108 protein-coding genes are annotated in these 102,594 nt (G+C 63.0%); 38 read left to right on the top strand and 70 right to left on the bottom strand.

What is annotated here, in order from left to right:
• Positions 1-149 precede the first annotated feature (149 nt).
• Both AWB76_RS28855 and AWB76_RS28850 read right to left on the bottom strand, forming a co-directional pair.
• Positions 150-410: a hypothetical protein gene (locus AWB76_RS28855; RefSeq protein ID WP_061163532.1), complete on the bottom strand. Its 261-nt coding sequence runs from the start codon at positions 408-410 to the stop codon at positions 150-152.
• A gap of 43 nt (positions 411-453) precedes the next feature.
• Positions 454-810, bottom strand: coding sequence for a hypothetical protein (locus AWB76_RS28850; protein ID WP_061163531.1), 357 nt, complete (start codon positions 808-810; stop codon positions 454-456).
• A gap of 324 nt (positions 811-1,134) precedes the next feature.
• Here AWB76_RS28850 and AWB76_RS28845 point away from each other — a divergent pair, with 324 nt between their 5' ends.
• Both AWB76_RS28845 and AWB76_RS28840 read left to right on the top strand, forming a co-directional pair.
• Complete coding sequence (locus AWB76_RS28845) at positions 1,135-2,493, top strand: MFS transporter (protein ID WP_061163530.1); 1,359 nt, start codon at positions 1,135-1,137, stop codon at positions 2,491-2,493.
• Positions 2,494-2,540: 47 nt separating this feature from the next.
• Positions 2,541-3,203 carry a DsbA family oxidoreductase gene (locus tag AWB76_RS28840; RefSeq protein ID WP_244173489.1) on the top strand — a complete coding sequence of 221 codons (663 nt, stop codon included), beginning with the start codon at positions 2,541-2,543 and terminating at the stop codon, positions 3,201-3,203.
• Here AWB76_RS28840 and AWB76_RS28835 read toward each other — a convergent pair.
• On the bottom strand, positions 3,178-3,858 hold the full coding sequence (locus tag AWB76_RS28835; RefSeq protein WP_061163528.1) for a haloacid dehalogenase type II: 681 nt from the start codon (positions 3,856-3,858) through the stop codon (positions 3,178-3,180). The genes AWB76_RS28840 and AWB76_RS28835 overlap by 26 nt on opposite strands.
• 42 nt (positions 3,859-3,900) lie before the next feature.
• Positions 3,901-4,530, bottom strand: coding sequence for a CGNR zinc finger domain-containing protein (locus AWB76_RS28830; RefSeq protein ID WP_061163527.1), 630 nt, complete (start codon positions 4,528-4,530; stop codon positions 3,901-3,903).
• 157 nt (positions 4,531-4,687) lie between these two features.
• Between AWB76_RS28830 and AWB76_RS28825 the strand changes: the two genes are divergently transcribed.
• Positions 4,688-4,882: a hypothetical protein gene (locus AWB76_RS28825; RefSeq protein WP_061163526.1), complete on the top strand. Its 195-nt coding sequence runs from the start codon at positions 4,688-4,690 to the stop codon at positions 4,880-4,882.
• Positions 4,883-4,962: 80 nt separating this feature from the next.
• On the opposite strand, the gene AWB76_RS28820 is transcribed toward AWB76_RS28825, so the two are convergent.
• From AWB76_RS28820 to AWB76_RS28810, 3 genes are all read right to left on the bottom strand, one after another.
• Positions 4,963-5,604, bottom strand: coding sequence for a dihydrofolate reductase family protein (locus tag AWB76_RS28820; RefSeq protein WP_061163554.1), 642 nt, complete (start codon positions 5,602-5,604; stop codon positions 4,963-4,965).
• Between the two features lie 64 nt (positions 5,605-5,668).
• The gene (locus AWB76_RS28815) at positions 5,669-5,878 is read right to left on the bottom strand and encodes a hypothetical protein (protein WP_061163525.1); all 210 of its coding nucleotides are present in this window, start codon (positions 5,876-5,878) and stop codon (positions 5,669-5,671) included.
• Entirely contained in the window at positions 5,875-7,275 is a 1,401-nt protein-coding gene (locus AWB76_RS28810; protein WP_061163524.1) for a YeiH family protein, read from the bottom strand. Before AWB76_RS28810 ends, AWB76_RS28815 begins: the two co-directional genes overlap by 4 nt.
• 229 nt (positions 7,276-7,504) lie before the next feature.
• Here AWB76_RS28810 and tauA (AWB76_RS28805) point away from each other — a divergent pair, with 229 nt between their 5' ends.
• The 3 genes from tauA (AWB76_RS28805) to AWB76_RS28795 are packed head-to-tail and all read left to right on the top strand — an operon-like array spanning position 7,505 to position 10,181.
• A complete protein-coding gene (gene tauA, locus AWB76_RS28805) occupies positions 7,505-8,533 on the top strand; it encodes a taurine ABC transporter substrate-binding protein (protein WP_061163523.1) in 1,029 nt (342 codons plus the stop codon).
• Positions 8,530-9,309, top strand: coding sequence for a taurine ABC transporter ATP-binding protein (locus AWB76_RS28800; RefSeq protein ID WP_061163522.1), 780 nt, complete (start codon positions 8,530-8,532; stop codon positions 9,307-9,309). Before tauA (AWB76_RS28805) ends, AWB76_RS28800 begins: the two co-directional genes overlap by 4 nt.
• Positions 9,306-10,181: an ABC transporter permease subunit gene (locus AWB76_RS28795; protein ID WP_244173488.1), complete on the top strand. Its 876-nt coding sequence runs from the start codon at positions 9,306-9,308 to the stop codon at positions 10,179-10,181. Before AWB76_RS28800 ends, AWB76_RS28795 begins: the two co-directional genes overlap by 4 nt.
• 13 nt (positions 10,182-10,194) lie before the next feature.
• On the opposite strand, the gene AWB76_RS28790 is transcribed toward AWB76_RS28795, so the two are convergent.
• Positions 10,195-11,667: a mechanosensitive ion channel family protein gene (locus AWB76_RS28790; protein WP_096031366.1), complete on the bottom strand. Its 1,473-nt coding sequence runs from the start codon at positions 11,665-11,667 to the stop codon at positions 10,195-10,197.
• 143 nt (positions 11,668-11,810) lie between these two features.
• The gene (locus AWB76_RS28785) at positions 11,811-12,014 is read right to left on the bottom strand and encodes a cold-shock protein (protein WP_061163520.1); all 204 of its coding nucleotides are present in this window, start codon (positions 12,012-12,014) and stop codon (positions 11,811-11,813) included.
• A gap of 247 nt (positions 12,015-12,261) precedes the next feature.
• Between AWB76_RS28785 and AWB76_RS28780 the strand changes: the two genes are divergently transcribed.
• From AWB76_RS28780 to AWB76_RS28770, 3 genes are all read left to right on the top strand, one after another.
• Positions 12,262-12,594 carry a hypothetical protein gene (locus AWB76_RS28780; RefSeq protein WP_061163552.1) on the top strand — a complete coding sequence of 111 codons (333 nt, stop codon included), beginning with the start codon at positions 12,262-12,264 and terminating at the stop codon, positions 12,592-12,594.
• Positions 12,595-12,849: 255 nt separating this feature from the next.
• Positions 12,850-13,305 carry a response regulator gene (locus tag AWB76_RS28775; RefSeq protein ID WP_061163519.1) on the top strand — a complete coding sequence of 152 codons (456 nt, stop codon included), beginning with the start codon at positions 12,850-12,852 and terminating at the stop codon, positions 13,303-13,305.
• A gap of 156 nt (positions 13,306-13,461) precedes the next feature.
• Positions 13,462-14,655, top strand: a complete 1,194-nt coding sequence (locus AWB76_RS28770) for a GGDEF domain-containing protein (protein ID WP_061163518.1) — start codon at positions 13,462-13,464, stop codon at positions 14,653-14,655.
• On the opposite strand, the gene AWB76_RS28765 is transcribed toward AWB76_RS28770, so the two are convergent.
• The 5 genes from AWB76_RS28765 to AWB76_RS28745 all read right to left on the bottom strand — a co-directional run bounded on the left by AWB76_RS28765 (position 14,624) and on the right by AWB76_RS28745 (position 19,669).
• Positions 14,624-15,337, bottom strand: coding sequence for a phosphatase PAP2 family protein (locus AWB76_RS28765; protein WP_061163517.1), 714 nt, complete (start codon positions 15,335-15,337; stop codon positions 14,624-14,626). The genes AWB76_RS28770 and AWB76_RS28765 overlap by 32 nt on opposite strands.
• A gap of 153 nt (positions 15,338-15,490) precedes the next feature.
• Complete coding sequence (locus tag AWB76_RS28760) at positions 15,491-16,378, bottom strand: ABC transporter permease subunit (RefSeq protein ID WP_374729957.1); 888 nt, start codon at positions 16,376-16,378, stop codon at positions 15,491-15,493.
• A gap of 10 nt (positions 16,379-16,388) precedes the next feature.
• Positions 16,389-17,204 (bottom strand): taurine ABC transporter ATP-binding protein, encoded by an 816-nt coding sequence (locus AWB76_RS28755; protein WP_061163516.1) that lies wholly within the window; start codon positions 17,202-17,204, stop codon positions 16,389-16,391.
• A 56-nt stretch (positions 17,205-17,260) separates the two neighbouring features.
• On the bottom strand, positions 17,261-18,337 hold the full coding sequence (tauA, locus tag AWB76_RS28750; RefSeq protein ID WP_096031365.1) for a taurine ABC transporter substrate-binding protein: 1,077 nt from the start codon (positions 18,335-18,337) through the stop codon (positions 17,261-17,263).
• A 246-nt stretch (positions 18,338-18,583) separates the two neighbouring features.
• Positions 18,584-19,669, bottom strand: coding sequence for a tartrate dehydrogenase (locus tag AWB76_RS28745; RefSeq protein WP_061163515.1), 1,086 nt, complete (start codon positions 19,667-19,669; stop codon positions 18,584-18,586).
• A gap of 108 nt (positions 19,670-19,777) precedes the next feature.
• Between AWB76_RS28745 and AWB76_RS28740 the strand changes: the two genes are divergently transcribed.
• Complete coding sequence (locus tag AWB76_RS28740) at positions 19,778-20,710, top strand: LysR family transcriptional regulator (RefSeq protein ID WP_061163514.1); 933 nt, start codon at positions 19,778-19,780, stop codon at positions 20,708-20,710.
• A 7-nt stretch (positions 20,711-20,717) separates the two neighbouring features.
• Here AWB76_RS28740 and AWB76_RS28735 read toward each other — a convergent pair whose 3' ends face one another.
• Positions 20,718-21,641, bottom strand: a complete 924-nt coding sequence (locus tag AWB76_RS28735; protein WP_061163513.1) for a LysR family transcriptional regulator — start codon at positions 21,639-21,641, stop codon at positions 20,718-20,720.
• A gap of 178 nt (positions 21,642-21,819) precedes the next feature.
• On the opposite strand from AWB76_RS28735, the gene AWB76_RS28730 reads away from it, so the two are divergent.
• The 3 genes from AWB76_RS28730 to ttdB are packed head-to-tail and all read left to right on the top strand — an operon-like array spanning position 21,820 to position 24,673.
• Complete coding sequence (locus AWB76_RS28730) at positions 21,820-23,121, top strand: MFS transporter (protein ID WP_061163512.1); 1,302 nt, start codon at positions 21,820-21,822, stop codon at positions 23,119-23,121.
• Positions 23,122-23,168: 47 nt separating this feature from the next.
• Positions 23,169-24,068 carry a L(+)-tartrate dehydratase subunit alpha gene (gene ttdA, locus AWB76_RS28725; RefSeq protein WP_061163511.1) on the top strand — a complete coding sequence of 300 codons (900 nt, stop codon included), beginning with the start codon at positions 23,169-23,171 and terminating at the stop codon, positions 24,066-24,068.
• Positions 24,065-24,673 (top strand): L(+)-tartrate dehydratase subunit beta, encoded by a 609-nt coding sequence (gene ttdB / locus AWB76_RS28720; protein ID WP_061163510.1) that lies wholly within the window; start codon positions 24,065-24,067, stop codon positions 24,671-24,673. Before ttdA ends, ttdB begins: the two co-directional genes overlap by 4 nt.
• A 6-nt stretch (positions 24,674-24,679) precedes the next feature.
• Here the strand turns inward: ttdB and AWB76_RS28715 are convergent, their stop codons facing one another.
• Positions 24,680-25,093, bottom strand: coding sequence for a nuclear transport factor 2-like protein (locus tag AWB76_RS28715; RefSeq protein WP_061163509.1), 414 nt, complete (start codon positions 25,091-25,093; stop codon positions 24,680-24,682).
• Between the two features lie 196 nt (positions 25,094-25,289).
• On the opposite strand from AWB76_RS28715, the gene AWB76_RS28710 reads away from it, so the two are divergent.
• Positions 25,290-25,493: a cold-shock protein gene (locus AWB76_RS28710; RefSeq protein ID WP_061163508.1), complete on the top strand. Its 204-nt coding sequence runs from the start codon at positions 25,290-25,292 to the stop codon at positions 25,491-25,493.
• Between the two features lie 176 nt (positions 25,494-25,669).
• Entirely contained in the window at positions 25,670-25,888 is a 219-nt protein-coding gene (locus AWB76_RS28705) for a hypothetical protein (RefSeq protein WP_061163507.1), read from the top strand.
• Between the two features lie 13 nt (positions 25,889-25,901).
• On the opposite strand, the gene AWB76_RS28700 is transcribed toward AWB76_RS28705, so the two are convergent.
• The 5 genes from AWB76_RS28700 to AWB76_RS28680 form a co-directional block, all read right to left on the bottom strand.
• A complete protein-coding gene (locus tag AWB76_RS28700) occupies positions 25,902-27,173 on the bottom strand; it encodes a cation:dicarboxylate symporter family transporter (RefSeq protein WP_061163506.1) in 1,272 nt (423 codons plus the stop codon).
• A 33-nt stretch (positions 27,174-27,206) separates the two neighbouring features.
• Complete coding sequence (locus tag AWB76_RS28695; protein ID WP_061163505.1) at positions 27,207-28,292, bottom strand: Ldh family oxidoreductase; 1,086 nt, start codon at positions 28,290-28,292, stop codon at positions 27,207-27,209.
• Positions 28,289-29,596, bottom strand: coding sequence for a C4-dicarboxylate transporter DctA (gene dctA, locus AWB76_RS28690; RefSeq protein ID WP_061163504.1), 1,308 nt, complete (start codon positions 29,594-29,596; stop codon positions 28,289-28,291). The genes AWB76_RS28695 and dctA overlap by 4 nt, the downstream gene beginning before the upstream one ends.
• 155 nt (positions 29,597-29,751) lie before the next feature.
• Positions 29,752-30,927, bottom strand: coding sequence for a UxaA family hydrolase (locus AWB76_RS28685; RefSeq protein ID WP_061163503.1), 1,176 nt, complete (start codon positions 30,925-30,927; stop codon positions 29,752-29,754).
• Positions 30,928-30,977: 50 nt separating this feature from the next.
• Positions 30,978-31,247: a UxaA family hydrolase gene (locus AWB76_RS28680; RefSeq protein ID WP_061163549.1), complete on the bottom strand. Its 270-nt coding sequence runs from the start codon at positions 31,245-31,247 to the stop codon at positions 30,978-30,980.
• 263 nt (positions 31,248-31,510) lie between these two features.
• Between AWB76_RS28680 and AWB76_RS28675 the strand changes: the two genes are divergently transcribed.
• Both AWB76_RS28675 and AWB76_RS28670 read left to right on the top strand, forming a co-directional pair.
• On the top strand, positions 31,511-32,266 hold the full coding sequence (locus AWB76_RS28675) for a GntR family transcriptional regulator (protein WP_061163502.1): 756 nt from the start codon (positions 31,511-31,513) through the stop codon (positions 32,264-32,266).
• Between the two features lie 109 nt (positions 32,267-32,375).
• Complete coding sequence (locus AWB76_RS28670; protein ID WP_061163501.1) at positions 32,376-32,564, top strand: hypothetical protein; 189 nt, start codon at positions 32,376-32,378, stop codon at positions 32,562-32,564.
• A 27-nt stretch (positions 32,565-32,591) separates the two neighbouring features.
• Here AWB76_RS28670 and AWB76_RS28665 read toward each other — a convergent pair whose 3' ends face one another.
• The 4 genes from AWB76_RS28665 to ku form a co-directional block, all read right to left on the bottom strand.
• Positions 32,592-32,978: a response regulator gene (locus tag AWB76_RS28665; RefSeq protein WP_061163500.1), complete on the bottom strand. Its 387-nt coding sequence runs from the start codon at positions 32,976-32,978 to the stop codon at positions 32,592-32,594.
• Between the two features lie 87 nt (positions 32,979-33,065).
• Positions 33,066-33,260 carry a DUF2934 domain-containing protein gene (locus AWB76_RS28660; protein WP_061163499.1) on the bottom strand — a complete coding sequence of 65 codons (195 nt, stop codon included), beginning with the start codon at positions 33,258-33,260 and terminating at the stop codon, positions 33,066-33,068.
• A gap of 97 nt (positions 33,261-33,357) precedes the next feature.
• On the bottom strand, positions 33,358-34,197 hold the full coding sequence (locus AWB76_RS28655; protein WP_244173486.1) for a tetratricopeptide repeat protein: 840 nt from the start codon (positions 34,195-34,197) through the stop codon (positions 33,358-33,360).
• Entirely contained in the window at positions 34,194-35,129 is a 936-nt protein-coding gene (gene ku / locus AWB76_RS28650; protein ID WP_061163498.1) for a non-homologous end joining protein Ku, read from the bottom strand. Before ku ends, AWB76_RS28655 begins: the two co-directional genes overlap by 4 nt.
• Positions 35,130-35,245: 116 nt before the next feature.
• Here ku and AWB76_RS28645 point away from each other — a divergent pair, with 116 nt between their 5' ends.
• Positions 35,246-35,908, top strand: coding sequence for an HAD family hydrolase (locus AWB76_RS28645; protein WP_061163497.1), 663 nt, complete (start codon positions 35,246-35,248; stop codon positions 35,906-35,908).
• Positions 35,909-36,077: 169 nt separating this feature from the next.
• Here AWB76_RS28645 and AWB76_RS28640 read toward each other — a convergent pair whose 3' ends face one another.
• Positions 36,078-36,347 (bottom strand): hypothetical protein, encoded by a 270-nt coding sequence (locus tag AWB76_RS28640; protein ID WP_061163496.1) that lies wholly within the window; start codon positions 36,345-36,347, stop codon positions 36,078-36,080.
• A gap of 468 nt (positions 36,348-36,815) precedes the next feature.
• On the opposite strand from AWB76_RS28640, the gene AWB76_RS28635 reads away from it, so the two are divergent.
• Both AWB76_RS28635 and AWB76_RS28630 read left to right on the top strand, forming a co-directional pair.
• Positions 36,816-37,169: a helix-turn-helix transcriptional regulator gene (locus tag AWB76_RS28635; protein WP_061163495.1), complete on the top strand. Its 354-nt coding sequence runs from the start codon at positions 36,816-36,818 to the stop codon at positions 37,167-37,169.
• Positions 37,169-38,500: a type II toxin-antitoxin system HipA family toxin gene (locus AWB76_RS28630; RefSeq protein ID WP_061163547.1), complete on the top strand. Its 1,332-nt coding sequence runs from the start codon at positions 37,169-37,171 to the stop codon at positions 38,498-38,500. Before AWB76_RS28635 ends, AWB76_RS28630 begins: the two co-directional genes overlap by 1 nt.
• 9 nt (positions 38,501-38,509) lie before the next feature.
• On the opposite strand, the gene AWB76_RS28625 is transcribed toward AWB76_RS28630, so the two are convergent.
• Both AWB76_RS28625 and AWB76_RS28620 read right to left on the bottom strand, forming a co-directional pair.
• The gene (locus AWB76_RS28625; RefSeq protein ID WP_061163494.1) at positions 38,510-39,817 is read right to left on the bottom strand and encodes a chloride channel protein; all 1,308 of its coding nucleotides are present in this window, start codon (positions 39,815-39,817) and stop codon (positions 38,510-38,512) included.
• A 74-nt stretch (positions 39,818-39,891) separates the two neighbouring features.
• On the bottom strand, positions 39,892-40,311 hold the full coding sequence (locus AWB76_RS28620) for a MarR family winged helix-turn-helix transcriptional regulator (RefSeq protein ID WP_061163493.1): 420 nt from the start codon (positions 40,309-40,311) through the stop codon (positions 39,892-39,894).
• Between the two features lie 147 nt (positions 40,312-40,458).
• Between AWB76_RS28620 and AWB76_RS28615 the strand changes: the two genes are divergently transcribed.
• On the top strand, positions 40,459-41,520 hold the full coding sequence (locus AWB76_RS28615) for a class I SAM-dependent methyltransferase (protein ID WP_061163492.1): 1,062 nt from the start codon (positions 40,459-40,461) through the stop codon (positions 41,518-41,520).
• 47 nt (positions 41,521-41,567) lie between these two features.
• Here the strand turns inward: AWB76_RS28615 and AWB76_RS28610 are convergent, their stop codons facing one another.
• The 3 genes from AWB76_RS28610 to AWB76_RS28600 all read right to left on the bottom strand — a co-directional run bounded on the left by AWB76_RS28610 (position 41,568) and on the right by AWB76_RS28600 (position 43,335).
• The gene (locus tag AWB76_RS28610) at positions 41,568-41,831 is read right to left on the bottom strand and encodes a pentapeptide MXKDX repeat protein (protein WP_061163491.1); all 264 of its coding nucleotides are present in this window, start codon (positions 41,829-41,831) and stop codon (positions 41,568-41,570) included.
• Positions 41,832-41,896: 65 nt separating this feature from the next.
• Positions 41,897-42,673, bottom strand: coding sequence for a molybdopterin-dependent oxidoreductase (locus tag AWB76_RS28605; protein WP_061163546.1), 777 nt, complete (start codon positions 42,671-42,673; stop codon positions 41,897-41,899).
• A gap of 23 nt (positions 42,674-42,696) precedes the next feature.
• A complete protein-coding gene (locus AWB76_RS28600) occupies positions 42,697-43,335 on the bottom strand; it encodes a cytochrome b/b6 domain-containing protein (protein ID WP_061163545.1) in 639 nt (212 codons plus the stop codon).
• Between the two features lie 302 nt (positions 43,336-43,637).
• Here AWB76_RS28600 and AWB76_RS28595 point away from each other — a divergent pair, with 302 nt between their 5' ends.
• The gene (locus AWB76_RS28595; protein ID WP_061163490.1) at positions 43,638-44,186 is read left to right on the top strand and encodes a sigma-70 family RNA polymerase sigma factor; all 549 of its coding nucleotides are present in this window, start codon (positions 43,638-43,640) and stop codon (positions 44,184-44,186) included.
• Positions 44,183-44,824, top strand: coding sequence for a DUF1109 domain-containing protein (locus AWB76_RS28590; protein WP_061163489.1), 642 nt, complete (start codon positions 44,183-44,185; stop codon positions 44,822-44,824). Before AWB76_RS28595 ends, AWB76_RS28590 begins: the two co-directional genes overlap by 4 nt.
• Before the next feature lie 23 nt (positions 44,825-44,847).
• On the opposite strand, the gene AWB76_RS28585 is transcribed toward AWB76_RS28590, so the two are convergent.
• The 9 genes from AWB76_RS28585 to AWB76_RS28545 all read right to left on the bottom strand — a co-directional run bounded on the left by AWB76_RS28585 (position 44,848) and on the right by AWB76_RS28545 (position 56,535).
• Positions 44,848-45,249, bottom strand: a complete 402-nt coding sequence (locus tag AWB76_RS28585) for a hypothetical protein (RefSeq protein ID WP_061163544.1) — start codon at positions 45,247-45,249, stop codon at positions 44,848-44,850.
• 5 nt (positions 45,250-45,254) lie between these two features.
• Positions 45,255-48,509, bottom strand: a complete 3,255-nt coding sequence (locus AWB76_RS28580; RefSeq protein ID WP_061163488.1) for an adenylate/guanylate cyclase domain-containing protein — start codon at positions 48,507-48,509, stop codon at positions 45,255-45,257.
• Between the two features lie 76 nt (positions 48,510-48,585).
• Positions 48,586-49,350 carry a bestrophin-like domain gene (locus tag AWB76_RS28575; RefSeq protein WP_061163487.1) on the bottom strand — a complete coding sequence of 255 codons (765 nt, stop codon included), beginning with the start codon at positions 49,348-49,350 and terminating at the stop codon, positions 48,586-48,588.
• A gap of 11 nt (positions 49,351-49,361) precedes the next feature.
• Positions 49,362-49,889, bottom strand: a complete 528-nt coding sequence (locus AWB76_RS28570; RefSeq protein WP_061163486.1) for a hypothetical protein — start codon at positions 49,887-49,889, stop codon at positions 49,362-49,364.
• 9 nt (positions 49,890-49,898) lie between these two features.
• Entirely contained in the window at positions 49,899-51,953 is a 2,055-nt protein-coding gene (locus AWB76_RS28565) for an alkyl/aryl-sulfatase (protein ID WP_082864556.1), read from the bottom strand.
• Between the two features lie 134 nt (positions 51,954-52,087).
• Complete coding sequence (locus tag AWB76_RS28560; RefSeq protein ID WP_061163485.1) at positions 52,088-53,638, bottom strand: purine-cytosine permease family protein; 1,551 nt, start codon at positions 53,636-53,638, stop codon at positions 52,088-52,090.
• A gap of 83 nt (positions 53,639-53,721) precedes the next feature.
• A complete protein-coding gene (locus AWB76_RS28555) occupies positions 53,722-54,663 on the bottom strand; it encodes a LysR family transcriptional regulator (protein ID WP_061163484.1) in 942 nt (313 codons plus the stop codon).
• A gap of 17 nt (positions 54,664-54,680) precedes the next feature.
• On the bottom strand, positions 54,681-56,030 hold the full coding sequence (locus AWB76_RS28550) for an NAD(P)/FAD-dependent oxidoreductase (RefSeq protein WP_096031368.1): 1,350 nt from the start codon (positions 56,028-56,030) through the stop codon (positions 54,681-54,683).
• A gap of 157 nt (positions 56,031-56,187) precedes the next feature.
• Positions 56,188-56,535, bottom strand: a complete 348-nt coding sequence (locus AWB76_RS28545) for a cupin domain-containing protein (RefSeq protein ID WP_061163483.1) — start codon at positions 56,533-56,535, stop codon at positions 56,188-56,190.
• Positions 56,536-56,737: 202 nt separating this feature from the next.
• On the opposite strand from AWB76_RS28545, the gene AWB76_RS28540 reads away from it, so the two are divergent.
• The 3 genes from AWB76_RS28540 to AWB76_RS28530 all read left to right on the top strand — a co-directional run bounded on the left by AWB76_RS28540 (position 56,738) and on the right by AWB76_RS28530 (position 60,134).
• The gene (locus AWB76_RS28540; protein WP_061163482.1) at positions 56,738-57,583 is read left to right on the top strand and encodes a helix-turn-helix transcriptional regulator; all 846 of its coding nucleotides are present in this window, start codon (positions 56,738-56,740) and stop codon (positions 57,581-57,583) included.
• 113 nt (positions 57,584-57,696) lie between these two features.
• Positions 57,697-58,668 carry an agmatinase gene (gene speB, locus AWB76_RS28535; RefSeq protein WP_061163481.1) on the top strand — a complete coding sequence of 324 codons (972 nt, stop codon included), beginning with the start codon at positions 57,697-57,699 and terminating at the stop codon, positions 58,666-58,668.
• Entirely contained in the window at positions 58,665-60,134 is a 1,470-nt protein-coding gene (locus tag AWB76_RS28530; protein WP_061163480.1) for an aldehyde dehydrogenase family protein, read from the top strand. The genes speB and AWB76_RS28530 overlap by 4 nt, the downstream gene beginning before the upstream one ends.
• On the opposite strand, the gene AWB76_RS28525 is transcribed toward AWB76_RS28530, so the two are convergent.
• The 3 genes from AWB76_RS28525 to AWB76_RS28515 form a co-directional block, all read right to left on the bottom strand.
• Entirely contained in the window at positions 60,135-60,896 is a 762-nt protein-coding gene (locus AWB76_RS28525; RefSeq protein WP_061163541.1) for a 3-oxoacyl-ACP reductase, read from the bottom strand.
• Positions 60,897-61,100: 204 nt separating this feature from the next.
• Positions 61,101-61,379, bottom strand: coding sequence for an RNA chaperone Hfq (gene hfq / locus AWB76_RS28520; RefSeq protein ID WP_061163479.1), 279 nt, complete (start codon positions 61,377-61,379; stop codon positions 61,101-61,103).
• Between the two features lie 195 nt (positions 61,380-61,574).
• Positions 61,575-62,240, bottom strand: coding sequence for a TetR/AcrR family transcriptional regulator (locus AWB76_RS28515; protein WP_061163478.1), 666 nt, complete (start codon positions 62,238-62,240; stop codon positions 61,575-61,577).
• A 179-nt stretch (positions 62,241-62,419) separates the two neighbouring features.
• Here AWB76_RS28515 and AWB76_RS28510 point away from each other — a divergent pair, with 179 nt between their 5' ends.
• From AWB76_RS28510 to AWB76_RS28500, 3 genes are read left to right on the top strand one after another with little or no spacing between them, the layout of a single operon-like run.
• Positions 62,420-63,553 carry an HlyD family secretion protein gene (locus AWB76_RS28510; protein WP_061163540.1) on the top strand — a complete coding sequence of 378 codons (1,134 nt, stop codon included), beginning with the start codon at positions 62,420-62,422 and terminating at the stop codon, positions 63,551-63,553.
• Positions 63,540-65,111: an MDR family MFS transporter gene (locus tag AWB76_RS28505; RefSeq protein WP_061163477.1), complete on the top strand. Its 1,572-nt coding sequence runs from the start codon at positions 63,540-63,542 to the stop codon at positions 65,109-65,111. Before AWB76_RS28510 ends, AWB76_RS28505 begins: the two co-directional genes overlap by 14 nt.
• Before the next feature lie 3 nt (positions 65,112-65,114).
• Positions 65,115-66,587, top strand: a complete 1,473-nt coding sequence (locus AWB76_RS28500) for an efflux transporter outer membrane subunit (protein WP_061163476.1) — start codon at positions 65,115-65,117, stop codon at positions 66,585-66,587.
• On the opposite strand, the gene AWB76_RS41720 is transcribed toward AWB76_RS28500, so the two are convergent.
• From AWB76_RS41720 to AWB76_RS28470, 7 genes are all read right to left on the bottom strand, one after another.
• On the bottom strand, positions 66,584-66,754 hold the full coding sequence (locus AWB76_RS41720) for a hypothetical protein (protein WP_167357793.1): 171 nt from the start codon (positions 66,752-66,754) through the stop codon (positions 66,584-66,586). The two genes, AWB76_RS28500 and AWB76_RS41720, sit on opposite strands and share 4 nt — an antisense overlap.
• A gap of 20 nt (positions 66,755-66,774) precedes the next feature.
• Positions 66,775-67,524: an IclR family transcriptional regulator gene (locus tag AWB76_RS28495; RefSeq protein ID WP_061163475.1), complete on the bottom strand. Its 750-nt coding sequence runs from the start codon at positions 67,522-67,524 to the stop codon at positions 66,775-66,777.
• Positions 67,525-67,542: 18 nt separating this feature from the next.
• Positions 67,543-68,295 (bottom strand): amino acid ABC transporter ATP-binding protein, encoded by a 753-nt coding sequence (locus AWB76_RS28490; protein WP_061163474.1) that lies wholly within the window; start codon positions 68,293-68,295, stop codon positions 67,543-67,545.
• On the bottom strand, positions 68,292-68,936 hold the full coding sequence (locus tag AWB76_RS28485) for an amino acid ABC transporter permease (protein ID WP_061163473.1): 645 nt from the start codon (positions 68,934-68,936) through the stop codon (positions 68,292-68,294). Before AWB76_RS28485 ends, AWB76_RS28490 begins: the two co-directional genes overlap by 4 nt.
• A 21-nt stretch (positions 68,937-68,957) precedes the next feature.
• On the bottom strand, positions 68,958-69,674 hold the full coding sequence (locus AWB76_RS28480) for an amino acid ABC transporter permease (RefSeq protein ID WP_061163472.1): 717 nt from the start codon (positions 69,672-69,674) through the stop codon (positions 68,958-68,960).
• Between the two features lie 54 nt (positions 69,675-69,728).
• Positions 69,729-70,574, bottom strand: coding sequence for an ABC transporter substrate-binding protein (locus AWB76_RS28475; RefSeq protein ID WP_061163471.1), 846 nt, complete (start codon positions 70,572-70,574; stop codon positions 69,729-69,731).
• Between the two features lie 297 nt (positions 70,575-70,871).
• The gene (locus AWB76_RS28470) at positions 70,872-71,135 is read right to left on the bottom strand and encodes a DUF4148 domain-containing protein (RefSeq protein WP_096031362.1); all 264 of its coding nucleotides are present in this window, start codon (positions 71,133-71,135) and stop codon (positions 70,872-70,874) included.
• 157 nt (positions 71,136-71,292) lie between these two features.
• On the opposite strand from AWB76_RS28470, the gene AWB76_RS28465 reads away from it, so the two are divergent.
• Positions 71,293-71,748 (top strand): YaiI/YqxD family protein, encoded by a 456-nt coding sequence (locus AWB76_RS28465; protein ID WP_061163469.1) that lies wholly within the window; start codon positions 71,293-71,295, stop codon positions 71,746-71,748.
• Between the two features lie 22 nt (positions 71,749-71,770).
• Here the strand turns inward: AWB76_RS28465 and AWB76_RS28460 are convergent, their stop codons facing one another.
• Positions 71,771-72,415: a DsbA family oxidoreductase gene (locus AWB76_RS28460; RefSeq protein WP_061163468.1), complete on the bottom strand. Its 645-nt coding sequence runs from the start codon at positions 72,413-72,415 to the stop codon at positions 71,771-71,773.
• Positions 72,416-72,448: 33 nt separating this feature from the next.
• Positions 72,449-73,408 carry a LysR family transcriptional regulator gene (locus tag AWB76_RS28455; protein WP_061163467.1) on the bottom strand — a complete coding sequence of 320 codons (960 nt, stop codon included), beginning with the start codon at positions 73,406-73,408 and terminating at the stop codon, positions 72,449-72,451.
• Positions 73,409-73,505: 97 nt separating this feature from the next.
• On the opposite strand from AWB76_RS28455, the gene AWB76_RS28450 reads away from it, so the two are divergent.
• A complete protein-coding gene (locus tag AWB76_RS28450; protein WP_061163466.1) occupies positions 73,506-74,723 on the top strand; it encodes an FAD-dependent monooxygenase in 1,218 nt (405 codons plus the stop codon).
• A gap of 129 nt (positions 74,724-74,852) precedes the next feature.
• Here the strand turns inward: AWB76_RS28450 and AWB76_RS28445 are convergent, their stop codons facing one another.
• On the bottom strand, positions 74,853-76,232 hold the full coding sequence (locus AWB76_RS28445; RefSeq protein ID WP_061163465.1) for a replication initiation protein: 1,380 nt from the start codon (positions 76,230-76,232) through the stop codon (positions 74,853-74,855).
• 781 nt (positions 76,233-77,013) lie between these two features.
• Here AWB76_RS28445 and AWB76_RS28440 point away from each other — a divergent pair.
• Together AWB76_RS28440 and AWB76_RS28435 are read left to right on the top strand one after the other, a co-directional pair.
• Positions 77,014-78,222 (top strand): ParA family protein, encoded by a 1,209-nt coding sequence (locus tag AWB76_RS28440; protein ID WP_074171430.1) that lies wholly within the window; start codon positions 77,014-77,016, stop codon positions 78,220-78,222.
• On the top strand, positions 78,219-79,190 hold the full coding sequence (locus AWB76_RS28435) for a ParB/RepB/Spo0J family partition protein (protein WP_061163463.1): 972 nt from the start codon (positions 78,219-78,221) through the stop codon (positions 79,188-79,190). Before AWB76_RS28440 ends, AWB76_RS28435 begins: the two co-directional genes overlap by 4 nt.
• Positions 79,191-80,175: 985 nt before the next feature.
• Here the strand turns inward: AWB76_RS28435 and AWB76_RS41190 are convergent.
• The 6 genes from AWB76_RS41190 to AWB76_RS28410 form a co-directional block, all read right to left on the bottom strand.
• Positions 80,176-80,349: a hypothetical protein gene (locus tag AWB76_RS41190; protein WP_157696235.1), complete on the bottom strand. Its 174-nt coding sequence runs from the start codon at positions 80,347-80,349 to the stop codon at positions 80,176-80,178.
• Between the two features lie 162 nt (positions 80,350-80,511).
• Positions 80,512-81,303, bottom strand: a complete 792-nt coding sequence (locus tag AWB76_RS28430; RefSeq protein ID WP_244173485.1) for an IclR family transcriptional regulator — start codon at positions 81,301-81,303, stop codon at positions 80,512-80,514.
• A 51-nt stretch (positions 81,304-81,354) separates the two neighbouring features.
• Positions 81,355-82,089 carry an amino acid ABC transporter ATP-binding protein gene (locus AWB76_RS28425; RefSeq protein WP_061163462.1) on the bottom strand — a complete coding sequence of 245 codons (735 nt, stop codon included), beginning with the start codon at positions 82,087-82,089 and terminating at the stop codon, positions 81,355-81,357.
• A gap of 12 nt (positions 82,090-82,101) precedes the next feature.
• On the bottom strand, positions 82,102-82,794 hold the full coding sequence (locus AWB76_RS28420; RefSeq protein WP_061163461.1) for an amino acid ABC transporter permease: 693 nt from the start codon (positions 82,792-82,794) through the stop codon (positions 82,102-82,104).
• A gap of 36 nt (positions 82,795-82,830) precedes the next feature.
• A complete protein-coding gene (locus tag AWB76_RS28415; protein WP_061163460.1) occupies positions 82,831-83,622 on the bottom strand; it encodes an ABC transporter substrate-binding protein in 792 nt (263 codons plus the stop codon).
• Positions 83,623-83,666: 44 nt separating this feature from the next.
• Positions 83,667-84,554 (bottom strand): arginase family protein, encoded by an 888-nt coding sequence (locus AWB76_RS28410; RefSeq protein WP_061163538.1) that lies wholly within the window; start codon positions 84,552-84,554, stop codon positions 83,667-83,669.
• 235 nt (positions 84,555-84,789) lie between these two features.
• Between AWB76_RS28410 and AWB76_RS28405 the strand changes: the two genes are divergently transcribed.
• From AWB76_RS28405 to AWB76_RS28390, 4 genes are read left to right on the top strand one after another with little or no spacing between them, the layout of a single operon-like run.
• Positions 84,790-86,157, top strand: coding sequence for an aspartate aminotransferase family protein (locus AWB76_RS28405; RefSeq protein WP_061163459.1), 1,368 nt, complete (start codon positions 84,790-84,792; stop codon positions 86,155-86,157).
• A 43-nt stretch (positions 86,158-86,200) separates the two neighbouring features.
• Positions 86,201-86,707, top strand: coding sequence for a RidA family protein (locus tag AWB76_RS28400; RefSeq protein WP_061163537.1), 507 nt, complete (start codon positions 86,201-86,203; stop codon positions 86,705-86,707).
• Positions 86,707-87,366: a GntR family transcriptional regulator gene (locus AWB76_RS28395; protein ID WP_061163458.1), complete on the top strand. Its 660-nt coding sequence runs from the start codon at positions 86,707-86,709 to the stop codon at positions 87,364-87,366. The genes AWB76_RS28400 and AWB76_RS28395 overlap by 1 nt, the downstream gene beginning before the upstream one ends.
• Before the next feature lie 27 nt (positions 87,367-87,393).
• A complete protein-coding gene (locus AWB76_RS28390) occupies positions 87,394-88,989 on the top strand; it encodes a gamma-glutamyltransferase family protein (protein ID WP_061163457.1) in 1,596 nt (531 codons plus the stop codon).
• 8 nt (positions 88,990-88,997) lie between these two features.
• On the opposite strand, the gene AWB76_RS28385 is transcribed toward AWB76_RS28390, so the two are convergent.
• From AWB76_RS28385 to AWB76_RS28345, 9 genes are all read right to left on the bottom strand, one after another.
• On the bottom strand, positions 88,998-89,867 hold the full coding sequence (locus AWB76_RS28385) for an amidohydrolase family protein (RefSeq protein WP_244173484.1): 870 nt from the start codon (positions 89,865-89,867) through the stop codon (positions 88,998-89,000).
• Positions 89,864-90,868, bottom strand: coding sequence for an NAD(P)-dependent oxidoreductase (locus AWB76_RS28380; RefSeq protein WP_082864555.1), 1,005 nt, complete (start codon positions 90,866-90,868; stop codon positions 89,864-89,866). The genes AWB76_RS28385 and AWB76_RS28380 overlap by 4 nt, the downstream gene beginning before the upstream one ends.
• Positions 90,865-92,016: an aromatic ring-hydroxylating oxygenase subunit alpha gene (locus AWB76_RS28375; RefSeq protein WP_061163535.1), complete on the bottom strand. Its 1,152-nt coding sequence runs from the start codon at positions 92,014-92,016 to the stop codon at positions 90,865-90,867. Before AWB76_RS28375 ends, AWB76_RS28380 begins: the two co-directional genes overlap by 4 nt.
• Positions 92,017-92,038: 22 nt before the next feature.
• Entirely contained in the window at positions 92,039-93,166 is a 1,128-nt protein-coding gene (locus AWB76_RS28370) for an ABC transporter substrate-binding protein (protein WP_061163456.1), read from the bottom strand.
• A gap of 38 nt (positions 93,167-93,204) precedes the next feature.
• The gene (locus AWB76_RS28365) at positions 93,205-93,915 is read right to left on the bottom strand and encodes an ABC transporter ATP-binding protein (RefSeq protein WP_061163455.1); all 711 of its coding nucleotides are present in this window, start codon (positions 93,913-93,915) and stop codon (positions 93,205-93,207) included.
• Entirely contained in the window at positions 93,912-94,769 is an 858-nt protein-coding gene (locus AWB76_RS28360; RefSeq protein ID WP_244173483.1) for an ABC transporter ATP-binding protein, read from the bottom strand. The genes AWB76_RS28365 and AWB76_RS28360 overlap by 4 nt, the downstream gene beginning before the upstream one ends.
• A gap of 3 nt (positions 94,770-94,772) precedes the next feature.
• A complete protein-coding gene (locus AWB76_RS28355; protein ID WP_061163454.1) occupies positions 94,773-96,776 on the bottom strand; it encodes an ABC transporter permease in 2,004 nt (667 codons plus the stop codon).
• Between the two features lie 138 nt (positions 96,777-96,914).
• Positions 96,915-97,565: a GntR family transcriptional regulator gene (locus tag AWB76_RS28350; RefSeq protein ID WP_061163453.1), complete on the bottom strand. Its 651-nt coding sequence runs from the start codon at positions 97,563-97,565 to the stop codon at positions 96,915-96,917.
• A 178-nt stretch (positions 97,566-97,743) separates the two neighbouring features.
• Positions 97,744-98,328 (bottom strand): hypothetical protein, encoded by a 585-nt coding sequence (locus tag AWB76_RS28345; protein WP_244173482.1) that lies wholly within the window; start codon positions 98,326-98,328, stop codon positions 97,744-97,746.
• Between the two features lie 430 nt (positions 98,329-98,758).
• Between AWB76_RS28345 and AWB76_RS28340 the strand changes: the two genes are divergently transcribed.
• Positions 98,759-101,260, top strand: coding sequence for a glycogen/starch/alpha-glucan phosphorylase (locus AWB76_RS28340; protein ID WP_061163451.1), 2,502 nt, complete (start codon positions 98,759-98,761; stop codon positions 101,258-101,260).
• A 3-nt stretch (positions 101,261-101,263) separates the two neighbouring features.
• On the opposite strand, the gene AWB76_RS28335 is transcribed toward AWB76_RS28340, so the two are convergent.
• The gene (locus AWB76_RS28335) at positions 101,264-102,127 is read right to left on the bottom strand and encodes a sugar porter family MFS transporter (protein ID WP_279616463.1); all 864 of its coding nucleotides are present in this window, start codon (positions 102,125-102,127) and stop codon (positions 101,264-101,266) included.
• A 275-nt stretch (positions 102,128-102,402) separates the two neighbouring features.
• The coding region (locus AWB76_RS41870; RefSeq protein ID WP_208606619.1) for a hypothetical protein at positions 102,403-102,594 on the bottom strand (192 nt) is incomplete at its 5' end.

Below are 102,594 nucleotides of genomic sequence, written 5' to 3'. Positions count from 1 at the left end.
TTGCGGATGTCGATCACGTCCGGGCCCATCGTGCCCTTGTAGATCGGCATTTCGACGCTCGGCGAGTTGTCGCTGAAAGAAAGCGTCGCCTTGATGCTGGATTGATTCATCGTCGTTTCCATGAGACTGAGTGATGCGCTTGCACGCTTTCAAAGGCCGAATTCCGCGCGCGTAATGACTATCGGTCCGACCACCGAACCCTTCGCCCTTCGAGCGACGATTTCCCTGATCGCGGGCTGTCCGAACGCGAAAGCCTCGCGCCGGGATATGACCTGATCGATGCCGACTGCGGCCGCCAGCGCATGCTCCGTCAAGACGCAATTGACGGTGACGCCATCGACGATCGTATCGAAATAGATCGGACCTTCGCCGACGCAAATGCTGTCGATATGGGGAAACAGAATATTCATCTCAACCTCGTTGAAGCCCGAATGATCGATGGCGCTGTTGCCTTCAGAGCGGCGGTGAATCGATAGGCACGGCGAGCTGAACACAGATCGATATCGGCACGGCCGATGTTCGCTGGATTCTTGCTATAGCCTCATGCGCCGGACATCGGGAAACCAATACTCGCGTGGTGTCGAACGTGCTTTGCGACTTGAAGTCGACGTCGCAGCGGCACCCGATATCCTCGTTGCTCTTGATGCCCCATCCGTCCGAAGCGAAGTCACTTTGCTTCAGGCGGTACACGTTGTCGTGATAGAGCAGACCGGAATCGACTTCCCCGACATGCGGCACGGTGAATTGCGCGTGCGCGGCCGCCGACGACAAACCCAGAAGAACCGCGATACTGATCAACTCTGTTTTCATTAGTTTTCCTAATATCATTCGATTCTTCAAGATCCGATTCACCAATCTCGATGACGCCGCGAGCGCGCGACGCATCCATCATTCAAGACTATCCAAAGGTCACGAACCGGAACCCTCTCGCGGCGGGAGGGACTAGGGAAAACGAGCAGCCGGTCTTCATTTACGTCTCATCCGCAGATAAATCGTCTGATGTTTTCATCGCGCCCCTCTCATCGGGAGAGGGGCGCGCGAATCGCATGCGCAATAGGATACGTAGCAACAAGCGGCTCTTCGCACAGGCGAACAAGAAAAGCCGCAGACGAGTTTCATCAAAGGAGACAGTTCATGCATATGCAGCACACAGCGTCTGCCACGGGCGAAGTCGTGAGAGTGCACGGAGACGTGCGCGCCTACGCCTGGGTCGTATTCGCGCTGACCGTCGGGTTGCTGCTTTCCGACTACATGTCGCGGCAGGTTTTAAACGCCGTATTTCCGATGCTCAAATCAGCATGGGGCCTGTCCGACACGCAACTGGGATCGCTCAGCAGCGTAGTCGCGCTCATGGTCGGCGTGCTCACGTTCCCGTTATCCGTGCTCGCCGATCGTTGGGGCCGCGTGAAGAGTATCGTGCTGATGGCCGCCATGTGGAGTCTCGCCACGCTCGGTTGCGCGGTCTCCACCAACTACGGCGAGATGCTGCTTGCGCGGGCGTTCGTCGGTATCGGCGAGGCGGCTTATGGCAGCGTCGGCATCGCCGTGGTTCTCAGCATCTTTCCGGTGCGGCTGCGCTCGACGCTGACGGCTGCCTTCATGGCGGGCGGCGCATTCGGTTCGGTGATGGGCATGGCGATCGGCGGTGCGGTCGCGGCGCATCTCGGCTGGCGCTCGGCATTCGGCGCGATGGCCGTGCTTGGGATTGTGCTCGTCATCGTTTATCGGATCCTCGTCACGGAAGGAAGGATCGCGCCGCTGCAGTCCGCTGCCGGCCATGACTCGAAGGCGGCGTCCCCCGGCATGCGCACCAGTTTCCGCGCGTTGATGAAAGGACTCTTCTCGACCCGATCGATCCGATGCGCCTATGTGGGCAGCGGTTTCCATCTGCTCGTTCCGGCCGCGCTGTGGGCGTGGATGCCCAGCTTCCTGAACCGCTACTACGGCATGGCACCCGGCAAGGCCGCGATGGCCGCCGCGGCGTTCGTGCTGGTGACGGGCCTCGGCATGGTCGTGTGCGGCAACCTGACCGACCGGATCAGCAGAAATGCGCCCGGAAGGAAGTGGCTCACCGCCATCGTGTTCTGCCTCGCCTGCTTCATGCTTCTAGCCATAGCTTTTCGGATGCCGGCAGGACCGTTGCAGCTCGCGCTGATCGCGGCTGGCATGTTCTTCAGCGCAGGCGCGACCGGCCCTTCCGGTGCGATGGTCGCCAACCTCACGCCGCCCGCTATCCACGCCTCCGCGTTCGCCACGCTGACGCTCGCCAACAACCTGCTGGGGCTCGCGCCCGCCGCGATTCTCACGGGCATCGTCGCCGACAGGATCGGGCTGCTGGGCGCCCTCCAGCTGGTGCCCTTCGCGCCGCTGCTTGCCGCGATCGTGTTCGCCATCGGAAGACGGCATTACGCACACGATCTGGATCGCGTGGCCGCGCTGCGCGAAGAAGCGTCGCGTAACACGCAAGCTACCACGACGAAAGCCGATTCATGATTTCAGATAGGATGCCGAAGTTTATAGATCACGACGCGCGTCGCACGATGACAGTCGAGGTCTTCTTCGACTTCATCTGCCCGTGGTGCCTGATCGGCAAGCGCAACCTGGAAGCGGCCATCACGCGCTTCACAGGCTTGCAGCCGGATGTGCGCGTGGAAGTGCTTTGGCGATCGCATCAGCTTCTGCCCTACACGCCGCTCGGCGGCATGCCGTATCAGGCGTTCTATCTCGACCGTCTGGGAAGTCATGAAGCCGTGGCTGCACGGCGCGCGCAGGTCCGACGCGCGGGAATCGCGGCGGGCATCGAGTTCGCGTTCGAGCGGATCGACGTGCTGCCCAACACGGCCGCCGCACACGATCTCGTGGCCTACGCGGCCAGCCGTGGCGGCGAAGCGCAACGTGCACGGCTGATCGAGCGTCTGTTCAGCGCTTATTTCATGGAGGGACAGGATATCGGCGACGGGCGGGTTCTGGAGCGCCTCGGCATCGAGTGCGGTCTCGAACAGCAGGCGCTCGTCGAACATCTGGCGGAAGCAAGGCGCACGGCCGATCCCACCGGCTACCGTTTGCACGCCGATAGCGAGCATATCGGCGGCGTGCCGCATTTCGTGTTCGATGCATCCGCCACGCTTTCCGGAGCTTATCCTCCCGGCGCGATCCTCGAAGCGATGATGCTGGCGGTCAGTTCCGAGTGTCGAGCACCTTGAGCACGTCATCGAGGCCAGTGAGTTCCCAGTCCGGCCGCTGTCCCATTTCCTCGAACGTATTGCCGCTGCGATTGATCCACGCAGTCGGAAAGCCGAAGTAGCGCGCGCCGGTCGCGTCCCATGCATTCGACGAGATGAACAGGATCGACGCGCGCGAAAGACCGAACGCCGTTTCCGCAAGCTCATAGGCGCGATCATGCGGCTTGTAGATGCGCACAGGATCGACGCTCAACAGATGATCGAAGCGATCGCGCAATCCCGCATGCCCGACCACCGATGCGATGGAATGCGGCGAACCGTTCGACAGAATCGCAAGTTGCAGCCCGCGTTCCCCAAGACGCGACAGCGTGTCCGGCACTTCGGGAAAGGGCCGCAGCTTCAGATAAGCATTGCAGAGCGCGGCTTTCGTTTCGTCGTTGAGATCGAGCTTCAGATATCGGCACGCATAGCGCAATGCGTCCTCTGTCGCCTGCTCGAACGTCACGTAGCGATTCATCAGACTGCGCAGCCACGTGTATTCGAGCTGCTTCTGCCGCCAGAGCGTGCTGATCTCGCGCCCGCGCCCCGGAAAGTGCTGCTCGCATTGATCGATGACCGAATGCACGTCGAACAGCGTGCCATAGAGATCGAACGCAATCGCCTTGATGTGATTCATGCTGTCTCCTTCTCGTGAACACGAAACGCTGACCGTCCAGCCTCAGCCACCCTTCCCTTCCTTGAGCCGCGCGCGATGTGCCGCCACTTTCGCGCGATTGCCGCAGATCGCCATGCTGCACCAGCGGCGCGCGTGTCCGCGCGTGTGGTCCGCGAACAGCAGCGTGCACTTCGGCCCTTCGCATGCCTTCACGTAAGTGAAGTCTTCTTCGCAGACGAGCTTCGCCAGCGATTCCACGATGGGCATCAGCAATGAATCAACCGTCAAGTAGCGGCGCCGCGTGTCGAACGCGAGGCCGCTCGCCGAATTCGCATCGGCGACGATCACGCCGTATCGCTCGTCGCGCTGCAACACGCTGTTGAGCGGTTCGAGTTCGCGCAAATCCTTCGCCTTCAGCGGACGCCCTTTTCTCTTCTGCACGAAAGGCCTGAACCACTCGCGCAAGCCGCGCGCCTTCTGAGCGATCTCGTCCAACTCGGCCGGCGAAGTTTGCGAACGCATCTGCGCAAGCACATCGACGGGCACGAGGCACGCCTGTTCGAGCCATGACAGCAGCCCCTCGCCATCGGCGATCCAGTCGACGGGTTCATCGACCGGCGTCGCGATCGAGTTCAGGAAGTCGAGACCGGGTGCGTCGGCCACGAAGATGGCCGGTATCGGGCGGTAGTCCATTTTCTGCTCACGCGTGCTTCTACGATGACTTTATCGTAACCGTTGAACCAGCGATTGACAAGTTACATCCACGATGCGTAACCTTCTTATGACATTTTTAATGGTTACGTAACTCAACCTCTCATCTGCGGAGACGGCGGTCTCGACAGCGTCGTCTATGCCGAGAGATCTCGCCCGGCCGGATGCCGCGCAAAGAGTCGTCGATGAGACGCTCGCGGCGTTCGGGCGCATCGATGCCTTGCTGAACATCGCGGGCGCGGTGCCGCAGATCGATCTGTTCGACATGACGGCGCGCCGGAAGAAATCGCGGAGTTCATGGCGTTTCTCGTTTCGCCCGCCGCCAGATGGATGACCGGCAGCGCGCCGAGAATGGACGGCAGAGAAGTGAAATCCGTGTGACGGGATGGGCGCGCACGCGCCCGGTCATCCGCTCTACTTTGCAAGGACGATGTGCGTGGCGCGCTCCGTCGGAACATGCTCGACCGTTCGATATCCCAGCGCGTGGAGATTCAGACCGTTGAATAGCGATTCGCCCTGGCCAAGCACGACGGGCGCCACCGCGAGGTGAATTTCATCGACATAGCCGGCCTGAATGTATTGCCTCACCGTCTCGACACCGCCGCCGATCTTGATGTCCTTGTCGCCCACCGCTTCGCGCGCCTTCTGCAACGCAACCTCGATGCCGTCGGAGACGAAGTGAAAGGTCGTTCCACCCAGCATCTCGATCGGCGCTCGCGGATAATGCGTCAGGACGAACGTCGGCGCGTGATAAGGCGGATCGTCGCCCCACCATCCTTTCCATTGATCGTCCGGCCATTCGCCGCGAATCGGGCCGAACATGTTGCGGCCGAGGATGAAAGCGCCGAAACCTGCCATCGCGCGTTGGGCAAATTGGTCATCGACGCCGGTTTCGCCGCTCTCTTGTCCCACCATCTGACGGAAGGTCTGCGTCGGGAAAAACCACTGGAAGAGTTCCCCGCCGCGCACGCCGAGCGGCTGATCCAGACTCTGATCGGTTCCCGCGGCGAAGCCATCGAGCGACACACTGAACCCGGCCACCTTTACTTTGGTCATCAACGTCTCCGGTTGCGCTGTCAACGAGGCCCCATGTTGCCTGCAGATGCGATGGAATCGCAAGTTAACCGCGCTCGACGAACGCGATGCAGCCATCGCGCGGCATCGTCAGCCGGTCGTGACGCAGGCACAGGCGGCTCGCGCCCACGCTCGCGCCGTACGCGGAGCCGAGCGAAGCCAGCCCGGCGATGCGCTTTTCCAGCAACGCGCGGTCGTCGGCCCAATGACGGCATCGGCGGCATTCGGGCGCGTCTGCCGATGACGGCGCGCTCATTGCCCGAGCGCCGACCAATACGGCGCGAACAGATGCACCGACAGCAGATAGCCGATCACGACATTGACCACGACGCCCGCCGTGAATGCCGCGAGCGGCTTCGCGCCGGTGCCGGCGAGCGTGGAGAAGCGCGTCGTGAGGCCGATGCTCAGGAAGCAGAACGTGAAGGCCCACGTGCGCAGCGCGACGATCGGCGCGACGAACGCGGGCGTCACGACGCTGCGATAGTCCGCGAGCGTATAGTGCGACGCGATCCACGTGACGATCGCCGACGCAACGACGAACCCGATCACGAACTTCGGAAAGCGCGTCCAGATTTCGCGCGCGCTTGGCTTCGACTGCACGCCGTCGGCGGTATCGCGTTCCCAGCGCGTCGTTGCGACGATCGCCAGCACGAACGCCCAGATGCCGATCCAGATATCGCGTCCGACGACCTTCATCAGCACGAAAGCCTGCAACGATGCATCGGGCGCGCCGGCCACGACGCCAGGCGCATGCCGCGCGAAATCGCCGTAAGCCTGCGCGGCGGCGATGCCCGCTGCATCGGCGAATTCGGATGTGCCGATCCATGCGCCCGCGACGCCCGTCGGCAAACCGAGCGCGCGTGACACGGCGGGCAACGCGAACACCATCACGATCGCCCAGACGACGACCAGCGTGATCGCCACCGACGCCTGCTCGCGCCGCGCACGCACGGCTCCCGCAATCGCGATCGCCGCCGATACGCCGCACACCGCGCCGCCGACGCCCAGCACCGCCGCAAAACGCTTGTCGATATCGAGCGCACGCGCCACGCCGTAGATCACGAAGAAGGTCACGAGCGACACGATGGTCGCCTGCCCGATCGCGACCGGTCCCGCCCAGACGATCAGCGTGAACGGCAGCGTCGCGCCGAGCAGCACGATGCCGACCTTGATGTAAAACTCCACGCGCAAGGCAGGCGCGAGCCACGCGGGCAAGCTGAACAGATTGGAGACGATCAGCCCGAGCGCCAACGCGATCAGCGGCGGCTCCAAGTTGTAGGCGCTCGCCTTCGACCATGCACCGGCCGTGAAGATGATCGTCGAGACGATGAAGACGACGAGAAAACCCGCGAGGAACTGTCCGACGGGCAGTCCGAGCGCAACGATCGCCACCGAAAACACCGCCGCGAACGCGATGAACAGCGCGACATAGCCGCTTGCATGCTTGCCGAAGTCGCCCGCGAGTTGCCCGAGGCTCGACCATTTCGCGGGCGCGACGGCCAGCCATTTGATGCTGCCGCCCGACGCAAACAGCGCATACGCGACGACGATGGCAAGCAGGCCGATGCCGACCGCCCACCAGTCTTCCGTGCCGAATGGCCTGCGCGTCTCGCTCGACGTGATGGCGTCGCCGGCAATCGATCGGTTGCTCATCGCTGTTCTCCTTGTGCGCCACGGATAACGCTTCAGTATGAAATCGCCCGTGGCCCGGCGGAAATGACTTTTTTGTCTTTAGATATAGCCGCCGATCATGTGCGCGCGCCAAAGGTTCGCCGCATATGCGAACCACTTTCCGCCTCATTTGCTACGCACAATTGATTCGTAGCCGCGGCATGCGAAGTGCCTATAGTCGAAGGCTTCATCACACCACTTCGCCCGTTCCATGAAACACACGAACCATCGCCGCGCGCTGATCGCCGGCATCGCTTCCTTCGTCCTGGCTGCTATTGCGCCCGTTCACGCACACGCCGACACGCGCGAAGTCGTCATCGGCTATCAGGACATGGTCGTGCCCTGGCGCTATGCACAGGCGAGCGGCGCCGTCGAGAAGGCCACCGGCTACAAGGTCACCTACCGCAAGCTGGGCAGCGGCGCGGATGTCGTCCGTGCGCTCGCTTCGGGCTCCATACAAGTGGGCGAAGCGGGTTCCAGCCCGATCGCGGCGGGCTTGTCGCAAGGCGTCGATCTCTCGCTCTTCTGGATTCTCGACAATATCAACGACGCCGAAGCGCTCGTCGCGCGCAACGGTTCGGGCGTGAGCAAGCTCGCCGATCTGAAGGGCAAGACGCTCGGCGTGCCGTATGTGTCGACGTCGCATTTCCATGCGCTCGTCGCCTTGCAGCAGGCGGGCGTCGATCCGTCGACGGTGAAGATCGTCAATCTGCGTCCGCCGGAAGTGGCGGCGGCGTGGGAGCGCGGCAACATCGATGCGACTTACATCTGGGACCCGGTGCTCGCCAAGGCCAAGCAGAGCGGGCGTGTGCTCATCACGTCGGGCGAAGTGGCGAAGGAATCGGGCAAGGCGACCTTCGACGGCTTCGTCGCGTCGCGCAAGTTCGCGCAGGACAATCCGGCGTTCCTGAACGGCCTCGTCAAGGTGCTCGCCGACACCGACGCGCAATACCGCGACCACAAGGCCGACTGGACCGCCGCATCGAAAGAGGTGCGGGCCGTCGCGCAGGAATCCGGCGCGAACGCCGCCGATGTGCCCGCGAGTCTCGCGCTCTACGCCTTCCCGAGCGCGGGCGAACAGGCGTCCCCGGTCTGGCTCGGCGGCGGACAGCAGTCCGGCGCGGCGAAGTCGCTCGCCGCCACCGCGCAGTTCCTCAAGCAGCAGGGCACGATCCAGAACGTGCTCGCGGATTACTCCACGGGCGTCGATCCGCGCTTCGCGCAGCAGGCGGCGAAATGACATCGCTTTCCATCCGCAATCTCGGCGTCACCTATGAAGGCGCGGGCGCGCCGGCGTTGAAAGGCGTCGACTTGCAGATCGGCAGCGGCGAATTCGTCGTGGCGCTGGGTGCGTCCGGATGCGGCAAGACCACGTTGCTGAATTGCCTCGCGGGATTTCTGGAGCCGACCGAAGGCGAGGCATCGCTGAACGGCGAGCCGATCGACGGACCCGGCGCGGAACGCGGCGTCGTGTTCCAGAAACATGCGCTGATGCCGTGGCTGAATGTCATCGACAACGTCGCGCTCGGCTTGCGCTTTCGCGGCATGAAGCGCGACGAGCGTCACGAGATCGCGCGCCGCACGCTCGCGCTCGTCGGCCTCGCGCAGCACGAGCATGCGAAGGTCTACGCGCTGTCGGGCGGCATGCAGCAGCGCGTCGGCATTGCGCGCGCGCTCGCGAGCGATCCCGAAGTGCTGCTGATGGACGAACCGATGGGCGCGCTCGACGCCCTCACCCGCGAATCCGTGCAGGAACTCGTCCTCGATGTATGGGCGCGCACGCGCAAGACGGTGTTCTTCATCACGCACAGCGTGGAGGAAGCGCTCTTTCTGGCGACGCGGCTCGTGCTGATGACGCCGGGGCAGGGCCGCATCGAGGACGTGCACGAACTGCACTTTTCGCGCGAGTACATCCGCAACCGCGATGCGCGCGCCGTCAAATCGTCGCCTGCGTTCATCGAATGGCGCGAGCGGCTGACGCGCCGCCTGCATCGCACCGAAACGGAGGCGGCGTGAACCGGCCCGCTCAGGACGTGCCGCTGCCGCGCGCCGCGACCGCGCCGCGGACCACTCGACGTGTCGACCGCGCGAAACGTCGCGCACGCTATCGCGGCATGCCGGGCGCGGGGCCGACCGCGCTGCCCAGCACGCTGTGCGTCGCGACGCTCGCGGCGCTGTGGTGGGCGGCCACGCATTTTCACTGGCTGCCGCCGCTCTTTCTGCCATCGCCCGGGGCGGTTTGGCAGGCGTTCATCGACGCGCTGCGCGGACGGCTGCAGGGCGGCCTGCCGCTCTCCGAGCATCTCCTGTGGAGCGCGATCCGCGTGTTCGGCGCGTTCGCGCTGGCGGTTGTCACGGCCGTGCCGGTCGGCATTTTGATGGGCGTGAGCCGCATCGCGCGCGGCGTGCTCGATCCGCCGCTGGAGTTCTATCGGCCGCTGCCGCCGCTCGCGTATCTGCCGCTCGTCGTCATCTATTTCGGTATCGATGAAACCGCGAAGATCGTCGTCATCTGGCTCGCCTGCTTCGCCCCGATCGCGATGGCCGCGCGCGCGGGCGTCAAGAGCGCGACCGCAGAACAGGTGAACGCCGCGTGGTCGCTCGGCGCGAGCTTCGCGCAGATGGTGCGGCACGTCGTGCTGCCGGCCGCGCTGCCCGAGATTCTGACCGGCTTGCGCATCGCCGTGGGCTTCGGCTGGACCACGCTCGTCGCCGCCGAAATGGTGGCCGCCACCGCCGGGCTCGGGCAAATGGTGCTCAACGCGTCGAGCTTCCTGCGCACCGATGTGGTCGTGATGGGCATCGTGCTGATCGGCGCGATCGCGTGGATCTTCGACTTCGGCATGCGCGCGCTGGAGAAGCGGCTCGTGCCGTGGAAAGGGCGCTGAGCGCAGGCGCGCCTCAGTTGCTTCCGGCGTCGTCGCTCAACGCATGCCGGTTCCAGACCTTGCCGATCAGCCATTGGAACAGCGAGTGGTCGTGCTCGCGTTCCGCGGGCATCGGCATCGCCAGCTTGCCGAGCTTGTCCTGCCGATACGCCAGAAGCTGACACATCTGCTTCGCGACTTCCGGATGGTCCTTGAGGAACGATGTCATGTCGTCCTTCGCCAGTTGAAACAGCACCGACGGCGTGAGCGTCGAGATGGACACCTGCATCGCGATTCCGGCGAGCAGTCCCGCTTCCCCGAACGCTTCGCCCGGTCCGACACGGGAAATCTCGCGAGGGCCCGCCGCTTCGACGACCGACACCGACAGCACGCCCGAATGCACGATGGACAAGCTGTCAGGCACCGTGTCGGGCGCGAGGATCTGATGATTCGCCTGATATTCGTGCCGGGTCAGATGCTTCGCGAGCCGGCTGACTTCCTCGCTGGAGAGGCTGTCGAACAGGCTCACGCGCCTCAACAGGGCTTCTTTTTCGTCGTGGGATGTGAGCGCCGGCGCCGCCACGCCCAGCGCACGCAGCGCAACGCCGGCCGCCGTGAGATGGCGATAACACAGGTCGAAGAGTTCGTTGGAGACGGCGAGTTTCTTGTTCATGTCGTCGACGAACGCGACCACTTCGTACTGGACGGAGTTGGCGGTCGTGCGCTTCATCCGCGCGTACGGCGCGGGCGTCGAAAGGATGACGTTGCTGCCGGTGAGCGCGCGCTCCAGGGCGTCCAGCACGCTCCTCGGCCGCACTTCGGGGCCGATCTCGAGGACGAGCGCCACGCCGTGGACATCGCCGGGCCGGCTGTTGTTGGTGATTTTCGCTTTCGCCGCGACCGCGTTCGGCACGATGAGCGTGTTTCCCTGGCCCGTCAGCAAATGCGTCGCGCGCCAGTTCATCTCGACGACCTTGCCTTCGACGTCGTCGATCGTCACCCAGTCGCCTATCGCATAAGGCTCCGTCGTGTTGATGACGATGCCCGCGAAGACGTCGCTCAACGTGCTCTGGATGGCGAGGCCCAATACGATGGCAAGCGCGCCCGACGTCGCGACGAGTCCGCGCACCGGGAGTTCGAGCACGAAGCCGAGCGCCGCGACCGCCGCCGCGAGAAAGACCACGGCGCCGAACACGTCGGAGAAAAGCCGCTGCTTTCTCCAGGCGCGGGGAAGCAGCAGCGTGTCGAGCGACAGGGTGAGCAGACGCGCACCCATCAACCACCAGATGATTTCGAGGATCTGCCCCGACCAGTGCAGCTCGATGACGTCGGCGTACGGCGCCTGCGTGAACGGGCTCAATCCAGACGAAAACAGCACCCCGCTCAACGCGAAAAACAGCGCGAGCCGTATGAAAAGCCGGGCGAGGTCGTTCCCGGGCAGTTTTGCACGCCACACGACGACGTCCACGGCGACAATACCGAAGCCCAGAATCAGGGGGTATTTCACGAGTGCTCCTCTCGGGGAACGACTCCGAGAGAATACACATTTGATGGACATGCCGTGCTGGCGACGGCTTCCCTTTAGCGCAGACAATGGCGGTCACCCCGGAGACGACGCCCCGGATCACCGCCGTGCCGACGACGAGGTTGCTAGGCAGGTTTGATATTCGATGCCTGTTTGCCCTTGGGTCCCATCTTCACGTCGAAAGTCACTTTCTGATTTTCCTGTAGCGACTTGAATCCCTCGGCCTTGATTTCCGAAAAATGTGCGAAGAGATCTTCGCCGCCGTCATCCGGGCTGATAAAGCCAAAACCCTTCGCATCGTTGAACCACTTCACGGTGCCCGTTGCCATTTGTTACCTCGTCTCTCTGGTTAGCGTCAAATCGTGCATGCGGTGACAGCGCACCGCACGCCACGAAGCGGTCGTTTTCGTGCGCATCATGAATAAGGGCCGCACTTCCCCGCACGCAAGGAACGTGCAAACTCCCGATTGTTCACGAATTGTTCGACTTTGCACACGTCTTTCGGACGTTCGGACCGGCGATTGCTGCCCTCCCGGGGTTATGAGCCGCCGATACCCTGTGCCAGCCGAGGTCACCGTGACTACACACTCCCCGCCCGCCAGCGAACATCCGGAGCCAAAAGCGCTTCTCTTATTGGCCGAATATCTCGACCTGCCGCTTCGCGACGGCGGGAGTCTCGTCATGATGCAGCAATGCAATGATCTGTGCGGCATGTATGTGGGAAAAGCGTCGGGAGGACAGGAAGGCCTGACCTTCTATGGAACGATTTCGGCTTCCATAGCGAATTCCATTCGCCGCCTGACCCGAATCGGGCGGAACCAAGTGGAAATCGCGGGCCGGCAGTATCACTTCGTTCGCAGCACAACGCACTTCGAAGATCGCGGCGCCGAACTTTTTGCTTTGCTTTAGACGAAAGTACCTCACCCGCTTTTCCTTTCACCGGCTCATATCCCCCCGACGACAGCATCGACGGAATGCAGATTGCTGTGGCTTTGTCTTGCCGTCGAGACCCGGCGATATCTACACACTTTTCCAAAAGTTCCATGAGCCACGCAGAGCACGAGACCCAGCAGCTAAAAGCTCGTATTGCCGAACTGAACGACGAAGTATTGCGTCTCGAACTCGACTACGGAAAGGAGTCGCGTTACGGGAACGGGCACCACCGTGAGCATCTATCTGCCGCGATTCGAAGGACAAGACGCGTTGCCCGTGTCCGCGACGATTCTGGAGCGGGTCGTGGCCAAGGCCAGCAATCCGGCGACGATTCTCGTCGTCGACGATGAAGAAGCGATCCGCCTGCTGCTGAGCGAAGTGCTGACGGAGGCGGGCTATCGCGTACTCGAAGCGCCCGATGCGTCGGGCGCGCTGACCGTCGTCGTATCGAATGCCCGGCTCGACCTGCTGATCACGGATATCGGACTTCCGGGCGGCATGGACGGGCATCGTCTCGCCGCTCTCGCGCGGCAGATGCGGGAAGATCTCGCCATCGTCCTGATCAGCGGACATGGAGAGATCGCGAGGGATCAGCAAAGCGGGCATGACATGCATCTGCTCCGCAAGCCTTTTCTGATGGAAGAGTTGACCAGCACGGTCAGTCACCTGCTGTCCGGCGCGGTGTAAGGAAGCGGGCTTCTTCCGTCGCGCGACGCGCTCATTCACATCGCCTGCGTCGATCGTCACTCAAGTTCTCAAGTCACCTGCCGATATAGGTTGTTGACCGACGGTGAGTCGACCGATTCGCAACGCGTTGTCAGATCGCGCACCGATTAGCCCATCATGCCCACATTCGACCTGCATACCGTCCTGCTGATGGCATCCGTGATGCCGGGGCTGATGGCGCTCGTGATGTTTTCGATAGGCCGGACATTTCCGAAGAACATTCCCGGCATGGCGCAATGGGCGCAGGGTTCGCTGGCTTTCTCGATCGCCGCCTTCCTCATGGCGCTGCGCGACGCGCTGCCGGACTGGCTCTCCGTGATCGGCGGCAATATCTGCATGGTCGCCGCCATAGGACTTTGGCTCATCGGCAGCCAGCGCTATTGCGGCCGTTCACCGTTCGTCCGGCTCGTTCCGGCGCTGGCGCTGTTCGATGCGGTCTGCCTGAGCTGGATGACATGGATCGACTTCAGCCCTTACGGGCGCTCCATGTGCACGAATGTGATTCTTGCGCTGCTCTTCGCGCGTCTGTCGTATGAACTTCTGTGGTCCAGCCAGAAGGACAGCGGCGCGAAAATCGTCGGAACCATGTTCGCCGTCGAGACGCTTATCACGGTGATGAGAATCGTCACTTCACTGGAACCGGGCGCCGCGCAACAAGGCTTGTATGCACAGGACCGGATGCAACTCGTTTATCTGAGCAGCGGCACATTCATGTCGCTGACCATAACGGTCGGATTCATGCTCACGGCCGTCAACCGGCTGCGAATTCATCTCGAACAACTTTCCCTCATCGATCCTCTCACGGGGCTTCTCAATCGCAGAGCGCTCGTGGACGCCCACAAAACGGCGCGCGAAACCTCTCGCCGGAAGGGAAGCTACCTTTCACTTCTGTTGATCGATCTGGACCATTTCAAAAGCATCAACGACACCTACGGTCACTCGACGGGCGATGACATTCTCGTCGACTTCGCCCGCCGCGCGGCGCTCGCGCTGCCCCGGGAAGCCCACTTTGCCCGCTGGGGCGGCGAGGAATTCGCGGTGCTGTTTCCGTGCCACCGCGTCGATGAACCGCTGACGCTCGCCCATGCGCTGCAATCCCGGATCGCAGGCGCGGGCGGCTCGGCCTTGCCTGCCTATACGTGCAGCATCGGGATCGCATCGCTTGGGATTCGCGAGTCGACCATCGAGCAATTGTTGAAGCTGGCCGACGACGCGCTGTATCGCGCGAAACGCAATGGCCGCAATCGGGTGGAGGTCTCGTCCCCCATCGCCGCAGTGCTCAGTGAAAGCCCCCACGATGCAGTTGCTTGATGATCAACGTCGCGAGATAGCGCGGCTCATCGAACATCGTCACGAGTTCGAAGAAGAACAGAAACGCGAGCATGTAACCCACCGCCGGCCGATACTCCATGAATCGCACGAAGAACGGCGCGAAGCGCGTGCGAATCGGCGCGCGCGTGAAGAGCCACGCGCAGAAGGCGCCGATGACCGCGCCTCCGATGACATCGGTCGGATAATGCAGCCCGAGATACACGCGCGGCAGACACACGAAGACCGCGCAATGCACGATCGCGAGCACGCCGATCCATCGCCAGACGAAAAAGATGCCGACGGCTATCGCCATCCAGAGCGCGGCGTGGTCGCTGGGAAACGAACTCCACAAGCGCATGGCTTCGCCGGTTACATCGGCCACGGGAAACGACAGATGAACGGAAGGGTCGTAAAGCGGACGCAGGCGAAATGGCAGCGTGAGCGCGAGCAGACGGCCGAGCAGAAATGCCGCGAGCCCGGCACACAGCGCCGCGACGACCGTCTCGCGCCGCCACTGCTGCGTTTCGCCGGGCTGGAACCAGATGGCGACGAGAACGGCTAGCGGAACGAGGCCCTTGACGAAGTAGAACCCTGCGATCGCGTTCACCGCGTGGGTGAACGCGAAGGAAGACGCGGCGAAGGGAACCACCCAGGTTTGAATCGACGTATCGAAAGCGTTCATGCGACGCGACCCACAGAAATGTATCAATCGTATTAAAGCGTACGTGCACGAGCGTGCAATCGTACGTTCAATACCTCGCATATTTCTGAGGATTGCGTCTGAAGCGAACGCCCAGGCGTGACCCGGGCGTTCGCAACCGTCGCGGTCAGAACCTCACACTCGACCTTTCCACGGCACCATCGCTTTTTCCAGATAGCGCATCAGCAGATCGAAGCACAGTGCAAAGAAGCCGATGACGATAATGCCCATGATCACCACATCGCTCGCGAGAAACTCGGCCGCGTTGAGCACCATGAAGCCGAGACCGCGCGTCGATGCGACCATTTCCGCCGCGACGAGCGTCGTCCAGCCCACGCCGATGCCGATGCGCATGCCCGTGAAAATCTCCGGCAGCGCGGATTTGAGAATCACGTGCGTCACCACCTGCGTGCGCGAGGCGCCCATCGAATAAGCCGCGTGAATCTGCTCGATCGACACCGAGCGCACGCCCGCGCGCGCGGCGATCGCGAGCGGCGCGAAAATCGCCAGATAGATGAGAAAGATCTTCGAGAACTCGCCGATGCCGAACCAGATGATGATGAGCGGCAGATACGCGAGCGGCGGCAGCGGCCGGTAAAACTCGATCGGCGGATCGAACACGCCGCGCGCGTGCCGCGAGACGCCCATCATCACGCCGATCGGAATCGCCGTCACGCACGCGAGCGCGAACGCGCCGAACACGCGCAGCAGGCTCGCCATGACGTGCTCGGCGAGCGTCGAGTTGGCGAAGCCATCGCTCGCCACCGTGATGAACTTCGCATAAACCGCTTGCGGCGAGGGCAGGAAGAGCGGCTTGACCCAGTGCATGCCGGTGATCAGAAACCAGCCGGCCACGAGCAGCGCCACGGTCGCGACGCTCATCACGAGGCTGCTGCCGTAGCCCGGCACGCCGAACGTGTCGCCCGGTTTCACCGGCCTTTTCTTCGACTGCCGCGCGGGTCTGCCCGGCGGACGCCGCGACGCGCCGATTCCGCTGTCGATCGCGGGGCCGGGCGCCGTCATCGATGCGCGCTTAACCATGATGAACCTCCTCGGCGTGATGCGCGGCGCGCTCGTCGCCGTAGATGATGCCGAGCACGCGCTCGCGCATTTCGATGAAATCGGGGCTGGACTTGATCGCGCGCGCGTCGCGGGTGGCGAGAAAGCGGCGATTGAAATCGAGGTCGTAGCTATGCGTGATGCGTCCCGGACGCGGCGACATCACGATCAGCCGGCTCGCCAGAAACAGCGCCTCCTCCACGCTGTGCGTGATGAAGAAAAACATCTTCTGCGTGCGCTGCCAGACATCGAGCAGCAGCTCCTGGATGGTCTCGCGCGTGAGGGCGTCGAGCGCGGCCATCGGCTCGTCCATCAGCAGCATCGCGGGATCGCAGGTCAGCGCGCGGGCAATGCCCACGCGCTGCTGCATGCCGCCCGACAACTGATAGATCATGTGCTTGTGAAAGTCCTGAAGGCCGACCAGCGCGAGATTGCGTTTGGCGATCTCCTCGCGCTGCGCCTTCGGCACGCCCTGCAGCTTCAGGCCGAAGGTCGCGTTGTCGAGCACATTGAGCCACGGCAGCAGCGCATGCTTCTGAAACACGACGCCGCGATCCGCGCCCGGCCCGTCGACCGGCCGGCCGTTGAGCAGCATCTCTCCCGACGACGGCGCGATGAAACCCGCCATCAGCGACAGCAGCGTCGTCTTTCCGCATCCCGAGGCACCGAGCGCGACGACGAATTCGCCATCGCCGATGGTGAGATCGATGCCGTCGAGCGCTTGCACGCGCTCGCCCGGTCGTCGTCCAGGAAACACCACATTGACATTTCTGACCTGCATGCAACCCATATGTCCTCCCGGACTCGGATATGACAAAGGCGGGCGGCACGCGCCCGCATTCAGGTTCATTTGAGCTTTTCAGCCGCTTCGACGTACTCCGCCGTCACGAACTTCGAATAGTCCGGCAGCACCGCATCGACGCGCTTCTGCTGCTTCAGGAAGTCCGCCGTGTCCTTGAGCGCGAAGGCGGCGCGGCTCGATGCGCCGCCGCCCAGCCATTGCTTCGACGCCTGTTCCTGCGCCGACGGATAGCCGTACAGCGAGAGCGATTCCGGCACGTCCGCCGGCGCGCCGCCGATCGTCTTCGCGATGGCCACGGCCTGCTGCGACTGCGCGGTCCATTTGGACGGATCGTTGCGGTACTGCGCATCGAGATCGGAGATCGCCTTCACGAACTTCGCCATGAAATCCTTGTGCGCCTCGCCCCACGCGCGATCGACCGCGATGCCGTCGAACGTCGGCTTGCCGAGTTTCGACAGATCGCCCGACGTGATCAGCACCTTGCCGCTCTTCTTGAGTTGCGAGAGCGCCGGATCCCAGACGTAGGCGGCGTCGATGTCGCCTCGCTCCCACGCCGCCGCGATCTGATTCGGCTGCATGTTGAGAATCTTCACCGACGACGGATCGATGCCCCAGTGCTGCAGCGCGAACATCGTGTGATAGTGCGTCGTCGAGACGAACGGCACGCCGATGGTCTTGCCCTTCAGATCAGCCGGCTTCGCAATGCCCGAGCCGTTGCGCACGACCATCGCCTCGGCTTCGTTGATGTTGTCGAGAATCCAGAAGAGCTGCGCGTCCACGCCCTGACTGACGGCGGCGGCGAGCGGGCTGGAACCGATCACGCCGATCTTGATGTCGCCCGAGGCCATCGCGGTCGCGACCTTCGCGCCGGACTCGAACTGCCGCCAGTTGATCTTGTAGCCGGTCGCCTTCGCGATCGAGCCATCCGCGATGCCGACGACCCACGGATCGACGATCTGCTGGTACGCGATCGTCACTTCCTTGTCTTCGGCACTCGCCGACTGTGCGACGCCCCACGCGCACGCGGCGATCGCGAGCGTGGCCAGCGCACGCGCCGGCGAGATCTTTCGAAGCAACTTGCCGGGCAGGCGTTTCAAGCCGGAGACGCGGATCGTTTTCATGACGGTTCCTGGAGAGGTGGAAAATCGGGCTCGCCGGCGCGGCATTCCCCGTTTCGGTGCGGCCTGCCGCGCGTGCGGCGAACCGATGACCGAGTATCCACAGCGAAAAATCCAGGAAGTTAGTGCCAGACGGGAACAATCGTTGAGTCCACATGGCGGGCGGGCGGCGCTCGCGCGTCCGTCTGTGAAGATGAGGCCGATGTCGAGCGCGCCCGTCCGTGAGACCGAGCGCGCTGAGAAGGAAGGTCAGGCCGCGTTGGCTGCCTGCTTGTCGACGAGTGCGCAGACGGCGGCGGTGACCTGCGCAGTGGTGGCGGTGCCGCCGAGATCGCCGGTGTGCAGCGACTTGTCGGAGGTCACGGCTTCGATGGCCTGCATGACACGCTTGGCCGCATCGAATTCACCGAGATGTTCGAGCAGCATGACGACCGACCAGAACGTGCCGACGGGATTCGCCAACCCCTTGCCCATGATGTCGAACGCGGAGCCGTGAATCGGTTCGAACATCGACGGATAACGGCGCTCCGGATCGATATTGCCCGTCGGCGCGATGCCCAGACTGCCCGCGAGCGCCGCGGCGAGATCGCTGAGAATGTCGGCGTGCAGGTTCGTCGCGACGATCGTATCGAGCGTTTGCGGACGATTCACCATGCGCGCGGTGGCGGCATCGACGAGTTCCTTGTCCCATTTGACATCGGGGAATTCGGCCGCGACTTCGTTCGCGATCTCGTCCCACATCACCATCGCGTGACGCTGCGCGTTGCTCTTCGTGACGACGGTCAGCAGCTTGCGCGGACGCGACTGCGCGAGACGGAACGCAAAGCGCAGAATGCGTTCGACGCCGGCGCGCGTGAGAATCGATACATCGGTTGCGACTTCGATCGGATGTCCCTGATGCACGCGGCCGCCCACGCCGGAATACTCGCCTTCGGAATTCTCCCGCACGATCACCCAGTTCAGGTCTTCCGGCTTGCAGCGCTTCAGCGGCCCGTCGATGCCCGGCAGGATGCGCGTCGGGCGCACGTTCGCGTACTGGTCGAAGCCCTGGCAAATCTTGAGACGCAGGCCCCACAGCGTGATGTGATCGGGCACGTCCGGATCGCCCGCCGAACCGAAGAGAATGGCGTCCTTGTCGCGGATCGCGTCCAGTCCGTTCGCGGGCATCATCACGCCGTGCTGGCGGTAGTAGTCCGCGCCCCAGTCGAAGGTCTCGAACTCGAAGGCGAACGACTGCGTGGACTTGGCAAGCGCTTCGAGCACTTGCTGGCCTGCCGGAACGACTTCCTTGCCGATGCCGTCGCCGGGAATGGTTGCGATGCGATAAGTCTTCATGTCTCCGTCCTTCAAGGTTTATCGGTGTAGGCAAACTCTAACCGCATTCCCGCTCTAAAACCGGTGCTAGACTCAAAGCATATTTAACTTCAAGTTACAAATCCCGTCATGGCCGATGCCGTTCAGCCCGCCGACCTGAGCTTCTTTTCCACGCTGTCGGCGGCCGGCAGTCTGAGCGCCGCCGCGCGCGAACTCGGCCTCACGGCGGCAGCCGTCAGCAAGCGTCTTGCGCAGATGGAGGCGCGCGCCGGCGTGGCGCTCGTCAATCGCACCACGCGGCGCATGATGCTGACGCCGGAGGGCGAGCTTTATCTCGAACACGCGCGCCGGATTCTCGATGAAATCGACGAGCTGTCCGAGTTGCTCGGCGCCGCCAAGCAAATCCCGAAAGGTCTGCTGCGCGTGAACGCGACGCTCGGATTCGGGCGCAGTCACATCGCGCCGCTGATTTCGCGTTTCAGCAGGCTCTATCCGCAGGTGTCCGTGCAGCTTCAGTTGTCGGTCACGCCGCCGCCGCTCACCGACGATAAATTCGACGTCTGCATCCGTTTCGGCGAACCGCCCGATACGCGCGTGATCGCGCGGCGCCTCGCCGGAAACCGGCGGCTGTTGTGCGCGGCGCCGTCGTATATCGACTCGCACGGCATGCCGCTCGCCGCGCACGATCTCACGCGGCATAACTGCATCGGCATTCGTCAGGGCGACGAAGCCTACGGCGTATGGCGGCTGACCTCCGGACGCGGCGCGGCGCGCAAGACGGAAGCGGTGCGGATCAACGGCACGCTCACGACGAACGACGGCGAAATCGCCGTGAAGTGGGCGCTCGAAGGCCACGGCATCCTGATGCGCGCCGAATGGGATCTCAAGCCGTATCTCGCCGATGGCTCGCTCGTGCGCGTGCTGCCCGATCACGAAACGCCCAACGCCGATATCTTCGCGGTCTACTCACAGCGGCATCAGATGTCGAATCGCATTCGCGCGTTCGTGGATTTCATCGCGCGGGAGTTGAAAAGCGACGACGACGCCGGAATCGGCAAATGACACGCCGCTACCAGGGCGACGCGACCGGCGACGGGCCATCCGCGTGCTGGCCGAGATACTGCCGCAGGTGATCGACGAACACCGCCACCTTCGGCGACAGATTCAGCCGTTCGGGATAGACCGCGTAGATATCGGCGGGCGGTGTGTCGTAGTCGCTCAGCACCTGAACCAGCCGGCCACTGCGAAGATATTTCGCGATATCCCACTCCGCGCGCATCAGGATGCCGTGGCCTTCCAGCGCCCAGTTCAGCGCCACTTCGCCGTCGTTGGTGCTCAACTTGCCGTGCACCTTCACCGTCTCCGTGCGCCCGCCGCGCGCGAGACGCCAGTTGCCGTAAGCGGCCTCGTTCTGACGCAGCACGATGCACTGATGCGACGTCAGATCGTGCGGATGCGCCGGAACGCCGGCCGCACGCAAATACCCCGGCGATGACACCAGCAGACGCCGGTTCGATGCGATCTTCTTCGCGATCAGCCGCGAATCCGGCATTTCGCCGAAGCGCACGGATACGTCGATGCTCTCGTCCGGCAGGCTGATCGGCCGATCGGTGAGGTGCAACTGCACTTCGACATCGGGATAAACCTGGCTGAATCCCGATATCGCCGGGCCGATGTACGAGCGCCCGAAGCCCAACGGCGCATTGACGCGCAGCAAGCCCTTCGGTGCCGCGCGGCTGCTGGAGACGAGCCGCTCCATGTCGTCGATGTCGCTCAATATCCGTTGCGCATTCGCGAAATACACCTCGCCCTCGCCCGTCAGGCTGATACGCCGCGTCGTCCGGTTGAGCAGGCGCACGCCGAGCCTGTCTTCGAGCGACGAAAGCCGCCGCGACACGGCCGGCGGCGTGAGATTCAACTCGCGCGCGGTCGCGGCCAGACTGCCTTGCTTGACCAGCAAGCAAAAGAATCCCAATTCGGAGTCGGTGCTCATTCGTGAGTTTTTTGCAATGATGAATTAAGTTCATGTCGATTCATACGCGATTCCAACGGTTTTAACCTACGTTCCAGCTCAGGTAAAGGGCCACCGCTTCAGCCCAGGCAGGCGAAGACGGTATGAAAGCCGCACGAGACGGCTTCGAACCCTATCAATCAGAATCAGGAGACGTTCCATGGAAATGGATATCGAGAAGCGCACGCTGCGCAAAGTCAGCTGGCGCATCGTGCCGTTCATCATGCTGCTTTACTTCATCGCGTACATCGACCGGGTCAATATCGGCTTCGCGGCGCTCACGATGAAAGCGGACCTCGGCTTCACCGCGTCGATGCTCGGTTTCGGCGCGGGCATCTTCTTTTGGGGCTACTTTCTGTTCGAAGTGCCCTCGAACATCGTGCTGCACAAGGTCGGCGCGCGCATCTGGATTGCGCGGGTGATGGTGACCTGGGCGATCATCTCGGCGGCGATGGCCTTCGTCACCGGCCCGAAGAGCTTTTACGTCATCCGCTTCCTGCTCGGCGCGGCCGAAGCGGGCTTCTTCCCCGGCATCATCCTCTATCTCGGCTACTGGTTTCCCGCGCGGTATCGCGCCGGCGTCGTCGCGTTCTTGATGGCCGCCGCGCCGCTGTCGACCGCGCTCGGCTCGCCGCTGTCCGCCGCGCTGCTCGAAATGAACGGCGTGATGGGCCTGCACGGATGGCAGTGGCTCTTCATCCTCGAAGCCATTCCGGCGCTGATTCTGGGCGTGGTCGTCTTCTTCTACATGACCGACCGTCCCGAGAAAGCGAAGTGGCTGAAGGACGACGAACGCACGTGGCTCGTCGGCGTCATGAATGCGGAAGCCGCGAGCCGCGCCACCACGGCCAAGCACGGCATCGTGAGCGGCCTCGCGAATCCTCGCGTGATCGCGCTGTCGCTGATCTACTTCGGCACGTCGGCGGGCTTGTACACGCTCGGCATCTGGGCGCCGCAGATCATCAAGCAACTGGGCGTTTCGTCGATGACGGTCGGCCTGCTCAACGCGATTCCGCCGATCGTCTCCGTCATCGCGATGGTCATCTGGTCGCGTCATTCGGACCGCACCGGCGAGCGCACGTGGCACGTCGTGCTGGCCTGCGTCGCAGCGGCGGTGGGGCTGATCGTGGCGGCGGTCGCCAGCAGCGTCGTCGGTCTGATCGCTGCGCTGACGCTCGTGAATATCGGCATCAGTTGCGCCAAGCCGCCCCTCTGGACCATGCCGACGATGTTCCTCTCCGGCGCGGCCGCCGCCACCGGCATCGCGACGATCAATTCGATCGGCAACCTCGGCGGTTTCGCGGGCCCGGCTGTCATCGGCTGGCTGAAGGAATCGACGGGCAGCTACTCGGGCGGCCTCTACTTCGTCGCCGGTCTTCTCGTGATGTCTGCAGTGCTGACCTTGTTGCTGGCGCGCTCGCAGAAAGCTTCGGTATCCACCAGCAACGCCGCCGCGCACTGAAAGAACACACGCGCGTCCCCCACCCAATACGTCGCAGAGGAATCAAGATGGAAAAGGAAGCGGCCATTCAGTCCGTCACGGACACCATGGCGAAGTTCACGGCCTATATCGGCAAGCGCCTGCCCAAGGATGTCAAGGCGAAGCTCGCGGAACTGCGCACGATGGAAACCAATCCGCTCGCCAAGTCGATTTACGACTCGATGGACAGCAATCAGGACGCCGCCGACAAGCTGAATCGTCCGAGCTGCCAGGACACGGGCGTCATCCAGTATTTCGTCGAGGCGGGCGTGCATTTTGCGCTGCTCGGCGAGCTCGAAGACATTCTTCAGGAAGCCACGGCTGGCGCGACGAAGCTCGGGCCGCTGCGTCACAACGCCGTCGAAACTTTCGACGAGAAGAACACGGGCACCAACACCGGCACGCAGATTCCGTGGCTCGACTGGCGCATCGTGCCGGAGAAAGACAGTTGCACGATCGACGTCTACATGGCGGGCGGCGGCTGCACGCTGCCCGGCGCGGCGAAGGTGCTGATGCCGGGACAAGGTTACGAAGGCGTCGCCGAATTCGTGATGGATGTCATCACCGAGCGCGGCGTGAATGCGTGCCCGCCGTTGCTCGTCGGCATCGGTGTGTCCACTTCCGTCGAAACGGCCGCGCGCCTTTCCAAGCTGGCGATCCTGCGTCCCGTCGATTCGAAGAGCGCCAATCCGCGCGCCGCGTTGATGGAAGAGTTGCTGGAACAGGGGCTCAACGAAGTCGGCATCGGGCCTCAAGGGCTGACCGGCAACAACAGCGTGATGGGCGTGAACATCGAGTCGTCGGCGCGGCATCCGTCGACCATCGGCGTGGCCGTCAACACGGGATGCTGGGCGCATCGTCGCGGCAAAATCCGCATCAATGCAGACATGTCCTACGAAGTTCTCTCGCATGAAGGAGTGGTGCTGTGAAGAAGGTCCTGACAACCCCGATCAAAAGCGAAGACCTCGAGGATCTGAACGTCGGCGACGTCGTCTACCTGACGGGACGGCTGGTCACGTGCCGGGACGTCGCGCATCGGCGTCTGATCGAGCAAGGCCGCGAGTTGCCCGTCGATCTGAACGGCGGCGCGATCTTTCATGCCGGTCCGATCGTGCGCAAGAACGACGACGGCGCGTTCGAGATGGTTTCCATCGGACCGACGACGAGCATGCGCATGGAGAAGTTCGAGCGCGAGTTCATCGAGCAGACCGGCGTGAAGCTGATCGTCGGCAAAGGCGGCATGGGACCGGAAACGGCCGCGGGCTGCATGGAGCACAAGGCGGTTCATGCCATCTTTCCGGGCGGCTGCGCGGTGCTCGCGGCGACGCTCGTCGAGGAAATCGAAGGCGCCGAATGGCAGGATCTCGGCATGCCCGAAACCTTGTGGATCAATCGCGTGAAGGAGTTCGGCCCGCTGATCATTTCGATCGATACGAAGGGCAACAATCTCATTCAAGAGAACAAGGCAGTCTTCAACGAACGGAAAAAGCCAATCCTCGAAAAGATCAGCAAGGAACTCAGTTTCATCAAATAGTCCGCTTCAGGCGGCGCCGCGAGGGGCGGCGCCGCCTTGCGGCATCCGCTCGACCCATTGGCTGCGCCAGGCGGGCGGATCGAAAGCTTCCGAAAAATACTGGGTCTCGTGGATGACCTTCGCATCGCGAAACGCCATGATGCTCACCGTGTACGCGATGCGGCCTTCGTACGAGATCGTGTATTCCGTGATCCAAAGATTGCCTTCGCCTTGCATCCGTCTGACTTCGAAGCCGGACGGCCTGCCCGGATGACGGCTGCGCAGCGTCTGCAAGTTGAATCGTCCGCGAATCCGTTCGCCCGATTGCGGATAGTCGCAGATGGCATCGTCATCGTAGATGTCGTGCTCGGCATCGAAATCGCCCGCCGCCGATGCACGCCAATGCGCATCCAGCATTTCGCGTATCTGCTGCTCGTGCATTGCTCGCCTCCGCAAAACGATTCAGTCTTAATAATAGTTGACTATTTCTGTGGGGATAGGTATAGTCGCCGATGAAGTACAAGAAGTCGATTGCTGCTCATCAATAGTCCGTTTTCTCTCCGGTATTCGTTGTCCACTCCCTCCTTGCCGCTTCGCCCCGCTCGATCGAGCACATTAATTTTATTTCAGGATTGTCATGGACAACGGTACCGTCAAGTGGTTTAACGACACGAAAGGTTTTGGTTTCATCAGCCCCGATAACGGCGGCGACGACCTCTTCGCGCATTTCTCCGAAATTCGCTCGGATGGTTTCAAGACGCTGCAAGAAGGTCAGAAAGTAAGCTTCGAAACGAAGCGCGGCCCGAAGGGCATGCAAGCTTCGAACATCAAGCCGCTGTAAATCTGCAGTTTGCCGGAAGCCGAATCATCGGCTTCCGGATCGTGTCGTCTCTGTCCTCGCGCACACCGAATCTTCCGGCCAGACTCTATCTGCTGCCGTCTTCCGATCGCGTTCAGTACGCGCATCGCCTTCATGCTTTCTCATTCCCGCAGAAAGCACCCAAACTTAAAATTAAAATGAACAGATCCAATCATTACCGCGGATATGCGGTGCATCCGACCGCTCATCGCCTTCGCGACAAATCTTTCTCAGCAAACGTGTTGCTGGAACGCTCGAACGGCGAACAAACCGATACGCAGTATCGCTTCTACTCACTCGATTACTTCTCGAAAGAATCCGACGCACTCGACTTTTCGAAGCGCTGGGCGCGCGAATGGATCGACGCAAGAGGCTGAACACCAAGTCCCGCTATCGCGTCGCGACCTTCGGCGGCATGCCGAGCGTTTCGCGCATGCACACATCGTCGCGCTGACGCTCCCAATGCGCGACGGCCACCGTCGCGACCGCGTTGCCGATCATGTTCGTCGTCGCGCGAATTTCCGCGATGAAGCGATCGACACCCAGCACGATCGCCGCACCCTCGATCGGAATATGCTTGAACGCGGCGAGCGTCGCGAGCAGGCAGATGAAGCTCGCTCCGGCCACGCCCGCCATGCCGCGGGACGTCAGCATCGAAATGCCGACGAGCACCGCCTGTTCCGCCACCGACAATTGAATGCCGAACGCCTGCGCGATGAACACCGCGCAGATCACTTGCGCCACGCAGGTGCCCGCGAGATTGAACGTATAGCCCATCGGCATGACGATGCCGACGACGCCGCTCGGGCAGCCGAGCGCTTCGAGCTTCTTCACGAGCTGCGGAAATGCGGCTTCCGATGACACCGTCGCGATCACGAGCAGGATTTCGCCGCGAATGTACTTGAGCAGACGCCACAGGCTGACGTCGCACATGAGACAGATGCCGCCGAGTATCAGCACAATATACGCGAGCGTCGCCGCATACACCGTGACGAGCAGCATCAACAGCGAGTTCATCGTGCCGAAGCCGAACTTGCCGACGGCATATGCCATCGCGCCAAACGCGCCGATGGGCGCAAGCCGCATCACGATGCGCACGACGCCGAAGAGCGCGCTGCCCACGCCTTCGAAAAACTTGTACGCCGTCTCGCCCGTCTTGCCCGCATGCGAGAGGCCGATTGCGAAAAGCGTCGAGAACAATACGACCTGAAGCATGTCCGCGTTCGCGAAGGCGGACACGGCGCTATCCGGAATGATGCCGAGCAGGAAGCCCATCACGCCGCCCGATGCGTGCATCGACCGTTCGTAGCCGTTCAGCACGCTCGCGTCGATGGAACTCGGCGTCAGATTCATGCCCGCGCCCGGCTGAATGGTGTTGACCGCCCACAGTCCGATCAGAAGCGCGATGGTCGTCGTCAACTCGAACAAAATGATCGACTTGCCGCCGATACGCCCGAGCGCGCCCGCGCCGCCCATCTCTTTCGCGCCGAGCACGATCGTCACGAAGATCAGCGGCGCGGTCACCATCTTCACCAGCTTGATGAACGCCGTGCTCAACGGCGCGACGCTTTGCCCAGCATGGGGAAAGTAATGGCCGAGCAACGCGCCGGCCACGATTGCGATGAGAACCTGCACGTAAATCTGACGGAAGATCTTTCGCATGCTTGTCTCCGGGCGTCATGAAGACGCCTGCTTTTATATCGCTGGGGAAGAAGCGGGATGTGCGGTGTTTCCTGTGCGTGAGTCGTCGTAATTGCTTTCGGTGTCGTTCGCGAGCGAGCGCAGTTGGTCGACGAGCTTGCGATTGACCGCGATGCCCTTGCGTTCGCTCGCCGCCGCGATCTCGTGCCGGCGATAACCGGGCAAGCGCACGTCTTCATCCACGAGCATCAGTTCAATGAGTGTTTCGATGCGCTGCTGATAGACGCGAGAACCCGCCAGCGCATCCGGATCGAGCAGCCAGAAGAGATGTCCGACGCCCGAGCGCGGCCCCTCTTCGGTCAGAAACGAACCCGCTTCCGAACCGAACTGCGCGCCCGAGAGCGCCGCCGCGAGCAGTTCGACCATCAGCGCGAGCACGGCGCCCTTCGCGCCGCCGAAGGGCAGCATCATGCCGCCGAGCGCGGCGTGCGCATCGGTGGTTGGTTTGCCGTCGATGGTCGTCGCCCAGCCTTCGGGAATCGGTTTGCCGTCGCGCGCCGCGACCATGATCTTGCCGCGCGCCACTTGCGATAAAGACAGGTCGATCATCAACGGCTCGGCCTGGGCGCGCGGAAACACCGCGGCGATCGGATTGGTGCCGAGCAACGGATGCTTGCCGCCCCACACGGGCATCGAGCCCGGCGCATTGCTGAACGCGAGGCCGACCAGTCCCGCGCGGCCGACCGCTTCGAGGTGATACGCGCCCGCGCCGAAATGATGACTGCGCGTGACGCTCGCCGCCGCCGTGCCGAACGTGCGCGCGCGTTCGATGCCGGTCGAGATCGCGAATGCGCAGGCGTCGAACGCGAGACCATCGGCGGCATCGACGAGAAACGCCGCGCCCTTGTCGCGCACGATCGTGGGCACTGCTGCTGCATCGACGCGCCCGTTGCGCAATTGCGCGAGATACATCGGCAGGCGCGCGACGCCGTGCGACGAGAGGCCGCGCGCATCCGCATAGACGAGCGCTTTCGCGGTGGCCTCGGCGGTGGCCTCGGTCGCGCCCGCTTCGAGCAGCGCGCGGCGCGCCAGTGCGTGCAGCGTGGTCGGCGAGAGGATGATGTCTTCGGCTGCGGTCATTTCTGCATATCCTGAGCGGGTTCGATCAACATGCGCGTCTCTTCTTCGAGCGCGGCGCGCGGGTCTGCGAGTATGACACGCGCGGTTTCGACATCGAACACGCCTTCCCAGCGCGCGACCACGAGCGTCGCGACCGCATTGCCGATCATGTTGACGAGCGCGCGAATCTCGTTGAGCACGCGGTCGATGCCGATGATCAACGTGATGCCCGCCACAGGAATGATGTTATGCGACGAGAGTGTTGCCGTCAGCGCGACGAGCGCCGCGCCTGCCACGCCCGCGCCGCCCTTCGACGTGAGAAGCAGGATCGCGAGCAGGCCGAGTTGCTGCATCAGCGTGAGATGCGTGTTGGTCGCCTGCGCGATGAAGAGCGAGGTCATCGTGAGATAGATGGCCGCGCCGTCGAGATTGAACGAATAGCCGGTCGGCAGCACGAGACCGACAACCGACTTCGGGCAGCCGAGCCGTTCGAGCTTTTCCATCAGGCGCGGCAGCACGGATTCGGTCGTCGACGTGCCGAGCACGATCAGCAACTCCTCACGCAGATAGCGCAGCAGCGACCACAGGCTCACGCCGGCCCATCGGCATGCGGTGCCGAGCACGAGCACGACGAACAGAATGCTCGTCACGTAGAAGCAGAGGATCAGCAGGCCGAGCTGCTGCAAGGTGCCGATGCCGTACTTGCCGACCGTGAACGCAATCGCCCCGAACGCGCCGAGCGGCGCGAGACGCATGATCATCTCGACGATGCGCATCAGCGCGTCGCCCAGTTGTTCGATGCCTTGCGCCAGGAACTTGCTGCGCTCGGACATCAGCGACAACGCGACGCCGAACAGCACGGAAAACAGCAGCACCTGAAGCAGATCGCCGCGCGCAAACGCACCGACGACCGAATTCGGCACGAGCTCTTCCAGCAAGCTCTTGTGTTCCGACGTATGCACTTCGGTGACGAAATGCGAGACCGCGCCCGGATCGAGCGTTTTCGGATCGATGTCGAGACCCGCGCCCGGATGCACGACATTCGCGACGACGAGACCGATGACGAGCGCGATCGTCGTCACGACCTCGAAGTAGAGGATCGTCTTGAAGCCCACGCGTCCGACCTGCTTCAGGCTTTCCATGCGCGCGATGCCGACGGAAACCGTGCAGAAGATCAGAAGCGTGATGAGCATCTTGATCAGACGGATGAAGGTATCGCCGAGAGGCTTGAATTGCACGCCGAGCGTAGGCGCGAAGTAACCGACGACAATGCCGGCCGCCAGGCCGATCAGGACCTGGACGTAGAGATGCTTGAGCACGCGCAAGATGGTGTCTCCTCCACTCGCTGCTGCAAGATGACGACGGGCGCGCGAACCCGGTTCGCGCCGTTTCTGTGACGGCTGTCGAACCGGCGCGCGCACCGGACGGGGACTGCTGACTGTGTGCTTCTACGTGACGATGAGACCGGGCCTTCGCGTGCTTACGCGCTTTCGAAGAGGCGCGTGAGCACGAACTCGCGATGGCCCAGCGTTTCGGCGGCGGTCCAGCGGCCGTTCGCCGTCGCGAGCATGCATTCGAGCAGCTTGTCGCCGGTTTCGTCGAGGTTCTGCTCGCGTTGCAAGATCCCGGACACATCCACGTCGATATGCTCGCCCATCGTGCGCACGGTGCGCGGATTCGCGCAGATCTTGATGACGGGCACGATCGCATTGCCGATCACGTTGCCCTGTCCCGTCGGGAAGAAGTGCACCGCGAATCCCGACGCCGCGCACAACGTCACCATTTCCGCCGCCGCCGACGATGAATCCATGAACCACAGACCGGAGTGCGTCGGTTCTTCGGCCTTGTCGAGCACGCCGTCGACCATGCACTTCTTGCCGATCTTCTGGATATTGCCGAGCGCCTTTTCTTCGATGGTCGTCAGCCCGCCCGCGATGTTTCCGTTCGTTGGTTGGGATTCCGAAAGATCGTCCGTCTTCCAGCGATTGATCATGTCCTGATAGCGGTCGAACATGAACTGGAAGCGTTCGCGCACGCTGTCGTTCGCGCAACGCGCCGCGACGATCTGCTCGCCGCCCGTCAGTTCCGACGTCTCGCCGAAGACAAGCGTATTGCCGAGACCATAGAGCTTGTCGAACGCATTGCCGACGGTCGGATTCGCGCCGCAGCCGGACGTGGTATCGGATTCGCCGCACTTCGTCGAGACCCACAGTTCGCTGATCGGGCATTCCTCGCGCTCGAGCGCGGTCGCGTACTGCACCATTTCCTTCGCCGCTTTCGATGCACGCATGATCGTGTCGTGATCGCCGTGCAGTTCGATGCCGAAGCCCATCACCGGCTTGCCCGACTTCGCGATGCCATCCACCACGCGCTTGGTCCAGCCTTCCTCGATGCCGATCACCACGACCGCCGCCACGTTCGGATTGCTGCCCGCGCCGATCAGCGTGCGGAAGTGCAGGTCGAGGTCCGCGCCGAATTGCAGGCGGCCGTACGGATGCGGAATGGCCATCGTGCCTTTGATCGCGCTTTCGACGGCCATCGCGGCGGCATTGGACAGATCGTCCACGGGAAGAATGATGACGTGGTTGCGCACGCCGACGCGGCCGTTTTTACGGCGATAGCCGCGGAAGGTGGTGTCCAGTTGAATCACGCTCATGATGTCTCTCTCGATGTGGGGATGAAGGTGTTCCGGATGCGCGCGGCGCTTTACCAGCGCTTCGTCTTGATGTTGTGCACGTGCGCGTGCTCGCCCGCCGTGATGGGCGCCACCACCTTGCCGATATCCACGCCGTACTTGAACACCGTGTCGCCGACCTTCATGTCCTTGAGCGCGACCTTGTGACCGATTGGAATGTCCTGCTTCGCCGCAACGGTGACGATCTCGTCCTCGTCCATGATCCACGCGTTCAGCTGCGACCCCGCCTTGATGCCCTCGACCACCGCGACGCCGACCGTGTCCTTGGCTTCATGCAACACGATGTGGATCGTTCTGCGTTCACCCGCCTCCGGCTTCGCTGCACGACTTGCTCCCGCTGCTGCGTGACTCATGTGCTCCTCCTGTTGGTCATGGTTCGAAGGACCGGCCGAATCGACCTGGCGCCGTTCGTTGAGATGCATAGTAGGCGTCGATATCATCCATGTCAACTAGGTCATCTATATGTGTTACATCTTTCAGGCGCGCGGGTACAATGAGCCGACATTCAGATTCAGATGTCCAGAGAGCAGTCGAGGGAGGCGCAATGAGCACAGTCACGGCCATGCCGATCGGTCCGGGCGGCACGCGGTACAAGGAAGTGAAAGAGGCGATGCTGGCCGCGCTCGGCGCGCAGGAATGGAAAGGCGGCGAGGTGATTCCCTCGGAGAAGAAACTCGCGGAGCGCTTCGGCGTGTCGATCGGCACGCTGCGCAAAGCCATCGACGAGTTATGCGCGGAGAACATCCTCATCCGGCATCAAGGGCTGGGGACGTTCGTCGCGCAGCATCGGCGCGACCGGCATTTCTTCCGCTTCTTCCGCGTGGCGCGCCGCGACGGCGATCGCACTTATCCGGTCGTCACGCTCGTCAACTTCAGGCGCGCCAAGTCGACGCCGCTGGTCGCGGCACGGCTCGGCATCGACGAGGGCACGCGGCTCTTCGTCTTCACGAACGCGCTCGCGCTGCACGACAAGATCGTAGTGGTCGATACCGTCATGCTGCCGGAAACGAAGTTTCCCGGCCTCACCGAAAGCATGCTGAAGAGCCGTCCGAATACGCTTTACAACTTCTATCAGGATGCGTTCGGCATCAACGTGACCGGTACGGACGAACGTCTGCGCGTCGGGCGGGCGAGCGAACTCGAAAGCAGACTGCTCGAACTCGATGTGGGCGCGCCCGTGCTGGAAGTGGAACGCGTCGCGTATTCGCTGAATCAGAAGCCGGTCGAATATCGCCTCACGCACATCAACACGGACGAGTACGAGTATGTGGCGGGGACGGTGAAGAGCCACGACTTCTGACCATGGGCCAAAGCGGCGTCCAATAAGGGGCGTTTACGGACAACAGACAAATATGCCGTTTGCAGAAAGTCGTCAGATAATTGATCCGGCGTTACTCGCGGAGACAGCAATGCACGACGACAACGACAGGATCACCCTTCTGGCCGTGCCGCCCTTGCAAGGACTCAAGTGGTCGGGGAAGCTGTACGTCGGCACGGAGGAAATCGGAGATCTGTTCGGACCATCGCTGAGCGACCTCGAAGAAGCGGCTCACGAACTCGGCTTTCCGCCCGACCGCATCCAGTTCGCGACGAGCTGATGCGCCGGTCGGTGCAAGATGCTTCGCTCATCGCAGGTGAAGCAGATCGCGCACGTGCGCCAGAACGACTTCGGGCTTGGCCGGCTTCTCGACGAGCAAATCAGCCAGATTGTCCGGATCGATGCCGCGCGCCGCCGACCAGAGAATCAGCGCGACGCCTTCGAAGCGCCCATCCGCGCGAAGGCGCCTGCACACTTCGAGGCCATTCATTCCGGGCATCATGAAGTCACAGATGACGATATCCGGTCGCAGCGCCTGCGCCTTGTTCAGACCTTCTTCGCCATCGGTGGCCGTGATCGCCGTCAGCCCTTCCAATTCGAAAACCATCGACCAGACTTGACGTGTGTCGAAGTCGTCGTCGATCAGCAGGACAGCCGGGCTGCGCCCACGCTCGTTATTTTCTTTGGACGTCATGTGAGTGCGAAAGCGGTGGTGTGTCTACCGCAGGTGCGCATCGCGCGTGCCTAGCTTGTCTTTATGCCGTGACAACGTCGTGCGCGGTCACGTTCCCGTCGCGACGTTCCGTCCCTCGCCATCGACCTGCTGTTCATTCGCGGCGTCCGGCGAATCCTCCGCTTCGAGCGACGATATTGCCCGTTGCCAGAATTCCTCCGCGCGTCCATCAGGACTGCCTTCACGCTCCCACATTTCGTAGGCGCGACGTCGAATACGGTCCTGCTCTTTCTGATCGTCCATGATTGGCTCCCTGTTGCGAGATGGCTTGCCGGCCGAGCGGCGCTGGCCTTCACACCGAAGAGCAACTGCCGTGCCCCGGACAGTGCAGGACGCTTCGCTAACTGTTCAGTCTGCGATACGCGCTCAAGTGGCGAATGAGGCCGCGCCGGTCACCGCGTTTGTCCAGAAGAATAGCCAGATTGTGATGCGCATCCGCGTAGTCAGGGTCGATGGCCAGGCACTGCTCGTAGCTTTGCCGGGCCTCGTCGAGCCGATCGAGCATGTCGAGCGCGACCGCGCGATTGAAGTGCAGGACGGCGTCGTTCGGGAAGTGCGTGAGCGCCTCATCGAAGATATTCAGCGCGCTCTCGCACTGGCCTTCGGTCTCGCAGAGCAAGGCTCCCAGATCGACATACGCGGAATAGAACGGTTCGGGCGCCAGCTCGATCGCACGTCGATAGCCGTGCGCCGCGCCGATGGGGTCGCTCGTCATCAACTGCTCGGCCAGCGCGTACCATTCCTGCGCCTGTTCGGACGCGGCACTCTTGCGCTCGGGCGTCGCGTCGAATACGACGACATCGCCCTTCACTTGCGCCACCTCGAAATCCAGCAGCATCTGCCCCGTGACCGCATCCCAGCGCGACGGACCGGTCTTGACCACGATCGAATCGCCTTCCGCCGCCACGCGGATGCCAGACAGCGGAAGCGTATCGGGCAACTCGCGCCTCAGCCGCGCGAGTGCGTCGCGAATCTTGCGCGGCGATGCGTGTGACGATCGCAACTGGAGCGCCGTGCGAAGCATCACGACGTCCTGAAACGAAAAGCGCATTTCATTGCGTGCGCCGCGAGCCGGCGTCACGAGTCCGAGCGCGATGAGTCCTTCGATGACGCGTCGAGACACGCCGAGCATGGACTGGAGCTTCGACATCGTCACATCGTGCGAGAGGGTCTGCTTCACTTGCGCGCGCGCACCTTGGCCGGCGCTTCCGTCGCGGCCACTTTCGGCGCGCGCGCGGCGGGCTTTCTCGTCTTGGGAACGCTGACGGCCTCGGCGTCTTCTTCAACCGGCCTGGCGGCTGTCTTGCGCTTCGCGGCCGCGGGCTTCGTCTTCGCGCTGCCTTTGGCGAGGCTTGCGCGAAGCGCCTCCATCAGATCGATGACCTCGCCGCTCGCTTCATCCTCGTGCGTTTCAGCGGCGATGACTTGCTTGCCCTCGATCTTGCGGTCGATCGCCGCGAGAATGCGCTTCTTCTCTTCGTCCTCGTAGGCGGACGCGTCGTAGCTGTCCTCCGCACCCTGTTCGATGATCTGAATCGCGAGCTTCAGTTCCGACTCCGACACCGTCACATGTTCGATATCGAGTTCCTTGAGCGAACGCACTTCATCGGCGAAGAGCAATTGCTGGAAGATCATGCCGCCCTCGGCAGGCCGCACCTGAACGATCCGCGTGCGCCCTTTGTAGGCCCACTTGGCGAGCGCACATCGTCCGGTCCGGGCGAGCGCGTCTTGCAGAAGGCTGTAGGGTTTGCCGCCTCGCTTGTCCGGCGCGATGAAGTAGGCTTTGTCATAGAAGACCGGATCGACCGATTTCTCGGGCACGAACGAGACGATCTCGACGACATGCGTGGCGCTTTCTTCGAGCGCCTTCAGTTCGTCCGCCGTGAAGACCACGTACTTGTCCCGCTCGAATTGATAGCCCTTTTGCATGGCGGCCCGTTCGACGATTTTGCCGGTGGCTTCGGACACGTATTGCTGCTTCACGCGCGAGCCATCCGGCGCAAGCAGATTGAAGCGCACGTCGGAGGCGCTTTCGGTTGCCGAATAGAGCTTGACCGGAATCGAGACCAGTCCGAAGGACAGCGACAGCGAAGCGATTGAGCGGGCCGGCATGGGCTTCTCCTTGGCATCGACGAGCGGCTTACAGGATAGCACCGGGCGCGGACTTGCTCTCGCGGAGCGTCGGGCGGGAACGTGCCTTGCAGAATGCCTTTATCCTCGGAGGTTCTATGCCACTCGCCGCAATCTTTGACGTCGACGGAACGCTGATCGACTCGGTCGACCTTCATGCGCTGGCGTGGCATGAAGCGTTCGCGCATTTCGGGCATGACGTCAGCTTCGAACAGGCGCGCAGTCAGATCGGCAAGGGCGGGGACAATCTCTTGCCCGTCTTTCTCTCGGATGCGGATCTCGCCGATCATGGCAAGGCACTCGAAGCCTGGCGCGGCGAACACTTCAAGGCGAACTATCTGCGGATGGTACGGCCGTTCGCGGCGGTGCCCGAACTGTTCCGCAAGCTGCGCAGCGAAGGCGTGAAACTCGCGATTGGGACGTCCGCGAAGAAGGACGAACTCGACGTGTACCTCGATATTTCAGGCGTTCCCGATCTGATCGACGTCACGGTGTCGTCCGAGGATGTCGAGACATCGAAGCCCGCACCCGATGTGTTTCAGGCCGCGTTGCACAAGCTCGGGGTCGAGCCGGTGAACGCAATCGTGATCGGCGACTCGCCATACGATGCTCAGGCCGCATCGAAGACGGGTTTGCGCACGATCGGCCTGCTCTGCGGCGGGTTTTCCGAGCAGTCGTTGCGAGAGGCCGGCTGTATTGCGGTTTATCCGGGACCGGCCGCCCTTCTAGCCTGCTTCGGCGCTTCGCCGCTCGCGGAGTGATCGGCATCTGGCGCGATCAACCGACGATGGCACCCGATTGCGAAGCGCCGCTCCATTGAGAACCGTAACCCGTTTCAAACGACGAAAACGTCTCCGTCCATTTAATGGCATTCCCACCTATTTCGATCAAGGAAATTTCTATCCCCTAATCTACGAGTCCTCTATCCGCCTAATGAGCCTTGCGCGCTGCTTCTTCGAGACGCAAAGACGACTCAAGAACCTCACTCGACGACGACACGAATTCACGCGCCCACTGCGCCGCTGCGCGCTCGGCGGCGCTTCGTGTTCCGTACGCCACATACGTTGGAAAGCTCGCCTTGGGCACGTCGTCGTGCTTTCGATAGTCGCCCTGTCGCGAGAACTGCGCGATTGCAGTCCAACCGTCGTTCGGCACATGTTCCGGAATGATTTCGACAAAAAAACCGCTCATGGAGTACATGATGTCCTTCCTTGGAAAGCACATCCGATGAAGCGCTTTTCGAAATGATGCTTCACCTCGATGCATCGAAAGAAAAGTCCGACTGTTCGGGCGCAGCGCTTGTCTGAAGATTCGATAGCGCGCTTCATAAACGACACCTCACCGGCTTCTTAACTCTATACGGCGCCGTTACCCACGGCTAATTCTGACCGATAGATGCAAGAGAGGCGTTCAGATGGCATACCGGGTTTGCAGCAAATTTCGGACCGCGGCACGCAATCGTCGTGCACGCTCAACAGTAAATAAATAGCCGTTTGCAGAAAAATCTCGGGTGTCGGCCTATCTCACTGTCGCGTGCAGACGGCATCCACCCAAAGGATTTCGTCTGATGGTTCATCGAACCGCTTCACAGGCGATTGGCTGTTTTAACGCAAAACAGTTCATACGCTGTAAAATCCATTTACAGACCAAAGCCTGTAGGAGCCTGCGATGGACTATTCCCTGAAAACGCTGAACCAGTTGAGACCGATCCTGCTCGGCTTTCGCAAGGCAGCGGGCCTCACGCAGGCGCTGGTCGCCGCGCGTCTCGGCGTCACGCAGCAGACTTACGCGCAACTCGAAGCCAATCCCGCGGCCGTGAGCGTCGAGCGTCTCTTCAAGGTTCTGCGCGTGCTCGACGTCGAACTCGCGCTCACGCAAGCGGCAAGGACAAAGGCAAAGGAAGCCGCACAGATCGACTCGCCGCCCATCGCCGCGAAAGCGACCGCCGCGCGTTCCCGCACCGCGCGCAAGCGCGCCGCGAGCGCCAGCAAAACCACCACGAAGAAACGGGAGAACTGGTGATCATGGCGCGCCGCACGCAAACCGGACGACTCGACCTGTGGATGAACGGCCTGCCCGTCGGACAATGGGAAAGCGGACCCGCAGGCGAACGTCTCGTCTATCGCGATGACTGGATCGCCGATCCGCAAGGCCGCCCGCTGTCCCTATCGCTGCCCTTCACGCCGGGCAATCAGCCGTGGCGCGGACAGGTCGTCACGGATTTCTTCGACAATCTACTGCCCGACAGCGAGCCGATCCGCCGCCGCATCGCCACGCGATTTCGCACCGGCGGCACAGCGCCGTTCCAGTTGCTCGCGCAATTGGGCCGCGATTGCGTCGGCGCCCTTCAGATGCTGCCGCCCGGCGAAGAACCCGTCGATCTCGACAGCATCAAGGGCCGCGCGCTGAACGCAGCGCAAATCGCGCGTCTCTTGCGCGAGACGACATCCGCGCCGCAGCTCGGTCAGCATGAACCAGTCGACGACCTGCGTCTTTCCATCGCCGGTGCGCAGGAAAAGACCGCGCTTCTGCGTCACGGCAGGCGCTGGCTTCTACCCGAAGGCAGCACGCCGACGACGCACATCTTCAAGCTGCCACTCGGGCTCGTCGGCAACATGCGCGCCGACATGCGCACATCGGTCGAAAACGAATGGCTGTGCTCGAAGATCGTCGCGGCATATGGCCTGCCCATCGCGCGATGCGAGATGGAACGGTTCGACGATCAGAAGGTGCTCGTCGTCGAGCGCTTCGATCGCCGTCTGTCGAGCGACAAGTCGTGGATTCTGCGCCTGCCGCAGGAGGACATGTGCCAGGCCACCGGCACGCCCGCGCTGCTCAAGTACGAATCGGACGGCGGGCCGGGCATCGAACGAATCATGGAGGTGCTTTCGGGATCGACGCATGCCGCTGAAGACCGCCGCCGCTTCTTCCTGTCGCAGATGATCTTCTGGGTGCTCGCCGCCACCGATGGCCATGCGAAGAACTTCAGCATCGCGCATCTGCCCGGCAACGAGTACGAATCGACGCCGCTCTATGACGTGCTGTCGGCGCATCCGGTCATCGGCACGGGAGCGAACCAGTTTGCCGCGCAACGCGTGCGGCTCGCGATGGCCGTGCGCAGCAAGAACGTCCACTATCTGATCGGCGAAATCCAGCGCCGGCACTGGATCGCGCAGGGGCGGCGCGTCGGGCTCGCCGCAGCCGAGGTGGAGACGATGATCGATGAAGTCGGCGCACGCACGCCGCAGGTCATCGACGAAGTGAGCGCGCTGCTGCCACGCGAATTCCCGATGGACGTCGCCGGCGCGATCTTCGACGGCATGCGCCGGCTGGCCCGCAAGCTCGCGTCGTGACGCGCGGCATTACTTGCTCATGTATTTGTGCGCGAGCGCTTCGTAAAGCGGCGGCGCGAACAGCTTCGACACCTGACTCGAAATGAGCGCGGTGGCCATCAGCGACAGCACGAGCGCGTGCCCGTTGATCATCTCGATGACGATCACGAACGCCGTGATCGGACTCTGCGTGACGGCGGCGAGATAGCCGACCATGCCGAGCGCGATCAGCATCGGCAACTCCATGCCGCCGAACACGAGATGCAGCGCATTGCCGATGCCCGCCCCAATAGCGAGCGACGGCGCGAAGAGTCCGCCCGGCGCGCCCGGAAGATACGAACCGACCATCGACGCCATCTTGAGCAGCGGATAGCTCGCGCCGAGTTGCGAATTGCCTTCGAGCATGCCGCGCGCTTCCGCATAGCCGCTGCCGAACGTATGACCGCCCGCGACGACACCGATCACGGCGATGAACAGTCCGCATGCGGCGCCGAACGCGACCGGATGCGACTTGCGCCAGATCACGAGACGGCCCGGCATCCAGCGATGCGTGTTGAGCAGCAGCCAGCAGAATATGCCGCCCGCGACGCCCGTCACGGCGCCCAGCAGCACAACGGCGAGCGCGAGCGAATCGGGGAAGTGTCCGGTGAGATCGATCGTGCCGAAGTACACGTAATTGCCTTGCAGCCCGAGCGACACGATACCGGCGAAGATGATCGCCGTGATCAGCACGCCGCTCGTGCGCTGCTCGAAGCTGCGCGTGAGTTCTTCGATCGCGAATACGACGCCGGCGAGCGGCGCATTGAACGCAGCCGACAATCCCGCCGCCGCGCCCGCGAGCGCCAGATTCCGTTCCAGCGCGCCGCCGCGCATCTTGCGCAGGCGTTCGGGATAGAAACGGCGCAAGCTGAACATGAGCGCCGCGCCCACATGGATGGTCGGCCCTTCGCGCCCGATGGTGAAGCCGCCGAGAATCGACAGGAACGACACGACGATCTTGCCGACGAGAATGCGGATGGTGAGCAGGCGCGGTCCGAGCTCGCGGCCATCGTGCAGCATCGCGATGACCTGCGGAATCCCGCTGCCTTCGGAACCGGGAAAGAAACGGCGCGTGAGCCAGACCGCGAGGGCGGCGATCGCCGGCGTGACCAGCAGCGGCAGCCACCAGTAGACGGCGACGACGCGCAGAAAAGCGTCATACCCGAAGTCGATAAGCCGCGCATACATGACCGCGATGAGGCCGGTCGCGACCGCGCCGAGCCAGAAGACGCCGTAATGCAGCCACAGCCGCCTGCCGCGCAGAATCGTGCGTCGGTCGATGAATCGGGGAATGCGCATCGGAGAAAGTCGAATCAGAATTTAAGGCACATTGTGACATAAATTTCAGACCATCTTCTTCGACGCGTGCCCGCTCACGCATGCTTTTCGCCGAACACCCAGGCGAACGATCCATAGTGCGTCTTGTGCTCGGCCGCGAGTTTGAGCAGGCATCGCTCGCCTTTTGCCGTCAGATGCACCTGAACCTGACGGCGATCGGTCTTGTCGGTCTTGCGCTTAACGAGCCCCGCCGCCTCGCAGCGCGAGACCAGCGCGGCGGTGCCGTTGGGCGCGGCCTGAAGGCGCTCGGCAAGCTCGCCAACGGTCGCCCATCGTCGCTCGGGAAAGCCGCACACGTGCAGCAGCAATTGATACTGAAGCGTCGTGATGCCCGCTGCGTTGCAGACTTCCTCCGACACGCGCAGGAACTTGCGCAGTTCGTAACGGAAGATCGACATCGCTTCCAGATCCTGTTTGCCTGGCAAGCCGGCCTTCTGTTTCGTGTTCGATGACATGGATGATCCTGATTCGAGTCGGTTGTCGCTATTTATGTTGGCGGATCATACATAGTTTAGGGCGTGACGTACGGCACGCTTCGTTTTTCAATTTCGTTTGTTCTACCTATAATTTGTTGCACGACTCGTCCGCGTCGGGAGCTTGTCATGCAATATGATGAACAGAAGGTGCAGGACTTCATGGGACGCATGGTCGGCGAATTCGGCGCGGTGGCCAGTGCGCCGCTCATCGCGCTGGGAGACCGGCTGGGCCTCTATAAAACAATGGCAGAACAGGGCTGGATGACGTCGGCTCAACTTGCCGAGCGCACCGAACTCGCCGAGCGTTATGTTCGCGAGTGGCTCGCCGCACAGGCAGCTTCGGGCTTCATCTCTTATGACGCCGCGAGCGGGGCTTATCGGCTCGAAAACGAAATGGCCACGTGCTTCGCCGTCGAGACCAGCCCGACCTTCATCCCCGGATTTTGCGATTGCGCCGAAGCGATGTTCCGCGCCCTGCCGAAACTGGAGGCCGCGTTTCGCACGGGACTCGGCGTCGGATGGCATCAGCATCATCCGTCGCTCTTCAAGGGAACCGAGCGCTTCTTTCGTCCGGGCTACGCCGCGCATCTCGTCCACGAGTGGATTCCGGCGCTCGACGGCGTTCAGGCCGCGCTCGAATCGCCAGGCGCAAAAGTCGCCGATGTCGGCTGCGGGCACGGCGTATCCACGATCCTGCTGGCCCACGCGTATCCGCATGCCACGTTCATCGGCTTCGACTATCACGAGCCTTCGATCCAACGTGCGCGCGAATCCGCGGCCGATGCAGGCGTCAGCGAGCGCGTCACGTTCGAGGTCGCCAGTGCGCAGCAGTATCCCGGCAACGATTACGATCTCGTCGCGTTTTTCGACTGTCTGCACGACATGGGCGACCCCGCCGGTGCAGCCGCGCATGTGTTGCAATCGCTCAGGCCAGGCGGTTCATGGATGATCGTCGAGCCCTTCGCGAATGACCGGCTCGAAGACAACCTGAATCCCGTCGGACGTGTGTTCTATTCGGCTTCCACGATGATCTGCACGGCTGCATCGCTGTCGCAGGAAGGGCAACGGGCGCTCGGCGCGCAGGCGGGCGAGGCACGGCTGAGAGAAGTCGTGACGGAGGGCGGTTTCACGCGCTTTACGCGCGTCACGCAGACGCCGTTCAACATGGTCTTTCAGGCGCAAGCGTGAAGAAGGATTCGGGCGCGGCTTCGCGCCCGGTCCTGGTCTTCCGTGCGTTACTGCGACATCGCGCCCGATGCCGGATGGTCCATGCCCATCGCGTCGTGTTTCTTCATCTTGTCGCTCTTCTTCATCGAGTCTTTCGACATCGAATCCTTGGACATCGAATCCTTGGACATCGAATCCTTGGACATCGAATCCTTCGACATCGAGTCTTTCGACATGGCGTCGTTCGACATCGCGCCGCTGGCCTGCGCAAATACGGTCGATGCGCCCATCGACAGCGCCGCTACGAGTACTGCCGTCATCAATCGCTTCATTGCTTCTCTCCTTGGTGGGTCAGACATGGCATCCGGACAATCCGGAACGGTGGATGGCGCGGCGCTCAGGAGCCGCCGAACCAGTTGTATCCCTGGTCGACCCAATAGCCGCCCGGATACGTATTGGTGACGAATATCTCGACGATGTGCTTCGGGTTCTTGTAGCCGAGCTTGGTCGGCATGCGCAGCTTCATCGGATAGCCGTATTTCGCTGGCAGACGCTGGCCGTCGTATTCGAACGTCAGCAGCGTCTGCGGATGCAGCGCAGTCGGCATGTCGATGCTTTCGTAGTAATCGTCGGCGCAACGGAAGCCGACGTACTTCGCCGTCGTATCCGCGCCCACGCGCCGCAGAAACTCGGAGAACGGCGTGCCGCCCCAGCGTCCGATCGCGCTCCAGCCTTCGACGCAGATATGCCGCGTGATCTGCTCCGCGTGCGGCAGCGCATACAACTGCGGCAGGGTCCAGACGCGTTGCCCCGTGACGAGACCGCTCACTTTCAGCCGATAGTCGTCGCCGTTCACTTCGGGCACGTCGTCGATTCCGTAGAACGCATTGAACGGAAACGGCCGCGTGAGTTGCGCCTCGGTGTATGTGGGCGCGAGCTGCTTCGGATCGAAGAGCAGCGCCTGCGCGCGATCGTTCAGACGCGAGACGGCGGTGAGAAATTTGTTCACCGAGTCTTCGTCGGTGATCGAGCAGCCGGTCAGGAGCGACAATCCGCCCAGCGTCAGCACGCGCTTGCCGAAGAGCCGCCGCGAAGGGTTGTCGAGTTCACGGCGCGCGTCGGCCAGCACGGCTGCGCGATCCACCTTGATGATTCGGTTGTCGTCGGTTTTCATGGCGTGTTTGTTCCCGTTGTTCATCAGCGGCCGCGCAGCATCGTCAGCAGCGAGCGCGGCACGAGCGCGACCATCGCCACATGCACGACGACGAACGCCGCCATCACCGCCATCGCGCAGAAATGCACGATGCGCGCGTTGTCGTAGCCGCCCATCAGTTCGCGCAGCAGCGGGAATTGCACCGATTTCCAGATCGCGAGCCCGGAGAGCACGAGCACCAGCAGATCGACGATGACCGCGAGATACGCGAGCTTCTGCACCGCGTTGTACTGGCGCAAGTCGGCGTGCGAGAGCTTGCCGCTCAATGCCGCGATGAGATCGCGCAGCACGGCGCGCGGCGACACGGGAAAGAACTTCGAGAAGGCGCGGCCGCTCGCCACGTTCAGCGCGACATAGACGATGCCGTTGAACACCAGCAGCCACATCGCCGCGAAATGCCACTGCAACGCGCCGCCGAGCCAGCCGCCGAGCGTGATCGACGGCGGAATGACGATCTGCCTGAACACCGGCGATGCATCGTAGATGCGCCAGCCGGAGAACATCATGATCAGCGCGGCGAGGGCATTGAGCCAGTGCGTGATGCGCAGCCACAGCGGATGAATCGGCGCATCGCGAGGCGAGCGTTCGTGCGCGGAGGCGAGTGGCGCTTTCATCGTTTCCATGTCGGTCACCGTGATCGTCAACGTGAAGGTTGGTTACCAGCTAATTCGTCGTGGAGGCAGCGCCGGTTACAGCCGTGTCGCGAAAAAATTCGCTGTAACCCGCGACGCCGAAGCAACGAACTAACGTGATGGAGGTGAACGACGACATGGATCAGGAAGGCGCTATTGAGACGAATCACGGCTTCGGCTACCCTGACGCGATCGATCCACGGCGCGGCCTGCGTGTCGCCATTGCCGCGGCGGGCGTGTCGTCCACGTCTTCATCCCCTTTTTCGTCTCGCAGCACCGGACCTACAGGAACCATGTCGCACGATGCGGAAAGCAAGCTGAAAGCGTTGTTCATCGGCGGACTCGATGGCGATCAGAACGCGTATCGCAGCTTTCTGCAGGCGCTCACGCGGCATTTGCGCGGCTATCTGCGAAAGCGCATCGCGCATCGTCCCGACGATGTCGAAGATCTCGTCCAGGAAATCCTGCTGGCGGTTCATAACGCGCGTCACACGTATCGTCCGGACGAGCCGTTGACGGCGTGGCTGCACGCGATCGCCCGCTACAAGCTGATGGACTTCTTCCGCGCCCACGCGCGCCGCGACTCGCTGAACGTGCCGCTCGACGATCACGAGGAACTGCTCGCCGCCATCGACGACGAACCCGCTCAGGCGCGCCACGACGTCGGCAAATTGCTCGAACATCTGCCCGACAAGCAGCGTCTGCCGATCGTTCATATGAAACTGGAGGGATTGTCAGTGACGGAGACCGCGCGGATCACGGGTCTGTCGGAATCGGCCGTGAAAGTGGGCGTGCATCGCGGTCTCAAGGCACTCGCCGCCAAAATCCGGGGACTTCGATGAAAACCGACGAACTCATCACCCTCCTTTCGAATCAGGTCACGCGCGTCGACCGCACGGTCGTTTCGCGCCGCTTCGTTCAGGCGTTGCTGCTCGGCGCGGCGGGCTCGCTCGTCCTGATGAGCATCGTGTTCGGCGTGCGTCACGACATCGGCATCGTTGCGCGCACGGGCATCTTCTGGGCGAAGCTCGCGTTTCCGCTGGCAACCGGCATCGGCGCGATGCTCGTCATCGATCGGATCGGGCGGCCGGGCGCGCGCCTCGGCTATTCGTGGGCGATCGTCGCGCTGCCTTTCGCGGCGGTCTGGATCGCCGGCTGGCTGGTTCTGGACACGGCGGATTCGACCGCGCGCTGGACGCTCGTGCTCGGGCATACGTGGCGCACGTGCCCGTTCAACATCCTGCTGCTTTCGGTGCCGACGTTTCCCGCCGCGATCTGGGCGATGCGATCGCTCGCGCCGACGCGCCTGCGCCTCGCCGGGGCCATCGCGGGCTTGCTGGCGAGTTCGACCGCGACGATCGTCTACTGCCTGCATTGCCCGGAGATGAGCCCCGCGTTCTGGGGCGTGTGGTACGCGGCGGGCATGCTGATGCCGGCGCTCATCGGCGCATGGCTGGGCCCGCGGCTGTTGCGCTGGTAGCCGGATTCGGCGCGAAAGGACGGCTATCCGAACACGCGCGCCCACGCCGCCCGGATGCGGCGCGCGCGGTCTTCGAAAAGATACGCGGCGGCCAGCGCCAGCAGCCCCGAAACCACGCCCGTCAGCACGTGCTCGACGTAAGGCAGACGGTAATGGCTCGGATGCGCATAGGTATCTCCGATGGCGGTCAGCAGGCCGACGAGCGCCGCGTTGCCGTACCGGTTGCCATAGAGCTTTGCGGCCGGCGTGAAGGTCAGAAGCACCGCGAGCAGTCCGGTGAGCAGCCCGGTTTTGAACGCGATCGCCCAGTGGGCCATGCTGGCGATATTGCTCCAGCTACCGGGCATGCACGTCATGCATGCGCTCGTCGGTTGCCAGAAGCGTTGCACGAATAATTTGACCCGACGCGTCCACTCGTTCGACATGATCGTCACCGAAGATTCGCCTGGCTCGACAGTGCGTCTTTGACCGCTTCGAGCGCGTAAAGGAAACCGGCGTTGCTGCCCGCTTGTTCGAGCCATTCGAGCGCCTGCAACGACGCCGGACCGCGCTCGCCTCTTCCATGCGCGACGAGCGCGCGTGCGCGCGCCACGACGAATGCGGAAAACGGCGATGGCTCGCGGCGGGCGTAGTCTTCGAGGGCATCGGCATGATGCGCGGCTGCGTCCCAGCGTCCACGGTCGAGGCACGCGTCGATTGCGTCGCGTCGAAAGAGAAAGTGATTGTGGCTCACCGCGCCGGCCGCAAGCAAAGCGTCCGCTTCCGAAAGCGCGTTTTCGAAGACGGCGGCATCGTCGGTGGCGCGCGCGAGGGTGCCGAGATAGGCCGCGCCCAGATAGTTCATGCCGGTTTCGCGGCTGATCGAGAGCGCCTCTTCGATATCGTCGAGCGCCTCGCGCCGCCGCCCCGCCACACGATGCAATTCCGCGCGCAGCGCGAGCGCCTCGCCTTCGAATCGACGCGATTTCAGCTCGCGCGCGCATTGCAGCGCCGGTCCGACATGCTCCCACGCGCGATCCCACTGCGCGAGATCGCGAAAGCAGTGCCACGCTGCGTGATGCGCGACGGCGAGCGCCCGCAGATGGCCGACCTTCTCCGCCGCCGCGACGCTTGCAAGCGCGGCATCGAGTCCGGCCTTTGCGCTGCCGGCGAACCATCCGGTGATGGCGTGCATCGGCAGGTTGGCGACTTCGATCCGCCCGAATCCGTGCCGTCGACACAGCGCGATGCAGCGGCTGAACGCGTCGTGCGCGCTGATCATCCGTCCGCGCATGTACTGCGCATCCCCGATGCCGCCGAGCGCCGCCGCTTCCAGCTCCGCATCGCCCGCTTCCCGCGCGAGCGAAAGGCTGCGCTCGTGCTCGCGCACGCAGCCGTCGATATCGCCGCGCGGAAAACACAGGTTCCCGCGCAGGAAATGAATGCGCGCCCGCTCGCGCAAAAGTCCCTGCGCGATGGCCGCCGATTCCGCGCAGTGCAGATCGGCCCAGGCGCCGTCGAGATCGTCGATGACGCGCTTCACCGTCGCGCGCCCGATCCACGCGTGGCAACGTTCCGTATCGGTCGCGGCGACGCCGAGCGCCGTTTCGAATGCCGCGAGCGCCGATGTCATGTCGCCCACGTCGTGCAGGATATGGCCGCGCAAGCATTCGAGCGCGACGCGGTCGCCGTCCGCATCCGCGATTTCGAGCCCTCGTCCGACGAGCCGAAGCGCCGCTTCGTGCCGATGCGCCGACGCCTGCGCGCGCGCCGCCTCGCAATAGGCGAGCGCCGCCTCGCGCTCCGACGCGCGGTCGAGATGTTCGGCCCGCAAGACCGGATCGCGCGCGCCGTACCATCGCGCGGCAAGCCGATGCAGCTCGCGGCGACGGCTTTTCAGCAGCCCGTCGTAGATGGCGTCGCGAATGAGCGCGTGATGGAAGATGAAGCCCGCGCCCTGCCGCCGCAACAGGCAGCCCATCACGAGCGGCTCCAGTTCAGCGCTTGCGCCGGTTCCATCGACGAGAAAATCGACCGCTTCTTTCTCGAAGAGCTGACCGAGCACCGAGGCGGCCTGCAAGACGGTTTTGCCGATCGGATCGAGCCGGTCGAGCCGCGCCTGCACCAGACTTCGCACCGAACCGGGCACGCTCGCTTCCGCGTTGTCCTGCGCATGGTTGAGCAACTGTTCAAGAAAGAGCGGATTGCCCGCCGCCCGCGAGATGCAGCGCTCCGCGAGCGGCGCCGTCGCGCCGGGAAACGATTCCGCCATGACGTGCGCTTCGCCGACGCTCAGCGGACCGAGATCGACGAGCGTATAGGACGCGCCCGCCGCGGCGAGCCACGATTCGTCGAACGTGCCGATCGACGGGCGCGCCGTCAGCACCAGCACGGCGGGACAGCGCGCCGCCGTCGCGGATAGCGCCGCGAGGTCCGAGAGCGTCGATCCATCCGACCAATGGATATCTTCGACGGCCAGGAGGCGCGGCTGCGCGCGGCTCGCACGCCGGACGAGCCGGGACACGACATCGCGCCGGCCGCGGATGCGCATCGCGTTGTCCATCGCTTCGTAGAGCGTGCGGTTTTCGAGCGGCATCGGCATATCGAGCAGTTCTTCGACGAAGAGCGCGTCGCCGGCATCGATCGACCCGGCGGCGATCGCCCGCTCGATGGCGCTTGCATCGCCGGGCGCTTCGAGCGCGAGAAGCCCGCGCACGAGCGATTGAATCGCGCCGCGTCCGGTCGTCGCGCCGAAGTCGAGCACGAGACCGTCATGGCAGACGAAGCCCGCATCGCGCGCCTCGCGTTCGAGCTCTTCGAGCAGACGCGTCTTGCCGATGCCCGCCTCGCCGCGCAGCAGGATCGTGCGTCCGCGCCCGCTCGCGCGGCATGATTGCAGCGCATCGCGGAACACGCGCAGTTCCTCGCGTCGACCGACGATCGGCCGGCGCAGCGGCGAGCGTCGCAGGCCGGCAATGCACCACGCCGAGACCGGCGCGGCGAAACCCTTGACGGCGAGCGCGCCGCGTTCGACGCAATCGAGGCGATCGGCGAGATGCCGCTGCACCGCGTCCGGGATCAGGATTTCTCCGGGGCCGGCGGCATCGGTGAGGCGCGAGGCGAGATTGACGGTATCGCCGGTGACGGTGTACGCCCGGTGCGCCGCGCTGCCCGTGCCGCTCGCGACGACCTCGCCGCCCGCAATGCCGATATGCACCGCGACCGGACGCCCGAGCGCGCGCGAGAGGCCGGGCATCGCATCGCAGATCGCGAGCGCCGCGCGCACGGCGCGTTCGGCATCGTTGCCATGCGAGACCGGCGCGCCGAACACGGCCATCACCGAATCGCCGACATGTTTGTCGACGTGGCCGCCGTGCTGCTCCACGATGCGATCGGTTTGCTCGAAGTATCGATCGAGCAGCGCGAGCACGTCCTCCGGATCGATTTCCCGGCTCATCGACGTGAAGCCGCACAGATCGGCGAACAGCACGGCGACTTGCCGCCGCTCGCCTTGCGCCTCGCCAGCGTGTCGCAGACCGGCGAGCGCATCGAGCAAGGTGCGCCGATGCCCCACCGAAACGACGCCGAGTTCCTTCAGATCATCTGCGGTGAGATTGCGCAGCACGTCCGCGTCGATGGCGTTCTCGCGAAACGCCGGCGCGTATCGTTCCATTCCGAGGCTGCGCAGCCACGCGGCGACGTCCACGATCTCTCCTGGCCGGAAGGCGTCCGGCCTCTCGAAAGACAGTATGGCACCGGATGTGCGCGGTGCCTGAGCATCGTCACGGTTCGATCGACTGCAAAAAGCGGGTGAGATCGCGCGGCTCGACGCGGATCAACCCGCCCTTCGGACTGTCGATATCCGCGATCAGCGCGAGCGACAGCGCCACGGTCGCCGGCAGAATCGTGATGAGCAAGCCTTTGCGCAGACTGCCCCGCGCGCCGTAACCCTGCATGACGCAGCCGAGCAGCGCGATGATGATCATCAGATACCACGCGCCGAGCGGAATGTGATTGATGCGCGCGGCTTCCGAATAGTCCTGCGAGTTCAGCACGTCGTTCATGCCGGCGACGACGAGCGCGCCGATGGGCGTCGGCTGCTCCTTGCCCACCTGCGTCGCGAGTTGCCACAGTTCGGTTTCGACGGTTCCCGTATCGCGCACGATTTTCGCGACTTCATCGGGCGCGCGCGTGCGGTAATGCGCGAGTCTCAGCTTGGTGAAGCGGAGCAGCGCGGACTTCATCTTCGCGGCGATGGCGGCATCGGCGAGATCCGCGCGCGAATACTCGGTGCCGATGGCGTTGGCTTCGCTTTCTTCCAGCGTCTTGCGCAGGTCGTAGCGATTCACCGCCATCGACAGGCTGAAGCCGACCAGCAGCGCGAGCAGCGTCAGCGTGGACGTCTGGATGATGTTGAAGTCTTCGCGGTCTTCCGCCGGCAGCATGGCGAAGCGCCGCAATACGGTCGCACCGAACGCCACCGCGCCGATGAACAGCACGAGCAGCACGACGAACAACACTTCCGGATGATCGACGAAGGCTGTCATGCCACGCTCCTTCAGCGCTCGTCGACGACGGGAACTTCGGCATCGGCGAGCATCGCCGCCAGCGTGGCTTGCGCGAGTGCCGGCGCGTCGACATGAAAGAGCGATCGTTCCAGTGCGGTGCGCGCGTCGAGCCGTCCCGCGAGCCATGCGCGCAAACCCGCCTCCGGCATCACGACGATGCAGCTGCGCCGCGCGGCATCGGTCGCCCTCACGTCGGGCACCTCGGGGACGATATCGGGATCGAAGCCATCGGTGGTCGCTCGAAAGAAGCCCCACGTGTCGCTTTCGACGAGGAAAACGTAGAAGTCCGGCAGCGCCAGAAGCCGCTCCGGCGCGTGCGTTTCCTCGATGCGCGCCTGCAGCAGATTCAGCGCATCGATCGACGACATGCGCGCGCGCGCCGCGGCGAGCAGCCCTTGCTCCGCGTCGACGGGATCGATCAGCCCGGCCTCGATCGCCTCGCGCGTGGCGACCGCAACCGTCAGCGCCGCCGGATGCCCGACGCCGAATTCGATCCTGAAGTTGCAGATGGCGCACATATCGGCCTCTCAAGGCGTAACGATATTGAAGTAGAACTCGAACGAGTCGAGCCACGTGAGAAACGCGCCGAGCTGCTGACTGTTCCCGTCGACCTTGACGTCGCCGGACATCACGAGCTTTTGCATGTTCGTCGTGCCGAGCATGATGTTGTTCAGATTCTCGCGCGTCATCGTGATCGACGCATCCGCCGCGTCCGACGTCTTGCCCTTCGAGTAATGGATCGCGCTGTTCTCCACGCCGAGCACGACCTGCTCCTTCGTGTCGGTGAGCGTGAGGTTGAAGGTGACGGTCTTGCCCGCCGCGCGTTCGCCGTTCAGCCGGATGCCGAGAAAATCGAGGAACATGTCGAGCGGCATCGCGCGGATGGTGTCCGGGCTTTGCGGCTGCGGCGCGGGCACTTTCTGGATGCCCTTGCGCAGCTCCATTGCGCCCGTCAGATAGAAGTTGCGCCACGGCGCGGACTCGGCCTGATAGCCGAGCTGTTCATAGGCGTCCGCAAGCAACTGCTTCGCCGCGACGTTCTGCGGTTCCGCGAACACGACGTGATTCATGACTTCGGCGACCCATCGGTATTCGCCCTTGTCGTACGACGCGTGCGCTTTCCGGATCACCGCCGCCGCGCCGCCCATGTAGTCGACGTATCGCTTGCCGCTTTCGGTCGGCGGCAGCATGTGCAGATGCGCGGGCACGCCGTCGAAAAAACCCAGCCGCAGGTTGTATTGCGCGACCGCGTCGTGATAAACCGTGCCGTAATAGCTCCGGCAGTACCAGTGCTTCGCGAGGCTGTCGGGCAGACGGATCGCTTCGCCGATCTCGAGCGGCGTCTGTCCCATGTTTGCGAGCCGCAAGGTCTGATCGTGCAGATACCGGTACATGTCGCGCTGCGCGCGCAAAAACGGCAGGATGCGGTCGTTGCCCCACGTCGGCCAGTAATGCGACGCGAACAGCACCTGCGCGTCCGCGCCCCACATGTCGATGGACGTTTGCAGATACTTCGACCAGAGCAATCCGTCGCGCACCTTGGCGCCACGCAGCGTGTAGAGGTTGTGAAGCGTGTGCGTCGCGTCTTCGGCTGCGCAGAACGCCTTGTACTTCGGCAGATAGAACATGAATTCGGACGGCGCTTCAGACTCGGGCGCCATCAGTATTTCGATGTCCACGCCGTCGAGGGTCATCTTCTGGCCGGTCTTCTCAGCGAATATCGACGGAAAAGCGAGTGTGATCGTGCCGACCGACGTCGTCTTGCCCAATCCGCCATCGACGATGCCGGTCGGGCTGCGCGGCAGCAGCGAGCCGTACATGTAGCTCGCGCGGCGGCCCATTGCGTTTCCGGCGATGACGTTCTCGCCCACTGCCGCCTCGGTGAATCCGACCGGCGCGACGATCTTCACCTTGCCGGATTGCAGATCCTGATCGCTGACGAGACCGCGCACGCCGCCGTAGTGATCGACGTGACTGTGCGTGTAGATGACGTGCGTGATCGGCTTGTCGCCCAGATGCGGGATGACGAGCTGCTTCCAGACCGTCGATGCGACTTCCGTCGTGATGAACGGATCGACCACGATATAGCCCTGATCTCCGCGGATGATGCTCATCACGGAAAGATCGTAGCCGCGCACCTGCCAGATACCTTCGACGACCGTGAACAGACCGTGATTCATGTTGAGCTTGGCATTGCGCCACAGGCTCGGATTGACCGTGGATGGCGCGTTGTTCTCCGGGCCGCCGTTCACGAAGGCGAACTGCTGAAGATTCCACGCCGGAATGGCGCCCTGCCCCGGAATGACGACCGGCTCGGGCAACGTCGCGATGAGTCCCCGGCGCGCGTCCTCGAAATCCTGCGCATCGGCGAACGAAAGGAAGCTGGCGTATTGCTGGTTGATATCGAGCGTCGAGCGCGTCGCCGGTTTGGACGCCGCCCCCGTCGCACCCGACGACGCGTCGCCTTGTGCGATCACATCGCCCACTACGCTCGACAGGCCGGTCGCCATGCCCGCGACCGCGACGTTTTTGAGGAACACTCGGCGTGCTTCGCCATCGGCCGGATGCTTCGGCTGGGACATGTCATCTCCTGTCGGGCCATGCATGCGTGAATAACTTCCATTTCCTTCACCGATAAAGGAAAAGCACGGCCTCGACAGTCGATTAAATCTATCGTCGCGATGTTCGAATAGACGACTCTAATCAGACGAACGCGTCAGTCCTCGCGCACGCGCGCCGTGATCGGCATGGGCGCTGCGCCGCGCGAAGGCTCGCGGATCGCGCCGACGAGACGGCGGCCTCGCGGACCATGAACGGCGTCGGGTTCGGGGAAGAGCCAGAGCATCGTCAGGTACAGCACGCCGCCCACGACGAAGGACACCGGCACGCTCAGATCGCAGCCGCCCGCGAGCGCGCCGAGCGGCCCGATGAACTGTCCCGGCAGATTCACGAACGCGAGACCGATGAACGCCGCGGGCATCCACGCGCCCATCGCGCGCCAGTTCCAGCCGTTGCGATACCAGTAGTGGCCGCCGCGCCCGCCGCGATTGAACACTTGCAGATCATCGGCGAGATAAAAGCCGCCGCGCTGCACGAAGCCGATCACCATGATCGCCATCCACGGGCAACTGAACGTGCAGATCAGCGTCGAGAACGTCGCCACGCTTTCCACGAGGTTGAATGCGAAGCGGCCCAGAAAAATGAAGCCGATGGCGAGCGTGCCGATCAGCGTCGTCGCGCGCACGCGATTCAGACGCTTCGGGAACATGCTCGACATGTCGAGGCCCGTGCCGTAGAGCGCGGTCGTGCCCGTCGACATGCCGCCGATGATCGCGATCAGGCACATCGGCAGCAGAAACCAGCGCGGCGACACCGCGAGCAGTCCGCCCACGTAATCGTTCGACGTGATGTACGTCGGCGCCTGCGTCGCGATGATGGTCGCGGTGACGAGGCCGAAGAAGAACGGCACGAACGTCGCGATCTGCGCGATGAACACGGCGCCCATCACGCGATAGCGCGGCGTCGATTGCGGAATGTAGCGCGCCCAGTCGCCGAGCGTCGATGCGAACGAGACCGGATTGCTCAACGCCACCAGCGCCGCGCCGATGAACGCGGCCCAAAAGCCCGCGCTGCCGTGATGCAGCGTGCCGGCGTAATGCACGTCGAACGCCTTCGCGAATGCGAACGCGCCGAGCACGAACATCAGGCTCGCCGCCCACACGGCGATCTTGTTCACCCACAGCATGAAGCGAAAGCCGTAGATGCACACGATCAGCACGAGCACCGCGAACACCATGTACGCCGTGCCGAGCGTCCACGGATTGACCGGCAGACCGACCATGTCGTGCGCGCCGCCGACGAGCGCATCGCCCGAACTCCACACCGCGAGCGAGAAGAACGCGACCGACGTGAGCACCGCGAGAAACGACCCGACGATACGCCCATGAATGCCGAAGTGCGCACCCGACGACACCGGATCGCTCGTGCCGTTGCGCGGGCCGAAGAGGCTCATCGGCGCGAGCATGCAGGTGCCCGCGAGCACGCCGCTCACGATCGCCCACAGGCTCGCTTCGAACGACAGTCCGACGAGAATCGGAAAGCTGCCGAGCACCGACGTCGAAAACGTGTTGCAGCCGCCGAAGAGCAGGCGGAACAGATCGATGGGCCGCGCGTATCGCGAGGCGTCGGGAATGCGTTCGAAACCGAAGGTTTCGATCTGCGTGATGCTGGTGTTGCCGCTGGTGTTGCCGCTCGTTTTGTCTGCCATGCTGTCTCGCTCCATTGTTATCGGCGGTCATTCCGTTGCTGCCGGATGCGCGCCGTCATGCATCGTCAAAACGTTCACATCGGTCACACTGCTGCTGCGTATTCCGGCTCGTCGTGATGAAGCTCCCGCGCGCCGTAGACATCGAAAAGGTCTTCGCAGAAGGCTCGGACGATCGGTTTGCCGGCGGTGCCGCGTTTCATCGCGAGGTGCATGGGCACGTCGAAGCCGAAGGCCGTGCGCCCCAGCACGCGGATCAGTCCGCGTTGCTCGAAAGGCTCCGCGTGATGCGCGGGCAAATAGCCGATATGACTGCCGGAAAGAATCAGCACCGTGGCCGCGTCGATGCTGTCCGCGATCGCCGTCACGCGACGCTCGCCGATGCTCGCCAGTTCCTCCGGCACGGGATAGCTGCGCCAGATCCAGTCGTGCGCGCGCAGATCGTCGATCGTCACGTGCGGGTCCGCGTGAAAGAGCGGATGGCCGCGCCCGCAACAGATCACCTGCCGCTCGTTGAACAGCCTGCTGTACGAGAGTCCCGCGACGCGATGCCAGAAGTAACCGATCGCGAGATCCAGCTCGTGATTGACGAGGCTTTCTTCGAGTTCCTGCGGCGGCGCGACGTGCATCGCGAAACGCACGGCCTGATCGCGTTGGCGAAATGCGCCGATGGCTTCCGCGAGCCGCGCGTTCTCCACCTGCGACGCCTGCCCGATCAGCCCGATCGACAGCGTGCCCACGAGCGTGCGGTCGATATCGCGGACCTGCGCGACGAATTGCGATGTCGCCGCGATCAGCGCCCGCGCCGACGTCACGAAACGCTCGCCCTTCGACGTGAGCCGGAAACCGCCGCGCCCGCGTTCGCAGAGCCGGAAGCCCATGCGCGCTTCGAGCGCGGAAAGCTGCGAGCTGATGGTCGACTGGCGCACGCCGAGCGTCGCTTCGGCGGCGGTGATGCCGCGCGCGTCGACGACCGCGAGAAAGACACGCACGAGGCGCAGGTCGAGATCGGAGGTGTTGGAGAACATGTCGCGCCGCCGTGCGGTTACATCGGGAAACCCATCGCCTTGATGCCCTTGATCCACGCGCGCTTCCAGCCGCCTTCGGCATCGGCGCCATCGAACGCGTGGAAGGTCACCTTCGCGGCCAGCCATCGCACCGGCTCGGGCGGGATGTACGTCGGGCTTTGATTGGCGATGTCGAGCGCGCGCTCCGGGCTTTCGCGATCGAACAGGATGTTCAGGCCCATGAACGCGCCGAAGCGGCTCGCGGCCACGCCGAAGCCCGTGTAGCCCGCGACGAACACCGCCTTGTCGCCGAGATAGCGCTTGGCGAACACCGAACCGCGCGAGCAATAGTCGATCGGGCCGCCCCACGCGTGCGAAAAGCGCACGTCGCTCAGTTGCGGGAAGGTCTTGTAGAACGCTTCCGCGAGACGATAGTAGGTGTCGCGCTTCTGGTCGTGCGGCGGATTCGGATCGCCATCGAAGTGATAGCTCACGAGACCGCCGAAGATGATGTTGTTGCGCTTCGTGAGGCGGAAATAGTTGAGTTGCGTGCGCGTATCGTAGATGCCCTGACGCTGCTTCCAGCCGATGCGCGCCAGTTGCTCGTCGGTGAGCGGCTCGGTCGCGAGCACGTGATCGCGCACCTGCAGGACGCGGCGATTGATATCGGGAATGCCGACTTTCGCCGTGCCGCTGCCGAACACTACGCGCGGCGCGCGCACGCTGCCCGCGGGCGTTTTCACGAGGACGGTCGCGCCTTCGTCGGTCACGTTCGTCAGCGGGCTGTGTTCGTAGAGCCGCACGCCGAGTTGCAGCGCCGCGCGCTTCAAACCCCACGCGAGCTTGGCCGGATGCACGATGCCGCTGCGGTTGCGCGACCAGAGCGCGCCCGCGAACAGCGGCGAATCGAGTTGTTCGCGCGTGGCGGCGGCGTCGAGCAGCACGACATCGTGGCCATAGGATTTGTGCAGATCGTGATCGGCGCGCAGATGTCCGATGTGATCCGGATCGACGGCCACCGTCATCTCGCCGTTCCATTCGATATCGGCGTCGATGCCGTAGCGTTCGAGCGTTTCCTCGAAGCCATCGAGATTGCGCTGGCCGAAGGCTTCGAGCTCCGCGATATCGTTCGGAAACACGCGCACGGCGTTCGGCAGACCGTGCATCACCGATGTCGAGATGATGCCGCCCGCGCGTCCCGATGCGCCATGCGCGACGCGTCCCGCTTCGATCAGCACGACATCGAGTTCGGGCATCTGTTCTTTCGCCTGCACCGCCGCCCACAAGCCGGTGAAGCCGCCGCCGACGATCAGCAGATCGGCATGCGTGTCGCCCGCGAGCGCGGGCTCGGCGGGCGGCTCTGCGAGATTGTCGAGCCAGTAAGGCATGAGCCGCGTGCGGGCGAGCGCTTCCTCGACGGTCAATCTGGCAGACGTGGGACGCACGCCGCGCGATGCGCCGTGCGTGGGCGCGGCGATATCGGCTTCGAAAAGCTGCGCGCTTTCGTTCATGACGTGTCTCCTCCTCGGGCTCGACGTGCGACGTTTATTGCTGCGGTTCGAGCACGACGTAGAACTTCTTCGCGTCCTCGATCGTTTCCCAGCGGCCCGCGAAGCCCGCCGGCAGCAAATAGCCCTCACCCGCCTTGAACTCGCGGCGCGCGCCGTTCACGTCGGTCAAAGCGATGCGGCCTTCGACGAGCCAGACCGCTTCGTCCGCGGTGGTCGCGGGGAAATCGACGGCGCCGGCCTTGCCTTCCCACCAGCCGATCACGTAGTTGCCGTTTTTGCCCTCGGCCGCGCGCCAGTCGCTTTCGTCCATGCCGTAGTCGAGTTGGGTGAATTGCCCGATGCCTGCGCCCAGCGGCGCGATGTCCTGAATCAGCTTGCTCACGTGTTTCCCTTTTTGCGACGTTTTTCAATGAATCGGTGCGCCAAAGTTACCGGGCCGCGACGCCCCGGTATGCCCCCCCGCAGGGGGGACAAGCCGCGTTTTAGCGATCCTCGGGTAAATACCTAGTTACGCTGAAAACCCCGTCTGGCGGGCGATGCGGCGCATGTTCTACAATCGGAGAGCCTTTTCTTTGGGGCGCGCCATGCTGCTCAACGTACCCCCGCTCAATCAGGATCAAGCCGCGTTTCCGGTCTCGTTCAAGACGCTCGGCAAAGTCATCGAAGCTGTCGGCACGCCGGATTTCGTGCCGCGTCTCACGCTGCTTCTCAACGAAGTCGTGCCGCTCAACGTCGTGCATATCGAGCGTTCGCGCGTCGATCGCAGCAAGCCCACGGGCTTTCGCTGCGAGTGGATCGGCAGCAGCGGCGTCGGCATGGACACGAGCGTCATTTCGGATGTGATGACGCTCTACTACGACCGCTTCTACGACAGCGATCCGCTCTTCGCGGGCATTCGCGGCAAGGTCGGCACGATGCTCGTCGTGCGCGATATCGGCGCGATTCCGCCGGGCGAATTCCGTCAGCGTCTTTTCGATGAAGCGTCGATCGCGCACGAATGCGTGCTCGCGCGCGGCACGGCGCACGCGCAGGATTCCATCGCGCTCGAACGCGCGCTCGATGCGCCGCCGTTCACGCTCGCCGAGATGAACCGCTTTCGCAACGTGAGCGAGTTCCTGTTTCCCCTGCTGGAGCTGCATGCATCGACGAGCGCCGCGAAACGCGTGGCGCATCCGATGTCGTTTCTGCATCCGCTCGCTCAGTTCGATGCGCGCATCGCCGCCGATCACGTGCGGCTGTCCAAACGCGAATACGAAATCTGCACGCATCTCATCACGGGCCGCACGGTGCCCGAGGCGGCGGAGATCATCGGCGTGCGCATCGGCACGGCGGAGTCGTATGTGAAGCGCGCGTTCGCGAAGCTCGGCGTGCGCACCAAGCGCGATCTGATCGCGTGGGGACAGGAACAGCCGCGCTTGCACGCCACCTGAAGCGCCATTCACATCGAATCGGGTCGATGTGAACATCTCCACTTCGTGATTCGCGCGGCGTTTGCGTCGCCTAACATCGCCCCGTCCATACAACGATGACGGGAGACGCACCCATGCAGCGCGAATTCAACCAGCCGCTCGGCGGCAACGACATGCCGCGATTCGGCGGCATCGCGACGATGATGCGCCTGCCGCACGCGGCGAGCACCGAAGGCCTCGACGCGTGTTTCGTCGGCGTGCCGCTCGATATCGGCACGTCGAATCGTTCGGGCGCGCGCTTCGGGCCGCGTCAGATCCGCTCGGAATCCGTGCTGCTGCGTCCCTACAACATGGCGACGCGCGCCGCGCCGTTCGATTCGCTGCAAGTGGCCGATATCGGCGACGTCGCGACCAATCCGTACGACCTCAAGGATTCGATCCGGCTGATCGAAGCGGCCTATGACGAGATCGTCGCGAACGGCTGCCGTCCGATCACGCTCGGGGGCGATCACACGATCGCGTGGCCGATCCTGCGCGCGCTGCACAAGAAGTACGGCAAGGTCGCGGTCGTGCACGTCGATGCGCATGCCGATGTCAACGACACCATGTTCGGCGAGAAGATCGCGCACGGCACGCCGTTTCGCCGCGCGGTGGAAGACGGCCTGCTTCAATGCGACAAGGTCACGCAAATCGGCTTGCGCGGCACCGGCTATCACGCTGAAGACTTCGACTGGTGCCGCGCGCAGGGCTTCACCGTCGTGCAGGCCGAAGCGTGCTGGAACCGCTCGCTCGCGCCGCTGATGGAAGAAGTGCGCGCGCGCATCGGCGACACGCCCGTGTATCTGAGCTTCGATATCGACGGACTCGATCCCAGCTTCGCGCCCGGCACGGGCACGCCGGAAATCGGCGGCCTGACCGTGCAGCAAGGGCTCGAAATCGTGCGCGGGATGAAGGGGCTGAACGTCGTCGGCGCGGATCTCGTCGAGGTCTCGCCGCCTTACGATCAGGCCGGCACGACGGCGCTCGTCGGCGCGAATCTCGCCTTCGAAATGCTCTGCGTGATGCCAGGCGTTCACTATCGTCAAGCGAACGGAGCGCAATCATGAACATGCGCGACGACCCCTCGATCCTGCTGCCCGCCGCGACGATCGCGGGCACGCGCTACGGCGCATCGGTGCTGGAAGCGGGCAACGCGATCCACGATGCATCGACGGGCGAGGTCATCGGCTGGCAGGAACACGCCGATGCCGCGCAAGTCGATGCCGCCGTGCGTGCCGCGCACGCCGCGCTCGATGCATGGCGCAACCGCACGCCCGCATCGCGCGGCGAGATTCTGCGCAAGATCGCCGAACTGATCGCGGCGAATCGCGAGCGTCTCTCGTCGATGCAGCAAAAGGTGAGCGGCAAGCCTCCACTCGAAGCCGACACCGACGTGAGCGACGCCATCGCCACATTCGATTACTACGCGGGTCTGTGCGCGGACGCGTCGCATTTCGCCGCCGATACGCTCACATTGCCCGACGACACCGTGACCGGCGAGCGCCGGTACGAAGCGGTCGGCGTGGCCGCGCTGATCGTGCCGTGGAATTTCCCGATGGTCACGACCGCGTGGAAGATCGCGCCCGCGCTCGCGGCGGGCTGCACGGCGGTGCTGAAGCCGTCCGAACTTACGTCGCCGGTCGAGCATCTGCTCGCGGAGATCATGACGGCGGCGGGCGTGCCCGATGGCGTCGTGAATATCGTGAACGGCGGCGGCGAAGTGGGCGCGCTGCTCGCGGCGCATCCGCTCGTCGACAAGATTTCGTTCACGGGCAGCACGGCCATCGGTCGCAAGGTGATGCAGACGGCGGCGCTCGACATGAAGCGCGTCACGCTCGAACTCGGCGGGAAATCCGCGCTGATCGTGCGCGCCGATGCGGACATCGAGCACGCGGTCGCGCTCGCGATGGGCGGCGCGTTCACGAACGCCGGGCAGATGTGCTCGGCGACGTCGCGGATCATCGTGCACGACGATGTCTATCGCAAGTTCGTCGCCGCGCTCGAAGCGGCCGTGCGCGCGCTCGTGGTCGCGCCGCCGCATATCGGCAATGTCGCGATGGGGCCGCTCGTTTCCCATGCGCAGCGTGCGCGTGTGCAGGCGCTCGTCGAGCAGGGCGTGGCGGGCGGCGCGACCGTCGCGTTCAGCGGCGCGCTCGACGCTGCCTGCGCGGAAGGCTTTTTCATGGCGCCGGTCGTCATCGCGGAGCCGGATGCGGACAACGTGTTATGGACCGACGAAGTGTTCGGCCCGGTCGCCTGCGTGAAGTCGTTCCGAACCGACGATGAAGCCATCGCGCTCGCCAACGACACGCGCTACGGGCTCGTCGCCACCGTCGTGACGCGCGATGAAGACGCCACGCGGCGCTATCGCCATGCGCTGCGCGCGGGCCTCGTGTGGATCAACACGCCGCAACTGATCTTCCCGCAAGTGTGTTGGGGCGGGCTCGGCCTGAGCGGCATCGGCCGTGAACTCGGTGTGGCGGGATTGCGCAGCTATCAGGAGTTGCGCCACGCGATCACGGCGCGCGGCTGATCAGCCTTTGACCAACCCGCCGTCGACGACGAGGTTCTGCCCCGTCACCGCGCGTGCCCACGGCGAGAGGAAGAACAGCACCGCATCGGCGAATTCGGCGGGCGTCGTGACGCGGCGCAGCGGCGTGAATCCGGCGACCATGTCGAACACGGCTTCGGGCGTCGCGCTGCTGGCATCCGTGGTACGCAAAAGTCCGCCCGACACCATGTTCACCGTGATGCCATCCGGCCCGAGATCGTTCGATGCGGTTCGCGTGAGCGCGAGCAGCGCCGCTTTCGCCGCGGTGTAGTCGTGATACGGCACGACGGGATTCTGAAACAGATTGGTCCCGACGTTCACGATGCGGCCGAAGCCGGCGTCGCGCATCGCGGGCAGCGCGGCCTGAATCGTGTGGAGCGCACCTTTCAATGCGCCGTCGATCTGCTGCTGGAAACGCGCCCACGCGATGTCGCCGATCTTCGGGCGCGCGTCGCCGTCGAAGCTGAAATCGGCGAGCGCGTTGTTCACGACGGCATGCACCGGCCGGCCGGTTTGCGCGCGGGCTTCGTCGAACAGACGCGCGACCGAGGATTCATCGGTGATGTCGGCCTGAATCGCCACGACGCGTGGCCCGAGCCGCTCGGCAAGCGCTTTCGCCTGTGCGTCGCTGCGTCGATAGTTGATGACGACGCCAGCGCCTTCGCGCGCGAGCGCTTCGCTGATCGCCGCGCCGAGTCCGCGCGCGCCGCCGGTCACGAGTACGTTTTGTTCCGACAGGAGCATGGGCATCTCCAGGATTTTTTTGAACTGAGCGGTGGATCATGACGCGGTCGAGATCGGCGCATCCGGCCTTGTCCGGCCCGAGGCCTTTTTCGATACGGTCGTGCGGGAGTTGCCGGAGTTATCGCGGCGGCGTGCGCGCCGCGTCCCGATAGCGGGCAGGCTCACGCGCCCGGCGCATGAGACCTTTGCCCGTGCAAGGCCGCGTCAGTTGCGCGGCGGACGCGGCGGCCGGTCGCTCGGACCGCGGCTTTCGCGATGATTCGGCCGACCGGGCGCGCCGTGATCTTCGCAGATGGTCGAAATCGCGTGTTTGAAAAGAACCTGGTTTCCGCTGGTCGAATTGAGATAGACCATATACGTGTCGAACGACTGGATATGGCCCGTCAGCTTGATCCCGTTAACGAGATAAATGGAAACCCGTTTGCGTTCTTTTCGGAGCGCGTTGAGAAAATCGCCTTGAATGCTGGCTGGACTGTTGGACATTTATGATCCGTGTTGAACCGAGCGAAGGCTGCATTTTGCCCGGGGTGATTTCTTGGACGAGTCATTATCGCGTTTCCGCGCCGTTGTTGCGACGAAAAGATAATCGCGTCGAAAAGCCGTGTGTGGAAATAGGTTAGCCAATCGTCTGATGAAACGTGGCGACCCGATACCGGTGCGGACCGGAAACCCCGGCCGTCACTTGAGCACCGCCGCCTCCACGGCGGCCAGATACGCCGCCAGCGCGCGCTTCACTTCGCGCAGATAACGGCGCGCCAGTTGCACGTCGCCCATCGCGGGACGCAATTTGACAGCCAGCGCGCCGCTCGCGAGCGCATGCAGCATGTCGACGTACAGTTCGCGCTCGGACGCTTTCACGCCGGGCATGCGTGCGTCGATGACCTTGCGCATCATGCTGGACTTGCGCTTCTTTTTCGCTTCGTCGTGCGGCATGACCGACATCAGAATCAGAAAATCGGTCTTGCGTTCGAAATATTCGATGTGCGGCGTCATGATGCGATCGATCACCGCCTCCGCCGTCAGCGCCCGCCACGTTTCGCTGTCGATACGCGAGAGCTCTTCTTCCAGCTCTTCCAGCGCCGCCGCGTGACGATCCCACAACGCGGCGAGCAGCGCGTCGCGATCCGGAAAGAAGTGGTACATCGACCCGATCGGCGTCTGCGCGCGCCGCGCGACGCCGTGCATCGTCACGCCTTCCAGTCCCTTTTCGACGATCAGCTCGGCGGTCGCGTCCAGCACGGCCTCGATGCGCGCACGGCCGCGCGCCTGCAACGGCGAGCGCGCCGTGCTGCCGCGTTCCTGATCCTGCGATTCGCCTTCGTCTCCGGCGCGCAGCTTCTTCATTTTGTGTCCCCAAAGCCAGGTCAAACTAGACGCTCGTGTCTAGAATCATGCATACTAGACGGCATCGTCTAGTTTGGCGAGCGCGTCGCGCGGTGGTTGCCGCCCGGACCGCCCTCGCTGTCTCGCATTCATCAAAGGCTACCGCACGCATGCGGTGGCGCGAAAGCTCCGGAGAAATCATGTCAGTCACAGCGCCCACGCACGGCGGCCAACCCGCCGACGCCGCTCGCGGCAAACCGTCACGCAAACGCCTGCTGATCGCGTTCGGCATCGTCGCGGTCGTCGCGGGCATGGCGTGGGGCGTGCGCTGGTGGACGGTCGGCCGTTTCATCGAAACGACTGATGACGCCTATCTCAAAGCCGACAGCGTGACCATCGCGCCGAAAGTGAGCGGCTATATCACCGAGGTGCTCGTCGACGACAATCAGGCCGTCGCGGCAGGCGCGCCGCTCGCGAAACTCGACACGCGGCAGTATCAGGCATCGCTCGATCAGGCGAAGGCCACGCTCGACGCCCGCGCCGCCGACATTCAACGCGCCGAAGCCGAACTGAAGCAGCAGCACGCCAACGCCGATCAAGCGAAGGCGCAGGCTGACGTGTCGCGCGTGAGTCTCGCGCACGCGGAGGACGACGTGAACCGCTATCGTCCGCTCGTCGCGACGGGCGCGGAAACCGCCGAGCGCCTCGCGAGCCTCATTTCCACGCGCGATCAGGCGCGCGCCACGCTCGCCGCGAATCTGGCCGCCGCGCGTTCGGCGTCGACGCAGATCGGCGCGACCGAAGCGCAGATCGCCCAGGCGCGCGCGCAGGTCGAAGCGGCGCAGGCGCAACTGAACCAGTCGAAGCTCGATCTCGGCGACACGACGCTCGTGAGCCCGGTCGCGGGGCGCGTCGGCGATCGCTCCGTGCGCGTCGGCCAGTACGTGCAGCCGGGCACGCGCCTCATGACGGTCGTGCCGGTCGAGGCGCTCTATCTCGAAGCGAACTTCAAGGAAACGCAGGTCGGCCGCATGCGCATCGGCCAGCCCGCGACGTTGCATGTCGACGCGCTCAAAGGCACGGATCTGCACGGCGTCGTCGAAAGCTTCGCGCCCGGCACCGGCGCGCAGTTCGCGCTCTTGCCGCCGGAGAACGCGACCGGCAACTTCACGAAGATCGTGCAGCGCGTGCCGGTGCGCATTCGCGTCGATACGGGTCCGCAAACGCGCAAGGTGCTGCTGCCGGGCTTGTCGGTGACCGTCGATGTCGACACGAAAACCGCCACCGACGACAGCCATCGCATCGCCGACGAAAACCGCCATGTCACACGCTGAAGCGCACGCCCGCGCGAGCGCGACCGACTGGATCGCGGTCACGGCCGGCGCGCTCGGCGCGCTGATGGCCACGCTCGACATCTCCATTACGAACTCCGCGCTGCCGCAGATCCAGGGCGAGATCGGCGCGACCGGCACGGAAGGCACGTGGATTTCCACGGGCTATCTGATGTCGGAAATCGTGATGATTCCGCTCGCCGCGTGGCTCACGCGCGTGTTCGGCCTGCGCAATTTCCTGCTCGGCAACGCGGTGCTCTTCACGCTGTTCTCTGTGATGTGCGGCTTCTCCACGTCCCTTTCGATGATGGTCGCGGGCCGCATCGGGCAAGGCTTCACCGGCGGCGCGATGATTCCGACCGCGCAGACCATCATCCGCACACGGCTGCCGCGCGAGCAGATGCCCGTCGGCATGACGATTTTCGGTCTGATCGTGCTGCTCGGGCCGCTGCTCGGGCCGGTGCTCGGCGGCTGGCTCGCGGAGAACATCTCGTGGTCGTGGTGCTTCTTCGTCAACGTGCCGGTGGGCTTCGCGCTCGTCGCGCTGCTCATCACCGGTTTGCCGGCGGAGAAGTCGCACTGGGAATCGTTCCTCAAGGCCGACTGGATCGGCATCGCAGGGCTGGCCATCGGCTTGAGCTCGCTGACAGTCGTGCTCGAAGAAGGCCAGCGCAATCAATGGTTCGAATCGAGCGAAATCGTGATGCTCACCTGCGTGACGGCTTTCGGCTTCCTGCTGATCGCGATCTCTCAGTTCGTCGCGAAGAAGCCGATCGTGCGGCTCTCGCTGCTGCGCAACCCGCGCTACGCGAGCGTGATCCTGATCGTGTTCGCCGTGGGCGCGGGGCTTTATTGCGTGTCGTTCCTGCTGCCGCAGTTTCTGAGCATCGTCGCGGGTTACAACGCGTTGCAGTCCGGGGCGATCATGCTCGTGTCGGGCGTGCCCGCGTTTCTCATCATGCCGGTGCTGCCGCGTCTGCTCGGCAAGGTGGATTTTCGCGTGCTCGTCATTTCCGGGCTGCTGTGCTTCGCCGCGAGCTGCCTGCTCGATATCTCGCTCACCGCGCAAAGCGTCGGCCATGATTTCTTCTGGTCGCAGATTCTGCGCGGCTTCGGCCAGATGCTCGCGATGATGCCGCTCAATCAGGCGTCGATGGCGGCGGTTTCGCGCGAAGAATCCGGCGACGCAGCCGGCCTCTACAACATGGCGCGCAATCTCGGCGGCTCGGTCGGACTCGCGATCCTCGGCACGGTGATCGACCGGCGCAACGATTTCCACACCGCGTCGATCCGCGAATCGCTGACGGCGAACTCGGTGATCGGCCAGGAGCGCATGGCCGCGAGCGCCGCGAGCTTCTTCGCGCAGGGCGGCGACATGATGCACGCGAAGATGCAGGCGCTCGGCCAGTTGTCGGCGCAGATCAGCCAGCAGGCCATCGTCATGACCTACTCCGAAACCTTCTACGTGCTGGCGATCGCGCTGCTCGCGTGCCTTCCGCTCGCGCTCCTGCTCAAGACGCCGAGCGCTCAATCCGGCGACATGCCGTCCGCCGGCCACTGATTCATGAATCCTTCGACGATGTTCTCCCGCACGCTCCGCCTGACCGCCCTGCTTCCGCTCGCCGCTTTCGCGCTCGCCGCGTGCACGGTCGGCCCCGACTATCACGGCGCGCCGGACATCGCGCCCGACGCTGCGAAGAGCGGCACGTTCGTGCGTACGCCGGCGCAGGGCGTCGTCGCGACGCACGCGCCCGCGACGTGGTGGCAGGCGCTCGACGATCCGCAACTGAACGCGCTCATCGACGCCGCGTTCGCCCACAATCCCGACCTGAAAATGGCGCAGGCGCGCTTGCGTCAGTCGCGCTCGCAACTGCGCGGACAGCGGGCCAACGAGTTGCCGAAAGTGTCCGGCTCGGCGGCGGCGCTGCGCATGCGCTCGCCGGATACGTCGATTTTCGGTTCGTCGTCGGGCGATCAGGGATCGTCAGGGTCCACGGGACGCGGCCCGGTCGATTTCTACACCGTCGGCTTCGATGCCTCGTGGGAAATCGACCTCTTCGGCGGCACGCGACGCGCGATCGAAGCCGCCTCCGACGAAGCCGATGCCGTGCACGCCGAGCTCTCGGACGCGCAAGTGTCGCTCGCGGCGGAAGTGGCGTCGGCGTATATCGATTTGCGCGATCAGCAGGAACGTCTCGCGCTCGCCGAACGCACGGCCGAGTATCAGCAGCAGATGCTGACGCTCACCGAGCAGCGGCGCGCGCGCGGCACGGCGGCGCAAGTCGATGTCGAACGGCTGACCACACAGGTCGACACGACGCGCGCGACGCTCGTGCCCTTGCAGGTGCAGATCACCGATTCGCTCGATCAGCTCGCCGTGCTGACGGGCCGCGCACCCGGCGCGCTCGATGCCGAACTCGGCGCGCGCGCGCCGTTGCCTGTGCTGCCGTCGTCGGTGTCGATCGGCGATCCGGCGACGATGCTCCAGCAGCGTCCCGACATCCGCGCCGCCGAACGGCGTCTCGCGTCGAGCAATGCGCAGATCGGCGAGCATATCGCCGACTATTTTCCGAAGGTGACGCTCCTCGGCGATATCGGTTTCTCGGCGTCGGAGCCGAGTCATCTGCTGCGCAAGCAGAATTTCTCGTGGGTCGGCGTGCCGTATCTGCAATGGAATCTTTTCGACTTCGGGCGCACGGCGGCGAGCGTCGATGCCGCCCGCGCCGCGCGCGACGAAGCCGAAGCGCGCTACGAAAAGACCGTGCTCGGCGCGCTGAAGGACGCGAATTCATCGCTGTCGCGTTACGGCAATCAGCGCGAGCACGTGGTGCGGCTTCAGCAGGTGCAGGCGTCGGCGGAGCGCTCGGCTACGCTCGTGCGGCAGCGCTACACGGCGGGCGTGTCGACGCTCATCGACCTGCTCGACGCGCAGCGCACGCAATTCGCCGCGCAACAGGATGTGGTGGCCGCGCAGGCCGAATTGCTGAAGGATTTCGTCGCGCTGCAGAAAAGTCTCGGACTCGGCTGGGCTTCCTAAACCTCTTCCGCCGACGGCCGCGGCGACGTCATCTCCCGCTCGAACAACGGCGCGTAATACGCAACCGCCTTGCGAAGGATGTCGTTCACTTCCCTGAGCGCCGTGTTTTCCTCTTCGAGTCGCGCGATCCGCTGAAGCGGATCGTCGTCTGCGGCTTGCGTCGTCATATTTCTTCGCCTGATCTCCGCTATCGCTGCGACAGCGCCTTCGCCGATTGCAGGAGATCGTCGAGCATCGCCTGGCGCCGCTGCGGATCAGTGTCGCGGCCCGTCATGAAGCACAGCGCCGCGATCGGCAAACCCGCGCGGTCGCGCACGGGCGCGGCCATGCAAAGACGGAACGCGTTCGACAATCCTTCCGTGCAGCAGTAGCCCTGATTCTTCGCGAGCTGGACGTCGCGCATGAATTCATCGAAGTCGATGCGCACGCCGTTGTCGAGCGTGAAGTCGTCGTCCGGAATCAGCGCGTGGACTTCGTCGGCGTTCAGGTGGCCGAGCAGCAGGCGGCCCGTTGCGGTCCACGGAATCGGCACGCGCACGCCGATATCCGAACTGATATTGAAAGGCCGCGCGCTGTTCTCCGACAGCACCACCGTGTACTTGTTGCCCTCGAGCATGCACAACTGCGTGGTTTCGTCGTACTTGCGCACGAGCGCGAGTATCGACTGATGCGCGCGGCTGATCAGATCGTTGTGCGTGGCGTAGTCGGAGCCGTAGTAGTGCATCTCGCGTCCGAAGAACACGCTGCCATCCGCCGATGTCTCCAGCCAGCCGACTTCAGCGAGAATCGCGACGAGTTCGTAGATGCTTGAACGCGGTGCGCCGGTCGCTTCGATCAGCTCGCGCATCGACATCGGGCGCTGCGCGAGATGCAATTGCCGGAACATGGCAATGACCCGGTCGACTCCCCTCGCGCGCGACGATTCCGTAACAGCCATTCATGTGCTCCGTCAGCGTCAGTGGTCGAGCACGCGATGCAGGAACTGCCGCGTGCGCTCGTTCGATGGATTGACGAAAATCTGCTCCGGCTCGCCCTGCTCGGCGATCACGCCCTTGTCCATGAAGACGACGCGGTCCGCCGTCTTGCGCGCGAAACCCATTTCGTGCGTGACGACGACCATCGTCATGCCGTCGCGGGCGAGGCCGCGCATCACTTCGGTGACTTCGCCGACGAGTTCGGGATCGAGCGCCGACGTCGCTTCATCGAAGAACATGATGCCCGGCTCGACCGCGAGCGCCCGCGCGATCGCGACGCGCTGCTGCTGTCCGCCCGACAACTGGCTCGGGTAATGATCCGCGCGATCGGCGAGCCCGACGCGATCGAGCACTTCCATCGCGCGTTCGCGGGCATCGGCGGGACTCATCTTGCGCGCCTTGATGAGCGCGAGCGTGACGTTGCCGAGCGCGGTCTTGTGCGGAAAAAGGTTGAACTGCTGGAACACCATGCCGACGTGACCGCGAATATCGCGTGCGCGTTTCGGGTCGTGCAGCGGCACTGCGTTGACCCAGACTTCGCCGGAATCCGTCGTTTCGAGCCCTGCCATGATGCGCAGCACCGTGCTCTTGCCCGAACCCGACGCGCCGATCAGCACGAGCACTTCGCCCGAACGCACATCGAGATTGATCTCGTTGAGCACGCGCGTCGCGCCGAATGCTTTGCTGACGCCCGAGAGCGAAATGATGGGCCTGGTCTGACTTTGATTGCTCACGACAGTCTCCTGCGGTCATGGTGGCGCACCCACTGCGACAGCGGGAAGCACACGACGAAATAGATGAGTGCGACGAGTCCGTAAATCTCCACCGGCTTGCCGATGCGATCGACGATCGCCTGGCCGCCGTGCATCAGCTCCGACATGCCGATCATGCTGACGATCGACGTGTCCTTGATGAGCGACAGATATTGGCCGATGAGCGGCGGCAGCACGATCCGCCCGGTCTGCGGCAGCACGACGAACGCGAACGCCTGCGTGCGCGACAAACCGAGAATCTGCGAGACTTCCCACTGGCCTTTCGGCACCGCTTCGATGCCGGCGCGGAATACTTCGGCGATATACGCGCCCTGATACACGCTCAGGCCGATGACGCCGGCGGCGAAGACATCGATCGCATAGCCGAAGTACGAGACGCCGAAGTAGATGAACATCAGCGTGATCAGTACCGGCGTGCCGCGAAAAAGCTCCGTATACAGCCGGGCGATGCGGTCCGTGCCCCACGGCCCGAACGATCGCAACACCGCGGCGAGCAATCCGATCAGCGTGCCGCCGACGATAGACGCGAGGGACAGCAAGAGCGTCGTCACGAGACCTTGCAGCAGGATCGACAGACTGGTTCTCAGCAATTCAATGGACATGATGCGGCTCCGGTTCGGGCATCAGGCGCGATTGGCGCGGCGCAGCGCGAGGCCGCCGAAGCGAGCGCGCGGCCGGACGACCAGAGGCGGATGAAACATGCGCGCGCCGAGCTGGCCCGCGATCCACGAGAGCACGTTGCTCAACACCAGATACGCGACGAGCACGACCGCGAACGTCTGGATATAGAGCAGCGTGCGCGAGTTGATGACGGTCGCGGTGCCGGTGAGTTCGGGCAGCGCGATCGCCGACAACAGCGACGTGCCGAGCAACAGTTGAATCAGATAGTTGACGATCGCCGGATAGACCGCGCGCGCGGCCTGCGGCAATACGATCTCGGTGAAGATCTGTCCGCGCTCGAGGCCGAGAATGCCCGCGGCTTCGAGCTGACCGCGCGGCACCGACTGAATGCCCGCGCGAAACACCTCCGACAGATACGCGCCGACGTTCAGGCCGAGCGCGATCACGCCGGCCCAGTACGCATCGAGCGAAATGCCCGCCGACGGCAAACCGAAGAACACGATGAAGATCTGCAGGAGAACCGGCGTGTTGCGGATCACTTCGACATACGCCCGCGCGATGAACCGGATCGCGGCGACCGGCGACATGCTGGCGAGCGCCGCCAGCAGACCGAGCACCAGCGACAACACGAACGCAAGAAGCGTCACCTGCAGAGTCAGCCAGCCGGCTTTCAAGAACTCGGGGACATAGCCCCACAACGTTAGCCACTCGTAACTCATCTCGGCCTCCGCATCGTCCGTATCTCATGCAATATCGACATCACGTCCTTCCTCTCAGAACTGCGGGTTGAGCGGGAAATGCGGATCGGTGCCGAACCACTTCTTGTAGAGCTGGGCGTTGAGCTTCGACGCGTTGATGTTGAAGAGGAACAGATTCAGATAGTTGAGCCACGCCTGATCGCCCGCCTTCACGCCGAACGCGTTGTATTCGAGCGGCACGAGCGCTTCGTTCGTAACCGTCAGTTCGGGATCGAGCGTCGCCTGATACGCGAGGAAGTTGTTGTCTTCGATCATCGCGTCGGCTTGACCTTGCTTGACGGCGAGAATCGCGGCCTGCGAGCTGTCGTATTCCTGGATCTTGATCGGGATGTTCAGCGAGCGGACTTCATCGCCATTGGTCGAGCCTTTCACGGTCGCGATCGTGCGGTTTCCCATGTCCTGCACCGACTTGATGCCGCTGCTCTTCTTCACCAGCAGCGCCTCGCTCGCGACGACATACGGCGTCGTGAACTCGATGACCTTCGCGCGCTCCAGATTGCGCGTGAAGTTGCAGAACACGACGTCGACCTTGCTCGTCTGGAGGTTCGGAATGCGGTTCGCGCTCGTCGTGTTCACGACTTCGAGCTTCACGCCCATCTGCTTCGCGAGTTCTTTCGCGAGATCGACGTCGTAGCCGTCGGGCTGGCCGTTCTTGTCGTAAAAGCCGAACGGCGCAAAGGTCAGGCAGTCGCCGACACGCAGGGTGCCGCGCTGCAAGACCGCCTGAAGCGTCGATGAACCCGCGGCCGCAGCCCCGCCGCCCTCGGCTGGCGTGGAAACCTTGGTACACGCCGACAAGACCAGCGCCCCGGCGATGACGAGCAGCGAGACAGTTCTGGCGCCTATGTTCGAGAATTTCATGTGCACTTCCTTTCGAAGCAATTAATAGGAGGAACCGGTTCCAGAACTGAGCGGCGATGTCCGGTATATCGGACAGGCATCTGGCTAATCGGAATGAAGTGCAGTGTTGGATAAGAAAAATCCGAGCACAAGCCGCCTGAACCCTAATTGCGCAGGCTTTTTTGATCGATTAAAGATTGCGGCGCTCGACATGCGCGTTGATGGCATGCGACGCCCAGCACACAGCGGGACCGAACGAAAGTCCGGTCCAGGCTCTTGTACTTTTATTTTTTGCGAAGCCGGGCGCTTCGTCGAACGTTACTGGCTGGCGCCCGTTCCGATCCCCGCCTTCTTCTGAGCGTTCTGCAAGTCTTGGGGATAGTTCGGGTCGTTGGCGCGTGCCGGGTTATAGCCCGCGTCCTCGAGCTTCTTCAGCTCGGCGTTCTTCTTTGCGCGCGCCTGCTGGCGCGCGGCTTTTTTCTCGGCCTTCGTCATGGATGCTGCTTGCGTCGCGCCGGTCGCGGCCGAGCCGGTATCCTGAGCATAGGAAAGCGACGCGGCGCACGTGCCCGCGACGCCCATGAAGAATGACACTGCAATGCCTGCTAGCTTCGTTCTCACGGTGATTCTCCGTTTGCCTTGAGGACATGCGTTGAGGAAGTATAGGCGTTCATGTCGACACCGCGTCGTCCGCTCATGCGATAGTCCTTCGACGACTCAACCTATCGGAAGCCAGTTGATGCAAATCATCGTCGATGCCGACGCCTGCCCCGCCGTCGTGAAGGATATCCTCTTTCGCGCGGGCACACGCATGAAGGTGCACGTGACGCTCGTCGCGAATCAGTTCCTGCGCACGCCGCCCTCGCCGTGGATACGCGCGATTCAAGTGCCCGCGGGCTTCGATGTCGCCGATGCGCGCATCGTCGAGATGACGCAGGCCGGCGATCTCATCATCACGGCGGACATTCCGCTTGCTGCATCGGTGATCGCAAAGGACGCGTTCGCGCTCGATCCTCGTGGCGAATGGATGAGCGTGGAGAATATCGAGGAACGACTGTCGATCCGCGCGATGATGGATCAGCTGCGCAGCTCTGGCGTTCAGACGGGCGGGCCGCCGCCCTACGCGCCGCGCGACGGGAAGAACTTCGCCGCGCAGCTCGACCGGTTCCTCGCGAAACACGCCGGCTCGAATTAAGCGCGAGGCGCGGGCGGATGCTTCAGGCGTTACCGTCGATGATCTTCCGGATCGCTTCTTCGAATGCTTCGGAGGGCTGGCCGCCGCTCAACAGATACTTCTGGTCGAAGATGATCGCGGGCACGGACTGAATGCCGAGTTGCTGGACCTCGCGCTCTTGCGCCCGCACTTCGTCGGCATAGGCGCCGCTTTCCAGCACCGTGCGCGCCTGCTCGACATCGAGCCCGACGCTTCGAGCCGCGTCGATCAGCACTTCGGGATCGCTCGTGTCCTTGCCCTCGCCGTGATATGCGCGCAGCAACGCGAGCTTGAGCGGCAGTTGCTTGCCTTCGATGCGCGCCCAATGCAGCAGCCGATGCGCATCGAACGTGTTGTAGACCCAGTTGCGTTCGCCGAACGCGAAGCCTTCACGCGCGCCGCGCTCGCGGATCATGGCTTGCGCCTCTTCGATCTGCTCGGGCGTGCGGCCATATTTCCGGCCAAGATAATCGACGATGCGCTCGCCTTGCGGACCCATGTCCGGATTCAGCTCGAACGGATGCAGGGTGATGTGCGCATCGACGCTGTCGCCGAGACGTTCCAGCGCGCGCTGCAGCGATGACAGGCCGACAGCGCACCACGGGCACGCGATGTCGGAAACGAAGTCGATTTGTAGAGTGCGAGACATAAGCTTGTTGAGAATCGGATCGAACGGGACAGGCTATCGCAAATCGTCGTCGTTCGCTCGTGCGCCCTTCGTTGCGCGCGTGTTCTTCGCGGCATCCGCGAACAGGTCGATCACCACGCCGCGCAGCCAGCGATTGCCTTCGTCGTGCTGAACGCGCGCGTGCCACAGCAGATGGATCGGCGCGGCGGGCAACGTCGAAGGCAATGCGCGCAAGCTCAGCGAGAACGGTTGCGCCAGTTGCAGAGCGAGCCGTTCCGGCACCGTGGCGATCAGATCGGTGCGTTGCAGAATGTAGCCGACGCTCATGAAGTGCGGCACCGTCAATCGCACGCGACGCTGGACGCCGCGCCGCTTGAGCCAGTCATCGACCTGTCCGTGTCCCGTGCCAGCCGACACGACGACGAGATGCCCGGCTTCCCGCCACGCCGCGAGCGTGAGCGGCGCATCGTCCAGTGCGTGGCCGCGCCTGAAGAGGCACACGTAGCGCTGATCGAAGAGACGGCGCTGATAAAAGCCGCCCTTGAGTTGCGGCAGCAAGCCGATGGCGAGGTCGACGCGGCCATCGGCCATTTCGTCGCTCAGATTGACGCCCGTTTCGCGAACGGTATTGAGCGCGATGCCGGGCGCCTCGCGCGCCAGCCGTTCGACCAGCGCGGGCAGAAAAACCACCTCGCCGATATCCGTCATGCCGATCGTCATCGTGCCCGTGGCGCGCAGCGGATCGAATCCGGTCGCGGGATTGAGCGCGGCGTGCAGCGTCGCGAGCGCTTGCGCCACCGGATCGGCGAGACGCAATGCGAACGGCGTCGGCACGACGCCGCCCGGACCGCGCACGAACAACGGATCGCCGAGTTTGCGGCGCAGCTTGGCGAGCGCGTTGCTCACGCCGGGCTGGCTCATGTTCATCTGCTCGGCGACGGTCGAGACGCGCCGCTCCTGCATCAACCGCTGAAACAGCAGCAGCAGATTGAGATCGATGTCGCCGAGGTCCATTGATTTTGGTGATGACGTTGATTCACGGCATTTTATTGTGAAATGAAGGTGCGATGCCGAGAATAAGCACACCGATTCAAACACACGGAGACGCATCATGGGACAGCTGGATCTGAGGATTGCCATCGTCGGCGCGGGAATCGGCGGGCTCACGCTCGCACTCGCGCTACGCGAACACGGTGTCGACGCGCAGCTTTTCGAACAAACCGATGAGCTTCGCGAAGTCGGCGCGGCCGTCGCGTTGTCGGCGAATGCGACGCGTTTCTACGAGCGGATGGGCCTGCGTTCGGCCTTCGACGCGGTGTGCGCGGAAATTCCGGCGCTGATTTATCGCGATGGACGCAGCGGCGAAGTCATCGGGCAACATCGCGGCGAGCCGAGCTATCGCGAGCAGTTCAGCGGTTCGTATTGGGGCGTGCATCGCGCGGATTTGCAGGCGGTGCTGTCGAAGGCGGTCGGCGTCGAACGGATCAATCTGGGGCATCGGCTGGTCGATCTCGTGCAGCATCCGGATCGCGTGAGCTTGAGTTTCGCCAATGGCCGGCAAGTCGATGCCGATCTGGTCATCGGCGCCGATGGCGCGCGCTCGATCACGCGGCGCTGGATGCTCGGCTACGACGATGCGCTGTATTCCGGCTGCTCGGGTTTTCGCGGCGTGGTGCCGGCCGCACGCACGGATCTGTTGCCCGATCCCGAGGCCATCCAGTTTTGGGTCGGTCCGCTGGGCCATCTGCTGCACTACCCGATCGGCGATGAAGGCGATCAGAATTTTCTGCTGGTCGAGCGTCATCCGTCGCCGTGGACGTCGCGCGACTGGGTCACGCCCGCGAGCGAAGGCGAGCAGTTGCGGCTGTTCGGAGACTGGCATCCGGCCGTGGTGCAGATGATCACGGCGGTGCCGATCAGTCAGCGCTGGGGCCTGTTTCATCGGCCGCCGCTCGGGCGCTGGAGCAAGGGCCGCGTGACGCTCATCGGCGATGCCGCGCACGCGCTCGTGCCGCATCATGGCCAGGGCGCCAATCAGTCGATCGAAGACGCCGTGGTGCTCGCCGCGCAACTGGCGAAGGCCGGCGCCGGGCGCTGGCGCGAGGCGCAAGAGGCTTACGAGCGGCTCCGCCGGGGCCGTACGCGCAAGGTGCAATATGCATCGATCACCACGGCGGACGTGCTGCATCTGCCGGATGGTCCCGAGGCGCAGGCGCGCAACGCACGACTTCAAGGGCGCGACAGCCTGATGCGTCACCTCGACTGGATTCACGATTTCGACGCGCTCGAACAGGAGCCGAACGAGCGTCAGGGCGGGACGTGGCTTTGATCTGAACAGGCATGTGCCGGCGCTTGCGGCAAGGACTTGAACGCCAAGCCGTCGAAGCGCCGGCACATTGGTTTTTCACGCCAGCAACAAGGCGCAGCTTTCTAAGACCGTTAGTTGCGATCGTCTAAATCAGCTTCTGCCCTTCACGGTCCGCATCTTGTTGAATACGTATCCCGAGAATCCGTCTCTGAGATCGGGATATTTCTGGATGATGGCCTCGACGAGCTCGCCCGTCGGATCGATACCCAGCCTGCGCAGTGTCAGCTTCCCGGCCGGACTCGTCTTGTAGGTGCGCCGCCAGTCCTCGCGTTGCCGTGGCGTTGCGGCTTCGTACACTTCCCAGCCGCGACGAACTTCATCGACGATACGGTTCTGCGCATTCACGTCCTGCGCCGCGACCTGCAGCGCCCGACGCGTCTCGGCCTGCTCCTTCGCTTCGGTCTCGCGTTGATCGGTCAGCGCGAGGCTTTGCTGAATCTGCACCATCTGACGCTCGGCGTCCGAGACGATCCAGCCTTCCTTCAGCGCCTTCATGAAAAAGCCCGCCGGACTCTTCGATACCTTGCCGAGCTTCAGGCTGAAGCGCGTACGCTCGATAGCCTGTTCGAGGCGTTCGTCGGTGTAGGTTTCCCTGTCGGACGCGATCTGGCTGAACTGCGCGCTGGACAGACCGATTTCCTGCTTCAGCGTCTGATAGAGCGACTGCGCGTGCTCGTGCGTATGCAGCAGACGCTCGGCCATTTCCTTTCGCTCGACCCGAAATCGCATCCGCCCGATCTTGCGTGATCCGGGTTCGTTGCGCGTCTCGTACGACAGGGAAAGATCCGAGACGTCGTTGATCTGGTCCACTGCCGGTGCGAGCCAGTCCCGCTTGAAGTATTTGAATTCCTGCGCCTTGGCGCCCATCGTTCCCTGCCACGCGCGCAACTCGTCGAGCGTAAACCAGTCGGTGACACCATCGGCCGCATAGGGAAGCAGATGGTCGTACATCACGCGCGCGTAACTGAGCGTGAAGAGCGAGGTGATGCGCAGGCTTAGCCAGTGCGATTTGCCCGGGCCGCGAATGATGCCGATGAGATCCGGCGGGACGCGGAATTGAAAGCGCCCGCCCACGTAGGAGATGCGTCCGATCAGTTGCACCGATCCAAAGGGCTTGGAGCCGTCGGCGTCGGCTTCGGCAGTCGCCTGAATGAGCGCTCTCTGTGCCTCCGTGATCACCTGCTCGAGGTGCGCGTTGTTGCGGCTCGAGTAGCGCATCAGCCACTTGAAGTAGTCCAGTTCGACGTCGTACAGGTCGTGGATCGTCTCTTCCTGCGCGACGATGAAATACGCCGCGTCGATAAGCCGGCGAGCCGCCACGCCAAGATCGACGATGCGGATCAGAACGTTCTTGCGCGAAAAACCGACGTCCGAGCGGGCAGCTTCGACGGGCAAGCCTTGGGCGTTGGCATCGTCGAACAACGCCAGCGCCAGTTGTCTGGACGTGGCCACCTGCCCTGCTGTCGTCATTCGCCCTCCGCGTTCGGCAATGGTTTCTCTTCGGGCGGTACGTTAACGTCTGCAAGGTGAGCTGTCAACACAAGTCACCTCACCTTCCACCGAAGGATGCACAGTAAACCTCACCTTTGCCGACGGGCTTCACAATTTCCCTCACCATTGGCGCCCAGACACCTCACCATCGCTGCTAATTGATCTCACCATCGCGGGGTAAACACGGCACTTTTGCGCTCAATCAACATCACTTCAGGCACAGTTAACCTCACCTTACGTGCCTAAGCCGTTGATTCAACGCGTATCGGTGTTTACTGTTGGTGGTGGTAGGTCTTAGGTTTACAAATAAAACGAACAAACCGGCCGACACGTCAGATACGAATCCACTGGCCCTGCCGCTACTCGCGCTGCGGATGCATTTCCGAGATAGGCCGCATCGGAGGGTGAGACGAATTGTGATTGTTTGACGGACGATACAGCCAAGCGTCGATCGAGACGCGCGCAGTGGTGAGGTGTTTTGTGTTCGATCACCGGGCGATGCGGAATGCAGTGCGGTGATTACTTGCCGCCCGCGGACGGTAAACGCCCGTTGCCGATATGCGGATACGTCTCTAAGCGCATGAAAAATAAGACTTATTGATCTGCTCGGTATTCCTGCTTCAAATTTCAATCATTTCCAATAGCCATTCATCACTGCGGCGAGTATTCTACGGTTCGATAGCGACTTAAACCAAAACCGTAGAAACATCGCTGAGCGTGAAGAAAACGCCTCACCGTGCATTTAAAGGAAAACGCCCGAATGAATTTGAGTGAACTGCCAGGGATTAATCGAAGGGTGAAGCTCTCCAATCTTGGAGAGTTTGCAGAGCGTTTGTCAGTCATGACGAACGAGCTGCGCGATCAGATATTGGCACCCCGGCCGAGGAAAACGGCTCCCGTGTTTACCATAGGCGAGCTATCCGATATGTGCGGGATCGATCGGCAAAAAATCAACTATCTCGCGACCAAGGAAGGGACCGAGCTGCCGCCGGGCGAAACGCATGGCACCGGACGCGCTCGCATTTTCTCCTTGAAGGATGCGCGGACGTGGGTTCAGCAAGTCTCCGACATCTATCAGACGCCGCTGGTCACCGGCACGCGTGAGCATCGCGGTCGCGTGTTGATCACGGCGAACTTCAAGGGCGGTTCGTGCAAGACGACCACATCGATGTGCATCGGCCAGGGATTGAGTCTGCGTGGCCGAAAAGTGCTGATGATCGATCTCGATCCGCAAGCATCGCTCTCTGAATTGTGCGGGCTGTACGCGGAGAAAGATGTGACTTGGGAGGATACCGTCCTGCCTTATATCTACGATCCGGATATCGAGGGGGGTCTTGAGTCAAAAGTCCAGAGTACCTACTGGGACGGTCTCGATGTGATTCCGGCACACAACTATCTGCACGACGCCGAATTCCATTTGCCGACGGCCCAGAAGACCAACGCGAATTTCGAGTTCTGGTCGGTGCTGCGCAAGGGGATCGAGCCGTTGCGCGCGCAGTATGACTACATCATTCTCGATACGGCGCCGTCGCTCTCTTATATGACGCTCAACGGACTGATGGCAGCCGACTCAATGGTCATGCCGCTCGTTCCGGAGAGTCTCGACTTTATCTCGTCGGTGTCGTTCTGGTCGCTGTTCGCCGAGGTTGCCAACGGTTTCGTCGAGCACGAAGTCGATAAAACCTACGACTTCGTTTCGGTGCTTCTTTCGCGGGTGGACTACGGAAGCACATCGTCGGCACCGGTCGTGCGCTCGTGGTCTCAGCGGGCCTATGGCGACTGGCTGCACACTACCGAGATTCCGGCTAGTTCAGTCATGAGCAACGGTGCGCTGGCGTTCTCTACAGTGTTCGACCTTTCGCGCGCAGAGACGGTGGCGAAGACCTTGGCTCGCGTGAAGCAGCCTATGGTCGATTACTGCAAATGGATCGACGACCAATATGTCGAGCAATGGAGGGCCGGACAATGAGCAGCCTTCGTGACCGCATGATGAGCAAGACCGCCGAAGTTCGTGCGGCAAAAGACATTCAGCTCGATCCGCAACAAGAGAAAGCGACAAGTCCGCGCACTGCGCCCGGCATGGCTGCAGCGCTGGCGTCGGCGCAGCAGCGTATCGCGCAACTTGAAAAGGCGGGGCCCGGGTCCGAAGCGCCGGTTTCGGAAATCACGCCGAATCCGTGGCAGCCTCGTCAGGTTTTCAACGACGCGAAGCTCGTTCAACTGGCGGAATCGATTCGCGAAGCGGGGCTGGTGCAGCCGATCGTCGTGCGACGCGTCGGTGCGGGATACCAGATTGTGGCGGGCGAGCGTCGTTGGCGCGCTCACAAGATGATCGGAAAGGAATCGATCAAGGTTCTGGTCGTCGATCTGTCCGATGAAGAAATGGCAATGCTTGCGCTCGTGGAGAACGTGGCGCGCGAGGATTTGTGCGACTACGAGATTTCGCGGTCGATTCGACGGACAGAAAAGGAGTTTCCGAACCGTAAGCGCATGGCCGAAGCTTTGGGAATTTCGCGTTCGGAGTTGTATCGATACTTGTCGTTTGGCGAATTGCCCGATTTCGTCGTGCAGGATCTTGACGTACAACCGCGATTGTTGGGCGCGACGGCGGCTGAAAACGTCGTCTCGGTGCTTCGCGGACGAAACGGAGCCGCGTTCGAAATTGCGAAGGGGCTTTGGGCGCGAGTTGTCGCGGGCGATCTGGAACAGTCGAAATTTGGCAAGGCGATCAAACAAGCGCTGGATGACGAGCGCAAATCGGCTCCGAGCGTAAGCGATCGCAGCATCGATAAGATTTTCGCGGGCGGATCTCAGGCGGGTTCGATCACGAAGGATTCGATGGGGCTAACCGTCAAAATCAAGGCCAGACTGCTGACGGAGGAGAAAGAGCGGCAGATTCGGGAACTGGTCACGCATTTGTTTGCTGACAACGGTTGAGTTCTGCGGCAAACGAAATTCGGCGTTTGATCGAAGCGCCCGGTAGCTAAACGTCTTTTGTCCTCTTCCCGCCGTGAGTGTCTCAACTTGGGACACGCGCGGCGCGGCATCTACCTCGATCAAGGTTTCGAAAGCCGATCGACGAGTGTCCCGACTTGGGACACGGGATCTTTGAGTCACGCACATCAAGATCGACACCCGCATTCAGCGGGAAAACCAGCGAGATCAAGTCGCCTGCGTCATCACGGGAAACGGCTTCTCACCGTATTCGGACGCGACAACGCGGCGCGGACGTCTGTGTCGTGAAAGCGAGGAGCCAGTCAATCCCAACTAGAGCCCTGCGTGTCCTTAACCCTCGGAGCATGCGAAACCGGACGCGCGCCTAGAAAGCATCGCACTTTTTGGAAACGAGCGCGAAACGTGTCGAGAGGTTCAATAGCGCTCGGTTGTCGCGTGAATTCGAAGAGACGCGATCCGAAGACTTGGTCACATCGTGCAAGAGAACACGCCGTCGGCAGAGCGTGCGATCGGCGACAGGTCGCCGCTAACGATTGAGCGTGGCAACGCACGCTGATAGGGGAGGCGAAAAGCGGCGCGGTCAGAGACGATAGGAATTCATTCTCACGTGCCGAACAGTATCCCTTCCCTTGCGAGCACGGCCTCCGTGAAACAATTGAGATCGCAGGTCTAGTTTGCCTCTAGCCCAGCAAATACAGGGCTCACGGCCGTTTTTAATATCGTTTCGAGCGATTGTTTCACGGAGAGGCGACGGCTGTCCGTCGAGGTGCGAGCTACCCGAGCCTAAGATCGTCCGCAGAAGAGCCGGGACGGGCCGCTCGTGATAAATACCACGATTAGCGTAGTGATCAATACGCCGCTGGATTTGTTGCCTACCGTCCCAGAGCCGCGCACCCATCCAAAGAAAGTTACAGTCTCGACGCGTCGTGCACCGCAGCCTAAGCCATCGACGTCAGCCCGCAGCATCTCATCGCACGCGCGCATCTACCTTCGCAAGCTTGCGCGCACGGGATGATCCAGACGAGCGCCGTTCAACCGGTACCGGGATCAGCCGCGGAACAAAAATGTCCAGCGCCGCGATCAAGGAGAGCAAGACGACAGCGACGAAGGCCATCGTGCCAAGAAACTGGAGTAAAAACATGTTCACCTCGTCCGGTCGCGAAACGCATTGTGTTGGAACATCTACCGGAATCGAGTATGCGCGTCGCACCTTGGTGTCGATGTCGCGATAAGCCGTGACAAACCACGTCTGTTCGACGCTTGAGCGCGGCGCCCAAACTTCACGAAGACGCGTGGCGTCGCGTCACTTATGCGTGAGATTTGCCCCGCCGATCGCACGCGCGGTCTCGACCACTTGCGGTCCGATCTCCGCGATCGCGCTTTCGAGCGTCCATCGAGTCGAAGGAGCGGACACGTTCACAGCACCGACCGGCCTGCCGTTGGGTGCAAGAATCGCCGCCGCGATATTGATGTCGCCGTTGTAGTACTCGCCGTTCGCCCATGCAAAGCCGCGCTCACGTGCTTCGACGAGCAACTCGTTCAGCCGCGATATATCGGTAATAGTTTCCGATGTATACGACACACGCTCGCAGACTTCGAACAGGCCCGCGGACGTTGCATCAGCGAGGCGCGAAAGAATGGCACGGCCTGTTGCAGTGCAATAGACCGGAAGGCGCATGCCGATCGGCATATTGACGAACATCTCGCGATGCGTCGGAAACCGCGCGATATACACGACATCGTGACCGTCGAGTTCCGCGATCATGCAAGTCTCCTTGCACGCACGGTTCAACGCGTGGACGTAAGCATTGGCGCTCTTCACGAGCGGGCTCGTCTGCAGATAGCGCAAACCGACATCGAGCGAGCGCGGCGCGAGCGAGTACACCTTGGTCGTTTCGTTTTTGCGCAGGTAGCCGAGCGCGACGAGCGTATAAGCGAAGCGCTGCGCGGCGCTCTTCGTCATGCCGGCGGCTTCCGCGAGGTCGCCGAGTTTCATCGTCGGGCGATCTTCGGTGAACGCGGTGAGCAGTTGCAGTCCGCGCGCGAGCGAATTGATATAGAGGCGAGATTCGTCGCCCGGCGTCATGTCGTTCATGTGATGTCCAGGTGATCGCGCTTGCCGCGAGCGGAAGGCGACGGGTGCGCCTCAGGCGACGATCTGCCCAAGAAACTCGCGCGCCCGCGCCGACTGCGGCGCGCTGAAAAAGCGCCGCGGCTCGCAGCTTTCGACGATCTTGCCATGATCCATGAAGACGATGCGATCGCCGACCTCGCGCGCAAAGCCCATCTCGTGGGTGACGCAGATCATGGTCATGCCGTCCCGCGCGAGCTGCATCATCGTGTCGAGCACTTCCTTGACCATTTCGGGATCGAGCGCGGAGGTCGGCTCGTCGAACAGCATGATGCGCGGCTGCATGCACAGGCTGCGCGCGATCGCAACGCGCTGTTTCTGGCCACCCGACAACTGTCCCGGATGCTTGTGCGCGTGCGCCCCGAGTTTTACGCGTTCGAGGTAGTGCATGGCGAGCGCGTCGGCTTCCTTCGCGGGCATCTTTTTCACGAGCCTGAGCGCGGCGGTGCAGTTGCCGAGCGCGCTCAGGTGAGGAAACAGGTTGAAGTGCTGAAACACCATGCCGACCTCGGCGCGCACGCGTCGAATGCTCGCGGCGCGGCCATCGAGCGTGATGCCGTTCACGACGATCTCGCCCTTCTGATGATCCTCCAGCGCGTTGACGAGACGGATGGTCGTCGACTTACCCGAGCCGGACGGACCGCACAGGATAAGCCTTTCGCCCGGCTGCACATCGAGGTCGATGTTGTCGAGCACCTGAAATTCGCCGTACCACTTGGAGACGGCGCGCATCGAAATGATCGGTTCCATGCGTCGCTCCAGTCAGAGTTTTGCGGCGGGATTGTGGTCCGGGGAGCCGCTCCAGTACCCGGGAATCGAAAGCGATTTCTCCGCGCGACGGAACAAAGACGACAGCACGCCGCACATCACGAAGTAGATCGCCCCGACGAGCGAATACACGAGCAGCGACCGGAACGTCGCACCGGCGAGCATCTGTCCCGCGCGCATCAGTTCGTACACGCTGATCACCGCGACGAGCGACGTATCCTTCACCAGCACCAGCGCGTAGTTGCCGAGCGCCGGAAAGATCGTGCGCAGCGCCTGCGGCATGACGATCGCGCGCATGCGTTGCGCGCGCGTCATGCCGAGCGCGCGCGATGCCTCGAACTGTCCGCTATCGACCGACTGAATGCCGCCGCGAAACAGCTCGGCGAGATACGCGCCGAAGTTGAGCACAAGCCCGAGCACGCCCGCAACGAAACCGGGAATCACAACGCCCAGTTCGGGCAGCCCGTAGTAGAGAAAGAAGAGCTGCACGAGCAGCGGCGTGCCCCGAATGATGTCGATATACAGTTTCGCGGCCGTACGCACCGGCGCGAGCGACGACATGCGGCAGAAGCACACCGCGAGTCCGAGCGCGACCGAGAGCAGCGACGACGCGGCGAACAGCGCGAACGTCCACCACGCGCCCTGCAACAGTGGCTCCAGATAGGTCTTGAGGATGTCGGACGTCATGGCGTGCTCCGTCGTTGCCGGTTGGTGTCGAAGGCGTCAGTGGCTTTCCATGCTCGCCACGCCCCACTTCGCGAGAATCGTGTGCAGCTCGCCGTCCTGCTTTATTTTCGCGAGCGCGTCGTTGACGGCGGTGAGCAGCGTCGGATTATTCTTCTGCGTGCATGCGCCGACTTGCCATTGCTTCTGCGCGTGATAGCCGGTGTCGAGCTTGACGCCGGGAATCGATTTCGCCTTGATCTGATAGAGCACGCTCGGCGGATCGACGACACCCAGATCGATGCGGCCCACGCGCACATCGGCGAGTAATGAGAAGTAGTCCTGATAAGTTGAAACGTCCGTGCCGGGCAGCGCCTTGATCATCTTGTACTGCACGCTGTCGACGAGCGTTCCGACCTTCGCGCCCTTGAAGTCGTCGAGCGAGCCGTAGTGCTTCTTGTCGCCGTCGCGGATCACGACGCCTTCGCCCCAGCCGTAGATCGGTGCGCTGAAATCGACCACTTGCGCGCGCTCCTCGGTGATGAAGAGCGGCGCGGCCATCAGGTCGGCACGGCCCGACGTGAGCGTCGGAATCAGGCCATCGAAGGGCACGTCGGTGAGTTTTACGGCCACGCCGAGACGCTTGCCGAGCGCGTCCGCGACATCGACCATGATGCCTTTCATCGAGTTCGAAGCGGGATCGAGAAAACCGTGCGGCGGGCTCGATGCCGTCGTCACGACGTTCAGGGTCCTGGTCTGCATGACTTCGGCGAGCGTGCGCGCGCCGGCGGGCAATGCGAGCAGACTCGCGCAGGTCGCGGCGAGCAGAGACAGCGATTTCACACGGTTCATGACGGCTCTCTTCGCAAGTGATGGAACGATGATCCGGCGTGCGGCTAACGGGACGGCGTCTGCGCGGCGAGCGCGCAGCATTCGAGCATGACGGTCGCGGCGAGAAACGCCGTGGTTTCGCCGACATCCTGGGCGGGCGAGACAGTGTTGACGTCGAAGGAGACGAAGTTCAGGCCCGCGAGCGCGCGCAACAGCGCGATGCCTTCTTTCGGATTCAGGCCGCCCCATTCCGGCGTGCAGACGCCGGGCGCGCACGACGGATCGAAGATGTCCATGTCGAAGCACAGATACACGGGCCGTTTGCCGATACGTTCCCGAATCCTCGCGATGCAGCCTTCGCGATCGGCTTCGAATTCGGAGAAGGGCACGACGTTGTAGCCGAGCGAGCGCCCGAAACCGAGCACGCCGTCCATGAACGTCGTGCCGCGTGCGCCGACGTGAAAGCTGCGGTGCTCATCGAGCAGGCGTTCTTCGGATGCGCGCGTGAACGTGGTGGCCGTGTTGAAACCGTCGAGATCGTAGGTGTCCGTGTGCGCATCGATATGCAGCACCACGAGATCCGGATGATGCTTCTTCACCGCGCGCAATTGCGGCAGCGTCACGGCGCCGTCGCCGCCCATCGTGACGGGCGTCATGCCGGCGGCGAGCAAGTCGTCGATCGCGCGTTCGATCAGCGGATAGCTGCGCGCGATATCGCCGGGATGACAGTCGACGTTGCCCGCATCGACGAGACCGAGCGCTGCGAGCGGATTGGCGGGACGCCCCTGCGGATCGACGAAGAACGGACGCAGAAGGCGCGAATGTCTGCGAATCGCGTCCGGACCTTCGCGCGAGCCGACGCGAAACGGGTGCGTGCCGCAATCGAAAGGAATCCCGAGCACGCATGCGCGCGATGCGCCTCTGGCCGCGTCGGTTTTCATCGGCACGTTCATGTAGGTGACGAATGACATCGCTCGGTCCTCTCGATCCGTTGGTCGAAGTCATGTTAGTTCTGCGGATGTCGTCACGCAAAGCGGTAAATAAATATCGCTATGCGATACGAATCGCCGTTTCCACGGTCTCAAAAAGGCCTTTACACCCGGAATTCGGTCGAATAGCATCGTTGAAACATACGTGTATCCAGTCTTACATTCGTAATCGAATCGATGTCGATCGTATGAGGACAACATGGAATGGACCGATTCAAGCGCGCTTTCGAAGCGCGACGCGCAGTTCCATCTGCATCCGTTCACGAACGCCGTGAAGAACGCGCAGGAAGGCGGCAAAGTCATGACGCGAGGCGAGGGCATTTACGTCATCGATGAACACGGACAGAAGCACATCGAGGCGCTGTCGGGTTTGTGGAGCGTCGCGCTGGGTTTCAGCGAGCAGCGTCTCATCGATGCCGCCGTGCGGCAGATGTCCGTGTTGCCGTTCTATCACTCGTTCGTGCAGCGCTCGCATCAGCCTTTGATCGATCTCGCGGCGAAGCTGATCGGCATGGCGCCGGTGCCGATGAGCAAGGTGTTCTTCACCAACTCCGGTTCGGAGGCGAACGACACCGCGATCAAGCTGCTCTGGTATTGGGCGAATGCGCTCGGCAAGCCGCAAAAGAAGAAAATCATCAGCCGGCAGCGCGCATATCACGGCGTGACGATCGGCTCGGCGAGCCTCACCGGCATGCCGCACGTGCACGGGGGATTCGATCTGCCGCTCGCCGGCTTCCTGCATCTGAGCGCGCCGCATTTCTATCGCGAAGGCAAGCCGGGCGAATCGGAGGATGCGCTCTCCACACGTCTCGCGCAAGAGCTCGATACGCTGATTCAGCGCGAAGGCGCGGACACCATCGTCGCGATGTTCGCGGAACCGCTGATCGGCGCGGGCGGCGTGATTGCGCCGCCTGAAGGCTACTGGCCGAAGATGCAGGCGGTCTTGCGCAAGCACGAGATTCCGCTCGTCGCGGACGAAGTCATCTGCGGATTTGGTCGGCTCGGCAAGACATTTGGTTCGGAATACTATGGAATGTCGCCGGACATCATGATCCTGTCGAAACAACTGTCGTCTTCATACATGCCGATATCGGCGGTGATGATCAATGACAGGATCTATGGTCCGGTGGCCGAGGAAAGCAACCGGCGCATGACCTTCGGCCACGGCTTCACGGCGGGCGGGCATCCGGTCGCGGCCGCGGTGGCGCTGGAGAATCTCGCGATCATCGAGGAACGCGGGCTCGTCGAACGCGCACGCGTGCTCGGCGAGCGCATGCATGCGCGTCTCGCAGGATTGGCCGCGCATCCGCTCGTCGGGGAAGTGCGGGGCGTCGGGCTGATCGGCGCGATCGAACTGGTGGCGTCGAAGGAAGACAAGCGTCCCTTCGAGATGCCGGGCAAGCTCGGGACGCTCGCATCGGAAGCGCTCGCTCGGCGCAATGTCATCACGCGCAATATCGGCGATGCTATTGCTTTGTGTCCGCCGCTCATCATCAGCGAGGACGAACTCGACGATCTGCTGAACCGCGTGAGCGCAGCCATCGACGACGTCGCGCGGCAAGTTTGATGTCCCAATGCTCATCGAAACATCATCGCGAAACGGAAACAGCATGCGCATCGAAACTCGCCTGCAGGACATGGGCATCGTGTTGCCTTTGAACGAAGTGGGGCCGTCGTACTACGGCACGAAGTACGGCAAGATGAAGCCGTATTACGAATACGGTCAGTTGCTGCTGCTGTCCGGGCAAACGGCCGGCATCGATGCCGAGGGCAACGCGCGGTTTCCGGGCCGCGTGGGCCGCACGATTTCCGTCGACGATGCCCGTCACGCCGCGCGTCAAACCGGCATCAACTGCGTCGCGGCGATCAAGAATGCGGTCGGCGATCTGGATCGTGTCGTCGGCTTTGCGCGCGTGCTGAACTTCGTCGCGTGCGATCCCGAGTTCACCGCGCCGCATCTCGTTGCCAGCGCGATGACCGACTTTCTCGTCGATGTCTTCGGCGACGAGATCGCGGTTGCGCCGCGCGCGACTATCGGCGTGACATCGCTCGCCGATGACTATTGCTTCGAAACATGGGTCACCGTCGAAGTGGCGGAGCCGGCAAGGAGACCGTGATGCCCGACCTTATCGCGACGAGCGGCCTCTCGCTCTCGGCCGAGGACGAAGCCTATCGCTTCATCGAAAGCGCGATACGCGCGGGACGTTATCGCGCGGGCGAGCGGCTCGTCGCGGAGGATATCGCCGTCGAGATCGGCACGAGCCGCATGCCGGTGCGCGAGGCGTTTCGCCGGCTGTCGGCGGAAGGCCTGTTGCGTATCCGGCCGAATCGCGGCGTCATCGTGCGCGGACTCGATGCCGATGAAATGCGCGAAGTATTCGAAATGCGCGCCGCGCTCGAAGGTCTGGCGGCAGGCATGGCCGCGCCGAGAATCGACCGGCACAGCATCGCCAATCTGGAGCATCTTCTGGACCGCATGGAAAACGCCAACGCGGATCACTCGCTCTGGGTCACGTATCACCGCGATTTCCACGAATATCTGACGGGACTCGCGGGGATGCCGCGCCTGATGCGGCAGTTGTCCGGACTTCATTCGGCGATCGAACCGTACATGCGCATCTGGCTCGAACACGCCGACAAGCCGATGACATCGCGCGAGGATCACAGTGGTCTGATCGAGGTGCTGCAAAGCGGCGATCCGAAGCGCGTGGAGCTGGCCGTGCGTGAACACGTCCGCGCGACGATTCCCGCGCTCGTCGAGTTCGTGAAGTCATAGTGCCGTGAACGTCCGAGGAACGATGAGATGAGAAACTTCGAAGCGCCGGGACGTTCCATCGTGACGGCGAAAGACGGCGTGGCGGCGACGTCGCATCCGGCGTCGTCGTATGCGGCCATCCGCATTCTGGAGGCAGGCGGCAACGCGATGGACGCTGCGGTTGCGGCGTGCGCGGTGCAGTGCGTCGTGGAACCAGGCTCGACGGGTATCGGCGGCGACTGCTTCGCGCTGTATTCGAAGCGCGGCACGGACGACATCATCGCGTTCAACGGATCGGGATGGGCGCCGCAAGCAGCGAGCGTCGACGCGTTGCGCGCGCTTGGCGTATCCGCGATCGAGCGTCAGTCGCCGCATGCGGTGACGGTGCCAGGCGCGGTCGATGCGTGGGCGACGCTCGTCGCGGATCACGGCGCGATGCCGCTCGGACGGCTGCTGGCTCCTGCGATCGCGCTCGCTCGCGATGGCTACGCGGTCGCGCCGCGCGCGGCGTCGGACTGGGCGAATCAGCGCGACGTGCTCGCCGCGGACGAAATGAGCCGAACGCGCATGTTGATCGACGGAAGGGCGCCGGAGGCTGGCGCGCTGCACAAACAGCCGGAGCTTGCGCGGGCGTTCGAGATCATCGCCGGGCGAGGGCGCGATGCGTTTTATCGCGGGCCGATTGCGCGAGATATCGTCGACTGCCTGAATCGTCTCGGCGGCTTGCACACGCTGGACGATTTCGCGCGCTATCGCGGGGAATACGTGCAGCCGATCAAGGCAAGCTTTCGCGGACACGACATACACGAGTGTCCGCCGAACGGGCAGGGCGTGATCGCGTTGTTGATCCTGAAGATGCTCGAAGGCTTCGCGGGTGAAGGCGATCCACTGAGCGCCGAGCGTCTGCATCGTGAAATCGAGGCGACGCGCATTGCTTATTCGATCCGTGATCAATCGCTCGCCGATCCGCGCGCGGGCGGCACGATGAATGTCGATGAACTGCTGTCGCCCGGGAACGTCGATGCATTGCGTGCGCAGATCGATGAAAAGCGGGCAAGCAACGCGATGAATCCATCTTCATCGGTGGAGCACAAGGACACCGTGTACATCTGCGTCGTCGATAAGGATCGCAACTGCGCGAGCTTCATCAACTCGCTGTTTCATCAGTTCGGCTCGGGCATCATGTCGCCCGAATTCGGCGTGATGCTGCACAACCGCGGCCAGAGTTTTTCGATGCAGCCGGGACATGCCAACGTCATTGCTGCACGCATGCGGCCGATGCACACGATCATCCCCGGCATGATCACGCGTGACGGCAAGGTGCGCACGGTGTTCGGCGTGATGGGCGGGCACTATCAGGCGATGGGTCACGCGCACTTCGTTTCGAAGCTGCTCGACTATGGACTCGACATGCAAACCGCGCTCGATCTGCCGCGCGTGTTTCCTGTGCCTGGGACGGATCGCGTCGAAGCCGAAGGCACGTTGCCCGACGAGACAAGACGCGCATTGACGGAGCGCGGCTTCAGTCTCGTGCCGCCAGGCTGGGCCATCGGCGGCGGGCAGGCGATTTCCATCGATTGGGAGAACGGCACGCTTTCCGGCGCGTCGGATCATCGCAAGGACGGTTGCGCGCTCGGGCTTTGAGCGGCCGTTCAAGTCGCGCGTTCGAAGCCGTAGACCTCGGCGGCGTTATCGACCATGATGCGCGCGGCGGTTCGCGCGTTGCCGCACCATTGCATGAAGAGATCGATGAGATGACCGTCGTCCGGCGGCGCATGCGGCTTGGTCGGATGCGGCCAGTTGGTGGCGAAGAGGCATCGCTCCGGCGCGACTTCGATCAGCTTCTTCGCGAGCGCCGAGACGTCGGCGTAATCGGGCGCGCCTTCGACTGAAGTCTCGTACACGCCCGATGTCTTGACCCACGTATTGCCGCGATCGACGAGTTCGAGCAGGGTGCGAAACCCCGCGTGCGTGGTCTCGACCGGCGCGAGGAACTTGCCGTTGTGATCGATGACGAGCCGGCATGGCAGCGCATGCAGCATCGCCGCATGGTCCGCGAGCTTGCGGCCATCCGTTTGCAACTGGACGTGCCAGCCGAACTGCGCGACGCGCGCCGCGAGACCGGGCAGACAATCCCACGGCAATGCGCCGCCGGAAAGCATGAAGAAACGCACGCCACGCACGCCGAGATTCGTCAGGCGAATTAATTGGTTGTCCGATACATCCGGAGGAACCACCGCGATGCCGCGTCCGTTCGCGCCGAGCGTGGCCATTGCCGCGAGCGTCGGCGAGTTGTCGAAGCCATACACGGAAGGTTGCACGACGACTGCGCGCGAAAGTCCGAGTCGCTTTTGCACGCGCAGATAATTCTCGATGCTTCCATGCGGCACGGGCGGAAATGCGGCGGCGGCATCGGTCGGCCGTTCGGATGGCGCGAGATACGCGTGCATGTGGCAATCGGTGGCGCCGGCGGGCAGGGCCGTCGCGGGCGCGGAAGGATGACGGATATCGCGCATCGTCATGCATCGCTCCGTGCGAGCCGCGCCACACGATGCGCATCGCCCGGATTCACCGCAAGCGCCACGGACCGCCCCGCGAGCAGATCGCGCACCTGTTGCACCGTTTCGACCGCCTGATAATCCGACGCTTCCGGCGTAAGCCCGGCCACGTGCGGCGTGGCGACGACATTCGGCAGACGCGCGATGGCGGGATTCGGCTGCTCGTCCTTGCCGCGTCCGACATCGAGGCCCGCGCCCGCGATGCGCCCGGACGTCAGCGCGGTTTCGAGCGCTGCTTCGTCGACCAGCACGCCGCGCGAGATGTTGACGAAGAACGCATCGCGCCGCATTTGGGAGAAGGCGCGCTCGTCGAACAGGTTGACGGTTTCCGGCGTCGCATAGGCCGCGCACACGACGAAATGCGCGTCTCGCAGCAAGTCCGGCAAGCTGGCCTGAGTCACTGCGCCGTGATGAATCTCGACATACGGATCGTTGACGAGCACACGCATGCCGAACGCGAGCGCCAGATCGACGATGCGCCGTCCGATCGCGCCATAGCCGACTACGCCGATGGTGCTGCCGAATAGCTGCCGGCCAAGCACCATCGGATGATCGACGAGCCCGTCCTTGTAGCTCGCCGTGCTTTGGCTGACCTTGCGCGCGAGGTCGATCATCAGGCCGAGCGCGAGTTCTGATACGGCTTCTGCATAGCCCGCGCTGCAGCGCACGACGAGAATGCCGTTGCGCGACGCCGCCGCGACATCGACATTGCGAATATCGACGGCGCAGCGCAGATATGCGGCGAGCTTCGGCAGGCGATCGAACACATCGGACGTGCCGGGCGCGAGCCGATCGGAGATGATGATGTCGCAGTCCTGCGCGGCCTCGACGAGCGCATCGCCTTGCAGCGGCGCGTCGGTGCCGTTCATCTTCACGTCGACGAACTCGCGCAGACGCTCGACGGCACGCGCGCTGTAGAAGTTTTCGAGCAGCTCGTTGTTATGGGTGATGAGCACGCGCGTCACGCTGAGCCTCCGACAAGATGAGCGGGCAGCCGCGCGGCGACCCAGGTGTTCATCGTGTGAACGACGTCGTCGCGCGACGACAACACGCCCGGCCTGTACAGCACGGAACTGACGCCTCGCTGCTGCCTTTCCAGAATGGCGACGTCCTCGCGCGCGACGGCTTCCCAACGCTCGAAGTACGGACGCGCGCGCTGTTCGAAGTCGGGCATCTCGGTGTACGCACGCGGAAAGCAGCCGCCGACGCTCAACACCGAGCGGTCCGCCGCAACCGGATGCACGGCGAGCCACCACATGCAATCCTGTGCGAACACGAGTTGCGTGAGCGGCTCGATCAGCGTGAAGAACGTGCCCTTGCGCGCGATGTCGCTCAAGCCGTCGATTTGCGGGAAGGGCGGCGGCGCACTCTTGTCGAGCACGGCCGTCGATACGTCGGACTGAACCTGGATCGCGTGCCAGTTCGGGCCGCCGGGAAACGTGAGGCTCGTCTGCGCGCCGACCGTGCGCGCGTGCACGAGTCCGGTGTGATACGTTTCCATCGCGTTTTCGAGCAGCATCTTCCAGTTGCACGCCGCGGGAAGATCGACACGAAACACGCAGCGCATATCCTCCACGCGATGCGACGCGAACAACTCCGGATACGCGCCGAGATGCGTGTCGAGGTCGTCGGCATCGTTGTCGAAATTGAGGAAGAGATTGCCCTTCCACTCGCTCATGCGTACGGGAATCAAGCCTTCCGACGCAGCGTCGAAGCCCGGCACGTCCTGCGTGCCCGGCGCGCGCAGCAAGCTGCCATCGAGCCGATACGACCACGCGTGATACGGGCACACGATGCTGCGTTTCGCGCCGCAGCCTTCGAGCAATTGCGCCCCGCGATGCCGGCACGTATTCGCAAATGCATGCAGCTCGCCGTTCCCGTCGCGCGTGAGAAGGATCGGGCCGCCTGCGGTATCGATCGCGCGATAGTCGCCCGGCTTGCGCAGTTCCTCCGCACGCGCGACGAAAAACCAGTGCTTCAGAAAGATGTGCTCGCGCTCGGCTTCGAAGACTTCGCGCGAAGTATAGAAGCGGCCGGGCATGCTGCGCGCCTGCCCGAGCGACTTCCCCGACCAGATGAAAGGCGCCGGGCGTTGGGTGATATCGGATGGCATGATCTCGTCCTTCATGCGCGATTCATTTCTGTTGGCCGGCGAGCGCGAACTTGCCGTCGTGGGCCGTGAAGAAATAGAGCGTGCCCTTGCGATCGCCGCTCTTTTCGAACGACACCGGACCCGTCACACCGGCGACGTTCACCGCGGACAGCGCCTCGTTGACCGAATCGCGCGTGACCGGCCCTTTCGCCTTCGCGGCCTTCACGGCATTGCCGATGGCCAGCCCCGCGTCGTAGCCCAGCGCGGCCCAGCTATCCGGCGCCTGACCGTATTTCGCGGTGAACGCCTTGACGAACGCCGCGCTTTGCGACGAAGAATGCGAAGACGCATCCGGATCGAACATGCCGTAGAGCGTCATGCCATCGACAGCATTGTTGGACAGGCTGATGAGCTGCGGCGACAGCGAGCCATCGGTGCCGAGAATCTTTGCGTCGATGCCGAGCGCCTTCGCCTGCGTGACGATCTGCGCGGCTTCCGTATAGAAGCCGCCGATGAAAAGGCCATCGGGATGCGCGGCCTTCACCTTGGTCAGGATCGTGCGAAAGTCCTTGGTGCCGAGCACATAACCGCCTTCGCCGACGATTTTGCCGCCCGCTTCCTGGTACGCCGACTTGAACGCACCGTTCACGCCGAGGCCGTAATCGTCCTGTTGATAAAGCGTATAGACGGTTTTCACGTGCAGTTGATTCGCCGTGTACTGCCCCATCATCTTGCCTTGGATGGCGTCGGTGAGAACCACGCGACGAAACCAGGGACTCGCGTTGGAGAGTTGCGGGCTCGTGACCGCCGTGCCGATCGTCGGCATCTTGCACTTCTTGTAGAGCGGCACGGTGGCGAGCGCGATCGAACTGAACGTGTAGCCCACGACGGCCACGGTATTTTCATCGCCGCAGAAGCGGTTTGCCGCGAGCACGCCGTCGTTCGGCTGACCGTGATCGTCGACGGTATCGACGGAAATTTTCGGCCCGCCTTGCGCGTTGATGTTCGCGATGGCGAGATCGAATCCCTTCTTGCCGCTCACGCCGTATGTGGCGAAGTCGCCGGTCAGCGTGGCGGCGAAGGCCACGTGCACCGTGTCGTCCGCATACGCGGGCGACGCGGCCAACGCAAGTGCGCATGCGATGGGGCACAGGCTTCGAAGAACGTTCATGATCGTTTCCCCTTGAGTGTGAATGATCGATGTCCCGGTTAGCTCAAATAGAACGCCTTCAGCGACGCCTCGGTGACGCTCGCGCCCGTCTGACGGCCCACGACTTCGCCGACGCGCATCGCGTAGACGTGATCGGCCATCTGAATCGCTTCGACGGTGTTCTGCTCGACGAGCAGTATCGGCACGCGCCGCTCGCGAATCTTGCGCAACGTGTCCAGCACGACGCCGATCATGCGCGGCGAGAGACCCATCGTCGGTTCGTCGAGGATGAGCAGCGCGGGGCGCGACATCATCGCGCGGGCAATCGCGAGCATCTGCTGCTCACCGCCGGAGAGCGTGCCCGCTGCCTGCCGCCTGCGTTCGTGAAGAATAGGGAAGAGCGCGTACATGTCCTCCATGTCGCGCGTCGTCTCATGACGTTCGCGCCGCAGATACGCGCCGAGCAGCAGGTTCTCCTCGACGCTCAGACCCGCGAACACGCGGCGTCCTTCGGGAACGTGCGCGATGCCCGCCTTCACGCGTTGATCGGGCGTGAGTGCGTCGATCGATGCGCCGCGAAAGCGCACGTTGCCCGTCGCGCCGCGATGCAGCCCTGAGATCGCCTGCAACGTGCTCGTCTTGCCCGCGCCGTTGCTGCCGACGAGACTGACCACTTCGCCGTCGCCGACATCGAATGACACGCCGCGCACGGCCCTCACGCCGCCATAGGAAACCGACAGATCGCGGACTTCGAGTAGCGGCGCGCTCATCGGCTCTTTCCCAGATAGGCGGACTGCACGTCGTCGTGGGCGAGCACGGCGTCCGGCGTGCCCTCGATCAGCTTGCTGCCGAAATGAAGCACGGTGACGCGATCGGCGAGATTGCGAATCACATCCATATCGTGCTCGATGAGCAGAATCGCCACGCCCGACTCGCGAATCTGCCGGATCAGGCCGCACAGCTCTAGCTTCTCGCTTACGTTCATGCCCGCGAGCGGTTCATCGAGCAGCAGCACGCGCGGCCGTGCGATCAATGCACGCGCCAGTTCAACGCGGCGTTGATGTCCATACGATAGGGCGCTCGCCTGCTTTGCCGGGGCATCCGCGCCGAGTCCCACGAATTCGATCAGCCGATGCGCATCGGCGATAGCGGCATGCTCCTGCTCGCGCGCCTTCTTCGTGCGCAACAGCGCTGCGAGCGCGCCTCCGCCGAAGCGGCTGTGCGCGCCGACCAGCACGGTTTCCAGCACGCTCATCGAGCCGAAAAGACGCGTGTTCTGGAAGGTGCGTCCGAGTCCGGCGCGCGCGAGCGTGTGCGAGCGCCAGTGCGGCGAACTCGCGCCATTGATCCAGATCTGGCCCGCAGCGGGCCGCACGAATCCCGATAGCGCGTTCACGACCGTGGTCTTGCCCGCGCCATTCGGTCCGATGAGCGCGTGGATTTCGTGCGCCTGCACATCGAGATCGAGCTGTTTGACGGCCGTCAGGCCGCCGAAGGTGACGGTCAAACCCTGCGCGCGCAAGGGCAGGCCGACGTCGCCTTGCGTCGCGGTGCGCACGGCATCGGCGTGAGCGTGTGCGGTATCGACAGTCATGGCGAGAGAGTGCGCTCGGGCGTTGGTCATGCTTCACTCCATCGTGAGGCGAAGACGCGCCTTCGCGGCAATGCCTTCCGGGCGGAACAGCATCAGCGCGACGAGCAGCACGCCGAGCAGCACATAGCGGGACTCGGGATAAGCGGACACGAACGGTATCCTCAGCGAGAGTTGCAGGAACACGATCCAGATGGCCGCGCCGATGAATGGACCGATGAGCGTGCCGAGCCCGCCGAGCACGATCAGCATCAGCACGAGGATGTTCTCGAAGAGCGTGAAACTCGCCGGACTGACATATTGCTGCAGATGCGCGTAGAACACGCCCACGACACCGCCGACGAAGCCACTGCACGCATAGGCGAGCAGCTTGAAGCGCGTGCCCGCCACGCCCATCATTTCGGCGGCGTCCTCGTCCTCGCGCAATGCGACCCAGGCGCGGCCGACATAGGAGCGCGACAATCGCGCGACCATGAACAGCACGATTGCCGTCAGCCCGAGCGCGAAGAAGAATTGCGCGCGCGGTTCATCGAAACTCAAGCCGAAGAACTGAGGCGAGGGAATGCCGCGCACGCCCATCGGACCATTGGTGACGGAGATCCAGTTCGTCGCGACGATGCGCACAATTTCGCCGAAGCCGAGCGTCATGATCGCGAGATAGTCGCCGCGCACACGCAGCGTTGGATAGCCAAGAATCGCGCCGAGCAGCGCCGCGAGCAGGCCGCCCACCAGCAGATTCGGATAGAAGAGCCACCAGATCGATGCAGTGTCCACGCCGAAGTGATTCTGCATCACGCTCACGAAAACGAGCGACGAGAAATACGCGCCGATCGCAAAGAACGCGACGAAGCCGAGATCGAGCAGACCCGCCAATCCGACGACGATGTTCAGCCCGCTCGCGAGCATGCCGTAGACCAGCACCATCACGAGAGTGCTCAGCCAGTAGTCCGAACGAATGGCGACGCCGAGGGCAATCGCGACCGCGAGTGCGCCGATCGCGACGCGCTTCTCGCCATAGCGTCCCAGTGCGGCGAACGCGCGATCGAGCGAGCCGAATACGCGGGCGAGCGCCTGGCCGCGCTTTGCGCCGCCGCTGGACATCAAGCTGCCGCGCGCGCTCACGTTGAGATCGGCGCGGCCGAGCAAGCCTTGCGGACGCACCAGAAGGAGCAGCACGAGCAACGCGAAGCTGAGCGCATCCTGATAGACGGAGCCATCGGGCAGATAACCCGCGCACAACGATTCCGCGACGCCCAGAATCACGCCGCCGAGCGCCGCGCCCGGAATGCTGCCGATGCCGCCGAGCACCGCCGCCGTCAGCGCCTTCAGGCCGGGCACGAAGCCCATCGTCGGACTGACGAACTGGAAGGATTGCGCGTAGAGAATGCCTGCGAACGCCGCGAGTGCAGAGCCGAGCACGAACGCCGAGCAGATGATGCGATTCACGGGAATGCCGACGAGATACGCAGCCATCGAATCCTGCGCAGCGGCCCGCATCGCGCGTCCCAGAGATGTGGCCGAGACGAAGAACTGCACGCCGATCATCGCGACGATTGCGCAGCCGAATACGGCAAGCTCCGATGGCGTCACGGTGAGATCGCCACCGAGCGAAAGCGACGGCAAGCCGCCGACCGGCAGCGGAGGAAAGCGCAGCGATGTCGGTCCCCAGACGGTCTGCGCAACGCTTTGCAGCAGCACGGAAATCGCGATCGATGTAATGAGCGGTGCGAGGCGCGGCGCATTACGCAACGGACGATAGGCGACCACGTCGATGAGCGCGCCGAGCGCGGCCACACCGGCCATCGCGAGCGGCGCGGCGATGTAGAAGCCGAGTCCGGGCATCGGCATCTGCATGCCGAAAAGCGTCATCTCCTTCGCCATCAACGTGAGCGTGAGGAATCCGCCGAGCATGAACAGCTCACCGAACGCGAAATTCACCAGTTTGACGACGCCATAGACGAGCGTATAGGCGACGGCGGCGAGCGCGTAGATCGAGCCGATCACGAGCCCGTTGAGAAGCAGTTGTTCGAAATACGGCATGACGTTCGTTTTCTCCGTGCGTCGATCGGGCAGGGGAACGCGTTTGAACTACCGTAGCACTTCAAAAAGTCATCGAAAATATTTCGGATGACGAATCGAAAATAAAGACGTCTCATCGAGAGACGAGTGAGGTGTCCGCTATCGGACGAGTTCGACCAGCGGGCCGATTGTCGCGCGCACATGCTCGCGCACGATCTGCTCGACTGCGTCGCGGTCGCCGCTTTCGACCGCGCTCAGAATTTCTTCGTGAAACTGGCGAGAGGTCATCGGCTTTTCTCCGTGTTCGAGCCAGATACGCATGTACGGCTCGATGATCGAATGAAGACTCGATAACTGCCGTTGCAGGCGCGGCATGGCGGCGAGTCCGCTCAGATGCTCGTGAAACTCGCGATGACGGGTGACCCATTCGCCGACGTCGTCGCTGACGCTTTCCATGCGCTCCAGCAAATGCCTGAGCGTCGCTATGTCCTTCTTCGTCACGCGCGTTGCGGCGACGCCGGCAGCAAGGCCTTCGAGCACCGCGCGTGTTTCGAACACTTCATGCATCTCGGCCGCGTCGAGTCCGCGCACGATCGCGCCGCGATTCGCGCGGATCAGCAGCAGGCCCTCGGCGGCGAGTCGCCGGAAAGCCTCGCGCACCGGCATGCGGCTCGTGCCGACATCGCCCGCGATGTCTTCCGCGATGAGCCGTTCGCCCGCGCGATATCGGCCGCTGCGAATAGCGTGCTCGATGTAGCGATACGCCTCGTCTTCCGCCGACAGGCCGTGGATTCCGTGCCATTCAGCCATGCAGCCTCCATGCGTGAGACGTAATGTTTGTAAAGGTGTATCCATGCATGAATGGATGAACCATAGACCCACAAAAATTGCGTGTCACTACTGGGGTTAATACTTAATCATCGATAGGCAACTAACGGTCGATGCTGCCGATCGCCAACGACGCAGTGCGCCGTGACGTGGGTTCGGGTTATTTGGAAGCGGCAACCACAAACGCATCCGAGCGGTCGGGCAACGTCAATGCCGCCAGTACCTCGTTGTTGCTGAAGAACACGACGCCCGTGAGCGTTGCGCCGGGATACAGACAGGGCGCGGGGCCGAAGGTGACCGACGCGTCGAGAAAGTCCTTGATGCCGTGCGGCGTCGCGATTCCGCTGAAGGTGCAGCCACTCAGTCCGGCGCCCTTGATCGCGCCGTCCTGTCCGATCGTGAACGTGGCCGTCTCGCCGCCCTTCGTCGATCCTGCGGCGCCCGAATATGTCCCAGCAACGGACGAAAGCGAAATCGGACGCTCGTAGGCCGCGTCGTAAAGCACATTGAACTTGATGCTGCTTTGCTTCGCCGTGCTCGTATAGGTCACGCCCTGAACGCTGTTCTTCTCGTTGTAACCGGCAAGCACGGGCGTATCGCTCGCACCCTTGCCGCTGATGTCGAAAGTACGCGCATTGTCGGACTGGAAAGTGCCATGCGACGCGGAAGCCGAACCCTGCACCAAGCCCAGTGCGTTGGTCGTCGTGTTTGCGTACACGAAATAGAAAGCGCCTGTGTCGAGCACGACGCCGCCCACGACGTTGTTGTTCGCATCGGTTCCCGAATAAAGGCCTTGAGCGGCATTCGTCTCGGGTGCGCTTGACGTATTATTTGAACCGTCTCCACCTCCACCGCATCCGGCCAAAACGATGGTAAGTGCAGATACCGCAACGACGAGTTTCATACTTGTTCGGGTGTTTGACTTGCACGCGCGGCAAGGGAATGAATGAAGCGACGCCGGTGACGCCTTCGAAGTGGCCGGCCAACTTGGCACCGGCCATCTTTGGTAACGGCATCTGCGCGCGCAACTTGAGGCGGCTGCCAACGATCCATGCGCCGTGACGCAGCGCTGTCAACCTCCGGACACACAACCGGCACATTCTTGTCGATTCCTGCTCACGCGGCGCGGCGCTGTCTCAACGGCAGCCTGAACACACAGCGAATGAGGACAGATCATGGACGGCACGCCCACCTTCGAATCACCGACGAGCGCCGAGCCCGCGCGCAGCGGACTGGGCGTCGAGGCGCTGCAGCGCGACATCGTCGATAACCTGATTTGTCTTCAGGCGCGCTATCCGGAGATCGCCACTCCGCACGACTGGTACATGGCGCTGGCTTACGCAGTCCGCGACCGCATGATGACGCGCCGCGTCGCCACCACGCATACCTATGTCGCGCGAGATGCAAAGGTCGCCTGTTATCTGTCCGCTGAATTTCTGATCGGCCCGCAGCTCGGCAATAACCTCATCAACCTGGGCATCGAGAACAACGCGCGCGAGGCATTGCAGGCGCTCGGCCTCGACCTCGATGAACTGCTATCGATCGAAGAGGAGCCGGGTCTTGGCAACGGCGGGCTCGGACGTCTGGCCGCGTGTTATCTCGACTCGCTCTCCACACTGGAGATTCCGGCTATCGGCTACGGCATTCGCTATGAGTTCGGTATCTTCGATCAGGAGATCCGCGACGGCTGGCAAGTCGAGGTCACCGACAAATGGCTGCAGAAGGGGAATCCGTGGGAAATTCTGCGTCCGGACGTTGCGTTCTATGTGGGCTTCGGCGGCCGCACGGAAAGCACGACCGACGACGAAGGCCGCTTTAGAGTCCGCTGGATTCCGGCATACACGGTCAAGGGCGTGGCCTGCGATACGCCGATACCCGGCTTCCATGTCAACACGTGCAACTCGTTGCGGCTCTGGAAAAGCGAGGCAGTCGAGTCCTTCGATCTTCAGGACTTCAATGCCGGCGATTACTACGAGGCCGTGCACGAGAAGGTGCAATCGGAAACGCTGTCGAAGGTGCTGTATCCGAATGACGAGCCCGAAGCCGGCAAGCGCTTGCGGCTCGCGCAGCAGTATTTCTTCGTCTCCTGTTCGTTGCAGGACATGCTGCGGCTGCTCGCGCTCAAAGGCGAGCCGATCGATCGCTTGCCCGACATGTTCACCGCGCAACTGAACGACACGCATCCTTCGATCGCCGTCGCCGAGTTGATGCGCATCCTGGTGGACGAGCGGCAAGTCCCCTGGGACGATGCATGGGACATCACGCGGCGCACGCTTTCTTATACGAATCACACGCTGTTGCCCGAAGCGCTCGAAACGTGGGGCCTGCCGTTATTTCAAGGCTTGCTGCCGCGCCTGATCGAGATCATCTACGAGATCAATCGCCGCTTCCTCGATGATGTCCGCCAACGCTACCCGGGCGATGACGCGCGGATCGCACGCATGTCGCTCATCGACGAGAGCGGTGCGAAGCGAGTGCGTATGGCGCATCTGGCCACCGTCGGCAGTCACGCGGTCAACGGCGTGGCCGCGCTTCATTCGAAACTGCTGGAAGAGACGGTGTTGCGGGATTTCGCCGAGCTATGGCCGGAGCGCTTTCATAACGTGACGAACGGCGTTACGCCGCGCCGCTTCATGATGCTCAGTAATCCGGGGCTCGCAAAGCTGCTGGACGACGGATTGGGCGAAGGCTGGGCCACGGATCTCAGCAGGCTGCGCGAACTTGCCGAGTATGCCGACGATGCCGCGTTCCAGGCGCGCTGGCGCAGCGTGAAGCAGGCGAACAAGCAGATTCTCGCCGCGAAGATTCAGAGCGCGACGGGCGTCGTCGTCGATCCGGCTGCGTTGTTCGATATACAGGTCAAGCGAATCCACGAATACAAGCGGCAACATCTGAACGCGCTCTATATCGTGACGCAATACATGCGTCTGCGTCGCGAGCCGCAACTCCCACTCGCGCCGCGCTGCTTCGTATTCGGCGGCAAGGCCGCGCCGGGCTATGCGATGGCCAAGCTCATCATCCGTCTGATCAACGGCATCGCGGAGGTCGTCAACGATGATCCAGCAATAAACGGCCGTCTGAAGGTCGTATTCTTTCCGGACTTCAACGTGAAGAACGCGCACTTCATTTATCCGGCCGCCGATCTGTCTGAGCAGATTTCCACCGCGGGCAAAGAAGCTTCGGGTACCGGAAACATGAAGTTCATGATGAACGGCGCGTTGACCATCGGCACGCTCGACGGCGCGAATATCGAAATCCGTGAAGAAGTCGGCGATGAAAACTTCTTCCTCTTTGGCCTGAGCGCGGACGAAGTGGAGCGCGTCAAACGGGAAGGTTATCGGCCCGCTGAGTATGCGAATGCGAATCGCAAGTTGCGTGAAGTACTCGAGTTGATCGGCAGCGGACACTTTTCGCGCGGCGATCGCGAGATGTTCCGTCCGCTCGTCGACAACCTGTTGCATCACGATCCATTTCTGGTTCTCGCCGACTATGCCGCTTATGTTGCGCGCCAGGAAGACGTGAGCCTCGCCTGGCGCGACGTGCCGCGCTGGACCCGCATGTCGATACTGAATACGGCGTATGCGGGCAAGTTCTCCTCTGATCGGGCGATTCGCGAATACTGCGAGCAGATCTGGAACATTCGTCCTGTGAAGATATCGCTCGAGCGGCGAAGCTGACGATTACCGGTCGACCTTGCCCAAATCGCGCAGACGTTTGCCCGCCATCAGATCGTTGTCGAGCTTTTCGAGCGAAGCTCCGCGCGTCTCGGGGACATAGAAGAACACGACGATCGCAAAGACCACATTAAGGACTGCGTAGAGAAGGAAAGTGTTTGACTCGCCGGCCGTCGATAGCAAGCTGAGAAAGGTGGCCGCGACCGCCATGTTGGCTACCCAGTTGACGAGCGTCGAGACAGCGATGCCGAAGTCGCGTCCCTGTTGAGGTTGAATTTCCGAACAGAGGATCCATACGAGCGGACCAGCGGACATCGCGAAGCCCGCGAGGAAAAGTAGCAGCGATGCGACGGCGAGTACCTGGACCGTGAGGCCGGCCACACCCATATGCAGCAGAAAGCCGAGCGCGCACATGCCGATTGCCATGACAGCGCATCCGGCATAGAGAATCGGCTTGCGGCCCCAGCGATCGACAAAGGCAATCGCTCCGAAGGTCGCAATGACATTGACGAGGCCCACGATGACCGTCGCCCACAATTGCTGTTCATGCGTGCCGAAGCCCGCCAGTTCGAAGATGCGCGGCGCGTAGTACATCACGACATTGATGCCGGTGAGTTGCTGGAAAACCTGCAGCACGACACCCAGCAGCACGGAGCGTCGGAAGTTCGAGTTTCTGCGCAGCAGGTTCCATCCACGCTGCGGCCGCGTGTTGTCTTCGCTGACCTGTTCGAGTTCGGCTTGAACATCGGCGGGATTGGCATACAGGCGCCGAAGGACCGCACGGGCTTCGTCGACGCGGTTTCGCTGAAGCAGCCAGCGCGGGCTGTCGGGAAGCGCGAGCACGCCCGCCAGAAAGAATGCGGCCGGAATCGAACAGCAGACCGGCTAGCGCCGCCATGAGGCAGACGAAGAGGCCATATCGTCGGGCGTTCGAGGGTGTCGTGACGCGAGGGGCGGCGAGCGTGCTCATGTTAGGTGTCTCCAGGTGTTGGTCATACGGCGCACAGCCGCTGCCGGCCGTCTGTGAACATGATCGGTCTTGAGAATTAGCGCGGCGTGAGCGCGTGAATGCCGGGAAGTCATTGATCTGACTAAAGCAATTGCCTCGCGTGATGGTCCATTCGGACCCATTCGAAATGACCCGATTATTTTTTGAAAAAAGACGCTTGACGGCGACGAAATAGGACCGCATAATTCGCCTCCCGTTGAATGACGGCGCGCAAGAAAGCAAGCGAATAGCGAAGCAAATTCTCAGCGCAATGCTCTTTAAAAACTAACAGCCGATAAGTGTGGGCGCTTGATAGCGAGTGCGGCCGGTTCTTCGGAGCCGGTAAAGC

Source organism: Caballeronia temeraria (genome assembly GCF_001544795.2).
In the GTDB taxonomy this organism is placed as follows: domain Bacteria; phylum Pseudomonadota; class Gammaproteobacteria; order Burkholderiales; family Burkholderiaceae; genus Caballeronia; species Caballeronia temeraria.
The sequence above is the reverse complement of the archived record's forward strand: the minus strand, read 5'-3'. Positions and strand labels throughout refer to the sequence as shown.

What these genes read in the sequence shown, in the direction of transcription:
- AWB76_RS28855 (WP_061163532.1), bottom strand. Translation starts at nt 410, where the DNA reads ATGAATATTCTGTTTCCCCATATCGACAGCATTTGCGTCGGCGAAGGT.
- AWB76_RS28850 (WP_061163531.1), bottom strand. Translation starts at nt 810, where the DNA reads ATGAAAACAGAGTTGATCAGTATCGCGGTTCTTCTGGGTTTGTCGTCG.
- AWB76_RS28845 (WP_061163530.1), top strand. Translation starts at nt 1,135, where the DNA reads ATGCATATGCAGCACACAGCGTCTGCCACGGGCGAAGTCGTGAGAGTG.
- AWB76_RS28840 (WP_244173489.1), top strand. Translation starts at nt 2,541, where the DNA reads ATGACAGTCGAGGTCTTCTTCGACTTCATCTGCCCGTGGTGCCTGATC.
- AWB76_RS28835 (WP_061163528.1), bottom strand. Translation starts at nt 3,858, where the DNA reads ATGAATCACATCAAGGCGATTGCGTTCGATCTCTATGGCACGCTGTTC.
- AWB76_RS28830 (WP_061163527.1), bottom strand. Translation starts at nt 4,530, where the DNA reads ATGGACTACCGCCCGATACCGGCCATCTTCGTGGCCGACGCACCCGGT.
- AWB76_RS28825 (WP_061163526.1), top strand. Translation starts at nt 4,688, where the DNA reads ATGCCGAGAGATCTCGCCCGGCCGGATGCCGCGCAAAGAGTCGTCGAT.
- AWB76_RS28820 (WP_061163554.1), bottom strand. Translation starts at nt 5,604, where the DNA reads ATGACCAAAGTAAAGGTGGCCGGGTTCAGTGTGTCGCTCGATGGCTTC.
- AWB76_RS28815 (WP_061163525.1), bottom strand. Translation starts at nt 5,878, where the DNA reads ATGAGCGCGCCGTCATCGGCAGACGCGCCCGAATGCCGCCGATGCCGT.
- AWB76_RS28810 (WP_061163524.1), bottom strand. Translation starts at nt 7,275, where the DNA reads ATGAGCAACCGATCGATTGCCGGCGACGCCATCACGTCGAGCGAGACG.
- tauA (WP_061163523.1), top strand. Translation starts at nt 7,505, where the DNA reads ATGAAACACACGAACCATCGCCGCGCGCTGATCGCCGGCATCGCTTCC.
- AWB76_RS28800 (WP_061163522.1), top strand. Translation starts at nt 8,530, where the DNA reads ATGACATCGCTTTCCATCCGCAATCTCGGCGTCACCTATGAAGGCGCG.
- AWB76_RS28785 (WP_061163520.1), bottom strand. Translation starts at nt 12,014, where the DNA reads ATGGCAACGGGCACCGTGAAGTGGTTCAACGATGCGAAGGGTTTTGGC.
- AWB76_RS28770 (WP_061163518.1), top strand. Translation starts at nt 13,462, where the DNA reads ATGCCCACATTCGACCTGCATACCGTCCTGCTGATGGCATCCGTGATG.
- AWB76_RS28765 (WP_061163517.1), bottom strand. Translation starts at nt 15,337, where the DNA reads ATGAACGCTTTCGATACGTCGATTCAAACCTGGGTGGTTCCCTTCGCC.
- AWB76_RS28760 (WP_374729957.1), bottom strand. Translation starts at nt 16,378, where the DNA reads ATGACGGCGCCCGGCCCCGCGATCGACAGCGGAATCGGCGCGTCGCGG.
- AWB76_RS28755 (WP_061163516.1), bottom strand. Translation starts at nt 17,204, where the DNA reads ATGGGTTGCATGCAGGTCAGAAATGTCAATGTGGTGTTTCCTGGACGA.
- tauA (WP_096031365.1), bottom strand. Translation starts at nt 18,337, where the DNA reads ATGAAAACGATCCGCGTCTCCGGCTTGAAACGCCTGCCCGGCAAGTTG.
- AWB76_RS28745 (WP_061163515.1), bottom strand. Translation starts at nt 19,669, where the DNA reads ATGAAGACTTATCGCATCGCAACCATTCCCGGCGACGGCATCGGCAAG.
- AWB76_RS28740 (WP_061163514.1), top strand. Translation starts at nt 19,778, where the DNA reads ATGGCCGATGCCGTTCAGCCCGCCGACCTGAGCTTCTTTTCCACGCTG.
- AWB76_RS28735 (WP_061163513.1), bottom strand. Translation starts at nt 21,641, where the DNA reads ATGAGCACCGACTCCGAATTGGGATTCTTTTGCTTGCTGGTCAAGCAA.
- AWB76_RS28730 (WP_061163512.1), top strand. Translation starts at nt 21,820, where the DNA reads ATGGAAATGGATATCGAGAAGCGCACGCTGCGCAAAGTCAGCTGGCGC.
- ttdA (WP_061163511.1), top strand. Translation starts at nt 23,169, where the DNA reads ATGGAAAAGGAAGCGGCCATTCAGTCCGTCACGGACACCATGGCGAAG.
- AWB76_RS28715 (WP_061163509.1), bottom strand. Translation starts at nt 25,093, where the DNA reads ATGCACGAGCAGCAGATACGCGAAATGCTGGATGCGCATTGGCGTGCA.
- AWB76_RS28710 (WP_061163508.1), top strand. Translation starts at nt 25,290, where the DNA reads ATGGACAACGGTACCGTCAAGTGGTTTAACGACACGAAAGGTTTTGGT.
- AWB76_RS28705 (WP_061163507.1), top strand. Translation starts at nt 25,670, where the DNA reads ATGAACAGATCCAATCATTACCGCGGATATGCGGTGCATCCGACCGCT.
- AWB76_RS28700 (WP_061163506.1), bottom strand. Translation starts at nt 27,173, where the DNA reads ATGCGAAAGATCTTCCGTCAGATTTACGTGCAGGTTCTCATCGCAATC.
- AWB76_RS28695 (WP_061163505.1), bottom strand. Translation starts at nt 28,292, where the DNA reads ATGACCGCAGCCGAAGACATCATCCTCTCGCCGACCACGCTGCACGCA.
- AWB76_RS28685 (WP_061163503.1), bottom strand. Translation starts at nt 30,927, where the DNA reads ATGAGCGTGATTCAACTGGACACCACCTTCCGCGGCTATCGCCGTAAA.
- AWB76_RS28675 (WP_061163502.1), top strand. Translation starts at nt 31,511, where the DNA reads ATGAGCACAGTCACGGCCATGCCGATCGGTCCGGGCGGCACGCGGTAC.
- AWB76_RS28670 (WP_061163501.1), top strand. Translation starts at nt 32,376, where the DNA reads ATGCACGACGACAACGACAGGATCACCCTTCTGGCCGTGCCGCCCTTG.
- AWB76_RS28665 (WP_061163500.1), bottom strand. Translation starts at nt 32,978, where the DNA reads ATGACGTCCAAAGAAAATAACGAGCGTGGGCGCAGCCCGGCTGTCCTG.
- AWB76_RS28660 (WP_061163499.1), bottom strand. Translation starts at nt 33,260, where the DNA reads ATGGACGATCAGAAAGAGCAGGACCGTATTCGACGTCGCGCCTACGAA.
- ku (WP_061163498.1), bottom strand. Translation starts at nt 35,129, where the DNA reads ATGCCGGCCCGCTCAATCGCTTCGCTGTCGCTGTCCTTCGGACTGGTC.
- AWB76_RS28645 (WP_061163497.1), top strand. Translation starts at nt 35,246, where the DNA reads ATGCCACTCGCCGCAATCTTTGACGTCGACGGAACGCTGATCGACTCG.
- AWB76_RS28640 (WP_061163496.1), bottom strand. Translation starts at nt 36,347, where the DNA reads ATGTACTCCATGAGCGGTTTTTTTGTCGAAATCATTCCGGAACATGTG.
- AWB76_RS28635 (WP_061163495.1), top strand. Translation starts at nt 36,816, where the DNA reads ATGGACTATTCCCTGAAAACGCTGAACCAGTTGAGACCGATCCTGCTC.
- AWB76_RS28625 (WP_061163494.1), bottom strand. Translation starts at nt 39,817, where the DNA reads ATGCGCATTCCCCGATTCATCGACCGACGCACGATTCTGCGCGGCAGG.
- AWB76_RS28620 (WP_061163493.1), bottom strand. Translation starts at nt 40,311, where the DNA reads ATGTCATCGAACACGAAACAGAAGGCCGGCTTGCCAGGCAAACAGGAT.
- AWB76_RS28615 (WP_061163492.1), top strand. Translation starts at nt 40,459, where the DNA reads ATGCAATATGATGAACAGAAGGTGCAGGACTTCATGGGACGCATGGTC.
- AWB76_RS28610 (WP_061163491.1), bottom strand. Translation starts at nt 41,831, where the DNA reads ATGAAGCGATTGATGACGGCAGTACTCGTAGCGGCGCTGTCGATGGGC.
- AWB76_RS28605 (WP_061163546.1), bottom strand. Translation starts at nt 42,673, where the DNA reads ATGAAAACCGACGACAACCGAATCATCAAGGTGGATCGCGCAGCCGTG.
- AWB76_RS28600 (WP_061163545.1), bottom strand. Translation starts at nt 43,335, where the DNA reads ATGGAAACGATGAAAGCGCCACTCGCCTCCGCGCACGAACGCTCGCCT.
- AWB76_RS28595 (WP_061163490.1), top strand. Translation starts at nt 43,638, where the DNA reads ATGTCGCACGATGCGGAAAGCAAGCTGAAAGCGTTGTTCATCGGCGGA.
- AWB76_RS28590 (WP_061163489.1), top strand. Translation starts at nt 44,183, where the DNA reads ATGAAAACCGACGAACTCATCACCCTCCTTTCGAATCAGGTCACGCGC.
- AWB76_RS28585 (WP_061163544.1), bottom strand. Translation starts at nt 45,249, where the DNA reads ATGTCGAACGAGTGGACGCGTCGGGTCAAATTATTCGTGCAACGCTTC.
- AWB76_RS28575 (WP_061163487.1), bottom strand. Translation starts at nt 49,350, where the DNA reads ATGACAGCCTTCGTCGATCATCCGGAAGTGTTGTTCGTCGTGCTGCTC.
- AWB76_RS28570 (WP_061163486.1), bottom strand. Translation starts at nt 49,889, where the DNA reads ATGTGCGCCATCTGCAACTTCAGGATCGAATTCGGCGTCGGGCATCCG.
- AWB76_RS28565 (WP_082864556.1), bottom strand. Translation starts at nt 51,953, where the DNA reads ATGTCCCAGCCGAAGCATCCGGCCGATGGCGAAGCACGCCGAGTGTTC.
- AWB76_RS28560 (WP_061163485.1), bottom strand. Translation starts at nt 53,638, where the DNA reads ATGGCAGACAAAACGAGCGGCAACACCAGCGGCAACACCAGCATCACG.
- AWB76_RS28555 (WP_061163484.1), bottom strand. Translation starts at nt 54,663, where the DNA reads ATGTTCTCCAACACCTCCGATCTCGACCTGCGCCTCGTGCGTGTCTTT.
- AWB76_RS28550 (WP_096031368.1), bottom strand. Translation starts at nt 56,030, where the DNA reads ATGCCTTACTGGCTCGACAATCTCGCAGAGCCGCCCGCCGAGCCCGCG.
- AWB76_RS28540 (WP_061163482.1), top strand. Translation starts at nt 56,738, where the DNA reads ATGCTGCTCAACGTACCCCCGCTCAATCAGGATCAAGCCGCGTTTCCG.
- speB (WP_061163481.1), top strand. Translation starts at nt 57,697, where the DNA reads ATGCAGCGCGAATTCAACCAGCCGCTCGGCGGCAACGACATGCCGCGA.
- AWB76_RS28530 (WP_061163480.1), top strand. Translation starts at nt 58,665, where the DNA reads ATGAACATGCGCGACGACCCCTCGATCCTGCTGCCCGCCGCGACGATC.
- AWB76_RS28525 (WP_061163541.1), bottom strand. Translation starts at nt 60,896, where the DNA reads ATGCTCCTGTCGGAACAAAACGTACTCGTGACCGGCGGCGCGCGCGGA.
- hfq (WP_061163479.1), bottom strand. Translation starts at nt 61,379, where the DNA reads ATGTCCAACAGTCCAGCCAGCATTCAAGGCGATTTTCTCAACGCGCTC.
- AWB76_RS28515 (WP_061163478.1), bottom strand. Translation starts at nt 62,240, where the DNA reads ATGAAGAAGCTGCGCGCCGGAGACGAAGGCGAATCGCAGGATCAGGAA.
- AWB76_RS28510 (WP_061163540.1), top strand. Translation starts at nt 62,420, where the DNA reads ATGTCAGTCACAGCGCCCACGCACGGCGGCCAACCCGCCGACGCCGCT.
- AWB76_RS28505 (WP_061163477.1), top strand. Translation starts at nt 63,540, where the DNA reads ATGTCACACGCTGAAGCGCACGCCCGCGCGAGCGCGACCGACTGGATC.
- AWB76_RS28500 (WP_061163476.1), top strand. Translation starts at nt 65,115, where the DNA reads ATGAATCCTTCGACGATGTTCTCCCGCACGCTCCGCCTGACCGCCCTG.
- AWB76_RS41720 (WP_167357793.1), bottom strand. Translation starts at nt 66,754, where the DNA reads ATGACGACGCAAGCCGCAGACGACGATCCGCTTCAGCGGATCGCGCGA.
- AWB76_RS28495 (WP_061163475.1), bottom strand. Translation starts at nt 67,524, where the DNA reads ATGGCTGTTACGGAATCGTCGCGCGCGAGGGGAGTCGACCGGGTCATT.
- AWB76_RS28485 (WP_061163473.1), bottom strand. Translation starts at nt 68,936, where the DNA reads ATGTCCATTGAATTGCTGAGAACCAGTCTGTCGATCCTGCTGCAAGGT.
- AWB76_RS28480 (WP_061163472.1), bottom strand. Translation starts at nt 69,674, where the DNA reads ATGAGTTACGAGTGGCTAACGTTGTGGGGCTATGTCCCCGAGTTCTTG.
- AWB76_RS28475 (WP_061163471.1), bottom strand. Translation starts at nt 70,574, where the DNA reads ATGAAATTCTCGAACATAGGCGCCAGAACTGTCTCGCTGCTCGTCATC.
- AWB76_RS28470 (WP_096031362.1), bottom strand. Translation starts at nt 71,135, where the DNA reads ATGGGCGTCGCGGGCACGTGCGCCGCGTCGCTTTCCTATGCTCAGGAT.
- AWB76_RS28465 (WP_061163469.1), top strand. Translation starts at nt 71,293, where the DNA reads ATGCAAATCATCGTCGATGCCGACGCCTGCCCCGCCGTCGTGAAGGAT.
- AWB76_RS28460 (WP_061163468.1), bottom strand. Translation starts at nt 72,415, where the DNA reads ATGTCTCGCACTCTACAAATCGACTTCGTTTCCGACATCGCGTGCCCG.
- AWB76_RS28455 (WP_061163467.1), bottom strand. Translation starts at nt 73,408, where the DNA reads ATGGACCTCGGCGACATCGATCTCAATCTGCTGCTGCTGTTTCAGCGG.
- AWB76_RS28450 (WP_061163466.1), top strand. Translation starts at nt 73,506, where the DNA reads ATGGGACAGCTGGATCTGAGGATTGCCATCGTCGGCGCGGGAATCGGC.
- AWB76_RS28445 (WP_061163465.1), bottom strand. Translation starts at nt 76,232, where the DNA reads ATGACGACAGCAGGGCAGGTGGCCACGTCCAGACAACTGGCGCTGGCG.
- AWB76_RS28440 (WP_074171430.1), top strand. Translation starts at nt 77,014, where the DNA reads ATGAATTTGAGTGAACTGCCAGGGATTAATCGAAGGGTGAAGCTCTCC.
- AWB76_RS28435 (WP_061163463.1), top strand. Translation starts at nt 78,219, where the DNA reads ATGAGCAGCCTTCGTGACCGCATGATGAGCAAGACCGCCGAAGTTCGT.
- AWB76_RS41190 (WP_157696235.1), bottom strand. Translation starts at nt 80,349, where the DNA reads ATGTTTTTACTCCAGTTTCTTGGCACGATGGCCTTCGTCGCTGTCGTC.
- AWB76_RS28430 (WP_244173485.1), bottom strand. Translation starts at nt 81,303, where the DNA reads ATGAACGACATGACGCCGGGCGACGAATCTCGCCTCTATATCAATTCG.
- AWB76_RS28425 (WP_061163462.1), bottom strand. Translation starts at nt 82,089, where the DNA reads ATGGAACCGATCATTTCGATGCGCGCCGTCTCCAAGTGGTACGGCGAA.
- AWB76_RS28420 (WP_061163461.1), bottom strand. Translation starts at nt 82,794, where the DNA reads ATGACGTCCGACATCCTCAAGACCTATCTGGAGCCACTGTTGCAGGGC.
- AWB76_RS28415 (WP_061163460.1), bottom strand. Translation starts at nt 83,622, where the DNA reads ATGAACCGTGTGAAATCGCTGTCTCTGCTCGCCGCGACCTGCGCGAGT.
- AWB76_RS28410 (WP_061163538.1), bottom strand. Translation starts at nt 84,554, where the DNA reads ATGAACGTGCCGATGAAAACCGACGCGGCCAGAGGCGCATCGCGCGCA.
- AWB76_RS28405 (WP_061163459.1), top strand. Translation starts at nt 84,790, where the DNA reads ATGGAATGGACCGATTCAAGCGCGCTTTCGAAGCGCGACGCGCAGTTC.
- AWB76_RS28400 (WP_061163537.1), top strand. Translation starts at nt 86,201, where the DNA reads ATGCGCATCGAAACTCGCCTGCAGGACATGGGCATCGTGTTGCCTTTG.
- AWB76_RS28395 (WP_061163458.1), top strand. Translation starts at nt 86,707, where the DNA reads ATGCCCGACCTTATCGCGACGAGCGGCCTCTCGCTCTCGGCCGAGGAC.
- AWB76_RS28390 (WP_061163457.1), top strand. Translation starts at nt 87,394, where the DNA reads ATGAGAAACTTCGAAGCGCCGGGACGTTCCATCGTGACGGCGAAAGAC.
- AWB76_RS28385 (WP_244173484.1), bottom strand. Translation starts at nt 89,867, where the DNA reads ATGACGATGCGCGATATCCGTCATCCTTCCGCGCCCGCGACGGCCCTG.
- AWB76_RS28375 (WP_061163535.1), bottom strand. Translation starts at nt 92,016, where the DNA reads ATGCCATCCGATATCACCCAACGCCCGGCGCCTTTCATCTGGTCGGGG.
- AWB76_RS28370 (WP_061163456.1), bottom strand. Translation starts at nt 93,166, where the DNA reads ATGAACGTTCTTCGAAGCCTGTGCCCCATCGCATGCGCACTTGCGTTG.
- AWB76_RS28365 (WP_061163455.1), bottom strand. Translation starts at nt 93,915, where the DNA reads ATGAGCGCGCCGCTACTCGAAGTCCGCGATCTGTCGGTTTCCTATGGC.
- AWB76_RS28360 (WP_244173483.1), bottom strand. Translation starts at nt 94,769, where the DNA reads ATGACCAACGCCCGAGCGCACTCTCTCGCCATGACTGTCGATACCGCA.
- AWB76_RS28355 (WP_061163454.1), bottom strand. Translation starts at nt 96,776, where the DNA reads ATGCCGTATTTCGAACAACTGCTTCTCAACGGGCTCGTGATCGGCTCG.
- AWB76_RS28350 (WP_061163453.1), bottom strand. Translation starts at nt 97,565, where the DNA reads ATGGCTGAATGGCACGGAATCCACGGCCTGTCGGCGGAAGACGAGGCG.
- AWB76_RS28340 (WP_061163451.1), top strand. Translation starts at nt 98,759, where the DNA reads ATGGACGGCACGCCCACCTTCGAATCACCGACGAGCGCCGAGCCCGCG.